Genomic DNA, 115,343 nt, shown 5'->3' with positions numbered 1-115,343 from the left:
AAAAATTTTGAATTCATGTGGCTATTTTTGGTAGTAAATTAATTGAACTGATAAATTTATGAAATAAAGTCAATCAATTGAGGATTTGTATTTTTCGTTCCCTAAAAACGTACTTTAAGTCCACTTCTTTTCTCTTTTTCAAAGTTTTTAAACTTTGAAAAGAGAAAATCTTCAATATCTTGAAATAAAAGATTTAGTATAAATTTGCTCCTAACTAAGCATTACTAAACTTGAAATCCAGAGTCTATTACTTCATTATTTTCCTCAGCATTATTTTCCTTGGAATCCTTTCCAGAAAAATCTCTTTTATTCCCTTATGGATTGGCGATTTTTTGTATGCAGTTATGATTTACTTTTTGGTTCGAATATTTCTTTCATTAAAAAAAGCATTTTTAATAGCATTTATTTCTATACTAATTTGTTACAGCATTGAGTTTTTACAACTATATCAAGCAGAATGGATTGTTGAACTTAGAAAGACACTTTTTGGAAGGTATGTTTTAGGTCAGGGATTTTTATGGTCGGATATTCTTGCTTATACTTTCGGAATTGCCTATGCTTTTCTTGTCGAAAAAATAGTTTTAAATTATATCAGTCAAAAGTCTGAGTGATTTTTTCGATATTTAAACTATTGGCCATCGCCATAAATATTTGATAATACGTTCCCTTATTATCATATAATTCGTCATGAGTTCCTTTTTCGACACATCTACCTTTTTCTAAAACTATAATATTCGAAGCATCAATAATCTGAGAAATACTGTGCGAAATTATAATTACAGTTCTATCTTTTTTTATGGCGTCGAGAGACTTTTTTATTTGTTCTGTTGCAATCGCATCTAAACTCGCGGTTGGTTCATCTAAGAAAATTATGGGCGGATTTTTTAAAAACAATCTCGCAATCGCAATTCGCTGCTGCTGTCCGCCAGAAAGTAAATGCGCATCAGAATCATATCCTTTTGGCAATTGAATTACTTGTTCGTGAATATAGGCTTGTTTGGCAGCTTCGATAATTTCCTCTTTTGATGCTTCTGGCTTTCCGTATAAAATATTCTCTGCAATTGTGCCTTTAAAAATATGGTTTTTCTGAAGCACCAATCCAATATTTTTACGCAGGAAATCTGTATTATAATCTGCTAAATCAACTCCATCTAAAAAAATATGACCAGCCGAAGGCTGGTAAAATTTATCCAGCAAATTAATAACAGTACTTTTTCCCGCGCCGCTCAATCCGACCAAAGCTGTGGTCTCGTTTGGTTTTACCGTAAAATTAATATCATAAAGCGCCTGTGTTCCGTTTGGATACACAAAATCTACATTTTTAACCTCTATTAATCCGTTAATTTTATCTGGAATAAAATCTCCGGTTGTTTCTATTTCCTGTTCTGATTCTAAAATATCAAAAAAGCCTTCAGAGTAAATAAGAGCATCGTTTACTTCATCGTAAATTCGGTGTAATTGTCTAATCGGAGACGAAACATTATTAAACAACATAATATGAAACATTATGGCACCAATTGTCATTTGGTTGTTCAACACAAAATAAGCTGTTAATATAATGATAATCACTACTCCTATCTGCTCAACAAAACTTTTAACGCTTTCAAAAATAAAACTCGTTTTTCTGGTTGCTAATTGATTTTCAGTCATTTCATATTGAATCTTTTCGTGGCGTTCTGCTTCTGTCGATTCTCGAACAAAAGATTTAATGACCGTAATAGATTCAATTAAACTTATAATTCCGTTGTTTTTAGTTTCGCGGTAATTACGCATTCGTCTTCTAAATCCGCTTAATTTTCTCGCCTGCAATTGACTGATGTAAAAGTAAATCGGAATAATACACAAACTCACCAAACCAACATAGACATTGGCATAAAACATTATCACCAATGCCACAAAAGCATTTGCAAATAATGGCAGAATATCAATAAAAAAGTTTTGGACCAATCGTGTTAAACTGCTAATGCCTAGATCGATTCTGGTTTGAAGTTTCCCGCTTTCATTTTCATCAGAAGTATAAAATTCCATTCTATAACTCAGGATTTTTTCTACAATAGTTTGAGAAATATCACGAGTTATGAAAATGCGGAGTTTTTCTCCGTAGAATTTTTGCCCAAACTGTACAACTGAATTAACCAATTCTTTAATTAACAACACAATACTAATAATACCTAATAAATGAAAGCCTTTAGAAAGCGGCTCGTGTGCGACCATTAAATTATTGATGGTATCGACAGTGTATTTTAGAATTAAAGCATTTACCTGAGCCGCAAATGAACCTAAAAACGTAAGCAGTAAAGTAGCAATTACCATTTTTCTGTAAGGCTTTACAAAAGGCATTATTTTTTTATAAAGAACCGATAACTGCATTTATTTTATTTTTTAGGTAACATATCAAATATAAGAATTCTAAATTTGTGTTGAAATCATTTAAACAGATAATTCTATGAAACTCGTTTTCGCTTCAAACAACAAAAATAAAATCGCAGAAATACAAAGTATGGTTCCTGAGAGCATTAAAATATTAAGTCTAGAAGATATTAACTGCCTTGAAGATATTCCTGAAACTGCGGAAACAATTGAAGGAAATGCTATTTTAAAAGCCGATTATGTAACTCAAAAATATGGTTATGATTGTTTTGCTGATGATACTGGCTTAGAAGTAACCGCATTAAATGGCGAACCTGGCGTTTATTCTGCGCGATATGCTGGCGAACAAAAAAATGCAGATGACAATATGAATAAGCTTTTAGAGACATTAAAAAATGAAGAAAATCGCAGCGCCCAGTTCAAGACCGTTATTACTTTAAACCTTGGAGGAAAACAACATTTATTTACCGGAATTGCCAAAGGAACTATTACCTCAGATAAAATGGGAACAAATGGTTTTGGATATGATCCTATTTTTAAACCTGAAAATTTTGATGAAACCTTCGCTCAACTGCCATTAGAAGTAAAAAATAAAATAGGCCACCGCGGAAAAGCAGTTCAGCAACTAATTGATTTCCTGAGTGCCACAAAATAATTGTTTCAAATACAACATTTTAAAGACTAAATTTTAGATTTCGTGACGTGTTTTTTGTGTGTTTTCTGATTTTTTTATTAAAAATCATTTTAATAAAAATGTAACTTTTTGAAAATCAAATCATAACAAATACATAATTCTTGAATTACCATTAGTTTATCTGAATAATTAACAGTAATTTTGCACCCTATTTTAAATACATATATGAATAAATTTGAACAATTAGGATTGAATGAATCGTTACTGAAGGCGATTTTAGATCTAGGATTTGAAAATCCGTCAGAGGTACAGGAAAAGGCGATTCCCCTATTATTGGAAAAAGACACAGATATGGTTGCGTTGGCTCAGACAGGGACAGGGAAAACGGCAGCTTTCGGTTTTCCGCTAATTCAAAAAATTGATGCTGACAACAGAAACACACAAGCATTAGTTTTATCGCCAACACGAGAACTTTGTTTACAGATTACCAACGAACTTAAAAACTACTCAAAATACGAAAAAGGTATTAATGTGGTAGCAGTTTACGGCGGGGCTAGTATTACAGAGCAAGCTAGAGACATTAAAAGAGGAGCGCAGATTATCGTTGCAACTCCAGGAAGAATGCAAGACATGATTAATAGAGGTTTGGTTAACATTAAAAATATAGATTACTGTATTCTTGATGAGGCTGACGAAATGTTAAACATGGGATTCTATGAGGATATTGTATCTATTTTATCAGATACTCCAGACGAAAAAAGTACATGGTTGTTCTCTGCAACTATGCCGCAAGAGGTTGCTAGAATTGCAAAACAATTCATGAGTGACCCAGTTGAAATTACTGTTGGAGCCAAAAACTCAGGTTCTGCAACAGTTTCTCACGAATTTTACTTAGTAAATGCTCGTGACCGTTATGAAGCTTTGAAACGTTTAGCTGATGCTAATCCAGATATTTTCTCTGTAGTTTTCTGTCGTACAAAAAGAGACACACAAGCTATTGCTGAAAAATTAATCGAAGACGGATACAGTGCTGCTGCTTTACACGGAGATTTATCTCAAGCACAGCGTGATGGTGTAATGAAATCTTTCCGCGGAAGACAAATTCAGATGCTTGTTGCTACTGACGTTGCTGCGCGTGGTATTGACGTTGATAACGTAACACACGTTGTAAACTACCAATTACCTGATGAAATTGAAACTTACAACCACCGTTCTGGTCGTACTGGTAGAGCTGGAAAATTAGGAACTTCTATTGTAATTGTTACAAAAAGTGAGTTGCGTAAAATTTCTTCTATCGAAAGAATCATCAAACAAAAGTTTGAAGAAAAAACTATTCCATCTGGAATTGAAATCTGCGAAATCCAATTATTGCACTTAGCAAATAAAATTAAAGATACTGAGGTTGATCACGAAATTGACAACTATTTACCAGCAATTAACAATGTTCTTGAAGATTTATCTAAAGAAGAATTGATTAAGAAAATGGTTTCTGTAGAATTTAACCGTTTCATTACTTATTACAAAAAGAACAGAGATATTTCTGCTCAATCTGGAGAAAGACGCGAAAGAGGAGATTCTGAACCAAGAGAATTCAATAATAATGGAGCAGTTCGTTATTTTGTAAACATCGGTTCTAGAGACAATTTTGACTGGATGTCATTAAAAGATTACTTAAAAGAAACATTAGATTTAGGTCGTGATGATATCTTTAAAGTTGATGTAAAAGAAGGTTTCTCTTTCTTTAACACTGATCCACAGCATACTGACAAAGTAATGGACGTTTTAAACAACGTACAATTAGAAGGTCGTCGTATCAATGTTGAGATCTCTAAAAATGACGGAGGCGGAAGACGCGACCACAACAATCGTGGCGGCGGAAGAAGTTCTGGACCAAGAAGAGAAGGAAATTTTGCTCCAAGACGTGAAGGTTCTGGAGGCGGATTTAGAAGCGACAGAAATTCTTCAAGAGACGGAGGATCTAGAGAAGGTGGTTTTAGAAGCGACAGAAATTCATCTGCTCCAAGAAGAGAAGGTGGTTTTAGAAGTTCTGCTCCAAGAAACGAAAATGGTTCTTCAGAAAGAGCTCCAAGACGTTCTGAAAACTTTGGCGACAGCCCAAGACCAAGAAGATCTAGAAGAGATTAATACTTTAGTATCTCAAAATACAAAATCCCAAATTCCAGATATAATTGGAATTTGGGATTTTTTTATATTAAGAATCTTACTCTCTAGGAATGAGTTTTGTAATTACTAAAGCAAGACTGCTTCCTTTGTTAATTTTCTTATAATTAAATTCCAAGACTGCAAAATATTTAATCCCGATTTACTACTTTTAGAGCTTTAAATCAGGATATGAAATATTTCGCAGTTTTCTTTTTTATTCTTCTAGCTAACATTGGTTTTGCGCAAGATACGCAGCCAACTGTTCCTCAAAGAGTTTCAGGTTATATTATTAATGACAACAGTAAACAACCTCTTGCCGGTGTAAACGTTATTAACACTAACAAAGTTCGCGGTGCAAAATCTGACGAAAAAGGATATTTTGAAATTGATGTTCAGGTTAACGACACACTTCACTTTTCTATTCTAGGGTTTCAATCTCTAAGAATTAGAGTTACAAATGACTGGATAAAAAATAAAGTAACCCGTATTCAGCTTACTGAAAAAGCAATTGCTTTAGAGGAGGTTATCATTGCTCCGTTTACTTTAACAGGATATCTTGAAATTGATTCTAAATTAATTCCAACAAAAGAAAACTATCGTTACAGCATTTCTGGACTTACGCAAGGTTATGAAGCAGGAGAATATGCTCCAAATGCCTTTGGTAAAGTATTAGGATCAATATTTAACCCCGCGGATATGCTCTATAATTTCTTTGGAAAAAACGGTAAAGAACTCAAGAAGCTAAAGGAGATGAAGAAAGATGATACGGTACGAACACTTCTGGAATCTAAATACGACCGCGAAACAGTTGCCGTGTTATTAGGAGTCAGCAAAGACGAGATTCCTGAAATCATGCACAGATGTAACTATTCTGATTCTTTTATACAAACTGCAAATGATCTTCAGATTATGGATGCCATTAGCGCTTGTTATGAGCAGTATAAAGTATTAAAACGTAATTAAGAATCTCCTTCATAAGGAAAATATTTAAATCCTCAATTCTAAAATTGAGGATTTTTTTTGGCGTTTAAGTTTTTAAAAGCTTTACATTTACTAAAACACCATCAAAATCAATAAATTATGTCAAAGGGTCAAGATGCTAAAAAAACAGCAAAAAAAGAACCGTTAAAAACGGCTAAAGAAAAGAAAGAAGAAAAAAGAGAAAAGAAAAATACTCCTAAGAGAGATTAAGTTTTTTAGTCGCAGTTTACAGTCACAGTTTACAGTTTTCTTAGAAACTGAAATTAACTGTGACTGAATACCGTGACTGAAAACTATTTAACTGGAATATTCGAAAGAATTTCTAGTACAAATTTCCAATATTTTTGAGCTGAAGAAATACTAGCTCTTTCGTCTGGAGAGTGTGCTCCATGAATTGTTGGGCCAAAAGAAATCATATCCATATCTGGATAATTTGTTCCTAAAATTCCGCATTCTAAACCAGCGTGGCAAGCTACAACCTTAGGCTGTTCTCCATTTTGCTTTTCGTAGATTTCTTTTAAAACTTCTAATATTTCAGAATTAACATTTGGAGACCATCCTGGGTAAGAACCAGAAAGTTCAACTTCGCATCCTACTAATTCAAAAGCAGAACGTAAAGAATTTGCTAAATCAAATTTTGAAGATTCAACAGAAGAACGCGTTAAACATCCAATCGAAATTTCTCCGTCTTTAATAATTACTCGCGCGATATTATTTGAAGTTTCAACCAAATCTGCCATATCAGCGCTCATTTTGTAAACGCCATTATGTGCGGCGTAAATCGCTCTGATGATTCCTTCCTGAACCCCTAAATCCATTACTTTTTCAGGTAGTTCTCCTTTTACAATTTCAATTGATAAGTTTGGCTCAGTTGTTTTGTATTCAGCTTTGATGTCAGAAATAATTTCCTGCATATCATACACATAAGCTTCATCAAACATTTGAGAAATAATTACTTTAGCAACACTTTCTCTCGGAATTGCATTTCTTAAACTTCCACCGTTTACTTCAACAATCTGTAAACCGAAGTTTTCAAATCCATCAAATAATAAACGATTCATTATTTTATTAGCATTCCCTAAACCTTTATGAATATCCATTCCTGAATGTCCTCCGTTTAGTCCTTTTACTGTAATTGTGTAACCAACAGAGCCTTCTGGAACTTCTTCTTCATGATACGCTCTTGTAGCCGTAACGTCAATTCCTCCTGCACATCCAATGTCAATTTCATCGTCTTCTTCGGTATCTAAATTCAATAAAATCTGACCTTGAAGAATTCCGCCTTTTAGGTTTAGCGCACCAGTCATTCCTGTTTCTTCATCAATTGTAAACAAAGCTTCAATTGCTGGATGCGGAATATCTTTACTTTCTAAAATTGCCATAATTGTAGCTACTCCCAATCCGTTATCTGCACCTAGAGTTGTGCCGCGAGCGCGAACCCAGTCTCCATCAACATACATATCAATTCCCTGCGTATCGAAATCAAAAACTGTATCTGCATTTTTTTGGTGAACCATATCCAAATGCCCCTGCATTACAATAGCTTTGCGATTTTCCATTCCTGGTGTAGCCGGCTTTCTGATGATTACGTTTCTAATTTCATCTTCGAAAGTCTCTAAATCTAAACTGTTTCCAAAGTTTTTCATAAACTCAATTACGCGCTCTTCTTTTTTTGATGGACGAGGAACGGCATTTAAATCTGCAAATTTATTCCAAAGTGCTTTTGGCTCCAGATTTCTTACTTCTTGACTCATTATATTTTGTTTGATGTTTAACAATTAAGAGCTTCAAAGTTACAAAGTTTAAATGCTTTTTTCGATACAAATTATAGGATATTAATCCAGAAATCTTTTCCCTGTTTATGCCACATAGTGGCATTTCGTTGGTAATAAAATAAAACAAGGAGCTATCATGCGTTCCTATGGAACTCTTGGCTTCAATATGCATAAATTCTCTACCAATCAATTGTGCCTGACGGCACATTTAAATAGCAATATTTAAAAGTTTTTATATTATAATCCATTTATAGAATGATAAAATTTCAAAAAAATAAACTCAACTTCTATTTAATTATTATTTTTATAAAAAACCTAAACCGTGAGATCAAAATACATTTTACCTATATTTCTTCTTGTTCAAATTATCTTTTTAAGAATCCTCGCCTTCTTTCCAGACTTTGTTGAAGGTTTTTACAGTAACAATTTATTTGTTAGAATTTCTCATTTTTTAAGGATAGCACTAGGAAAAGTTCCATTTTCTATTGGAGATTGTATTTATGCTTTTCTAATTTTAGGTATAATTGGCTGGTTTTGGAAAATCCGTAAAACATGGAGAACAGATTGGAAAGATCATCTTTTAAAGATATTAAGCAAAATTTCTGTTTTTTACTTTTTCTTTCATCTTCTTTGGGCGTTCAATTATTATAGAGAGCCTCTTTTCGAAAAAATGGAAATCAAGAGAGAGTATACAGATGCTGATCTTTTAGCTTTTACGAAAAGATTAATTACAAAAACGAATGAAGTTCAGTTTGCAATTACTAAAAATGACACAGCAAAAATTGTTTTTCCTTACTCTCAAAAAGAATCGTTTAAAATGATTTTAAACGGTTATGACAATTTAGCGAAGGAACATCCTTATTTTAAATATGAAATTTTAAGCGTTAAGAAATCCCTATTCAGTACACCATTGACTTATATGGGTTTTGGCGGTTATTTGAATCCGTTTACCAATGAGGCTCAGATCAATTATTTACTGCCAATGTACACTTTTCCTCAAACTACGGCGCACGAAATGGCGCATCAAATTGGTTTTGCCAGTGAAAGTGAATGTAATTTTATAGGCTTTTTAGCTTCCGCTAAAAATGATAATCTTTATTATCAGTATGCTGGATATAGTTTTACATTGAATTATTGTTTAGGAATCTGGAAATTCAAAAACGAGAAAGTTTTTAATCAATTAAAGAAATCTGTACATATTGGTATCTTAAAAAATTATAAGGAAAGTCAAGACTTTCACAAAAAGTACGATACTTTTCTTGATGAAGGATTTTATTTTCTTTACGATAATTTCTTAAAATCAAACAACCAAAAAGATGGTATGGACAGTTACAGCAAATTCATTGACTTGGCAATTAATTATTATAAAACCAGAAAACTTTGATTCAACTGTAACAAAAATGATTTCATAACTACTAATACTTTTATGAGCGAAAATCTAGAACAGTCATTTGTTGCGCAATTGCAGGCAAATCAGAATATAATCCACAAGATTTGTAGATTATATACTGCTGGAGAAGATGCTCATAAAGATTTATTTCAGGAAATTACCATTCAGCTCTGGAAGGCTTATCCAAAATTTAGAGGCGACAGTAAATTTTCGACTTGGACTTATCGCGTGGCTTTGAACACCGCGATTACATTATACCGCAAAACCAAAAGAACTATTTCTACCGTAGATTATGAAAACCACCAGCATTTTGTAAAAGATGTTGACTACAATTACGAAGAAGAAGAACAGATAAAATTGATGTATAAAGCAGTTTATCAGCTTAACGACATCGAAAAAGCATTAGTTTTTATGTATTTAGAAGACAAAGATTATCAAGAAATAGCTGAAACCTTAGGAATCAGCGAAGTGAATGCGCGCGTGAAAATGAACAGAATTAAAGGGAAACTTAAAAAAATACTAAATCCTTAAAAATTATTATGAAAGAACTGGATTTACTAAAAAAAGACTGGCAGAAGAACTCAGGTTCTTTTCAACAAATTTCTGAAACTGAAATCTATAAGATGATTCACAAAAAATCATCTTCCATAGTAAAATGGATTTTGATTATCAGTATTTTGGAAATTTCGTTTTGGACTTTTTCAAACTTATTTATTAATACGGATGATGTTTTGAAAAAAATCAATCATCCAGAAATTATCATGGCTTTAGAGTTTCTAACATACTTTAATTATATTGTCGTTCTCATTTTTGTGTATATTTTTTATAAAAACTACAAAACGATTTCGACTACTGTAGCCACCAAATCATTAATGAGCGCCATTTTAAAGACTAGAAAAACAGTTCAGTACTATGTTTGGTATAATTTAGGAATGATTGTAATAACGGCTATTTTAAGCTTCTTTATTGCTTTTGTTTACAATCCAGATATGGAATTTCTGAGAGAAAAATTAGCCTTAAACGGAAGAGCTATGTTTGTTACGATAGGAATATTATTCTTGGTAATTTTAGGCTTCTTCGGTTTATTCTGGTGTTTCTACAGAATAATCTACGGAACTCTTTTAAGAAGATTATATACTAATTATAAGGAGTTGAAGAAAATAGATTTTTAAGTTGCCAAGGTTCTGAGATACGCTAAAGTTCTGAGATACTAAGATACTAAGGTTCTAAGTTTTTTTGACAACTTGAAACCTGAAACAATCTAAAATCTAAAATCTAAAATCAGAAATCTAAAATCACTAATAATCCCACTGTCTGAGTTTATTAAGTTCTTCCTGTGCTTTAATTTCTTCTGCTGGAATTACTTTTAAAAATGAAGGATGCTGTTCGATTGCGTATTCTACTTTTTCTACAATTTGTTCGATTGTATCGTTTTCATAATCAATATCAAGAGGTTCTTTGATGATGAAAGACTGCAGGATCCCTTTTTTCTTCATTCGAAGTCCTTTTTTATCGAATGATCTTCGGAAACCATCAATTACAATCGGAATTACAATTGGTTTATGCTGTTTGATAATATGAGCAGTTCCTTTACGAACAGGCTTAAAAGATTTTGTAGTTCCCTGCGGAAAAGTAATAACCCAGCCATCTTCAAGAGCAATTCGAATGTTTTCGGTATCGTTTGGATTTACATCGCGTTTCTCTGTAACATCAACGCCTTTAGCACGCCAAGTTCTTTCGACTGTAATTGCTCCTACATAAGCCAAAATTCTTGGCAGTAATCCTGCCTGCATGGTTTCTTTTGCAGCAACATAATACAAATTCATTTTAGGCTGCCACAAATAGCCAATGTTCTTAATAGTATCTTGACGTCCGCTTAAACTTGCGTTAAACACATGAAACATTGCAACAACGTCTGCAAAATAAGTTTGGTGATTGGATATAAATAAGACATTAGAATCTGGGAGTGTTTTAATAATTTCAGATCCTTCAATCTGCAAATCGTTAAAACCTCTATATCTTCTATGCGTCATGGCACCCAAAATTCGGATTAACCATTTCTTGATGAATAATATATGCCCAAAAGGATTTCGTTTAAACAATCCCATAACTAATTTATCTTATTTTTTTGTTAGGTCGCAAACATACAAAAATTATTCTTTTAGCAACACTTTAAAACAATTTCTCCAATTTACACCTATTAAAATGAATATCAAATTGTTAAATAAATATTTTTAAATTTCATGCCCAAAAGTCATTTTTAATACATCTCTCAATTCGCTCAAGATCATTGCTGTTGCACCCCAAACCACATGATTTTGAATATTGAAAGCCGGCACTAAAATATTAGCACCATAAGAAGTTGATAATCTGGCCTCGATAATTATTTCATCATTTAAAAAAACCGACAAAGGCAGTTCAATGATATTTGCAACTTCTCTAATATCAGGGTAAAAAGAAAGTTCTTCTTTTGCAATTCCTAAAAACGGATGCACCAAAAAATTACTGGGCGGAATATACATGGGAGAAAAATGTTTGATTATTTCTATTTTATCACTGGCAACTCCAACTTCTTCCTGAGTTTCGCGCAGTGCAGTAGTTTCAAAATTCAAATCTTCTTTTTCATATTTTCCTCCAGGAAACGCAATCTGAGCAGAATGCACTCCATCATAAGCATTTCTTACAATCAAAACTAAATGTGTTTTTTCCTGCTTTGGGTAAAACAGCATCATTACTCCTGCCATTCTAGCATTCAGTGCTTCAATATCAAGATTTTTTAATCCCTCAACGCGTTCTTTTGGAGCCATTTTTAAATGTGATTCGACCGCTGGCAGTTCAACCGGAATAATATTGGGAACATATTTCAAAAAGTCTTGAAAATTCATAATCAAAGCTTATTTTTGTACTTTTAAATAAAACATAAATATACTCTAGAAAACGCAGTACCGCAAGTTTTCTAAAATTAAAGCCTAAAAAATGTACAGCAGAGAAGAATCACAAAAAATTAAAAGAGAATTTTGGGTAGCTTTTGCAGAAAAATATCCTCGCAAATGGGTGCTTTATGATACAAAGATTAAAGACTTCTCTTTTAAATTTTATGTTGATAACAAGAAGGCTCAGGTTTTAATTGATATTGAACATAGAAGTGATGAAAAGCGTACAGCTTACTTCGAAAAAATAGAAGCTTTAAAAAACATTCTAGAAGAAGAATTTATTAAAGATTTGGTTTTTGAAAAAAATTACACTCTAGAAAGCGGTAAAACAATCAGCCGAATCTGGGTCGAAAAAACGGGTGTTGGTTTTAGCAACCGAAATAACTGGGATACAATTTTTGATTTCTTTAATGAAAATATGCATGCTTTGGAAATGTTTTATTTAGAGTATGATGAGTTTATTAAGGATATTGATGTTTTATAGAAAAAGGTTCTGAGGCTTTTAGAGATTAAGGTTCAAAGATTTTATATATAACAAACCCGGCAGATTTTAGAATCTGCCGGGTTTACTATTTTATACCGTAAAAATATTATAAACAATAATATGGTCATCGTAATTAATATAAAGCTGTTTACGATAATCCTGCTTTTTACGTGTTATAATGGAAAGTTTGCATTCTCTGCCGTCGTTGTCTTTGCACACAAAAGAATACACAATATCGGTATCATTCTCTTCACGCTCGATATAATCTAAAATACTAAAAAGCTGGATTTCCTGTGAATAAACAACGATTCTATGTTTATTTGTATCTAAAACAACGGAAAGATTTACTAAATCCAAATTGGACCATTCGCCCCATTTCCCTCTTTCATTTTTCTCTAAAACGCTAAATCCTGAGGTTTTAAAATGATAAGACTGACTTTGAGCCTGCTGGAATCCAAATACCAGAAAAAGTATTACTATATAGGTGCGTAAAAAATTCATAGATATTTTCTTGCGGATAATTAAAACTCAAAAGTAGTCTTTTCTTTGCATGCGACTTCAAATTCGGCGATCATTTGTTGAATAATTTCTTCAACTGGTAAAATTTTATGAATCAACCCTGCCACTTGTCCAATCTCAAGTTCGCCTTCATCCAGATCGCCTTCAAACATACCTTTTTTAGCTCTTGCACGACCTAAAAGCTGTGCTAATTCTTCTTTTGAAGGGCAGTGTTTATACAATTCCTGAACGTCTTGGTAAAACTTATTTTTGACTAATCTAACTGGAGCTAATTCTTTCAATGTCAATTGCGTATCTCCTTCTTTAGTATTAACTATAGTTTCTTTAAAATTATTGTGTGCAGAAGATTCTACAGAAGCTGCAAAACGACTTCCAACTTGAACACCATCGGCACCCAAAATCATTGCAGCCAGCATTCCTCTTCCTGTTGCAATTCCACCCGCGGCAATTAAGGGAATCTGAATTTTTTCTTTCACCATCGGAATCAAAGTCATCGTCGTGGTTTCTTCACGTCCATTATGTCCTCCAGCTTCAAAACCTTCCGCCACAACAGCATCTACACCTGCATCCTGTGCTTTTAGGGCAAAAACACTGCTGCTTACCACATGCACTACTGTAATCCCCTTTTCTTTTAAAAATGAAGTCCAAGTTTTAGGATTTCCTGCAGAAGTAAAAACAATTTTTACGCCTTCTTCAATCACGATATTTATGATTTCTTCAATGTTTGGGTATAACATTGGAATGTTGACACCAAATGGTTTGTCCGTAGCTTTTTTACATTTTTGGATATGTTCTCTCAAAACTTCTGGATACATCGAACCTGCGCCAATAAGCCCTAAACCGCCCGCATTACTCACTGCCGAAGCTAATTTATATCCGCTGTTCCAAATCATTCCGCCTTGAATAATTGGATATTTTATATTAAAAAGTTGTGTGATTTTATTCATTCAAATAAATTATTGCTTGATTAGCTTTCCTGTTTTATGCAGATTATCAGCATCAAAACTATAAAAATAGAGTCCGCTTTGTAATGACTGCAAAGAGAGAATTGGATTGGAATTATTAATCTTTTCTTCAATTAATTTTTGGCCTAACACCGAATAAATAGTGACAGAGGCTGTGTTATTTTCGGTTAAAAAAGAAAAAGAAACTTCATTTTTAACAGGATTTGGATATACAGCAAAAGAAGCTTCTGCAACAAAATCATCAACACTTAAAGTCGCACCGAAATTCGGAATTCCGTAACCGTAATTATTATCCGGGTTTGTGAATCTGTCAGAAGAAGCCAAAATCATTTGTCGAATTTGTTTATTGGTTTTAGTTGGAAACGCCTGCCATAAAGAGGCTGCCATTCCAGCCATTATCGGACAAGAAAAAGATGTTCCATTTGCGGTTCCAATATTTCCGTTTGGATCAGAGACTACTGAAGCCACGCCTTGCGCCATTATATCTGGTTTTATTCTTCCGTCATAACTTGGTCCAATCGAACTTGAACTAGCCCTCACTTTAGTAGCATTAACAGAACCTATTGCCAATACCGAAACTGCATCAGCTGGAGAGCCAATATGTTTTTCAACCTGAATTCCTTCATTTCCAGCAGAAGCCAAAACTAAAATCCCTTTACTAAATGCTGTTTCTGCACCACGCGAAATGAAATTGGTAATTCCATTCATATCGCTGTAAGTATGATTGTATCTAGACTCGTCGCGATCACCAAAGTATCCTAACGAAGTAGTAATTATATCGACTCCTAAAGCATCTGCTTTTTCGGCAGCTTCAACCCAAAGCGATTCTTCTACCGGATTTTCTAAAGCACCAATTTCTGTAATAAAAAGATAATAAGAAGCATTTGGAGCTGTTCCAACTAACGAATTTTCTTTGTAACCGCCCATTGTAGAAAGCACCTTTGTCCCGTGATCACTGCCTGTGTAGAAATTTGCATTTCTTGTTGTATAATCATAACCGCCTAAAATTCGGTTATTATTTCTAAGATTCTCAAAAGGCTGTGCTGTGTTTACGCCTGGAAAACCACCATCAAAAACTGCAATAATTTTTCCTTCTCCAGTAAAATTCTGCTGATGCAAAATTTGTCCGTTCAGCATCTGAATTTGATTTGCAGAATTGCCATACGAATAATCTATTGCCGCCTCCAGCTTATTGAGACCTTTAGCTGTTTTAGTTTCCGAAACTTTTTTGGCTGTAGTGTTTAAAGTTTTATCAGCAAATTCTATTTTCTGGACAAAAGGCAATGTTTTTAATGCATTTATGTTTGCCTGAGTTCCCTGAATATGAAGTGCATTCAACCATTTGGACTGCGCCATAACTGTTATACCGGCACTGGATTTAATTTGGCTTACATAAGTAGTTTCCAAAGGAGCATCTGTAATATCTAAAGCGATATTTTGATTGGTTCTTCGATCTAAAGCTTTCTGAGAAAGTTCTGTCAACGGATTATCAAAAAACAACTGCGCATTCGGTTTTCCGTTAAAATAAACCCACGCATCTTCTTGTGCAAATACCGCAAACGAAAGAAGTAATAAAAGGAAAGTAAAGTTATATTTCATAGCGTACCTTTGAGGAATTTCTTCCAAATAAGGTATAAAGCTAAGAAATTACTCCCGAACCAACTAATTCATTTTCTAAATACCAAGCAACAAATTGTCCTTCTGTAATGGCAGACTGTGCTTCTTCAAATTCAACGTACATTCCATCTTCAAATTGATGCAGAATTGCTTTCTGCAATGGCTGACGGTACCGAATTCTAGCCATCACTTCCATTTTCTCACCTGCTTTCAAAGCCAAATCTTCTCTAACCCAGTGTACTTCAGATTTTCCAACAAAAAGTGCTTTTTTAAATAATCCAGGATGTAAACTTGACAAACCTGTATAAATAGTGTTCGTTTCAACATCTGTAGCAATTACAAATAATGGATCTGTAGTTCCTCCAACATTCAACCCTTTTCTTTGCCCGACAGTAAAATAATGCGCTCCTTGATGTTTGCCCACTACTTTTCCCATTGTTGGAACGTAGTTTAACTTTTGAGATTCTAATTTTAAATTTTCTTCTAAAGAAATTCCAGCTGGTTTTTCACCAACATAAATAGCATCATTTTTATCAACTTGAACAATTTTACCTTCTTTAGGCTGTAATTTTTGCTGTAAAAATTCTGGAAGGCGAACTTTCCCTATAAAACATAATCCTTGAGAATCTTTCTTTTCTGCGGTAACCAATTCCATTTCGGCAGCGATTTCGCGCACTTCTGGTTTTGTCAAAGCACCAATTGGAAACAACGCTTTAGACAATTGCTCTTGTGACAACTGACATAAAAAATAAGATTGATCTTTATTTACATCATTCCCAGCAATTAATTGATAAACTGTTTTTCCGTCAACTTCGATTTCACTTTTTTGGCAGTAATGCCCAGTCGCAACATAATCTGCTCCAAGACTTAGAGCGATTTTCATAAACACATCAAATTTGATTTCGCGGTTACAAAGTACGTCAGGATTTGGAGTTCTTCCTTTTTCGTATTCGTTAAACATATAGTCAACGATTTTTTCTTTGTATTCTTCGCTTAAATCAACAGTTTGAAACGGTATTCCAAGTTTTTCAGCAACAAGCAACGCATCATTACTGTCTTCAAGCCAAGGACATTCGTTAGAAATAGTAACCGAATCATCATGCCAGTTTTTCATAAAAAGGCCAATAACTTCGTATCCTTGCTGCTGCAGTAAATAGGCTGCAACACTAGAATCTACTCCACCTGAAAGTCCAACAACTACTCGTTTCATTTTGAAATGTTTAATTTTTTAAGGTTGCAAAGGTACGCCAAATAATAGAAAATCGCACAAAGGTTTTCATTACTTTAAGCAATCCCGCAGTAGATAAAACTTATTACTTTTTTAAGTACATTTAATCTTCAATTTCAATAGAATGAAAAAATACATTTACAGCCTACTTTTCTTGTTCGTCTTAACAACTTTAAGTGCGCAGCGATTTGTTTCGTCTCTTCCAAACTACGAAGCTTACAAAGCATTTAGAGGAAAACCTTTGTCTGATAAATTTTCAAATATCGAATCGGTTAAAGTTATTTATGACTTGCGAAAACAGAAGATGTATTATTTCAACAGTACTCTTATTTTACTGCATTATGATTTTGTAACAGGTTATTTGGGTTATAATCAAGATCTCGATGTTTTTAACAATAGAAACTATAGCAACACAGAAAAAGACAGGGATTTTCTGCTCGGAAATTTAAATCACATTAAAGGAACTGAAAAATGGATTTTCGAACTCGCTGCTTCTGATCATATGCCAATTCCATTAATTGAACGATTTTTCAATTTAGTCAAGAACTCCACTTTTATCGGGCAGAATTTAAAATTCTATTTGAATAATCCTGAAATGATGGAATGGTCTCGGCAAGATAAATTTTCAATTCCCTGCGTGAAATCAGATTATATTTTTAATGAAATTAAATACCAAGAAGTTGTTGGTGGCAGCAACGTCGGAATTCTAAAAAAATATAAAATCAAAGAATTAGAAACATTGAAACCTAATTCAGATGAAATTATCATTGTGGATGGAACACCTGATATCCTCCCAAATGTACGAGGAATTATTGTAAATGAACTTCAAACTCCATTGAGCCATTTGGTTCTATTAGGAAAAAACAGAAAGATTCCGATAATGGCTTATACGGATATTGAAAAAGATAACAATATCAACAAACTGCTTTCTAAAAAAGTAGAATTAAAAATTGAAGTTGATACTTTTTTCATCAAAGAAACCACCAAAAAAATTCCAACAAAATCTGCTGGAAAAAAGAAAAAGCTAGTTATAGACAATAGCGTTACAGAATTGGTCAATCTATCTGAAATTCCAAAAAAGGGAATTAATTATATCGGTTCGAAGGCGCAAAACATGGCGTATTTAATTGCAATTTCTAAAGAAATTCCGTTTAAAGTTCCAGAAAATGCACATGCTATTCCGTTTTACTATTATACAAAGCATATTCAGAATCCTGCCATTTCTCCATTAATTGCAGAGCTTTTAGCTTCCTCTCAAAAAGATTCCACGGTTTGGGTTAATAAACAGCTAAAGAAAGTTAGAGACGCTATCAAAAAAGAACCTATTGATCCTGAATTAATATCAAAATTGAATATGGCTTTTAAAGACGCCAAATTTAAAAACTTCAGATTTCGATCTTCTACAAATGCAGAAGATCTGGATGATTTTAATGGCGCTGGACTGTACGATTCTAAAACAGGAATTCTTGGTGACAGCATCAAAACATTCGAAAAAGCTATAAAACAAGTTTGGGCAAGTGTTTGGAATGAAGCTTCATACAACGAAAGAGAACTTTTTGGAATCGACCAGCAAAACATTGCTATGGGAGTTTTGGTTCATCGTTCTTTTCCTGATGAATTGGCAAATGGCGTAATAATCACAAAAAATATATTCAGAGAAAACTTTCCTGGAATTACGGTTAATGTTCAAAAAGGAGAAAATTCTGTTGTGAAACCCGAAAAAGGCGAAATCTGCGAACAGTTTGTTGCTTATCATTTTAATGACGGAAAAGACGAAACAGATTTTGATATTGATTATACTTCAAACTCCAATTTGAATAATAATGAACCTTTATTGAGCAGAAAAGAAATGAGTAATTTATATACTGTCAGTAAAAAAATCGAAACCAAAATGTATCGTTATTGGCGTAAAAACCAATTTCATCCGGTAGATATTGAGTTTAAGATTGTCGGCGAAAAAAGAGATCTGTATATTAAACAGGTTCGCCCTTTTAATGATTAATAAAAAACCAATAAGTCTATTTCGTTTGCAGCGGTGTTGATTAAGACAATTCTAAAATCAAAATCCTCTATTTTAATTTTCTGCTGAATTGATTTTCTAATTACTTCTGAATTTAAAGAAAAACTTTCGTCAAGCGGAATTTTAACATCGACTGAATTTAAGTATTTGGAAGCTTTTTTATTGACAATAATTGAAGCGATAACATAAAATCCGATTATGATAATTTGAAAAAACAACAGCAGTTCAATCTTTTCAAAAGGATACATGATATCTAAAATCGATAATGTAATTGTCGCAAAAAGAAAGATTACAGCATTTACGGTAAAAGACTGCGTTCTAAATCGAAGTATCGAAAAAATCGCAAACAATCCAAACCCAATTCCAACTCCGATTTCTATTTTGGTAAAAAGATAACACAGTGAAAATGTACACAACCCAACAATTACCATTAATGGATTTATGGTTGCATTATCCTTTCTATTGGAGAAAAAATACAAAACCAAAATTGAGAAAAACAACAGCAGAAATCTTCCTAAAAGTTCGCGTAAATCCATTGGTTAGAATAAATTGGTTACCCAAATGTAAACAATTTATTCTTTTTCTTTTTTATTTTGAATGAAGTAATTACAAATGTATTAGATGACTATTTTTTGGGTGCCGGCCCTTTTTCAGAAGCTTTGTTGGTGTTTTTTGGATCACTCATATTTACTTCTTTGACCAATTTTCCTTTTTGATAAAACTGCCAAATTCCTGCTTTTTTACCATTTACGAATTTGCCTTTAGAAGCAACAGATTTATCTGAATCATAAAAAACAGCATCACCGTTGTATTCGTTATTTTTAAAATTCGACTCTTCCAAAAGTGTTCCATCCTGTCCCATCTTTTTGTAAGCTCCTTCTTTTAAACCATTTTTATACATCATCTCCTCTGCCACTTTTTCATTAGGATAATAAATGGTTCGCAAGCCTTCAAGCTTTCCGTTTTTATAATTTTCAACAGTCATCAAAACTTTAGAAGCTTTGTGGTAATATTTCCATTCGCCTTCACGAGATTTTCCAACTTCTTTACCTTCGCTTACCTTGTTTTTATTCTGATCATAAAAAATAGTATACGAACTTCCATCATTGGCACTAAAATCCCTAGTAGCGATAACATCTCCTTTTTTGGTATCATCAAAAAATTTGAAAATCCCCGTTTCTTTTCCGTGACTAAAAGTTCCTTCATAACGAGGTCGCTTAGATTCGGTGTAAATTCCTTTCCAAAGCCCATCTTTTTTACCGCTTGCATCTACCTTGTTAGATTCTTGTGAATAAGCCGCAATACTTATTAAAAACAAAAGCAAAAATTTTTTCATAATCTATTTTTTCTATATAACAACAAATATTGAGTTTTATTACAAAAATATAACCATTTTAAGGATAACAAGAGCCTTTTAAGCAAAAAATATGATTTAACATTTTTAAGGCTATTCCCACTAATTAAAAAGCACTAAACTCATAATTAACTAAAAACCAATAGAATAAACAAAAGTTAAATAATTACTAATTTTAATAAATGTTTAATTATTTTCTTTTTTCGTTAAACAAAAATAGATAACTTAGTAGTAACAAACACAAAAAACTATATTATGAAAACAATCAAAATTAAATTAATTGCTTTATTAGCATTAATCGCTTTCGTCAGTATTTCATGTAACAACGATGATGATGATAATGATTCACAACAACCGCAAACAATTGTGGCGATCGCGAAAACAAATCCTAATCTTAGCTCACTAGTTGCAGCTTTGGAAAAAGCAGATTTGGCTGCCACGTTGAACTCTTCTGGTACCTACACCGTTTTTGCACCAACGAATACTGCTTTTACCGCTTTTTTACAAGCAAATGGATATGCTAATCTTAACGCAGTTCCTGTTCCTGCTTTAAAAGAAATTCTATTGAACCACGTTTTAAGCACAAAGGTAAAATCCTCTGAAATAGCTACTGGATATGTAAAAACTTTAGCTAAAGGAAGTGCTTCAACTTCGAACACTATCAGTATGTATCTGGAAAAAGGCACAGGAGTCGACATTAACGGCGGGAAAACAAATGGAGGTGCGATGGTAACTACTGCAGATATTGAAGCTTCTAATGGTGTTATTCACATAGTAGATGGCGTTATCGGATTACCAACAATTGTAAACCATGCAGTGGCCAATAAAAACTTTACCACACTGGTTGCTGCTTTGACATACAATGCCTCATCTGGTTTTGCTGCAACTTTATCAGGAACTGCAAATTCTCCATTTACTGTTTTTGCTCCTACAAATGCTGCTTTTACAAGTTTCCTAACCGAAACTGGTTTTTCGGGTCTTCCTGCTATTCCTGCTAATGTTTTAGAAACTACTTTAAAATATCATGTAGTTACTGGTGCAAATGTTCAATCATCTGCTTTAACAAACGGACAAGTGGTAAGTACTTTTGCCGGTCAAAATTTTACAGTTAACTTAACTGGCGGTCCAAAAATTACTGACGCTAGTAATAGAGTCAGTAATATTATAGCAACAGATGTGCAATGCTCAAATGGAATAATTCATGTCATTGACAAGGTTTTATTACCGAAATTTTAGATAAAACTAATTGTAAAAAAACCGTCTCGTTAAAAAACGAGACGGTTTCTTTTTATATACTAAAAAAGTATTATTTCTTTTTATTCTGAGCTTTTGCAGCTTCTTGCTGTTCCATTACATCTTGAAGACGCTGTTGAAACTTACTTGGTTTCTTAGGCTCTCTTAATTTATTTTCTTGAATCTGAGCGTGAATTTTTTCGCTGTCTACGATGTAGTTTTTAATCACGAACATAATACCGATTGTAATTAAGTTTGAGATAAAGTTATACAAACTTAAACCTGCACCATAACTATTAAAGAAAATTAACATCATTAATGGCGAAACATAAATCATGATTTTCATCATTTTTGCCATATCCGGCATACCTTCTTGTTGAGGCGCTGCCATTTGCTGATCTCCAGATGTCATTTTCATGTAGAAGAAAATCGCAATTGCCGCCAAAATTGGAAACAAACTGATATGATCTCCATACAACGGAATAGTAAATGGTAATTTTACAACTGAGTCAAAAGATGATAAATCGTCTGCCCAAAGGAAACTTTTTTGTCTTAATTCAAAAGCCGCTGGGAAAAACTGGAACGATGCATACATAAAAGGAAGCTGAATCAATGCTGGGATACATCCTGCCATTGGGTTTACTCCTGCTTTGTTGTACAGTTTCATTGTTTCTTGCTGTTTCTTCATTGGGTCTTTTTTGAATTTTTCTCCCAACTCTGCAATATCAGGTCTTAAAACTTTCATTTTAGCCTGAGACAAGAATGACTTATACGTAATTGGCGACATGGCCAATTTGATAATAATTGTAAAAATAATGATTGCGATTCCTAATGACAATCCAATTGTTGAGCTTAAAAACCCAAATAACGGAATAAAGATAAATTTGTTAATCCATCCAAAAATTCCCCATCCTAAAGGAATGATTTTTTCGAAATTCTTATCGTAAGATTTTAATGTTTTGTAATCAGCAGGACCAAAATACAAACTCATTTTGTAATCAATCTCACCATTTGAGAATGCTAAAGGTAAATTTGCTCTAAACTGTTTTGTAAAAACAGTGTCGATTTTTTCATCTTTAACTAAATCATCAGATTGTAATTTTGAAGTTTCAAATGGTTTCTCCGTAGCTAAAATAGTCGTAAAGAAGTGCTGCTTGAAAGCTACAAAACTTACTTTTTCTGGAGTTTCTTCTTTTCCTTGTCCGTGAGAACTTACGTTACTGTATTTTGATTCGTTGTATTTGTAATCAATTTGAGCATAACGATTTTCGTAAGAAATACTTTTTTCATTTCTATACGTTTTTAAATCCCATTGTAAATCAACTGGTTTAGCAGAATTTAAAACTCTGTTTAAACCTTGAGAACGAATATCAAAACCAACTAAATAAGTCGTTTGGTTTCAGAATGTATTTGTACTCTAAAAATTCATTTGCACCTGCTTTTAAACGCATAGATAAAACTTGATCTGCACCAATTTTTTCTAATGTTGGTTCAAAATACAAATCTTTAGAATTTAACGTTCTATTGTCTGTAGTAAGAAGCTGTAAATTTAAGTTTGAATTATTGTTTTTGATTAATTCAACTAATTGACCTGAACCTTTTTTAATTTTTTCGAATTCTTTTAAAGTAGCCTCAACAATATAACCACCTTTATTAGCGATTTTAAGTTTAATCTTTTCGTTTTCGATTGTAGTAAAAGCTTCTTTCGCAGAAGGAAGTGTTGCAGAATAAGCAAATCCGCCTAAAGTTTTTTGCAATTGAGCTAATTGTACTGTGTCGCCAGGAGTTACCGCTGCAGCTGGTAATGATGCTGTTTTAGCTTTATCCGCTTTTGCTTGTGCCTCTTGTTTAGCAACTAATTCTTTCTTGGCTTTTTCAGCAGCAATTTCTTTATCAGAAGGCTGATTTTGGTACATTATCCAAATCAAAATTCCAAATATCAATACAAAACCAATGATTGAATTAAGGTCAAATTTTTTTTCTTCCATTATTTTTAAAAAAAGTTATTCGTTTGAGGTTATTAGTTATTCGTTTGATTAAAAAGTTACACCTCTTAGAATGAATTATTATTTTTTATGCGCATTTACCGCAGCTGCCACAAAGTTTACAAATATAGGATGCGGATTTGCAACTGTACTTTTGTATTCTGGGTGATATTGTACACCAATAAAGAATGGATGGTTTTCAAGCTCAACGATCTCGACTAAACCTGTATCCGGATTTACTCCAGAAGCTTTTAAACCAGCTTTTTGCAATTCATCAGCATATTTATTATTGTACTCATAACGGTGACGGTGACGCTCCGAAATAGTTTTTTCTCCGTAAATTTTGTGTGCTAAAGTGTTTGGTTTAATATCACATTTCCAAGCACCTAAACGCATTGTTCCACCTTTATCGGTAATTGTTTTTTGCTCTTCCATTAAATTCACAACAGGATGAGGCGTTTTATCGTTCATCTCTGTAGAGTTCGCATCAGCATAACCTAAAATATTTCTAGAATATTCGATAACAGACATCTGCATTCCTAAACAAATTCCGAAGAAAGGAATATTGTTTTCACGTACATAACGAACTGCTTCAATTTTTCCTTCAATACCTCTTTCACCAAAACCTGGAGCAACTAAAACTCCGTCAAGACTTCCTAATTTTTCTTCAACATTATCTGCATTGATATGCTCTGAGTGAATAGAAATTACGTTTACTTTTGTTTCGTTTGCAGCTCCTGCATGAATAAACGCCTCTAAAATAGATTTGTAACAATCCTGCATTTCTACATATTTTCCAACCAAACCAATATTTACAGTTTGTTTTGGATTTTTTAATCTTTTTAAGAAAGTATTCCAGTTTTTAAGGTCTGGAGATGCTTTTTTAGGTAAATCTAATTTCTTTAAAGCCACAACATCTAATCCTTCTTCAAGCATTAAATTTGGAACTTCATATATAGTAGAAGCATCAATTGACTGAATAACTGCTTCTTTTTTCACATTACAGAACAAAGCTAATTTCTGGCGTAATTCCTGAGATAATTCATGCTCCGTTCTACAAACCAAGATATCTGCTTTTATACCGCTTTCCATTAAAGTTTTAACAGAGTGCTGTGTTGGTTTTGTTTTTAATTCGCCTGCTGCAGCCAAATAAGGAACTAATGTCAAGTGAATAACAATTCCGTTATTTTCACCTAATTCCCATACTAACTGACGAACAGATTCTATATAAGGTAAAGATTCGATATCACCAACAGTTCCACCAATTTCAGTAATTACAATATCATAATCGCCAGATTTCCCTAGCAATTGCATTCTGTCTTTGATTTCGTTTGTGATATGAGGAACAACCTGAACTGTTTTTCCTAAAAACTCTCCTCTTCTTTCTTTTTCAATAACCGAAAGATAAACTCTTCCTGTAGTAACGTTATTAGCCTGAGAAGTAGGAACGTTTAAGAAACGCTCGTAATGTCCTAAATCTAAGTCTGTTTCGGCTCCATCATCTGTCACATAACATTCTCCGTGCTCATAAGGATTTAGTGTTCCTGGATCAACATTAATGTATGGATCAAATTTTTGAATAGTTGTACGGTATCCTCTTCCTTGTAACAATTTTGCCAAAGATGCCGCGATAATTCCTTTTCCTAATGAAGAGGTCACACCTCCTGTAACAAAAATATATTTTGTTTGATTCATTCTGTTGTTGTTTGTAAGTAGTTGTGTAAAAAACTTGGCAAAAGTACAAATTTAATTAGACAATTTGAACATTAGACTTCTTAGATTTTTAGAATTTTAGATTGCAAGATTTTTGGCTTTTTCAAATCAAAAGAAAACTATTCAATATATTAACCTTTATCTATCTTTTATCATTTTTTCAAAGAATAAAACCAAAATTTTATCCAATTATATAAAAATCCAACAATCTAAATAATATCTATTATGGCTTTGGATATTGCTTCTTTATATTGCGAATTAATTCTTCTAACCCATTCAATTTCAATTCGTAAATCAATTGCAGCTGCTGTCCAAGCTCTCCTTTTGGAAAACCTTTATTATGATACCAAACGACGTAATATTCTGGAAGATCAATTAAAAATCTGCCTTCGTATTTCCCGAAAGGCATTTTGGTGTGTGCTAATTTGATGAGAAGTTTTTTGTCTTGTTCCATTTTTTTTAAAGAAAAAAGAAGCAAGAAGAAAGAATATAGATTTTCTCTCTTCTTGCTTCATAGGTACAAAGCTATTATTATTTTTCTCTTTTGCCACAGATTAAGAAATAGTTTTCAGTCTCGGTCTCTGTTTACAGTTAAAAAAAGAAGCAAGAAAAAAGAATATAGACTCATTCTTTCTTCCTGCTTCTTATCGCGTACAAAGCTATTTATTTTTTACCACAGATTAAAATAATTTTCTAATCTGTATATTTTTTTGCCACGAATTTCAAGAATTCACACAAATTTTTTTATTAGTGTAATTCGTAGCGAAAAAAAACTTAGAATCTTAGTATCTCAGAACCTCAGCCTCTTAGTAATGCCATCTCACAAAAGCTTCCATCGCTGCATAAGTTGCTAAACCTAATTGGTGATACAAAGCTGCTGTTTCGCGGTTTCTGTCTTCTGCTCTTTGCCAGAACTCCCTTGCATCTGTCCCTTGGAAAACAACTCCGTCTTTTTGAGATTGGTGTTTGAAGATTCCATGACGTTTTTCTAAAACCTGATCTGGACTCATTGGAACAGCCATTTCAACTTCGTCAATCCCCCATTCCTGCCAAGCTCCACGGTATAACCATAACCAGCAGTCGTTCATAAATTCTTTTGGTTTTAAAACTTTTACAGCTTCAAAAATGGCATCTAAACAAACTTTATGTGTTCCGTGCGGATCTGCTAAATCTCCAGCAGCATAAATTTGGTGCGGTTTAATTTTTTCGATTAAATCTACAGTCAATTGAATATCTTCTGGTCCAATTGGTTTTTTCTCAATTGTTCCTGTTTCATAGAAAGGTAATTCCATAAAATGAATCTGGCTATCTGGCAGACCAACAAAATGGCTCGTTGCTCTCGCCTCTCCTTTTCTGATCAAACCTTTGATGTAACGAACTTCAGGAATATCAATTTCACTGTTCTTTTTATTCTCTAAGAATGTTTCTGCTTTTTTATAGATATTATCTGCCTCTTCACTTTTGATCCCGAATTTTTCATTGTAATCAATTACGAATCTTGCAAAACGAAGTGCTTCATCATCTGCAACTGCAATATTTCCAGATGTTTGGTACGCTACGTGTACTTCGTGCCCCTGCTCTTGCAGACGCATGAAAGTTCCTCCCATACTGATAATATCGTCATCTGGATGCGGACTGAAAATCAATACACGTTTTTTAGCCGGCTCTGCTCTTTCTGGACGATTTGTGTCGTCAGCATTTGGTTTTCCACCAGGCCAACCTGTAATTGTGTTTTGTAATTTATTGAAAATCTTAATATTGATGTCATAAGCCGGACCAGAATCTGCTAATAAATCGCTCATACCATTTTCGATGTAATCTGCATCTGTAAGCATCAAAATTGGTTTTTTAAGATCTAATGCCAATCCTAAAACCGCTTTACGAGTTAATTTATCTGTCCAAACAATTTTTTCAACCAGCCAAGGTTTATTAATTCTTGTTAGTTTAGAAGAAGCTTCTTTATCTAAAACAAATACTGCGTTGTTATGTTCTTGCAAAAATGACGCTGGTACTCGGTTTGTAACTTCGTCTTCAACAGATTTTTTTACAATGTTTGCTTTTCCTTCTCCCCAAGCCAATAAGATTACTCTTTTAGCTTCCATGATTTTTTTCACTCCAAGTGTAATGGCAGTTCTTGGTGTATTATTTAAACCAAAGAAGTCTTTACTTGCCGCAACTCTTGTAATATGGTCTAATGCAACCAAACGAGTTTTAGAGTTTTGAAGCGAGCCAGACTCGTTAAATCCGATGTGTCCGTTACCTCCAATTCCAAGAATCTGTAAATCGATTCCGCCTAGAGCTTCGATTTTTGCTTCATATTCATGGCAATAATCTGCGATTTGTTCTTTTGTTAAAAGTCCGTCTGGAACGTGTGCGTTTTCTGGTAAAATATCAACATGATCAAACAAAAGTTCTTTCATAAAACGAACATAACTATTGATTGAATTTGGCTCCATTGGATAATATTCATCCAAATTAAAACTAATTACGTTTTTGAAACTCAAACCTTCTTCTTTATGCAGACGAACCAATTCTGCATACAATCCTTTTGGAGAAGAACCAGTTGCTAATCCTAAAATACAAGGTTTGCCTTCTTTTTGTTTTGACTGAATTAAAGCTGCAATTTCTTGCGCTACTTCTTTTGAAGCATCTGTTGAGTTTTCAAAAACAACTGTATTAATGTTTTCGAATCTTTTCTCGAAACCTGTTGCTTTGTCGATTTTACTTTTTAACATGATATATTAATTTTTATTTTTGTTCAACTATTCCATTTCCTGTATTTATGTCCTTTTACAGCATAAAACAAAATCATTATATAAGAAGGTAATAATATTAAATAAGCTACCTGATTGCCGCTTCTAGATACGTTTTGCATATTTTTTGCAAGATTTACAGCATTCACACTTTCAGTAATCATTCCATAAAATAATGGAAAAACTGCTCCACCGATAATTCCCATAATCAAAATTGCGCTTCCAATCTTTGTGTAACCGCCCAAATCCTGCAAAGCCATTGGCCAGATTGCCGGCCAGCACAAAGCATTTGCTAATCCTAAAAGTGCTACTAAAAGAATTACCAATGGTATTTGTGGAATTCTAGGAAGAGTAACCAATATTTTTGGCGAAATCAAAACAATTGTCAAAACCAGTATAATTCCTAAAATTCCTGAGACTTTTAAAGCTGTAACCTGCGAAACATATTTAGGAATTAAAACGATCCCAAGTACATATCCAATAACCATTGCCGACATGGTAAAAGAAGTTAATTTTAGATAAAAATCTCCATTATTACCATAGACTCCAAGCTGTTTTCCAAAACCTCCAATGGAGTCTCCTGCTAAAACTTCTGCTGATAAATAAAGCATTAAAGTAATTACTCCTAAAACTAGCTGAGGATGTTTAAATGCGTTTTTGATTTGTTTGAAAATGTTTAAATGAGATACATTTCCTTCTTCATCAAGATCAATTTCTGGCAAAGGAGAAAATTTTACCAAAAAAGCTAAAACTGTTATAATCAACCCCATATAAAGATACGGTCTTTGCAGTTGCAATGCAAGTGAATTTAAAGCATTTGTCTTGGACACCTCATCCATTAAAGCAATTTTGTCTGCCGTAAAGTCCTTCATATTAGACAAAACCAGAACTGTAAGTACAAGTGGCGCTACAAATCCTGCTACTTTATTGGCAATACCCAAAACGCTGATTCTGGCCGCAGCACTTTCTCTTGGTCCAATTACCACAACATATGGATTTGAAGCTGTCTGCAAAACCGCTAAACCAGTTCCCATTACAAACAGCGCTAATAAAAAGAAGAGAAATGTTCGACTTGCAGCAGCAGGATAAAACATAAATGCTCCAGCAGCGATGATTAATAATCCTAAAGAAATTCCATTCTTATACCCCACTTTTTCAATAATATAAGAAGAAGGAACTGCCATTACAAAATAAGCAATATAAAATGCAAAAGTCACAAAGTAGGCTTGAGAAGAAGTTAGTTCGCAAGCCAATTCAAAAAACGGAATTAATGGTCCGTTCAGCCAGGTTACAAATCCTAGAATAAAGAATAGCAAGGTTAAAATTACCATTGGAACAACGGTATTCTTTTTTTCTAACTGTAATGTACTTTGAATGTTTGTCATAATTTTTGGGTTGATTGGTTATAGATTTAGTTATTTCAAAATCTAAATTAGAATCAACGCTTTAATTACATTATGCGTAATTTATGCAAATATCTGCATTTTTTTTGCAAAACAAAAGTAGTACATTAATTTTCCTTAATCTCTAATTTAGATATGAATATTTTGTTAATTTTTGGTATTCCAATTTAAATCAGGGTAATATTTTGCCAAATACGCTTTTACATCGGCAATATCTTCTTTGGCAGTTAGGTCTGGAACATGCTCAGAAAACGGAATTCCGACCGTTGTATTCGGATTTTCTTTAACTGAGTTTAAAAGTACTGTTGGTAATTCCTTCTCGTCACGCTCTGGATGAACAGGGCAATTTTTAAGATGTATATATAAGGTCTTGCCGTTAAACTTAAAAGCATTCATGCTTACTCGTATTTTTCCTTCGCTGTCTTTGTATTGTTCCAAAAGATCTTCAGAAGGTTTTTCCAAAATATCCAAAAGCTGATTATTCTTATCTAATTTTGCAATTGCAAAACGCGAAATACGTTCCTGCGGAAATTCCATTGCATCTCGGTCATAACTAATAAAGGCATTCGGACTTTCGGTTTCTCTTAAAGCACGAAGAGCTGCTGCCGAATACAAGTTATCACTATTACAAACTGAATAAAATTGAGAATTGAGCTCTGGATATTGTTCTACTGCCTGAAACAGTGCATCTGCAGTTCCAAAAGGTTTTACTCTTCCCTGTGGAATATATTGTACAGCAAACGAAATATTAAGGCCGTGGAAATCATTATTTTTAATTTGACTTCCGTAAAACTCCTTAAATAATTCGCCTTGTTCACCTATTATAATATATATGTTTTTGTAACCAGCTTTTTTTGCATTCCATAAAAGATAATCTAATAGAGGCCTTCCGCTTGCTCCTACTCCAATTAAACCTTTGCTTCTTTCATTTGCCTGCGCTACTTCTTCAGCAGATAAATTATTTAATACGGCTTCTTTTTTCATGCGTGAAGAAGCTCCACCTGCTAAAATCACTAAATTGTCGTGCATCTTATTTAAATTTCAATATTATCAATAATTCGTACTCCAGGATCAACATGTACTGCGTAAGCTTCTTCTGCCCCAGCGTTTAATATTGCTTCTATTACTACGTCTTCTTTTTTAGGATCTGCAATCACTACAATACTGCCGCCGCCGCCAGAACCTACAATTTTTGCACCGTATGCTCCTGCTTTCAAGGCTGCATTAATCATAGCATCAATTCTTGGAACTGTAATTTTTAGCAGATCCCGCAAGATTTCATGATGTCCATTCATTAAAGCACCAATTTTCTGAAGATCTAAAACTGGTTTTTCGAATTCCTTTAATGCTTCTTTAGTATAATGGTAATTTTTGATGGCCGCTTCAAAATAGGGAATCAAACGATCTGGCAGACAATTTCGATACTTATCCAAATCTTCTATTTCTGATGTATTGAGATCAAAATCAGGATAGTTTTGTTTTACGATATCAATTGCCATTAAAGCATTTCCTTTCAACTCGCCAATTAAGCCAATTGTTTCTTTGGGAACTCCAGAAACTCCTGTTATTAAACCTTTTAATCCAGTTCCGATCACATCGAAGGAAAAAGGCTTTTTGGTATTAATATAAACGATATTTCCAACTCCAATACTAAAATGATCCATCATTCCGCCAGGTTCTCCATGTTCTAAAACTTCAGATTCGTATCCTAATTTAGAAAGGAATTCGGGCGTAACTTCGTGATCGATTCCAAAAGCTTCAATCAAAAATCGAATCCAAGCCATTAATAAAGCAGAAGAACTGGAAGTTCCTGAATTAATTGGAATATCTCCAGTAATTGTTATAGTATAGCCCGTTGTAGGTATACAGCCGTATCTGCGCAAAACACGCAGCGAGGATGCAAAATAATCTCTAGGTTCTAATTTTTCGAAAGATGCATGAATATCTATTACTCGAATTTCGTTTATATCGATCATATTTAGAACAAACGATTCTGTCTGATTTTCTTTGGCAATTAATTTAATATTTCGATCTATGGCGCAGGCTATAACTGGCAGTCCTAAATAATCTTGATGATCTCCAAAAAGACAGGTTCGGCCGGGAGCTAATGAAGTAATTTTTCTCACTTAAGAACTTTGTATTAAAACATTGTAATCCAATAAATTACAACATTATTAGGTTATGGTTTTATTTTAAATTTTCGGTTTTGATTCTACGAAACTATATATTATATTTTTATAAAACAAGAAAAAACAAAAAAATGTGCTCGAACACACTAAAATAATGTTCTCGAGCACACAACATGAATTCTTCTAAAATTTTTACGTTTATTAAATCAAAGTTTTTATATTTGCTTATATGGATAAAAAGTACACAATTAAGGATATTGCGCAAATGGCTGGAGTTTCTAAAGGAACTGTAGATCGCGTGCTGCATAATAGAGGAAAAGTTTCTCCTACGGCGCTAGAAAAAATTAATGAAGTGCTGAATGTCATTGATTATGAGCCCAACTTAATTGCTCGAAATTTAAAAAACACAAAGGTTTACCGCATTTGCGTTTTACTTCCAGATCCTGAAATTGATCCGTATTGGCTTCCTTGCGTTAACGGAATTCAAGATGCTGCAGCAGAATTTAAAGCGTACAGTGTCGTAATTCAAACTCATTACTTTAATCCAGAAAGCACCAAATCTTTTTTAAAAACCCACGAGGCAATTATTGCTCAATCACCAGATGCTGTTTTGCTGGCTCCGCTGTTTCATAAAGAAACTATAGAAATCATCAAACAATATGATGAGTTGGGAATTATGGTAAATACTTTTAATAACCAGGTAGAATCTTCTTCTATTAAAAGTTTCGTCGGACAGGATTTATACAAAAGCGGCCGTGTTGCTGCGAGTTTAATGAATTTGATTTTGCCTAAAGGCCAGATTGCGATTATTCATATTGATGAAAGTCTTAAGAATGCTGTTCACATGCAGGAAAAAGAAAAAGGTTTCAGAAGTTATTTTGATGAAAAAAAACTTTCTGATTTCTCTTTGCTTACACTGAAACTCAAATATTCTAATATCGAAACTAAATTTGCTGCTTTTATAGAAGAGCATCCAGATTTAAGCGGTATTTTTATTACTACTTCTAAGGCTTATCAAATTGCCTCTATTCTATCTACTTTAGAAAATAAAAAAATAGCCTTAATTGGTTACGATCTAATTGAGAAGAATGTCAATTTTTTAAATCAAGGTCTTGTTCACTTTTTAATTCACCAAAATCAAAAAAGACAGGCTTATTTAGGAATCAGTACTTTGGCAGAACATTTTATATTTAGAAAAGATATCCCAGAAACAATTTTGCTTCCTATCGATATTATAAATGTCGAAAATGCTTCTTTTTATGTGTCTTGATTTTTTTTCTAGGGGCAAAGATAAGGCTCAAAGGTGCAAAGTTTGAAGGTTTTAATCTCGCAAAGGCGCAGAGTCGCAAAGGTTTAATTTGAAAAGGCTTTATCTAAAATATTTATTGTTTTTGGCTAAAGCCTTTTCGAAATTGCAATAAATTAATTAAAAAATCTACTAATATCTGCTTACATCTTTTAAAATCTGCGTGAATAAAACTTTACAATTCCGCGAGATTAAAACCATATTTATTCTGAAGTCAAAACAAACTTCCCAAAAGATGAAGCAACATGAAAATTGGGTTCTGGAGTGTTTGGATTTACCCAAGTAATCCAAGTTGGTTCATAATTTTGATTTTCGTCTTTAGAGAATTTCGCTCTATATACTCCTGTTTCAATACTATTATTATGAATTAAATCTAGTTCTTTTAAAGATGCTATGCTGATTTTCCCGGCAACGGTAAATGATGTTTCATCTTTTGAAGAATATAATTTAATATGTTCTTCAGGCCATTTCCATTCGTAATCAAATTTTTTATTGGGGCGTGCTTCAAAATCTAACAATCTTGTTGAAGGATCAATTTCTAAACAGTAATACGGATCTATAGCATCGTTTTGACGAAAAAACAGCTCAACGCGATCAGAATTGCAGATACTGTCCACACTATTGTCTTTTGTATCGATATAAACACCTGTATCAAAAACTCTGAAATGAAAATAGAAATTTTGCTGATCCCAAAGAGCTCGAAATTCAATTTTTGAAAATGTTTCCGTTTTCCAAGGAGACGAAAAATCGGTAAGACAATTTGCCTTTTTCCAGAAAAGTGGATCTAAAATTTCGACTTCATTTATTTGATTTTTATCTATTAAAATTACTTGATATTCTTTCACAATTTTGACTCTAAAATTTTGTTAATTCTTAATTCTTAAAAAGTCAAAATGACCATAAATTCAGTTTACGATTTTGGCTTTTTTCGAGATGACCAAGATAGTTTAAAATTGAAGACAAAAACACTCCTCTTTTTACAAATAAAAATCAGATTTTCAGTCTGTAAAACTCATCAGAAAAGACTGCTTAATTTTTATGTTTTTTGAATCATGATTGCGAAATTCATAAGTTTTTAAAAAATCGTCATTTATAATTCAAAAAAGCCTCAATTTACTATGTATGCTTATTCTTTAAATATTTTAAAAAAATCACATCATTTTAAGTCAAAAAAAACGTTTCGCACAATTTTATGTGCTCGAGAACATAAATTTTGTGTGTTCGAGCACATTTTTTGTGTTTTTTCTTGTTTTATAAAAATATAATCTATAGTTTCGTCAGAGATTAATCTTAAAACTAAGTTAATTATGTAAAAATTTAGGTGATTTTAAGGCTTCAAAATCGAAGAAAAACAAACTAAATAAGCAGTATTTAGAGCCGAAAATAAGACACTGTTTTTATGTAAAAATCAATTCAAATGAAAACTCAATTAAACACCAAAATGACTCTCCTGATCAAAAAAGAAATCTAAAACCTACAAACAAGAAAAAAAACAATTAAACATTAACCAAAACCAATTTTAAGTATGAAATTATTAACCCAAAAAAAACCAAGAGATTTTCGGATTAACAATTTATCCCGCAAAGAAATTAAACTGACAGTTCTATCGTTACTCGTTTTTACATTTCAAGCTTCGGCAGCTTCTTCAATAAATACTTCAGATAAAAACTTTACCACATTATTTTTCGAAAAAACAGTAAAAGGTACTGTTACAGATAAAGATGGTTTGCCTCTTCCTGGTGCTAATGTTGTAGTTAAAGGAAGCAACAAAGGTGTTCAAACAGATGTTGATGGAAGCTTTTCGATTACTGTAGCTGATAATGTTACTAAACTTGTGGTGACTTACATTGGTATGGAAGATCAAGAAGTAACTATTGGAAATGCACCGCTAAAAATTGTCATGAAAGAAGCTGGACAAAAATTAGAGGAAGTAGTTATTGGATACGGAAAGGCAAAAAAGAAAGATATTACAGGCGCTGTAACTTCTGTTGGTAAAGACAACTTAAACTTAGGCGGTACGGTTTCCAACGTTGGTCAGGCACTACAAGGTCGTGCTTCTGGAGTTCAGGTACAGCAAAATAGTTATGCTCCTGGAACAACTCCTACTATTGTTGTAAGGGGAGGAAACTCTATTACAACCTCAAATGCACCTTTATATGTAGTTGACGGATTTATTACAGGTACTGGTGCGTCTATCAGCCCGAATGATATAGAAAGTATTCAGATTCTTAAAGATGCGGCTTCTACAGCAATTTACGGTTCACGAGGTGGAAATGGGGTTATTTTAATTACTACCAAAAAAGGAAAATCAGGAAAAATGCAGATTGAAGGTGAAATTTCAGATGGTTTTCAAAATATAATTCAGGAGCCTTCATTGTTAAATGGACAGCAATATGCCAGCATTCAAAATGCGATTGCTGCTGAAAACGGCAGACCTGCAGTTTTCCCTTCAAGTTTTCCGATTGCAAACACCAATTGGTTTGAAGCAGCAACTCGTCCAGGTGAAGTTCTAAACAGAACATTAACTTTTAGCGGAAGCGACAAAACATCCAAATTTTTCTTATCTGGAAATTACCTGAAACAAACAGGGGCTATAGAAAACACAGATTATACAAGATATAGTGTTCGTATCGGAAGTGAGAAAAAATTCACTGAAAAAGTAACAGTAGGAGCCAATGTGTATGGTGCTGCAAGCGAAGGACATAATAGTGATTTTGGTGACAATATTTTATCTCCAATGTTTTCTATCCAGACTGCACCGCCGGCAATTCCTATTTATAATCCTGACGGTTCGTACTATAAATATCAAGGAAAGGATAATGCCTTAGCTCTTTTACTTGAGCCTACAGATCACACTATCAACAGATTGGTAAACGGAAACATGTTTATGGATTATGAAGTTATCAAAGGACTTACTTATCATTTTGGTGCTGGTGCAGAATGGCAGGAAAACATTCAAGGTAAATATACTCCACGAACTCTGGTTGCAGGAGCAGCTTTAAACGGTACAGGATCTGAGGAGAACAAAACATATTTCAGATGGAGTACAGAACAATATTTAACTTATAAATTTAATATAAAAGAACAGCATTCTTTTACAGCAATGATTGGAACATCAAATCAAAAAGATACTTACGAAAGAATGAAAGCATCTGGTTCTGGTTTTGCTAATGATATACTTACCTATTACAACCTTGAAAGTGCTGCTGTTTATCTAAAACCAGAAACTCAAAAACAAGAAACAAAACTTACTTCCTATTTTGGAAGGTTAAGTTATTCTTTAGATGACAAATATTTAGCTTCATTTACAATTAGACGTGATGGTTCTTCTCGTTTTGGTCCAAATAATAAATACGGAACTTTCCCATCTGGAGCTGTAGCTTGGAGAATCTCAAAAGAGGCATTTATGCAAAATGTAGAAACACTTTCAGAGCTAAAATTAAGAGTTAGCTATGGTATTACAGGAAATGACGGAATTCCAGATTATTTATATCTGGCTAATCTTGCTCCTTGGAATGTTACTATTTCTGATGGTTCTTTTGTAGGAGGTACTGAACCCAAAAATTTATCAAATCCTGATTTAAAGTGGGAACAACAAGCCCAAGCTAATATTGGTTTAGATATGGGATTCTTTAACGACAGACTAACCGCTACAATTGATGTTTACAAAAAGAGAACTACAGATGCCCTTTTGAATGTTCCTGTTGGAGGATGGTGGGGATTTAATACCCAAACACTTAACTCGGGTACAGTTGATAATAAAGGGATTGAACTTGGTATAAGCAGTGAAAACTTTAAAAATGATAAATTCTACTGGAGAACATCTTTAAATCTTGCCTACAACAAACAAGAAGTAGTGACACTAGCAGATAATGTTAAAATAATTAGTTACAATACTTCTAATCCAAGTGGTACTGTTTCTGGTCGTGAATTTACAAGATTGGAACCTGGAAAAGAAATGAGTGTTCTATACGGATTTAAATATGCTGGAGTAATCAAAACGGGAGAAGTTTATGATCCACAACCTTTATCTAAGCCTGGAGATCCAAAATATGAGGATATAAACGGAGATGGAAAAATTACCGCTGATGACAGAACTTATTTAGGAAATTCTACACCGCATTACATTGTTGGTTTCAATAATGATTTCAGATTCGGAAATTTTGATGTGAATGTATTTTTCCAAGGAGCTCTTGACTATTCTGTTTACAATATGACCAGAATGGTTGGAGAATCAACTACCAGTACAGATGCTTTGAATCGTTGGGTTGCGGGAACAAATGAAAACACAGATATTCCTAGAGACGGTTATTACAAAAGTACATACGGAAGTTATGTGAATTCAAGATTTGTTGAAGATGCTTCTTATTTACGTCTTAAAAATTTATCTATTGGATATTCTATTCCAGAAAGTCTACTAAAACCTACCAAATTTATTGACAACATAAGACTGTATGCTATAGGTCAAAATTTATTGACAATTACAAAGTATTCTGGAAACGATCCTGAAATAAATGGACATACTAGTAGTGCCACAGCACAAAATCTAGGTGGAGGAATCGATTTCAACTCTTTCCCAGCTTCGAGAACGTTTATTTTAGGAATCAAAATAGCAATTCATTAATAGCTTTTTCACTAACATTAAATTCATCAAAATGAAAAAATATACAATATTATTGCTTTTACTTGGTGCAGGTCTACAATATTCGTGCAATGAGGACTTAGATCCTACAGTATACAGCAGTTTGACTACTACGAATGGATATCAAACTAAATCAGATGCTATTGCTGCAGTTAATTCTATTTACGGCAGATTAAAAGGACCTTCTGTAGGAGACAACTTTTCGTATTGGGCAACCCGACATTTTGCACTAACAGACATTGCAACAGATTTAGGTCATTGCCAATTTGGCGGTGATCCAGGACAATTATCATTAGGAACATGGAATTCAGCGAATGGCTTACTTTTGGAAGACTGGAATGCTATGTACAAATTAATTTCTAATGCTAATACTGCTATTTATTATATACAAAAAATGACTTCAATTTCAGAAGTTGAAAAAGCTCAATTTATTTCTGAAGCTAAATTTTTAAGAGCATCAGCTTATATGGATTTAACAGATGCTTGGGGACCAGTTATTTTAATGACCGAAGATAATCTGGCAAATCCAAAATATTTGGAACAAACACCACCAACATCTGTTGAAAAAATTGATGAATTTATCATCAAAGACCTTACAGAAATTGCTCTTGTTTTACCTGTTAACTATAAGGAAAACGTAATCTATGGATCTAATGATGTTGGTCGTGCTACAAAAGGTGCAGCACTTACTTTATTAGCAAAATTATACCTACGCAGCCACGATTGGCAAAAGGTAGCAACGCTGACACAACAAGTTATGGATCTTGGCGAATACAGCCTGTATCCATCGTACTTAGGTTTGTTTAAAGAAAGTAACAAATGGTGTAGCGAAAATATTTTCTCTTCATTAAGTGATGCTAATACCAACGGAACTGAACTATTGAACCACTTTGGGCCTACTGATCATCCTGTTGTGGCAAACAGATGGCAATATTACACTGTAAACTGGGATTTTTACAACACTTTTGGTGATGAAGATGATCGTAAACAATGTTTCTTTCCAGAATTTATGGGTTCAGATGGTTTACTACACAAACAAGCTCCAACATTAGGCGCAGAGCCGCCAGAAGGAGAATTGTATATGCCGGATGTATCTACTAGAAAATATGCAGATGACGAAACAACGACTTATTATGATGGTCATAGCGTAAACATTCTTCGTTACGCAGATGTATTATTGAGCAGAGCTGAAGCATTAAATGAACTCAACGGACCAACAAGTGAGGCAATTGATCTTATCAATAAAGTAAAAGCGAGATCGCATGCCAAACAATTGGTTTTAGCCGATTACAATCAAAATTCACTAAGAGATGCTATTTTGCAAGAAAGAGGATGGGAACTTTTCTATGAAGGAAAACGCCGTCAGGATTTAATTAGAATGAACAAATATGATGTTCTTGTAAACGCATATCACCTTAGAGTTGGAGAGGCTGCACTAGTCAAAATGCCGCAAAATAAATATTACACTTATCCACAAAGCCAGGTTGATCTTAATCCTAATTTAAGCAACGCTGATAGACAATAAAGAATACCCAATCAGGAATAGACAGTAAAAAATGTCTGTCTATTCTTGATTTTTAATACAGATGAAGTACTTTTCTGTTTCACAAAAGAAGCTTTTCAGATGATCAAAAAACTATTACTTAAAGGAAGTTTTATTTTAGCCTTACTTGCATTGGCAAGTTGTTCTAAAAATCAGGATATAGTAAATATCAATATTGGGACTCATGGCAACAACGAATTGAAAATTCAAATCGATGTTACTACGAATGACAATGTACAGGTATATGCAGAATATTGGTCTGACCAAAAAGGAACTCAAAGCAAAATAACCACTCCTATTTCAAAATCAGGGCTTAAACATACCTTAGTTCTCTGCAATATTACTCCAGAAACGAATTATAGCTATCAGCTTGTTACAGTTGCAGACGGCGAAAAAAAGCCCAGTAAAGTCTATACTTTTAAATCGAGAAAACTTCCAGAATGGCTTCAAAAACAATTTAAAGCCAATTGCCCGAAACCAGAATTACTGCCTCAAAATTTCAAAAAGGGTTTTATGCTTTTGGCAAAAAGAGAAACACCTGGAACAGCTTATATAGTAGATTACAAAGGAAACTTAAGATGGTATCATACTATTGAAGGAACTGGGTTTAAAGTAGCTCATTTTACAAAGGAACAAACCATCATTTCTATTCTTGGCAAAAATGACGAACCAACAAGTTATGGAAGTGAAATTCTAGAAATCAACTTACAAGGAGATACTTTAACACACATCAAAAAAGGACAGGGCGATTTAAAACAAGTTCTTCATCACGAAATCATAAAAAAATCGGCAAATGAAATTGTCACTTTAACTGTAGATCAAAAAATAATCGATTTAACTTCTATTGGAGGAAAAAAACAAGATACTATCAACGGAGATGGAATTTTAATTTTAGATAAAAAAGGAAAGCAACTTTGGAAATGGAGTGTTTTTGATGATTTAGATCCCTTTAAAGATAAAGATTTACTGAAAACCAAAAAAGATTGGACTCATGCCAACAGTTTAAATTACGATACTGATGGAAATTTCCTGATCTCATTTTACAATAACGGACAAATTTGGAAGATTAATTCTAAAACTGGAAAAGTAATCTGGAAATTAGGAAAAGGAGGAACTATGAAAATGGCTCCAGATACCAATTTCTCTCAGGCGCATGCCGCACACATTAATCAAGAAGGAAGTTTATTGTTTTTTGATAATGGTGTCGACAAAAAACAGTCTTCTGTATTTGCCTTAAAAGTCGACGAAAAAAACAATGCAGTTAAACTGGATTATCAAATAAAATTACCAAAAGACATTTACAATGACAGAATGGGAAGCGCTTATATGATTGATAAAGATGCCATATTATGCTGCTGCTCCAAAAGACATATCACGGTTTTAACGAATAAAAAAGGAGTGCTTTTATGGGCATTAGAATCTGAGATTCCGCCTTATCGTACACAGTTTATTCCCGAAGAAAAATTGAAACCTTTTATTCAAAATTAGAAAATGACGTTCCTGCAAGGTTTCTAAATCTTGTAAGCATAAAATAAGTTATAATAAATACAGGTTTTAGAACCTGTTAGGATAAAAATAGTAAACATGAAAAAAATAATTCTAATTGGTCTATTTGCAGCATTGCCAATGGTTGTTTTCAATTCTTGCAATACTTCGACTTCACAGACATTAGCGGCAGCAAAAACAGTTGAAGCTGATGATGAAGGTTATATTACAATTGATACTTCAAAAATTCCAGACGATCAATTTGGAGAATCTGTTCGCTACGGAAGAGAATTAATGCTGAAAACAGCCTATTATATTGGACCAAACGGTAAAAACGGACAATATTTGGGCAACAAAATGAATTGCACCAACTGTCACCAAGATGCCGGTACAAAACCACATGCATTCAACTTAATGTCTTCACACGATAATTATCCACAATATCGCGGGCGCGAAAACAAAGTGCTTACACTGGCAGAAAGAGTTAATAACTGCATTATGCGCCCGCATTCTGGAAAACCGCTTCCGTTGGACAGTAAGGAGATGGTAGCCTTTTTATCTTATTTTAAATGGATCAGCAAATTTGTGCCTAAAGATGGTAATTTTAAAGGAGCAAAAAATCTAGAAATCGAATTTCCCGATGTTGCTGCAAGTCCAGAAAGAGGAAAAGCATTATTTACTGAAAATTGTGCACGCTGTCATGGCAATAATGGCGAAGGCGTATATAATGCTGATAAATCGGGTTACATCTACCCGCCTCTATGGGGAGAATACGGTTATCAGCCGGGTTCAAGCATGCACAGAGTTATCAAACAAGCACAATGGTTAAAAAATAATATGCCTTACGATAAAGTACTTTTAGGAAAACCTTATCTCACAGACAAAGAAGCACTTGATATCGCTGCTTATGTAAATGATGACAAAATTCACACAAGACCAAATCCTAAAACATTCGATTATCCAAATAAACTCGGCAAACCTATCGATTATGCGCACAGTCCTTTCGTAGATAATTTTTCTGAAGAACAGCATAAATACGGACCTTACAAACCGATAATTGCATACTGGAAAAAGAATGGCTGGAAAGCTGTTTATTAATTTTAAATTTTAGACTATTTAAACCTGAACATACATTACAATGAAACTAAACCTAAAAAACAAACCTCTTTTAAGCAGAATAATGATAATGTGCTTTTTCATTCTCACTATTCCAATGGCGGCACAAATAAAATATTCTGACGGAAATGACAGCTGGAATCCTAATTTACTGGGCAATCACCGCGCTGTAATTGCATTTTCCAGTTCAGGAAATATTGTCAAAACAACTATTGAATGGCGAAGAAGAGATCAAAATCCAGAACTTAAAAAAATTATTGTTCAAGATGCATCAGGAAAAGAAATTCAAAATATAAAAACAGAAAATATCAATAGAGAAAACGGTACTATTTTCTTTGAACCAATTTCAGGAAAAGGAACATACTACGTTTACTATATGCCATATATCGACGAAGGAACGGCAAATTATCCGAAAGGAATTTATCAAAAACCTGAAAACAAAGCTGATGCACAATGGTTATCTAAAATTAAAACAAATACGGCAGATAATGCTGCAGTTACAGAAATTCAAAGTGTAAATGCTTTCAATAGTTTTTATCCAATGGAAGTCATTGCAACGGCTGCTGAGACTTCTGCTCTTGTGGCAAAAAACAGTGGAAATTCTTTCTTAGTTTTCCCAGAAGACAGAGAACATTCTATTAAATTAAAATCAGATTTACCACAAAGATGGATTCAGAAAGGCGTTCAAAACAGTTTTTCTGATACCGCAATGAAAGGCGAATATTTAGCTTTTCAATTAGGGATTTACGCTCTTGAAGATTTAAAAAATGTAAAAGTATCTTTTACCAATTTGGTTAGTACAACTGGGGCAACTATAGATGCTAAAGATATCAGCTGTATTAATACGGACGGAACAAGATATGATGGCAGTCCATTTGCTAGTACTGTTTCGGTTTCAAAAGGAAAAATTCAGGCTATGTGGTGCGGAATTGATGTTCCGCAAACGGCAGCGGCTGGAACTTATGCAGGAAAAGCAACAGTTACAGCTGACGGAAAATCAAAAGAAATCACACTTCAGATAACAGTTTCTAACGAAGTAACAAAAAACGGAGGCATTGACAGTCCCGAAAAAATGACGCGTTTAAAATGGCTAAATTCAACTTTAGCTCAAGAAAATACAGTTATTGCACCTTATACTCCATTAGTTGTAAATAATTCCGAAATTTCATTATTAGGAAGAAAATTAATTCTAGCGTCAAACGGATTTCCAGCGCAAATTCAGACTTATTTCACGCCAGAAATGACTTCATTAGGAACAAAACCAAATGATATTTTAAGTGCTCCTATTGATTTTCATTTTGTGGATGCTTCAGGAAAAGAAGCACAATGGAAAAACAGCGGTGTAAAATTTACTAAAAAAGAAGCTGGAATCGTTTCTTGGGAAAATACCTCAACTTCAAAATCGGTTCAAATGGATGTTAACGCTTCTGTTGAATTTGACGGTTTTGTACATTATACAGTAAAAGTTACCGCTCTTGAAGATGTTTCTTTTAATGATATCAATTTCCAAATGCCTATGCAGCCAGCTTCTGCAAAATACATGATGGGATTAGGTCAAAAAGGCGGAGATCGTCCTGCAACTTTTGACTGGAAATGGGATGTTGCGCATAAAAACCAAGATGGTGCTTGGATTGGTGCTGTAAATTCTGGATTGCAATTTTCTCTTAGAGATGAAAAATACAGCCGTCCGTTAAACACTAATTTCTATTTGCAGAAACCATTATTACTGCCAACTTCTTGGGGTAATGAAAACAAAGGAGGAATAACCATTACACCAAACCAAAAATCAGTTTTAGTAAATGCATACAGCGGCGCTAGAACGATGAAAAAAGGCGATGTATTGTATTATAATTTCAACTTATTAATCACACCGTTCCATACAATCAACACAGATTTTCAATGGGATACGAAATTTTACCACAAATACAGTCCGATAGATTCCATCGCAAAAACTGGCGCAACTGTAATTAATATTCACCACGCCAATGCCATTAATCCTTACATCAATTATCCTTTTATTGAATTTAAAAAGATGAAAACGTATATCGATGAAGCACATGAAAAAGGATTAAAAGTAAAAATCTATAATACTGTTAGAGAGGTTTCAAACAAAGCATACGAAACTTTTGCTTTGAGAAGTTTAGGCCACGAAATTTATTCTCCAGGAAAAGGCGGCGGATTCTCTTGGCTGCAAGAACACGTTGGAGACGATTATATCGCTGCATGGTTTGTTCCTGAAATTAAAGATGCTGCAATTGTAAATAGCGGTATGAACCGTTGGCATAATTATTATGTTGAAGGAATGAATTGGCTTACTCAAAATGTTGGTATTGACGGAATTTATCTAGACGACGTTGCTTTTGACAGAATCACAATGAAACGTATCAAAAGAGTTTTGACTAAAGATGGTCATCCTGGAATAATCGATTTACACAGTGCGAATCAATACAACAAAAGCGACGGATTTAATAACAGTGCCAATTTATATATGGAACACTTTCCGTACATCAATAAGTTATGGTTTGGAGAATATTTTGATTATGAGAAAAATCAGCCTGACTTTTTCTTAACAGAAGTTAGCGGAATTCCTTTTGGATTAATGGGCGAAATGCTTCAAGATGGTGGAAATCCTTGGCGTGGAATGGTTTTCGGAATGACGAACAGATTACCGTGGAGCGATGGTGCTGACCCAAGACAAATATGGAAATTATGGGATTCTTTCGGAATTAAAGGTTCTGAAATGATTGGTTACTGGAGCGAAAATTGTCCTGTAAAAACAAACAATGATAAAGTGCTGGCTACAGTTTACAAAAAGAACGGAACAGCATTGATTTCTATTGCAAGCTGGGCAGATGCTGATGTAAATGTAAAATTGAATATTGACTGGAAAAAACTAGGAATCAATCCGTCTAAAGCGACAATTACAGCTCCAGATGTTCTTAATTTTAAGCCTGCAAAAACGTTTACAGCAAAAGATGAAATAACTGTTCCTAAGGGAAAAGGATGGTTGTTAATTGTTAAGTAATTAAATGCAATAACGATCATCTTGTCCAATTTGTCATTTCGACGAAGGAGAAATCTCCACAAGTAGCTCGATAAAGATTGACGAAATACTATGCGGAGTTTCTTGCGAAGATTTCTCCTTCGTCGAAATGACAAAAAGCTCAAAAAAATAAGCCACAGATTACACAGATTAATTTTTAAACAGATTAAAAAAAATCATTTTAATCTGTGTAATCTCTGGCAAAAAAACAACCACAAAACACTAGCTCTCCATATGAAACTTAAACCTTTCTTATCAATTCTACTTTTTGGAAGCCTCTTTGTCACAGCACAAAACAAACCCACTATAAAAGAATACAAAAAAGTATTTACCACATACCCTTTTTCAGATCCTGACCCGATTCCGAAACCAGACACAAAATTTTATCCTTATTTCCGTTTTGACGGCTTTACAGACAAACCAGTTCAGAAAGAATGGAAAGTAATTGAGATAGAAAACGATTACATCAAACTGATGATTTTGCCTGAAATAGGCGGAAAAGTTTGGTCGGCTGTAGAAAAATCAACTGGAAAAGACTTTGTTTACAATAATCATGTAATCAAATTTAGAGACATCGCCATGCGCGGACCTTGGACAAGCGGCGGCGTTGAAGGCAATTATGGAATTATCGGACACACCCCAAATTGTGCTACTCCAGTAGATTATAAAATTATAAATCGTGAAGACGGAAGCATCAGCTGTGTTATTGGAGTTTTAGATTTATTAACGAGAACTTCTTGGAAACTAGACATCAATTTACCAAAAGACAAAGCTTATTTTACAACCAATTCGTTTTGGTCTAATTCGACAGAATTACAGCAGCCTTATTATACTTGGATGAATACAGGAATTAAAGCGGCTGGAAATCTTCAATTTATTTATCCTGGACAGACTTATATTGGCCATAACGGCGAATACAATTCTTGGCCGATTGATAAAGAAAACGGCAAAGATTTATCTTATTACAAAAACAATGATTTTGGCGGTTACAAATCGTATCATGTATTCGGAAAATACAATGATTTCTTCGGAGGATATTGGCATGACGAAGATTTCGGAATGGCAAGATATGGTAATCACGATGATAAACCCGGCAAAAAAATATGGATCTGGGGATTATCACAGCAAGGAATGATTTGGGAAAAATTATTGACCGATACTGACGGACAATATACAGAAGTACAAAGCGGAAGATTATTTAATCAGGCGAGCGAAGGCAGTAATTTGACACCTTTTAAACAACGTTCGTTTGCGTCTTATGAAACTGATACTTGGACAGAATACTGGTTTCCTGTAAAACAAACCAAAGGTTTTGTAAAAGCCAATAATTACGGTGCTGTCAACGTGAAAAACGAAAATGGCTGGCTGAAAATTTATTTTTCTCCGCTTCAAAAATTAAATGAAAAATTAGAAGTTTTTGAAGGTGAAAAGAAAATCTATTCAAAAGATGTTGCGCTTACTACCATGCAGTTATTCAAAGATTCCATTCAGGTTTCTGTTGATCCAAACAAGCTGAAACTCGTTTTGGGCGAAAATAAATTGGTTTGGAATGCTGATCCACAAGATGGAAATATCAATCGACCTGTGGAGATTCCGAAAGGTTTTGATCACAATTCAGTTTACGGATTGTATCTGCAAGGCAAAAATTATATCAGTTTTAAAGATTATGTAAAAGCAGAAGAAAATCTTACTGCTTGTTTGCTGAAAGATCCAAACTTTGCTCCTGCCCTTTCTGAATTAGCTTCTTTACAAATTAGAAAATTTCAATACAAAGAAGCTGTAGAAACTGCTAAAAAAGCTTTAGCTATTGATACTTACGATGCTGGTGCAAATTACAATTATGCTTTGGCAAATCTTCATTTAGGAAACACAACCGATGCAAAAGATGGTTTTGATATTGCAGCAGCTGGTGTAGAATACAGAAGCGCTGCTTACACTTCACTAAGTAAAATCTATTTAGCTGAAAACGCATTACCTAAAGCTGTTGAATATGCCGAAAAGAGCTTAATAAACAATCAATACAATTTAGAAAGTCTGCAAGTATTGGCGGTTTTGTATCGTCTTCAAAATAATTCAGACAAAGCAAATGCAGCTTTAAAAACAATTAGTGCACTTGATCCGTTAAATCATTTTGCAGATTTTGAAAAATATCTTTGGAACAGTTCCAATGAAGCCAAACTTAATTTTACAGCTGCAATTCAAAATGAAATGCCAGAACAGACTTATCTGGAATTAGGAATTTGGTACGCGAATCTGGACCGAAAAGAAGAGGCTCTAAAAGTTTTTGACATCGCAGTTCCAAGTGCAGAAATTATATATTGGAAAGCTTTTTTAGAAAACAAAACTGTTGATTTATCTAAAATCAAACCTGGAACTAGTTTTCCGTTCCGCGCAGAAACGGCTTCCATTCTCAAAACATTAGTTAAAACTAATGATCAATGGCAGTTAAAATACCATTTAGGTCTAATCGAATGGAATCGCAATAGTATTTCTGAGGCAAAAGAATTGTTTACACAATGCGGTACAAAACCAAATGATCCTGCTTTTTATGGAGCTAAAGCTTCTTTATTTAAAGATGATGCTGCAACTGTTGAGGCAAGTCTTCAGCAGGCTTTAAAACTAGATCCACAAGGCTGGAGATACCATAAATTATTGGCGGAACATTATATCGTACAAAAACAATTTGACAAAGCACTTTCAACAACAGAATCTTTCTACAAAAAACATAAAGAGAATTATTTAATTGGAATGCTGTATGCAAAAACGCTGCTGTTAAATAAAAAATATGCTGCTGCAGATGCATTTCTAACCAAATTACAAATTCTTCCTTTTGAAGGTGCAACTGCAGGAAGACAATTGTACCACGAAGCGAAATTGATGCAGGCTTTGGCAGAAATTAAAAACAAACAATATAAAAAAGCATTACAATTTATTGGCGATGCAAAATTGTTTCCAGAAAATTTAGGAGTAGGAAAACCTTACGATGAAAACATCGATGAAAGGCTTGAAAACTGGCTGGATTATCAATGTTATACCAACCTTGACAACAAAGAAATGGCTGCTAAATCTTTACAAAAAATCGTTGCTTTTACTCCAAAGGTTGATAATACAGTTATGAACTTTTTACCAGCAAATGATCTTGTTTCGGCTTGGGCAATCGAAAAAACATCTTCTTCTCAAGAAGCAGAAAAATGGTTAAAAAATCAAGCCGATTTATATCCAGAAAACAAAATTATTCAGTGGAGTTTACTCGTCTATACGAAAAAACAATCGAATATTTTAAATGAAGATGAAAAAGACGGTGAAGTCAGAATTATCGAAAAATTGTAAAGAACTTTTAAAACAATAAAATGAAAAAGCATTTTTTAAAATATACTTTTTTAGGACTTATTTTCATTGTAAGCCCAAAAATTGAAGCGCAAAACAAACAGGAAAAACCAGATGAATTAAGTATTTACAGAGTTACTCCATTAAAAACTAATGATTTAATTCATACCAAACTCGAAGTCTCATTCGATTATGGAAAACGTTATTTGTATGGAAAAGAATGGGTTACTCTAAAACCTCATTTTTATGAAACCGATTCGCTGCATTTAGATGCAAAAGGAATGGACTTTAAAGAAATTGCTATTGTAGATGGAAAAAAAACTATTCCGCTAAAATATACTTACGATAACGAACAGCTTTCAATTCAATTAAATAGAAAGTACAAAAACAACGAAAAGTATACGATTTTCATCGATTATACAGCAAAACCAGCAGAACTTAAAAGCAAAGCTGGCGAATCAATTACCAACTCAAACGGATTGTATTTTGTTAATCCTGACGGAAAAGGAGACAAACCAACACAAATTTGGACTCAAGGTGAAACAGAAGCTTCGTCTTGCTGGTTTCCTACTATTGATAAACCAAATCAAAAAACAACTTCTGAAATTTCCATGACAGTAGAATCAAAATATACTACGCTGTCTAACGGGAAATTAACTTCACAAAAAGCAAATAAAAACGGAACTCGTACTGATATTTGGAAAATGGATCAGCCAAACGCTCCTTATTTATTTATGATGGCGGTTGGGGATTTTAAAATCTATAAAGATTCTTATAATGGAAAAGAGGTCAGCTATTATTTAGAACCTAAATATGCGCCATTTGCGAAACAGATTTTTGGCAAAACGCCTGATATGATGAACTTTTACGGGAAAATGCTTGGTGTAGAATATCCTTGGGCAAAATACTCGCAGATTGTTGTAACAGATTTTTTTGGAGGTGCGATGGAAAATACTTCTGCAACTGTTCACGGCGGATATGTACAAAAAACCGAAAGAGAATTATTAGACAATAACGAAGAAAGCACCGTAGCACACGAACTTTTTCATCAATGGTTTGGAGATTTAGTAACTGCTGAATCTTGGTCAAATTTAACAATGAACGAATCTTTTGCCACATTTGGAGAAGTTCTTTGGCACGGTCACGACGCTGGACAAGATGCAGAAGACAGATCTCGTTATGAAAAACTGCAGAATTATCTTCGTTCACAAAAAAATGGAGACAGTCCAATTTTAGCACGTTTTCATTACAAAAATGCAGACGATATGTTTGATAATATCAGCTATTCTAAAGGTTCGATTATTTTGTACGCCATGAAAAACCAAATGGGTGACGAAGCCTTTTTTAAAGGACTAAATCATTATTTAACCACTAATGCTTATAAATCTGGAGAACCGCATCAGCTGCGTTTGTCTATGGAAGAAGTAACTGGAAAAGACTGGCTGCCTTATTTTGATCAATGGTATTACAATGCTGGAAGTCCAATTCTTGATGTAGCTTACAAATACGCTAACGGAAAAATTATCATTACGATTAATCAATCTCAGGATAGTGCAGTGCAAACCTTTACGTTGCCTTTAAAAGTTGATTTTTACGTAAACGGAACTAAGATAAAAAAGGATATTTTAATTACTAAAAGAGAACAAAGTTTCAGTTTTGACCTTCCTTCAAAACCTGAATTTATAGATTTAGACCCAGATAAAATCCTAGTTGGCGAAGTGAATGTAGATAAAAAAACTGCTGCTGATTATCTTTATCAATATAAAAATGCGCCATCGTATTACAACCGAATTGAAGCTATAAAATTTGCTTCAAAAGACAGAAGTCAGGAGTCACAACTTATTTTATTGGAAGGTTTGAAAGATCCTCAAGAAGACTTACGAGTACTAAGTATTAAAGCAATTGATTTAAATGAAAAACAAACCAAAGATCAGATTTTAAAAACACTTCTTGACATTGCTAAAAACGATAAAAAAACTATTGCAAGAGCAAATGCTATCGTAAAATTAGCTTCTACTGCCGATGCATCTTATAAAGCATTGATGGAAGAAAGCATTAAAGAGCAATCTTATAACGTAATTGCGGCAGGAATTTCAGGATTAACAAAATATGTGCCGGCCGACGCTGATAAAGCATTGGCTTCATTAGATGACGATACTAAAAAACATGTAACGCCATTAATGAAAAGATTTAGTAGTCAAAAATAATTATAAGAATCCTTTGAATCTGTTTTGTTTTTGAAAACCTCTCTAATCTGGTTCATTAGAGAGGTTATTTTTAAAAATTATCTAACAAAATCACTCATGAAAACTACCTTTATTAAAACTACCATAATTCTTTTTCTTTTGTTCGGATGGACAATCGCTTCTGCACAAATGATAAAGACCAAAACGCCTTCACGTAGCAAAGGCCAGCAAGATGTACTTAGATTGGCAGCAGAACCAATTCCGACAGTTCGTGTAGCTTTTATAGGTCTCGGAATGCGCGGTCCTGGAGCTGTAGAACGCATGACACATATTCCCGGTGTTGAAATTGTAGCATTGTGCGATATGACTCAGGAAAATACGTCTAAAGCAAATGAAATTTTAACCAAAGCTGGTTTCCCAAAAGCTCAAGAATTTTACGGCGATGAAAATGCATGGAGAAAAGTAACTACATTGCCAAATGTAGATTTAGTATATGTGGCAACAGACTGGCTTCATCATGCCGTTATTGGAGTTCAAGCGATGAAAGACGGAAAACACGTTGCTATTGAAGTTCCTGGAGCTCTAACCATGAAAGAAATTTGGGAACTTATTGATACTTCTGAAAAAACACGTAAACATTGTATGCAGCTTGAAAATTGCGTTTATGATTTCTTTGAACTAACGACTTTAAATATGGCACAGCAAGGTTTGTTTGGAGAAATTCTTCATGCAGAAGGTTCTTATATTCATGGTTTACAGCCATTTTGGGGCGAATACTGGAACAACTGGAGAATGGATTACAACATTAAACACAGAGGCGATGTATACGCAACACACGGAATGGGTCCAGCATGTCAGGCACTGAATATCCACCGTGGTGACAAAATGAATTTCTTGGTTTCTATGGACACAAAAGCTGTTGGAAATCCTGCTTACATCAAAGAAAAATCAGGAAAAGAAATAAAAGATTTTAGAAACGGAGATCATACCATGACGATGATTCGTACTGAAAATGGTAAAACAATCCATATTCAGCATGATGTAACTTCTCCGCGTCCGTACAGCAGAATGTATCAATTAAGCGGTACAAAAGGTTTTGCCAATAAATACCCGTTAGAAGGTTATGCTTTGGACGGAAAAGAATTAAGCGATGATGTAAAGCCAAATCACGAAAAATTAAGCGCGCACTCTTTTGTTCCTGAAGAAGTGAAAAAGGCATTGATGGAAAAATACAAACACCCGATCGCAAAAGGTATTGAAGAACAAGCCAAAAAAGTAGGCGGTCATGGCGGTATGGATTTTATTATGGACTATCGTTTAATTCATTGCCTGCAAAAAGGATTGCCGCTGGATATGGATGTATACGATTTAGCAGAATGGTCTTGTTTAGGTCCGTTGACTGAAATTTCATTAGATAATAATTCAGCTCCGGTAGAAATTCCAGATTTCACCCGCGGCGGCTGGAATAAATTGAAAAAATTAGAATTTTCAGAATAAATATATATTGGTTAGTTAAAAGAAGCAAGAGGGCACCATTAAAAAAGTGCTCTCTTGTTTATTTTAAGTCTTTTCACCCCAAAAAAAATGCCACCTGATTTTATTCAGATGGCTTTTATTATTGCTTTAAAAAATTACTTCCAGTTAAAAGTAATATTCTTTTCGATTTCACTGCTTAAACTTAAGAATACAGGACAAGTCATTGCAGCGCGTTCCAAAATAGTTTTATTCTTTTGATCAGCAACGCCTTGCATTTCAAACACAATTTCTATTGCGCCGATTCTTCTTGGTTCTGCATTCATGATTTTTGTTACTTCGGCTGTAGAGCCAACAAAATCAACATCTAAATCACGAGCTTTAATTCCCATAATAGTCATCATGCAGCTTGCCAAAGCATTTGCAACTGTATCTGTTGGAGAAAAAGCCTCGCCTTTTCCGTTATTATCTAATGGTGCGTCAGAAATGATTTCGCTTCCTGACTGCACATGAATTGATTTTGTTCTTAAATCTCCTAAATAGGTTACTTTTGATGTCATTAATTTGCTACTTTTAAAGTTAAGTCACTGTCATAGTATAAGATGTAAACACCTTTGTTAGCGTGCCCGCCATCTTCTTTTCTATAATATTGAAATTTATTATCTACCTGCTGTGTAGTCATTAAATCTGCTGTTTCCTGAAAAGTTTTTCCCTGTACCAAACGCATCATCGTATCAAAAGTGACATCGAAACCTCTTGTTGCATAAGTAGTTGGGTTTATTTTGTTTTTCAGACGGTATTGCTTTTCATAAATTAAAACTGCTTGTTCGTCACTTTCACGAGTTACAGAAGGATACATTAATTTTAATTTCACTAAGTTATCAAAACTAATTTCATCAGTATCCAATGTACTGTTCGGTTCTAGAATTACCAGTTGAACCTGACACGTTTTCTGAGAATCAATTAGTGCTTTAATGGTAGTTTTAATCATTGCAGTATTTGCCGTTTCCATCACCACATAATTCATTCGGTTTGGAATTAAAAGGCTTTTTAAATTCGCAACATCCAGACCTCCAGTCTCAGTTAAAGATGCAAATGCAACACCTTTCTGATTTTGTTTAATATAATTAACAACAGATTCTTTTTTCTTATCTACAACAGCAACAATATTTCCGTTTTTAGATCGCATATAATCAAAAACAGCATTTTTAATTACATCATTTGATGGTATAGACTGATACAAATTCTCAATCGGGTTTGCACTGTCTTTTGATAATGGAGAAATAACAGGAACATTATACAAACGAAGTGTATTAGCTGTTGATTCAGCATTATTTTGGTAAAATGGTCCTATAACTGCATCAGCATCTTGAAGTTTACTAATTAAACTAGGCACATTTGAAGTCGTTTTTGTTTCCTGAGAATCATATATAGCCACATCAATTGGCAGTTTCAATGTTTTCGCAGAGTCAATTGCCATCATCGCTCCAGAATAAAAATCTAAAGTCATGTTTAAGAACTTATCATTTTTAATTCTGTTAGCAGTTCCAGAAGTATCGCTTTGTACTTTAGCCAAATTAAAAGGAAGTAACAAAACTACTTTTTTACGTTCATTGGCACCTCTTTTTTTGCTCAGCTCTACAATTTCTGGATTAGCATTTTCAGATGATTTTACCTTGTCAATAATTTTAATTCCTCCTCCAGTGCTTTCAATAGGTTTGTCGATTGCAGAATCAGCTGTTTTTTCAACTGGAACCTGCGCTGCAATAATTGGAGCCGGTGCCACATATCCTGCAGGAACTTTTAAAACCATTCCTTCTTTTACACCCTCAGAAAGTGAAGGATTTAATGCCACTAATTCATCTTGCGTTAAATGAAAAACTCTTCCTAAACTATAAAAAGTTTCTTTTGGCTTTACCTGATATTCCATGTAAGTCACTGCTTTTTTAGAAGTTTCAGCAGGTTTTTTACTTTCTACAGATTTTGCTGTTTCAACTGAAGCAGTTTCAGTTTTCGGCGCTTTTCCTTTGATTGTCAATCTATAACCAACAGGCAGACTAGCAACAATATCTGGATTGCGTTTTTCTAATTCTTCCACAGTCATATTATACTGTTTTGCAATGCCAAATTTAGTCTCTTTTGGCTGTACATCGTGATATACATATTTTTCTGAACCTTTTTCTTTTGCAGGTTTTGTTGCTGTTTTTGGAGCAGATCCTTTAGCAGGAATGACTAATTTTTGTCCAATTTGAACACCTGTTTTTTCTAAAAATGGATTCGCTGCTTTTAAAGCTTCGTCTGATATTCCGTATTTCTTCTCAATGCTGTAAAAAGTTTCTTTTGGCTGCACTTCATGAATCACTTCTTTTCCAGAAGCTGCAGGAGCTTTTGTTTCAGAAACTTCCTTTTTGGCTTCACCTGTTTTCGTCGGAATCAACAATACCGAATTAGGAGTCAAACCTGTTCTTGCATCTGGATTTAATTGATAAATATCAAAAGGCGTTACCTTAAATTTCTGCGCAATCTGATTAATAGTTTCTCCACTGGAAACCTTATACTTAACCACCTTTTCCTGAGAAAAAGCATTTGAAGAGATAAAGAATACAAAAGACAATAATGTTAAATAATATTTCATAATAAGGCTTAAAAACAATTTAATTTCTAATTCTAAAAGCAAGTTACAAATTTTCCTTAAAGCAAAATTCGCGCCGTTTGTTTAATCGTTCAAAAATTACCTCAAATCAATTTCTACTTTGGCAATAATGACTTCTTTATATAACTCATCTTCTTCTTTTTTCTTGCATTGATAAAGCACTTCTTCCATGTTTTCGAACTTATCACTGTAAACATAGTACGAAAGGCTGTTAATATTAAAGAAGAAACTAGCGTTAAAATCGCCAGAATCAATGAGTTTCATAATAAACTTATCGCGGTCAACTGCGTCTGTAAATATACCCAAAACTAAGTAATACCCATTCGAAACTTCTTTAAGATTATCATAAACTTCCACTTTTACTGTTTTATCAGCTCTTAACGGATTGTCTTTCAATTCTTGTTTCATTTCTTCCAATGAAATTGTTTTTGAACTTTCGGCAGTAGAATTTTTATTCTGTTTTTTAACCGCTTCATCCTGATATTTTTTCAATTTAACCAAAGCCAGCTTGTCGTCAAATTTTCTAGCTTCCATACTGTAATAAGCAGCTTTACTGATGTGTCTTTTTACTTCTATTTTTTTCTGAATATCGAGCGAGTCAATTTTTGCAATCAAAAGCTGATTTTGTGCATCACCCTGCTCCTGCTCTATTTTATAACGTTTAATTTCTTCTAACGACAAACGCTGCTGCAAAGAAGCTGCACTATTATTTTTTTCGCTTTCGCGGATTTTCTTCTTATACTCCTGATTTTCCTCAACTGCAATTCGTTCTACTTTATTCATCAAACCGGCATAAGCTTTTCTATTTTCTGCCAGTTCTTTCTTTAATTGAGAAGATAATTCATTGGTTTTATTGATTCCCTCAGAAGATTGTTTTTCCAATCTTTTTGATTCATCAACATTTAAAATATCCATTCTCTTCAATTCTTTCAAATCATTATTCATCGAATTGACTAATGAATCTAATTTTGCCATTAAAATATCCTGAACATTTTTATTGGCTTCTAATACCAAACGCAGTTTTTCTACCGAATTTTCTTTCGAACCATTCATCTCATTCAGATTGACTTTCAAATCATTAATTTTTATAATTTTCTGATTCATCTCTTTCTGAACAATAAGACGATCTTTTAAATCATCGATCTCAACCGTTTTTGCTTTTGTTTTTTCAACCACAACCTGTTTTTCTGCCAAAGCCAGCATCAATTCTTCACTTTCGTTTGCTGGTTTTATTGCTGTTGTATTGATTGCCAATTTGTTGCCAACTACCAATCCGTTAACAATTTCCGGGTTTTGAGATTCAAGCTGATCAATTGAGATTCCGTATTTCTTTGCAATAGAAAACTTTGTTTCTTTTGGTTCAACCACATGAAAAACAGTTTCTTGATTAATGACACGAACTCTTCCGTCTAAAGTTTTTCTTTTGTTTGGAATGACAATTGTCTGACCAATCTGCAGTCCGTTTTGAAGTATTTCTTTATTTAAGTTTTCTAAATCCTGAACCGAAACATTGTATTGTCTCGCAATACTAAACAAAGATTCTTTAGCCAAAACCTGATGAGTGGTTTTAGATGAAACAACAGTTTCCTGCTTAGATGAATGTTCTGAATTTTGAGGAATTATTAATTCTTGACCGATTTGAAGTCCGCTGGCAAGAATTTCTTGATTAGCATTTTGAATGGCTTCTACAGAAACATGATATTTTTTAGATAAGCCGAAGAGCGTTTCTTTGGGCGCAACAATATGTGTTTTACTTTGCTCTTTAATTATGGTTTGGGAGTTGTGAACTGGAATCTTTATAATCTGATTATCCTTGATTCCATTTTGCGATTCGGGGTTGAGTTTGTAAATCTCATCTATAGAAACCTTATACTTTTGGGCAATAAAATAAGCAGTTTCTCCTTTTTGAATCTTGTGCTCAATAATTGAATCTTGCGCAGTTATTTTGTTAAAAGACAAAATAAAGACAAGAGAAATTGTTAAAAGTTCTCTCATAAATAGTAGGTTATAAAAAATTAAGGCCTTACAAATGTAAGACCTTAATTTTAAAATACGCTGCTATTCCCACTCAATTGTTGCAGGTGGTTTTGAACTAATATCGTAAACTACACGATTCACACCTTTTACCTTGTTGATAATATCGTTCGATACTTTCATCAAGAAATCATACGGTAAGTGAACCCAGTCAGCAGTCATACCATCTGTTGATTCTACTGCTCTAAGCGCTACTACTTTTTCGTAAGTACGCTCATCGCCCATAACTCCAACACTGTTTACCGGAAGCAAAATCGCTCCAGCCTGCCAAACTTTGTCGTACAATCCCCAAGATTTTAATCCTTCGATAAAAACAGAATCAACATCTTGTAAAATTTGTACTTTCTCTGGAGTAATATCTCCTAAAATTCTAATTGATAATCCTGGTCCTGGGAAAGGGTGTCTTCCTAATAATTCAGGATCTATTCCTAAAGTAGCTCCAACTCTACGAACTTCGTCTTTAAACAACATTCTAAGCGGCTCTACAATTTTTAATTTCATATAATCTGGCAATCCACCAACATTATGGTGCGATTTAATAGTTGCAGATGGTCCTTTTACAGAAACAGACTCGATAACGTCTGGGTAAATTGTTCCTTGTGCTAACCATTTTACGTCTTCAATTAAATGCGATTCGTCATCAAAAACTTCGATGAAAACACGTCCAATAGTTTTACGTTTAGTTTCAGGATCACTAATTCCTGCTAATTCAGAAAGAAAACGATCTCCTGCATCTACACCTTTTACGTTTAATCCCATTCCCTTATATTGGTTCAATACATTTTGGAATTCGTTTTTACGTAAAAGACCGTTGTTTACGAAAATACAGTAAAGATTTTTACCAATTGCCTGATGCAATAAAACCGCAGCAACAGTAGAATCTACACCGCCTGATAATCCTAAAACAACTTTATCATTTCCTAATTTCTCTTTTAATTCTCCCACCATTTCTTCTACGAAAGCATTTGGTGTAAAGTTTTGAGGAACTTCGGCAATTTTAACTAAAAAGTTTTCCAGCATTTTTGATCCATCTGTTGAATGGTAAACCTCTGGATGGTATTGAATGGCATAAGTAGTTTCGCCTTCAATTTTGTAAGCTGCAAATTCTACATCATGCGTGCTTGCTAATTTTACAGCATTTGTTGGAAGCGCTTTGATACTATCACTGTGGCTCATCCAAACTTGACTGTTTTCTGAAACTCCTTCAAAAAAAGTTTCATTCTCTTTAATATAAGACAAGTTTGCTCTACCATATTCTCTGGTATTTGATGCTGCTACTTCTCCACCGCTGAAGTGCGCTAAATACTGCGCTCCATAACAAACGGCAAGCATTGGAAGTTTGCCTCTAATTTGCGATAAGTCAGGATGTGGTGCGTCTTCTCCTCTAACAGAGAAAGGGCTTCCTCCTAAAATTACGGCTTTATAACTTGATAAATCACTTGGAATGTGATTGTAAGGAAAAATTTCGCAGAATATATTTAATTCGCGAACTCTACGCGCAATAAGTTGAGTATATTGCGATCCGAAATCTAAAATAAGTACGTTGTGTTGCATGCGCAAAAATACTTTTTATATTCGAAATTGAAAAATGGAATTTTGATTTTTTTTTTAGAAAGGTTCTAAGGTTCTGAGATACTAAGGTTCTTAGTTTTATTTATAACCTAAAAAAGAAAAAACTTAGCGCCTTAGAACCTTAGCAACTTAGTTTCTGTAAAAAAAATCTAAAAAAGAAAATATTTCGTATATAACGAAGAACCCAATTACAATTTAACTATGAAATCAAAATTTGTTGCCGTTACCCTATTATTATCGTTAGTTTTAACTTCTTGTGATGCTGTTGATGATCTATTAAGTTTCAATATTTCGAATGAGACTTCTATTAAAATTAAGAGCACATCTCCTATCAATTTACCTTCGGAAATAATCACTCCCGATGTTACAACCAATTCTTCAGCTGAATTTGAAAACAATAAAACGAAGGCTAGTTTGGTCAAAGATGTAAAAATCAGATCACTTAAATTATCCATTTCCGAACCTTCCGATAAAACTTTTACGTTTTTAAAGTCGGTTCATCTATATATTTCGACAACCAATTCTGATGAAGTTGAATTAGCTTACCAAGAAAACATTAATACAAGTGCAAATACAATCGATTTGATTTGCACCGATAAAAAATTAGATCAGTACATAAAAGCAGACAGCTACAAAATTAGAACTCAGGTAACCTTAAAAGAAACCCTTACAAAAGATGTGACCGTAAAAGCAGATATGAAGTTTAGAGTGACTGCGGATCCGTTCTAATCTTAGAGGCTAAGGTTCTGAGATGCTGAGATGCTAAGTTTCTTAGCTGAAAGGTTCAAAGAAAAAAGGTTTAAACTTTTTTCTTTGAACCTTTTTTTATACTTGAAAAATAAAATCTTAGAATCTTAGCATCTAAGTATCTTAGAACCTCTACTAGAAAAACCAAATCTTTTCCTTAATTTTATAGAACCCCTTCAGATCACTGCCAAATACTTTAAAATATAATTATTAAGAAGTAAACCATAACCAATGTGCACTTTCGAAATATTAATTTTAAAATATAACTCATGAGTAAAATAGTTGCCGAACAATTAGTAGATATGTTGGTAGAAGCTGGAGTGAAACGCGTTTATGCGGTTACTGGCGATAGTTTAAATCATTTTAATGATGCAATTCGCAGAAGCGGAAAAATAAAATGGATTCATGTACGCCATGAAGAAGTCGGCGCGTATGCTGCAGCGGCCGAAGCAGAATTAGACGGTTTTGCTGTTTGCGCTGGAAGCTGTGGTCCCGGTCACGTTCATTTAATTAATGGATTGTATGATGCACATCGTTCGCATGTTCCTCTTTTAGCAATTGCTTCTACGATTAATACTAACGAAATGGGAATGGATTATTTTCAAGAAACCAATACCATTAAACTTTTTGACGATTGCAGCCACTATAATCAAATGATTATGACGGCGGAGCAAGCACCTAGAATTATCCAAACGGCCATACAACATGCTTTAGGCAAAAAAGGCGTTGCTGTTATTGGTTTACCGGGCGACGTTTCTCAATTAGAAGCAGTTGAAAGTAATATTTCTACTCAATATTTTCATTGTAATCCTGTTATCCGACCTTCTGATACTGAATTACAGCATTTAGCAAAAGCTATCAATGAAAGTTCTAAAATAACTTTGTTCTGTGGTATCGGAGCTGAAAAAGCGCATGATCAGGTGGTGCAGTTGTCTCAGCATATTAAAGCTCCTGTTGGATATTCATTTAGGGGGAAAATGAGCATTCAGCCGAATAATCCTAACGAAATAGGAATGACAGGTTTACTCGGTCAGCCTTCTGCATATCACAGTATGCACGAATCACATTTGGTTTTATTATTAGGAACTGATTTTCCTTATGATAAATTCATGCCTTCAGACAATAAAATCATTCAAATTGACACAAGTACGGAACGTTTAGGAAGAAGAGCCAATCTCTATATGGGTCTATGCGGTGATGTTGCCGATACGATAGAAGCTTTACTGCCGCTTTTGGAAGCAAAAACAGATGATAGTTTTTTACAAGCGCAGCTAAAACTATACAGCAGCGTAAAAAAAAGCATGAATACTTATATTAATGATAATGGCGGAGAAGACACCATTCAGCCCGAATATGTGGCGCACATTATTGATAAACTGGCAGATCAAGATGCAGTTTTTACCGTAGATACTGGTATGAGCTGTGTTTGGGGAGCTCGTTTTATTAAAGGAACGGGGCAGCGAAAAATGCTGGGTTCTTTTAACCACGGTTCTATGGCAAACGCGATGCCGATGGCAATTGGAGCCGCTTTGGCACATCCGGAAAGACAAGTTATTGCGATGTGCGGCGACGGCGGTCTTTCCATGCTTTTAGGGGACTTGGCAACCATTCACCAATATAATATTCCGATCAAAATTATTGTTTTTAACAACCGTGCTTTGGGAATGGTAAAACTTGAAATGGAAGTTAGCGGTTTACCCGACAACGAAACAGATATGGTAAATCCTGATTTTGGTCTAATTGCTCAAGCAATGGGATTTCAGGGCGTAAATGTTCATAAACCTGAAGAAGTTCAGGGAGCAATTGAAAATGCTTTCCGCCATAATGGTCCTGTTTTATTAAATATTTTCACCAATCCAAATGCGCTGGCAATGCCTCCAAAAGTAGAATGGGAACAAGTAATTGGAATGGCAAAATCGATGACAAGATTAATGCTGGGCGGTAAAATGGAAGAAGTTTTGGACACTATTAAATCCAACTATAAACATTTAAAAGAAGGCATTTAAGCGCAATTAAAGAATTATGGATATAAATACTAATAAATCATACACCAAATACTATGTTATTGCATGGGTATTTGGTTTGATTTTCTATTTTTTAGATTATGTAATACGTTCTGCTCCAGCAGTAATGTTTCCAGAACTTTCGCAGAGTTTTTCTGTGAATGAAATTAGACTAGTAGAAATTGTCGGCACTTATTATTACACCTATTCCACCTGTAGTTTAATTGCTGGAATTGCTCTGGACCGCTTTGGAGCTAAATATTCACTTTTTGCAGGAGCACTTATTTTAGGAATCGGCTGTTTATTATTTATGATTTCGAGTCAGTTTAGCGGTGTTGTCGGCCGATTATTTCAAGGTGCGGGATGCGCTTTTGCTTTTCCAGGCTGTGTATATTTGGCCAGTAAAGGATTTTCTGCAAAATCACTCGCAACAGCCATTGGATTTACACAATGCCTCGGAATGCTTGGTGGTTCTGCAGGACAATTTGTTGTTGGGCCGTTGATTGAAGAAGGAATGAATATCAATACGTTTTGGCTCTCGATTGGAATTTTCACAATCATTGTGGCTTTCGGACTTTGGTTTATAACTCCTTCCAACATCACAGATAAAAATATAGAAAGTATAGAAAAGAAACAAAGTCTGCTAAATCCTTATAAAATCGTTTTTAGCAATCCGCAGTCTTGGTTTTGCGGTATAATTTCGGGATTGCTATTTGCGCCGACAACTATATTTGCGATGACTTGGGCAGTAGATTTCTTTCAAAAAGACCGTGCTTTCGACTTTCATACGGCAACAATATCGAGCGCCATGGTAGCTTTTGGCTGGGTTTTCGGATGTCCGCTATTAGGATATATTACAGACAAAATAAATAAACGAAAACCAGTTTTGGTATTTGGCGCTGTCTTTATGATTGTAGCTTTAATTCAATTGCTGTATTTTCCAAATCTACTTCCAGCAAAATACAGTATGTTTTCATTAGGCGTTGCTTCTGGGGCTGCTATGATTCCATATTCTATAATTAAAGAAGCCAATCCAGATAATGTAAAAGGAAGTGCTACAGGAGCCATCAATTTTATAACTTTTGGTGTAACAACGCTCTTAAGTCCTTTATTCAGTCGCTTATTCGGCAGAACTCTTGACGGAACTTTGGATAAAACAAATCACTTTCAGCAGGCAGGACTATTTTGGATTATCGGCATTGCAATAGCCATTTTAGTGAGTTTTCTATTGAAAGAAACTGGCAGCGGAAAAAAACCAGATGCTGAAAAAGTTATTATATAAGAAGACAACAAACATCAATAAGATAAAGATAGGATCAAGAAAATGATCTTATCTTATTCTTTTGTAACTACAATTGAAGCTTTAAAGCCGGCAGCTAGATTATCCCAGTAATCACTGGTAACCATTGTGCCTTTATCGTCATATACTTGAATCTCGGCAGTATTTCCTCCTAGAGTTCCAATATTTAAAGCTTCGAAATCTAATTTATTAAAACCTGGATTAAGATTAATTTTTACTTGTTGAAAATTAGAATCTAATAAAAGTCGATCTCGCACTACAAGTTCATTTGAAGAAACTTTCACTAAATCCCCATCAATAGCTCCAAAATCACGGAACTTCACAATAAAATATTCTGATTTGGTTTTAAAATCTCCCAGCGAAATATTTTTCTTCACCAAAACACCTCTTCCTTCTCTTAAACCGGCATCTTTTAAAGCTTTATCAAGATCCTTTTCCATTTTTGCCACATAGCGATCGCCTGGATTGGCAAAATCGGTTTCTGTAGACATGGTAAATTTGCTTTTTTCTTCTCCAATCTGAAATTTAGATTTTTGAGTTATCGTTGTATTTTCAAAAACGTTTGGGGTTTTAATACTTGGAATATCATTTAATTCTGCCTGTGGATCTTTTGTCTCAGGAGCTGGATTTTTTTTTGGTTTTGCACTAAACTTTGGTGCGGGAATAGCTTTGAATTTAGAATTAAATTCGGCTTGGGCTGATACTGACAACGCAGTAAAAAACAATATGAAAAATAAAATGTGCTTCATTGAAAAAGTATTATCGAATCGGCTTTTATAATTAGTCTTAAAAATAGTCCAGCATCACAAAAATAGCATAATTTAATTAGGCATTGCAACTTTAGGACTTTTATAACAATAAATTAAGCTAATTTTTGGAATCAAAAAACCTGCCAAAATTTTTCTCTTTGATTAAAATAAATTTCTGATTCTAAAAATTCAAATTCCAATATCTCTGTGTTTAGCATACGGTTTCTTTAAATTTACCATTTTGATAATTAACAACTTATTCTTAACTTCAAGACTTTATTTTACCATTTACAAAAACTCAATAAAATGGATTATATCGATTATTACAAAGTATTAGATGTTACAAAATCTGCGACCGAAGCAGAGATCAAAAAAGCATATAGAAAACTGGCCAGAAAATACCATCCCGATTTAAATCCGAATGATAAAGAAGCCGAAAAAAAGTTCAAAGAAATTAATGAAGCTAATGAAGTTTTAAGTAATCCTGAAAACCGAAAAAAATACGACAAATACGGTAAAGACTGGAAACATGCTGATGAATTTGAAAAAGCGGGTTACGATCCTAATCAGCAGCAAAGCAGACGACAAACCAGTTCTCAATATTCTGATAGTGATTTCTCAGGTTTTGGAGGCGGCGATTTCTCTGGAAGTGATTTTTCAGATTTTTTCAATTCGATGTATGGCGGAGGCAGAAGCAGATCGCAGTCTAAATATAGAGGACAGGATTTTAATGCCGAACTAGAGTTAGACCTCAAATCGGCTTACACCACACATAAACAGAGCTTAACGGTAAACGGAAAAAATATCAGAATTACTATTCCAGCCGGAGTTGAAAATGGACAGATTATAAAAATTCCAAATCATGGTGGACCTGGTGTAAACGGCGGTCCAAATGGTGATTTATTTATCACTTTTTCTATTGCCAACAATTCAGAATTTAAACGAGAAGGCAATAATTTATACGCCGATGCACCGCTTGATTTGTATACTGCGGTTTTAGGAGGCGAAACGTACATCAACACTTTTGACGGAAAAGTAAAAATCAAAGTTCCTGCAGAAACACAGCCGGGAACGAAAGTAAAACTGAAAGGAAAAGGTTTTCCTGTTTACAAAAAAGAAAATCAATTTGGTGATTTGTATATTACTTATACGATAAAAGTTCCAACAAAATTGTCGAATAAAGAGAAAGAATTATTTGAAGAATTAGCAAAACTAAGAAGTCATGAAAAATAAAAATTTAATCCAAATAAAGCAGTTTTGTTTGTATCACGAAATTGAAAATACTTTTATAACTGAACTTAACAACTATGGTTTAATCCAAATTATTAGCGAAGAAGACGATGAATATTTGGAGCCTGAGCAGCTGCCAACGGTCGAAAAAATGATTCGCATGCATTACGACCTCAAAATTAATCTGGAAGGAATCGATGCCATAGCCCACTTATTAAACAAGATAGAAAACTTACAGCAGAGTCTAAATACGGCACACAACAAACTTCGTCTTTACGAAGAAAGACATATAGACTAACAATTTAATATCACAAAAAAGCTTGATTTCCGATTTGATTTCAAGCTTTTTTTTATGGATGCCAAAAGCAGAATTCTTAAATTGCGACATCTTAATTAACCTGAATTTGCTCTTTTAAAACCATACAGACAAATTCGCAAAATATAAAAAATGAAAAGAGAAAACATCTTAACTGGATCTCCGTGGGAAGACAAAATGGGATATTGCCGCGCAGTAAGAATTGGTAATATTATTGAAGTTTCTGGAACTGTAGCAATTGTTGATGGTGATAAAGTAAAAGCAGATGATGCTTATGCTCAAACTTATAATATATTAGAGCGAGTTGAAAAAGTTTTAGAAGATCTAAATGTCAGCATGAAAGATGTCATTAGAACAAGAATATTTACAACCGATGTTTCAACTTTTGAAGAAGTAGCCAGAGCCCATTCTGCTTTCTTTAGAGATGTAAAACCAACAACCGGATTTTACGGAATCAATCAATTAGTTGCACCAGAATATTTGGTAGAAATAGAATTCACTGCTGTTGTGCAGTAATTTTTTTGCCGCGAATTCCACTAATTTAAGCTAATATATTGCCACAGATTAAAGGATTTTAAAAATTCATTTATAATTCTTTCAATTAAAAATATATTAATTCGTGAAAATTCGTGAAATTCGTGGCTGAAAAAACTTTTCATAAAAAACATCCATGACTTTAAACCTAAAAGAAACACTATTATCTATTCCAAAATGGATTATAATTTGTGCTTTAATAGGTCTATTTTCAGGATCTGCATCGGCCTTATTTTTGGTTTCTTTAGAATGGGTAACGCAATTTAGAATGCAGCATGATTGGATTATCTGGCTTTTGCCTTTCGGCGGATTTCTAGTTGGATTGAGTTACTATTATTGGGGAGAATCTGTAGTTAAAGGAAATAATTTACTACTGGAAGAGTACGAAAATCCTAAAAAAGTCATTCCGTTTAGAATGGCGCCTTTGGTTCTTTTAGGAACATTAATTACCCATTTATTTGGAGGTTCTGCTGGCCGAGAAGGAACGGCAGTACAAATGGGAGGCGCAATTGCCGATCAATTCACCAAAATTTTTAAATTAGATAATTCCGAACGCAAAATTCTCATTATTCTGGGAATCAGTGCTGGTTTTGCTTCTGTTTTCGGAACGCCTTTGGCAGGTGCTATTTTTGCTTTAGAAGTCTTATATTTTAGCAAAATTAATCTTAAAAGTGCTGTACTTTCTTTTTTAGTCGCTTTTGCAGCTTATTTTACAGTTGAATTTTGGGAAATAAAACATACTCACTACAGCATTCCTATTATTCCAGAACTTAGTTTCAACAACATTATTTTTACCATAATTGTCGGAATTCTTTCGGGCTTTGCTGCACTATTATTCGCAAGAAGTACTCATTTTTGGAGTTCGGTATTTTCCAAAAACATTAAATATCCTCCACTACGTCCCGTTATTGGCGGCGTAATTTTAGCGATAGCTTTTGCAGGTTTTGGACTTACCAAATTTTCAGGATTGGGAGTTCCTGTAATTGTAGATTCGTTTTCGAATACAAGCGAATGGTATGATTTTCTGCTTAAAATTCTTTTCACAGGATTTACTTTAGGAGCCGGATTTAAAGGCGGAGAAGTAACTCCTCTATTCTTTGTTGGTGCAACTTTAGGAAGCGCATTATCAATAGTAATTCCAATGCCAATTGCACTTTTAGCCGGAATCGGATTTGTTGCTGTTTTCTCTGGAGCAACCCACACTCCTATCGCCTGCACTATCATGGGAATGGAACTATTCGGAATTGCTCCTGGAATATTCATTGCAATAGCCTGCACAATTGCCTATTTTTCTTCGGGTTCTATCGGAATTTATAAATCGCAGATTGTTAGAGGAGCAAAATATAGGTTGTATGAAAGGTTAAATTCCAATTTTTAAAATTCCAAATTCCAATCTCCTAGTTATAGTTCCTACGGAACATAAAGATAAAACCTTAAATCTCTCCTACGGATCAAAATCCGCTGCTACAAATGTAATGTACCTACGAAACTTAAAAAGTTTCTGAAAAAAATAAAAAAAATAAAAATCCGTTGAAATCTGCGTTTTCGCGATAGCGAATCTGTTTCATCCGCGTTCAAAATTCATACGCAAAATTTAAATTCCAAAATAAAAACCCAATATCTATTGAAATAGACTGAATACTAAAGAAACTGTGACTAAAAATATTTTCAGCATTACATTAAAAAAATGTAAATTCGCACACTATGAAAATACAAGACATTCAAGCGATTCAGTTATTACTCGCCGCTCCAAAAAAAATCGTCATCATTCCGCACAGAGGACCAGATGGTGATGCAATGGGCTCAACATTAGCTTTATACCATTTTTTAATTAAAAATAATCATCAAGCAACAGTAATTGCTCCAAATGATTTTCCTAATTTTCTAGCTTGGCTTCCAGGATCAGAAACTGTAAAAATATTCGAAAAAGATACCGAAAACTGCACCAAGATTTTAGAAGAAGCAGAAATCGTTTTTACGCTTGATTTTAATGCTTTTCATCGTACAGGTGAAATGGAGCACACTTTAGCAAAGCTAAATGCTATTTTCATAATGATCGATCATCATCAAAAACCTGATGATTATGCTACCTATACCTACTCTGACCCTTCATACGGATCTACCTGCGAAATGGTTTACAACTTTATCACTTTCTTAAACAAAAAAGAAGATATTGACAAAACCATCGCGACTTGTATTTACACAGGAATTTTAACCGATTCAGGCTCATTCCGTTTCCCTGGAACAACAGGAAACACTCATAGAATTATCGCTGAATTAATTGATCTGGGTGTAGAAAACACACAGATTCCAGTTTTATTATTTGACAATAGTTCCTTCAGCAGATTACAACTGTTAGGCCGAGCTTTACAGAATATGAAAATATTCGAAGAGCATAAAACTTCTTATATGACGTTAACACAAGAAGAACTAGATTCTTTTAATTATGTTAAAGGTGATACAGAAGGAATTGTTAATTATGGCTTGAGTATAAAAGATATTGTTTTTACTGCTATTTTTATCGAAAATAAAGACGAAGGAATAATTAAAATTTCATTCCGTTCGCAGGGAGGTTTTGATGTAAACCAATTTGCAAGAGATCATTTTAACGGCGGCGGACACAGCAATGCAGCCGGCGGAAGATCTGAAGTTTCGATGGAAGAAACTGTAAAGAAATTTGAAGATTTAGTAAAAAAACTAACACTATAGCCCACATGAATTACCTAAAACTTAGCATTTATAGTTTGCTTTTTGCTGTTTTGTTAATCAGCTGTAAGCATCATGAAGAAGCCAGAAGACCTATTTCCAGCGCTTCAGGAACATTCATGAAAAAATCTGCAGATCGAAATAAGAAATTAGTGGCTAATGAAGAAGATGTCATTAAGAAAATAATAAAAAGCAATCCGAAAGTAAAATACTATGCCACTCCAAAAGGGTATTGGTTTTATTATGATGAAAAAAATGCTACAGAAACTGCATCACCAAGAAAAGGCGATATTGCTTATTATAATTTAGAAGTTAAAGATATAAAAGGCAATATAATTTATTCTGATTCTGACCTTGGTCCGCAGACTTATTATGTAGACAAACAAGACATTATGATGGGACTTCGCGACGGAATTAAAAGAATGCATAAAAATGAAACTGTGACATTTTTATTTCCATCGCATATGGCTTATGGTTATCATGGAGACAACAAAAAAATTGGTACAAATGAATCTTTGATGGTTACAGTTACATTGAGAAATTTTGTTCCAGATCCAGCTCAGACTAATGCTCCTGCTCAAACTACTGCTGTAGCTCCAGCAGGACAAGCTCCTAAAACAACAACACCGAAACCTGTAGCTCCAAAACCTGCAGCTCCAATAAAAAAAGATACATTAACTCCATAAAAAACAATCTCTTAAAATGAAAAAGATTATTTTATTATTACTAATAGCCGTTAGCTCATTTTATTCTTGTAAAGACGATCACAGTAATCTGCCAGATGGTTTGTATGCCGATATCGAAACAAACAAAGGTCATATTATTGTTGAACTTGATTACAAAAAAGCTCCAATTACTGTTGCTAACTTTGTGACTTTGGCTGAAGGTAAAAACGAATTTGTAACGCATGAAAATTTAAAAAAGAAACCTTTTTTTGATGGTTTAAAATTCCATAGAGTTATAGAAAGCTTCATGATTCAAACCGGAGATCCTTTAGGAACTGGTTCTGGAGATACTGGATATAAGTTCAAAGACGAATTCTCAGATTTAAAATTTGACAAAGCTGGTGTATTGGCAATGGCCAATAACGGACCTGGAACAAACAGCAGCCAGTTTTTCATCACACACGTAGAAACTCCTTGGTTAGATAACAAACACACTATTTTTGGTCATGTTGTTGGTGCAAAAGATCAAGAAGTTGTAAACAAAGTAGTTCAAGGTGATAATATCGTTTCGGTAACTATTATTAGAAATGGTGAAGCGGCTAAAAAGTTCGATAGTGTAAAAGTATTTCACGACTATTTTGCAGAAATCGCAAAAGAACAAAGCAAATATGCAGGAGTTCAGAAAGAAAAAGTAGCTTACTATGCTTCTATTAAACCAAAAGTTACTAAAACAACAAGCGGTTTAGAATATTTTATTACTGAAAAAGGAACTGGTAAAAAACCTGCAGCAGGAACTCAAGTATTTATTGCTTACGCTGGTTTTCTTGAAGACGGAACTTTATTTGACACAAGCATAGAAGATGTTGCAAAACAATTTGGAAAATTTGATCCTGCAAGAGCTGAAGCAAAAGCATATCAGCCAATTCAATTTAAAGCCGGAAGTAAGAATGGTTTAATACCTGGTTTTATTGAAGGACTTGAGCAGCTTTCTTTTGGCGATAAAGCAATTCTTTTTATTCCATCTCACTTGGCATACGGAGAAACTGGTGCAGGAGGTGTAATTCCGCCAAATGCAAATATTATTTTCGAAGTTCAATTATTAGAGAAACAATAAAACAATTCATCATAGACTTAAATCTGAAAAGTAATGAAGTTTAAATTTTTATTTTTATTTTGCTTAGCAATAGTTAATATTCAAGCTCAAACTAAAAAACCCGCAGCAAAACCTGCTGCAAAAGCAAAAACAACAACTGCAGCAAAACCTGCTGCTAAGCCAAATACAAATCCTAACGAAGGGATTTTTGCTACAATTTCAACTTCAAAAGGAGATATTGTTGTTTCTTTAGAATACACAAAAGCACCCGTAACTGTTGCCAACTTTATCACTTTGGCAGAAGGAACAAATCCTTATGCAAAAGTGGAAAAATTAAAAGGGAAGCCATTTTATGATGGTTTAAAATTCCATAGAGTAATTAACGATTTTATGATTCAAGGTGGTGATCCGCAGGGAACTGGTGCTGGAGATCCAGGATATTCATTTAAAGATGAATTTGTTGCAGAATTGAAATTTGAAAAAGGCGGTGTTTTGGCAATGGCAAATTCTGGACCTGCTACAAACGGGAGCCAATTTTTCATTACACATAAGGACACACCTTGGCTAAACGGTAAACATACTATTTTTGGACATGTAGTTTCTGGAATGGACAATGTCAATAAAATTGTTCAAGATGATATTATGAACAAGATTACCATTACACGTAAAGGCGCTGCTGCAAAAAAGTTTGATGCTGTAAAAGTTTTTAGTGATGAAATGAAAAAAGGAGAAGCTAAAAAAGAAGAGGCTAAAAAAGTAGTTGCAGCAAAAGCTGCTTATTTTGCAACAACAAAAGCAAAAGCTACTACAACCGCTTCTGGCTTAAAATATCTTATTACGAAGCAGGGAACTGGCGTAAAAGGTGCTGAGGGTTCAAATATCTATTTTCATTATGCTGGATACTTTGAAGATGGTACTTTATTCGACAGCAGTATCGCTGAAGTTGCAAAAGCTTACGGTAAGTATGATGCAAACAGAGATGCACAAGGCGGATACAAAGCTTTTCCTTTTACAGTTGGTAAAAAAGACGGAATGATTCCTGGTTTTATTGAAGCTCTTGATATGATGACAGACGGAGAAAAAGCTATTTTCTTCCTTCCTTCTAACTTAGCCTATGGCGAAAAAGGAGCTGGCGGCGTAATTCCTCCAAATGCAACTTTAGTTTTTGAAATTGAAACTTATCAAAATCAGCCAACTAAATAACAAACTGGAATTCAATTTCCATAAATACAAAAAACATCAAAAGATACTTTTGATGTTTTTTTTGTTTTAAGACTATTCAAAAATTTAAAGAATTATTATTTTGAACGTTGAAATTCAGCTATTTCCGTTATTAAGTCTACTATTTCACGTCCATTTCTATTAAATCCTAAACAAAATAGCTTACCTTTGCCGGCTTTAATTTTTTAAAACAAGTAAATTATGAAGTCGCAAAATAATGTATTAAAAGGTGTTTTTCTGGTTGCTCTAGGTGCTACTACATACGGAATGCTGGCAACATTTGTAAAAATGGCTTATTCTGAAGGATATACAACCGCAGAAGTTACGACATCACAATTTATTTATGGAATTACAGGAATTCTACTAATCAATCTTTTTCAAAGGATAAAAAATAAAAATCAAGCTGTAAAAGCGACTCCAAAAAATATTTTCAGTTTAATGCTTGCTGGAACTTCATTAGGAATGACAAGTTTATTTTACTATTTGGCTGTAAAATTTATTCCAGTTTCTATCGGGATCGTTTTATTAATGCAGACTGTGTGGATGGGCGTTTTATTAGAAATGATTTTAGAAAAAAAACTGCCTTCTAAACAAAAAGTCATTGCAGTTTTAATTGTGCTTTTTGGAACTGTTTTAGCGACAAATATCATTAACAATGACATACAACTAGACTGGAGAGGTTTGGTTTGGGGAATCTTGGCCGCTGCGTCTTTTACCACAACTATGTTTACTGCAAATCGTGTTGCTACAGAAATTTCATCGGCTCAAAGAAGTCTTTATATGCTTTTGGGCGGTTCTATTATTGTTTTTTCATTTGCCTTTGCAACTCAGGTTACCGCATTTAATTTCGAAATTTTCTTAAAATGGGGAATTGTGCTGGCTTTATTTGGCACCATAATTCCGCCTATGTTAATGAATATTGGTTTTCCTCTTACTGGTATAGGACTTGGAAGTATTGTTTCTGCCTTAGAATTACCCGTTTCTGTGATGATGGCGTACGTTTTATTGAATGAAAAAGTTATCTTCTCTCAATGGGTTGGAATTGTTTTAATTATACTGGCCATAATTATTATGAACGTAAATTTCAAGTCAAAAAATAGCCGAATTTGAGCATTATTAAAAAAAGATCTTCTGTAATGTAATAATTGTTAATTTTTTTATAAATTCGTGGTAAACAATCAATTATTATGAGTTTACCCTGGCATTTATATTTAATGGCTTTATTGTATATACTTGCTGGAATTAATCATTTTAGAAAACCTGGGATGTACATAAGAATCATTCCTCCCGCATTTAAAAACCCAAAATTAATAAATAATTTAAGCGGAGCTGCCGAGATCATTTTAGGCATTCTCCTTATTTTACCTGCGACAACAACTTTCGCCGCCTGGGGAATTATAGCCTTACTTATAGCTGTTTTTCCTGCAAATATCTACATGTTACAAAATAAAAAAGCAGGTTTTGGTTTACCATTATGGATTTTATTTGTACGTTTGCCCTTACAAATTGTTTTAATTTATTGGGCATACCAATATACATTCTAACATTAACCATTAAATTATTTTATCATGAAAAAATTATTTGCTGAGTTTTTCGGAACTTATTGGCTTGTTTTTGGAGGCTGCGGAAGTGCCATATTTGCTGCCGGTTATCCAGAATTAGGAATCGGTTTTGCCGGTGTTGCACTTGCTTTTGGTCTGACAGTAGTGGCAATGGCTTATGCAGTTGGACACATTTCTGGAGGACATTTTAATCCTGCAGTTTCTTTTGGATTATGGGCAGGAGGAAAATTTCCAATTAAAGATCTTATCCCATATATAATAGCTCAATGTATTGGAGCTATAGCTGCAGCTGGTACATTGTATACAATCGCTTCTGGAAAAGCTGGTTTCGTAATTGACAATACTAAAGCTGGAGCATTTGCATCAAATGGTTTTGGAGCGTTTTCTCCTGATGGCTATTCTTTACAAGCTGCTTTTATAGCAGAATTTGTTCTCACCTTGTTCTTTATTTTAATTATTCTTGGTGCAACAGACAAATTTGCTAATAGTAATTTTTGCGGTATTGCGATTGGTTTAACACTAACTGTAATCCATTTAGTTAGTATTCCAATTACAAATACTTCTGTAAATCCTGCAAGATCACTTTCCCAGGCAGTTTTTACAGGAGGCGAACCATTATCTCAAGTCTGGCTTTTTTGGGCAGCTCCAATTTTGGGTGCAATAGCAGCAGGATTTATCTACAAAAATTTATTACAGCAAGAGGGCGAACCTGAAAAAATAGTTTTATAATTAGTTAATAATAATTATAAATTAGCCTATAATTAATTTCAAAAGAGAAAATCAGATATATTTATAATTGATTTTCTCTTTTTTGCTTTGGATAAAATCGATAAGAAAACAGTATTTCAACTCAAATATTTATATTTATGAACGAAATTATTTCTTACTTCAGTACGATTCCATCTTCTCATAGAAGTTTGATTCTAGTTGGCGGTATAACCATTTTCTGGTTGATTGAAAACTCTTTCCCGCTATTCCGAATGCAGTATAAAAAATGGTCACATGCGGGAATAAATTTCTTTTTTACCTTCACAACTATTGTTGTCAATTTTATTTTAGCATTTATTCTAATTAGAACCGCGGCATGGACTATTGAACATAATTTTGGTCTTTTGCAATGGCTTCCTAAAATGCCAATCTGGCTTTATACCATAATTGGTTTATTGCTTCTCGATTTAATTGGTGCTTATTTAGCACATTTAGTAGAACATAAAGTAAAATTTCTTTGGCAGTTTCACTTGGTACATCATACCGATACTTGGATCGATACCACGACTGCGAACAGACATCATCCTGGCGAAAGCGTTGTTCGTTTTATATTTACCACTTTAGGAGTTTTAATAATCGGAACACCAATGTGGATGGTATTTCTTTATCAATCTTTATCAGTTATCGCTTCACAATTTAACCATGCCAACATTTCGCTTCCCGAAAAATTAGATGTTTTCTTGAGTTATTTTATCGTTTCTCCCAATATGCATAAAGTACATCATCATTATGTACTGCCATATACGGACAGTAATTATGGAAATATTTTTTCTGTTTGGGACAGAATTTTCGGAACTTTTACTTATCTGCCCAAAGAACAACTTATTTATGGCGTAGATACACATATGCAGCCTGAGGAAAATAACAAATTGAAGAATCTGCTAAAAATTCCATTTCAAAAATCAAGATCTTTCAAAAACAGTTAAAATCACTAAAAAAAGTGTACTTTACTGAAACAACTTATTAATTTTTTTTTTAATATTGATACAGAAATTGAAAATCAATCTATTAATCATTAACACCCTATTTTGAATTAATTTTCACGAGATGAAAAAGAGTAACCGTAAAGAATTGACTTGGGAGCAAACTGAAAAACTTGTTTCGTTAGCTTTAGAAGAAAGAAATCCATTCGAAATTATAAAAAAAGAATTTGGATTAGCAGAAAAAGAAGTCTTGGAGATCATGAAGAAGAAAATGCCTCTTGAAAAATTTGAAATGTGGAAAAAGAAGGCAGTAGCAAACAAACCAAAACCAAAACCAGTAAAAATAGATGATTTTGATGAAGATTTGGACGGAAAATATTATATAAAAAATAAACTAGACTAAACTAGAGCTCCTGTTTTTCAGGAGTTTTTTTTTATTTCTAAATTAATGTAATTTTTTTAGTAACTTTTCTATGTTTTTTGTGACAAATACAAATAACTAAACATATACATATGAAAAAAATACTTTACACCTTAGCTCTAGCGGTAACATTTTGGAGCTGTAAAACAGGTAGCACTGGAGCCGCAAAAAGCAATACCGTAGAGGTTAACATCAATTTGACTGACGTTAAAGACGATAAAGTTTTGGTGACTGTTACTCCGCCAGCCATTAAAACAGATGAAATTGTTTATAGCATTCCTAAAACAGTTCCAGGTACTTATTCTACAGATAATTATGGAAAATATTCTGAAGACTTTAAAGCATTTGATGCTAAAGGAGCCGCTCTTACTGTAAAAAGAATAGATGATAATTCTTGGTCGATTTCTAATGCAAAAGCATTAAAAAAGGTAACGTATTTAGTAAACGATACTTTTGATACTGAAAAAGGAACTGGATTTGGTAATGATGATGTTTTCTCTCCTGCAGGGACTAACATTGATGCCGGGAAAAATTTCATGGTTAATACCCATGGTTTTGTGGGGTATTTTCAAAATAAATTAGATGTTCCTTACAAAGTTACAATTACACATCCTGAAACACTTTGGGGCGCTACTTCTATGACAGATGAAGATGCAAGCAATACATCTGATGTGTTTAAAACTTCTCGCTATGCAATTTTAGTAGAGAATCCAATTATGTATTCTAAACCTGATTACACTACATTTAATGTAAACGGAATGGATATTTTGATTGCTGTATACTCTCCTACTGGAAAATTTACTGCAGAAAGTATCACGCCAGAAATGAAAACGATGATGACGGCACAGAAAAACTTTTTAGGAAAAGTAAACTCTACTAAAAAGTACAGTGTTTTAGTTTATCTATCAAGCATGGCAAAAGACGATGCACATGGTTTTGGAGCATTAGAGCATCCTACAGCTACAACAGTAGTTCTTCCAGAATCAATGCCAAAAGAAAAATTGGTTGAGACTATGAAAGATGTTGTTTCGCACGAATTCTTCCATATTGTTACGCCATTGACAATTCACTCAAAAGAAATTCAGTATTTTGATTATAACGCACCTAAAATGTCTGAGCATTTATGGATGTATGAAGGTGTAACAGAATACTTTGCAAATCTTTTCCAAATCAACCAAGGTTTAATTGATGAAGCAGAATTTTACACTCGTATTGCTGATAAAATTCAACAATCTAAACAGCTAAACGATACTATGTCATTTACTTTGATGAGTAAAAATGTATTAGAGCAGCCGTATAAAGACCAATACCTAAACGTATATCAAAAAGGAGCTTTAATCGGAATGTGTATTGATATTATCATTAGAGAGAAAAGCAACGGAGAAAGAGGTATTCTTGACTTAATGCATAAATTATCTACTGAATATGGTATTGAAAAACCATTTAATGATGATGAGCTTTTTGCAAAAATTACTTCATTAACATACCCAGAAGTGGGCGAATTCTTGAACAAATATGTAGCAGGAACTACTCCAATTCCTTACGATTTCTATTTGGCTAAAGTTGGTGTTACCAAAGCGACTGAGAAAAAACCTGGAAGTGTTTTCATAAAAGGACAAAATCCATATATCACTATTGATAAAGCTACTAAAGAAATCGCTGTTCGTTCTGATATCGAAACCAACGAATTCTTTAAAAACTTAAACTTAAAAGGCGGGGATAAAATTCTAACTGTTAATAACAAACCATATTCTTTAGATAATATCTACGATTTGATTACGGAAAGTGAAAACTGGAAAGAAAATGATCCTATTACTCTGAAAGTAAAACGCGGTACTAAAGAAGAAACAATTAAAGGAACTGTAAAATTACCATACGAAGAGTCTGAAACTTTTAAAGCAACTGATGCTTCAAAAGATAAACTTAAAAATGCATGGTTAAAAGGATAATTTCTTTTTCAAATATAAAAAAACCGACAAGTGATTGTCGGTTTTTTTGTTTTTGTCATTGCGAGGAACGAAGCAATCTCATCCTGAATATCTGTTTTTAATTAGAACTTATATTAATGCGGTTGCTTCGTTCCTCGCAATGACTATGCGTATGTTTTTAAAGCTTTATTTCTTCACTGGAAACTTCCAGTCAAATTCGTCTTTGTTATTGATAATCGCTCCGATTTCGAATTTTACAACCTCATCAAATTCTGTTTGGAGAATAAACCAATTGTCTTCGTTGAAATAGTTCTCAAAAGTATCAAAAGTTTCCTGATTGTATTTTGTAATACCTTTAGTGGCTAAATCTTTCTTTACATCAGCAATTTTTCTTCCGATTAATTTGAATCCGAAAACTTCTAAATCAATACTTGAAGCGACAATGTATCCTAATTTCAAATCTTCTTCTTCATAAAAAGTCAATCTGATTTTGTGTGCATTGTACACAAAAATTACATTGTCATCTTCGTCTTTATAGTTTTTATCAGGTTTTCCTAAAACAGCTGTTACATCATTCTGCTTCATTCCGAAAAGAAGTTTATCAATTCCTGATTTTAAATTTATTTTCATATTTAATTGTCTTTATTTGAAATGCAAATTTCGTGAAGTTTTTTAATTATTTGCCACGAATTCACGAATTATACTAATTAATTTGAATTATCAGACTTTGTAAACTCATTTGTCAGCTGAGCGAAGTCGAAGCCTCTTATTAACTGCAAAAGCCCTTCGACTTCGCTCAGGGTGACAGTGATATTAAAACCTAACAGGTTTTAAAAAACCTGTTAGGTTGGTATTTCCATGAGTAAACCTTAAACTTAATACCTTAGCACCTTAGTATCTTAGAATCTCAGCACCTTAATAACTAATACTTCTTCTTATTCGGTTTTGAACTCATATAAAACGTAATCTTTCCTCCAGCTAAAACATCACTATGCTTCAAAAATGGTTTTTCTAATTGTTTTCCATTCAGAAGTACTTTGCTCACAAATACATTTTTATCGGATTGATTAACGGTTTCTACTTCAAAGTTTTTTCCATTTTCTAAATTAAAAATCGCTTTTTTAACCAGCGGACTTCCTAAAGCATATTCATCAGAGCCAGGCGCAACTGGATAAAATCCTAAACTGCTGAAAATATACCAAGCACTCATTTGTCCGAAATCGTCATTTCCTCCTAAACCGTCTGCTCCATTTCTGTACATTTTTTTCAAGATCATTCTGATTTTGTCCTGCGATTTCCATGGAGAATCTGTCCAATTGTACAAATACACTACATGGTGTGAAGGCTCATTTCCATGAACATAATTTCCAATAATTCCGTCTCTTGTAATATCTTCAGTGTTTTCAAAATATTTGTCTGGAAGATGCATATTAAACAATGAATCTAAACGAACTTTAAATTTCTCATTTCCACCCATCATTTTAATCATGTCGGCTGGATCTTGCGGTACATACAAACTGTAATTCCATGAATTTCCTTCAATAAAACCTTGTCCGTGAGTATCTAACGGATCAAACTCTTTTTTGAAATTTCCATCATTTAATTTTGGACGCATAAAACCTGTTTTTTCGTCGTAAACATTTTTATAGTTTTTAGACCTTTCGATAAACTCATTATAGATTTCCGTTTTTCTTAATTTCTTCGCTGCCTGAGCAATTGCCCAGTCATCATAAGCATATTCTAAAGTTTTAGAAACCGATGAACCGTTTTTATCTTCTGGAACGTAGCCCTTTTTTATGTAATATTCCAATCCATCGTAATAGGGGACTTTTGCCGTATTTACACAAGCCTGCAGAGCTTTTTCAGCATCAAAATTAATATTCCCTTTTACAATGGCATCTGCAATTACAGATACAGAATGATAGCCAATCATACACCAGTTTTCATTAGCATAATGTGACCAGATTGGAAGCATTTTATGAACGCTTTGATCTGAATGTGCCAGCATTGAACTTACCATATCAGCATTTCGTTTGGGCTGTACGATATTAAATAAAGGATGCAAAGCTCGATAAGTATCCCAAAGCGAATAACTGGTATAATTCGTGAAGTTTTCTGCTTTGTGAACATTCATATCCAAACCTTTATAGTTGCGGTCTAAATCCATGTATTCTGTTGGTCCAAGAAACGCATGGTACATCGCAGTATAAAAATTAACCAAATCCTCTTTTTGAATAGTTTCTATCTGAATTTTATTCAGTTCTGTATTCCAGACTTCCTGGCTTTGTTTTTTCACTTTTTCGAAATCCCAATTTGGAGTTTCTTTTTTCATATTTTCTAATGCGCCAGCGGAACTAACTGGAGACAAAGCCATTTTGATCTTAATTTTTTCTCCTTCATTGGTATCAAAATCAAAAAACAATTTTAAGTTTTGACCTGCCATTTCTGGGAAATTTTTGGTTTGGTCAAATCTACCCCAAAAGCCTTTGTAGACACTTTTTTCCTGTGCAGCCTGTCCGTAGCTTTTAATAGGTTTACTAAACGACATGGCAAAATAAACCGTTCTGGTTCTTGCCCATCCGTTTGTCTGGCGATAACCTGTTATTAAAGTATCATTTTCTACTCGTACAAAGGTCCAGACATTCTTTTTGTCGTAATTGTAAATACCTGAAGTTAAATCCAAAATAATATGCGCTTCATCTGACTTGGGAAAAGTATACTGATGCATTCCAACACGAGTTGTCGCTGTAAGTTCTGCTTTTATTTTATGATCTTCTAGAAAAACGCTGTAATATGCCGGTTCTGCTTTTTCTGTAGAATGAGAAAATGCCGATCTATAACCCGACAAAGGTTTTGAAGCCACTCCAGGATTTAATTGTAATTTGCCCGTCGTCGGCATGATTAAAAAATCACCTAAATCAGAATGGCCAGTTCCGCTGAAATGTGTGTGGCTGAAACCTACAATTGTTTTGTCTTCGTATTGATATCCTGCGCAATATTTATAAACGTCTCCATTATATTTTCCGTTTAAACTGTAGGCAATTGTATCGGTTTCCGGGCTAAGCTGTACACTTCCAAAAGGTACTGTTGCTCCAGGATAAGTATGTCCCATCTTTGCGGTTCCTATCATCGGGTCAACATATTGAATAAGATTTCGTTTTTCACTTACCTTATTTTGACCGTTTAAAAAATTAGTAAAACCAAGTATTGAAATTGATATTCCTAAAAGAAAATTTCGGCAGTTTGTTGTAGTCATTTTATAAGTTTCAATTTTTTGGTTCTAATTGATGAATTTTAATAAAAATATTTGCTGTAGTTTTAATTTAGAAAAATACAACAAAAACTGTTTTTAAAAAACATAAAGTTAGCAGAACTCGAAAGCTTTTAAATATCTTTGATGTATTAAAAATATAGCGCCAACATGAAAAAGTATATTTTAGTTCTTCTTTCTTTTTATTCTACATTTATTTTTTCTCAAAAAACGGACAGCCGTCGATTAACCAAACAAGAAATTTCAGAAAGAGAACTTGATAACGTTGATGATTTCCCTATTTACAAAGCATTTGAATACCAAGATAAAGGAGGTGTATATGAATTGGTTTTGGGTGAAAATCATAAAGCAATTTCTAAAAAAGATACTTTAAACACCAAAATACAAGCTGTCTGTGTAATGAATGACCACGGCGGATTCTTGGAAAAATGGAAAATTAATGATTTGCTTGAAAATACTATTCCGAAAGAAACAAACATTTGGTTCTGGACAAAATATTGCAGTACTAAAGATCTTGACGGCGACGGTTATATCGATCCAATAATTGTGTATGGGACTAGAACGGAATATGATGAAATAAGACGCGTAAAAATTATTACGGTTTACAAAAATAAAAAATACGTAATTCGTGCAGTTGAATGTGACTTAGATGATTGTAGAAGTTTTAAGAAAGATCAAAATTGGAATACGCTTCCGCAGAAAATAAAAACCTATGTTGACCAATTAGTTGTAAAACTTAGAAAAGAACAGAATTTGTTGTTGAAAGATGGGTAGAATTTTTAATTGTGAATGGTGAATGGTGAATTGTTGATGGTTAATGGTTGATCGTTGATATTGAATTGTTAACTGTGAATCATAAATCGTTAATGGTGAGGGTTAATTGCACAACTAACAACTAACAACTAACAACTAACAACTAACAACTAACAACTAACAACTAAATTACTCATTCATTTCGTCGTAGCGCTCTGGAACTTGGGGATCGTAAAGCGGACATTTGAATTCTTCCATGACATCTACTAATTTATTCATGGTTTTTCCTTCTGTTCCGTAGCAATCAATTTTTACGCTTTGTGGTGTGGTAATTACTTGAAATGCACCTTTTCCTTTTGGATTTTTCCAGCTGTTTTCATCGACTCTTTCCCAATCTGAAAAAACGGAGTTGATTCGATTTACAATTACTTCTATCTGAAGAACAGCCAGACCATCTACTTCTTGTTTTTCTACAAGAGCTTCATAAACTTCTTGATTATTCAAGTAGATTTCATCTAGATATTTCCAAAAAAGTAATTCGTACATAATGAAGTATTTTTTAAAACCATATAAGTGATATAAGTTCATATTAAAAGTACTAAAAAATACTAAAATGAACTTATATCACTTATATAGTTATTTTTTTTAATAATTGAATGTTCCGTATTCGCTTGTAATAGTAAGTTTCTTCTCTTCTGAAGCTTCTACTCTACCAACGATTTGTGCATCTACATTGAATGATTTTGAAATTTCAATAATATCTTGTGCAATATTTTCTGGAACGTAAATTTCCATTCTATGACCGCAGTTGAAAACTTGATACATTTCTTTCCAATCTGTTTTTGATTGTTCTTGAATTAATTTGAACAATGGCGGTACTGGAAATAAATTGTCTTTTATAACATGTAAATCTTTTACAAAATGTAAAATCTTAGTTTGCGCTCCTCCACTGCAGTGTACCATTCCGTGAATATCATTTGGAGTATATTTATCTAAAATTTTCTTGATAATTGGTGCGTATGTTCTTGTTGGAGAAAGTACTAATTGTCCAGCGTTGATTGGACTATTTTCTACTTCATCAGTCAAATTAACTTGTCCTGAATAGATTAATTCTTCTGGAACTGCTGCATCATAACTTTCTGGGTATTTTTTAGCCAAATATTTCCCGAAAACATCATGACGTGCTGATGTTAGTCCGTTACTTCCCATTCCGCCGTTATAGCCTTTTTCATAAGAAGCCTGACCGAAAGATGCTAAACCTACAATAACGTCTCCCGCCTTAATATTAGCATTATCTACAACATCGCTACGTTTCATACGTGCTGTTACCGTAGAGTCTACAATAATAGTACGTACAACATCTCCAACGTCTGCAGTTTCTCCGCCAGTTGAATGAATAGTTACACCAAACGATTTTAATTCGTTGATTAATTCTTCTGTTCCGTTGATGATTGCCGAAATAACTTCAGCTGGAATTAAGTTTTTATTTCTTCCAATTGTTGAAGAAAGTAAAATATTATCTGTTGCGCCAACACATAATAAATCATCAATATTCATAATTAATGCATCCTGAGCAATGCCTTTCCAAACTGAAAGATCTCCAGTTTCTTTCCAATACATATAAGCCAAAGAGGATTTTGTTCCTGCTCCGTCTGCATGCATAATTAGGCAGTGTTCTGAATCTTGTGTTAAGTAATCTGGAACAATTTTACAAAATGCCTGCGGAAATAAACCTTTATCAATATTTTTTATGGCGTTGTGTACGTCTTCTTTTGATGCCGAAACACCTCTCTGTGCGTACCTTTTGCTAGAATCTGAACTCATGAAAATTAGTTTGTGTTGATGTGGTGCAAAGATAATCCCTTTTTTTAATTCTTTGGTTTATTTGATATTTGATTAATAAAAAAAATCGGCAGATTATATTTTCTGCCGATTTTCCTAAATAAAATTGGTTATGAAGCTTTTGGCTTTCTATTTTTAACTTTTTGGTATTCTATTATACTAAGTTGAGTTGAGACTTGAATTTTATTTTGTCTGTTTAAGCAGTAAAATTAGAAAACTTATTCCAAAACCATCAAGTATAAATACCTATTTTCTAACAACTTAGAGTTTTATCGATGAAATGTAAGACTATCTCGACGAAGGCCGTAACTGGATTAAAATATAAACAGGAAATTACTTTCTTATTTTGGTTGTATAAATTATAGAATTAAAAAAGCCTGTCTTTTTGAGACAGGCTTTTTATTTGTTTTCTGAGTTTTACTTCGTAAAAAGTAATTCTCTGTATTTGGTTAATGTCCAGCTTTCGTCATCAACTAATAATTCTAATTTATCACAGTGATTACGAATATCTTCAAAATATGGTTTTACTTTATTGCAATATGCTTCTGCCATTTTTTGGGCATCAGTCAATTGGTTTGCTTTCTTTCTTTCGTTTGTCATTGCCAATACTTTAGAATTTATACCTTCTATATGACCCGAAATTTCTTTGATTAAAACAATTTGTTCGCTTGCAATAGTTTCAAATTCTTTTCCGAAGATTTCTTTTAATCCTTTTACATTTTCAATTAATGTATTTTGGTAACGAATTGCAGTTGGAATTACGTGGTTTCTAGAAATATCTCCTAAAACTCTTCCTTCGATCTGGATTTTTTTAGTGTATTCTTCTAATTCAATTTCGTAACGAGCTTCAGCCTCAACGTGATTGAAAATTCCTAATTCGTCAAATAATTCTAATGCCTGTTTAGAAACTTTAGCTTTTATCGCTTCTGGAGTTGTTTTAAAGTTACTCAAACCTCTTTTTGCCGCTTCTTTTTCCCATGCCTCGCTGTAACCGTCTCCTTCAAAAAGAATCTTTTTAGATTGTTTAATGTATTCTCTCAAAACATTAAAAATAGCATCATCTTTTTTCATGTCTTTCGACTCAATAAGATTTTCTACTTCATTTTTAAAGTCTTTCAATTGTTTGGCCACAATCGCATTCAAAGTTGTCATTGCATTCGAACAGTTTGAATTAGATCCAACAGCTCTAAATTCAAATTTATTTCCTGTGAAAGCAAAAGGCGAAGTTCTGTTACGATCTGTATTGTCTAATAATACGTCTGGAATTTTACCAACAACATTTAGTTTTAAATCTGTTTTTTCTTCTGGCGATAATTTACCTGTTGTAACACTTTCTAATTCAGATAAAACTTTTGTCAGCTGTGCTCCAATAAAAACAGACATAATTGCTGGCGGTGCCTCATTAGCCCCTAACCTGTGATCGTTACTTGCTGTCGCAATAGAGGCTCTCAATAAAGTCTCGTAATCATTTACCGCTTTTATTGTATTAATGAAGAATGTCAAAAACTGTAAATTACTCATTGGCGTTTTACTTGGACTTAACAAATTAACCCCTGTATCTGTTGCCAATGACCAGTTATTGTGTTTTCCAGAACCGTTTACACCTTTAAATGGTTTTTCGTGAAATAAAACTTTAAAATCATGACGCTCGGCCACTCTCTGCATCACATCCATTAATAAAGAGTTGTGATCGACTGCTAAATTCGTTTCTTCAAAAATTGGTGCCAATTCAAACTGATTTGGCGCAACTTCGTTATGACGTGTTTTTACCGGAATTCCTAATAACATACATTCCTGCTCTAAATCTCTCATATAAGTAAGAGCGCGAGTTGGAATAGATCCGAAATAATGGTCGTCTAACTGCTGTCCTTTTGCAGACGTATGTCCTAATAAAGTCCTTCCAGTCATCATCAAATCTGGACGAGAATTTGCTAAAGCTTTATCAATTAAGAAATACTCCTGCTCCCAGCCCAAAGTTGCTGTTACTTTTTTTACGTTTTTGTCAAAATATTTACAAACTTCTGTTGCCGCTTCATCAATTGCAGACAATGCTCTTAATAATGGTATTTTATTATCTAAAGCTTCACCTGTATAGGCAATAAAAACTGTCGGAATACACAATGTTGTACCATAAATAAATGCTGGAGAAGTTGGATCCCAGGCAGTATATCCGCGGGCTTCAAATGTATTTCTAATTCCGCCATTTGGGAAACTTGACGCATCTGGTTCTTGTTGTACCAATTGCGCGCCTCCAAATTTTTCTACAGGATCACTTCCGTCATAAGAAGTTTCAAAAAATGCATCATGCTTTTCTGCCGTTGTTCCTGTTAAAGGCTGAAACCAGTGTGTATAATGTGTAACTCCTTTTGCCAGCGCCCATTCTTTCATACCCATAGCAATATAATCTGCCAGCTTTCTGTCAATCTTCGTTCCATGTTGAATGGCATCTCTCACTCCTTTTAAAGCATCCGAAGTTAAATATTGCTTCATTGCTTTTTCATTAAACACATTTGAACCAAAAAGATTTGATTTTTTATCTATCTCTTCAAAATGTACCGGCTTTCTTGTAGAAGCTTCTTTTAAAGCTTGAAAACGTAATGTTGACATGTATGTAAATTTTAAAATTCGTAATAATTTTCACTGAAAAAATGAGGAACAAATATAAACAATAAAAAAGCCTATTTTAAATATAAATTGGAGAATTTTAGCCATCGATTTTTCAATATAAGATGCTTTTTTCAAAGAATAATGAATTCAATTTATAGAAATATAACAAAACTGTGCGGTAATATTGATTAAATAAACATTTTTTCATAATTTCTTAACTCAGAAATTCAAAAATGTGCCGTAATTATTACGAATTTATTTTTTTAAGGTAATTAAAATTGCTTTTTTAAAAATATACCCCTCTCAAAATTGCGCTTATCCAAAAAATTATACTTCGTTAAACAAAATAGCCCCCTAATTTTTAGGACTAAAAAAATAAATCTATATTTGACCCAACGAAAAAAAACAAAAAAATTAATTTATATTATTATGGCTAAAATTAAGTTAGAGTACATTTGGTTAGATGGATATGAACCAACTCAAAATCTTAGAAGTAAAACTAAAGTTGAAGAGCATGACAACTTCAAAGGAACATTAGAGGAACTTGGAAACTGGTCATTTGATGGATCATCTACAAGACAAGCTGAAGGAGGTTCTTCTGACTGTTTGTTAGTTCCAGTTGCAATTTATCCTGACCCAACTCGTATCAATGGATGGTTGGTAATGTGTGAAGTTATGTATGCTGATGGAACTCCACACCCTTCTAACGGTAGAGCTACAATTGATGATGATAATGATGATTTTTGGTTTGGATTCGAACAAGAGTATTTCATTATGGATACTAAAACTTTATTGCCATTAGGTTTCCCTGTTGGAGGTTATCCTGCTCCACAAGGTATGTACTACTGCTCTGTAGGTGGAAAAAACACTCACGGAAGAAAATTAGTAGAAGAGCATGCTGATTTATGTATCGCTGCTGGAATCAACTTTGAAGGTATTAACCAAGAGGTTGCCTGCGGACAATGGGAATTCCAATTATTCGCTAAAGGTGCTAAAAAAGCTGGAGACGAAATCTGGGTTGCTCGTTACCTATTAGATCGTTTGACTGAAAAATATGGTTACTATATTGAATACCACCCAAAACCTCTAGGAGACACAGACTGGAATGGTTCTGGAATGCACGCTAACTTCTCTAACAGTGTTTTAAGAACATGTGGAGATCAAGCAACTTACGAAAGAATCTGCGAAGCTTTCCGTCCTGTTACTGCTGAGCACATCGCTGTTTACGGAGCTTACAACGACCAACGTTTAACTGGTAAGCACGAAACTGCTTCTATCCACGATTTCTCTTATGGAGTTTCAGACAGAGGATGTTCTATCAGAATTCCTTTGATGACTGTTCAAAAAGGATGGAAAGGATGGTTGGAAGACAGAAGACCAGCTTCAAACGGAGATCCATACAAAATTGCTGCTAGAATTATCAAAACTGTTAACTCAGCGTTATAATTCTAAACTTACAATATATTCTAAAAAAGCCGGCATAATTGCCGGCTTTTTTTTACGTTGCCTTTATCATTCTGAGAAACGAGTATCATGCTAGAGAATCTACAAAGATTGGCGATTCATTGCGCAGAGTTACTCATATGATTCTCATTCCTCAAAATGACAAAACTAAAACCAAAAATTAATATATTTAATATCCAGACAGACAAAATCACCTTCGAAAACATCATAACTTTATAATAATTAACATTTTACAAATAACAAACATTACTTAATTTTAAGATTAAAATTAATTTTTAAGTTAAATTTCAAAACTTATCTTTGTAGATCAATTAAAAAAAATTATCATGATAGTCTGGACTCTCTTTTTACTTGCTGTAGTTTTTATTCTTGCCTTAGACCTAGGTGTCTTCAACAAAACACCACATATTATTAGTACTAAAGAAGCCAGCAAATGGACCTTAATATGGGTTACTTTATCCTTCCTTTTTTCTGGAGTAATTTATTGGCTGTATACAACAGATTATATTGCCAATCCCGATGGTTTAAAACCTGCAGTAGCTTCTATGAAGTTTATTACTGGTTACCTAATAGAACTTTCATTAAGCGTAGACAACATCTTTGTGATCGCTATAATCTTTGCTTCTTTTAAAATTCCGCAAAAATATCAGCACCGCGTTTTATTCTGGGGAATCCTAGGAGCGATTGTTTTCCGTGGATTAATGATTTTCTTCGGGGTCATGTTAATCAATAAATTTACCTGGACAACTTATGTATTTGGAATCTTCCTAATATTTACTGCTGTAAAAATGCTGTTTTCTGGTGAAGAAGAAGATTTTCACCCAAAAGATTCTTTTGTTTACAAAACATTGGGAAAAATTATTCCGATTACTTCACATATGGAGCATGAGAAATTTTTCGTTTTAACCGAAACAGGCAAAAAAGCCGCTACTCCACTTTTTGTTGCTTTGATTGTAATTGAAGTTATGGATGTTCTTTTTGCTGTAGACAGCGTTCCTGCTATTTTAGCTATTACATCTGATCCGTTTTTAGTATTCAGTTCAAATATATTTGCGATTTTAGGATTACGTTCTATGTATTTCTTCTTAGCTAACATGCTGGCGAAATTTAGCTATTTAGAATATAGTTTAGTTGCTATTTTAGCATTTGTGGGATTAAAAATGTTATTACATGATTTCTTCCACGTTCCAGAATGGGCTTCTTTAGGATTTATTGCTTTATCGCTTTTAGTTGGTATTTTGGTTTCTCTAAAGTTCGGAGAAGAAAAAGTTTTAAATGATTCGTCAAGTGAAGAATAGTTATTCTTGAAACATATATTCATAAAAAAAAAGGAAATCTTACGATTTCCTTTTTTTTGTTTAAAACATTAAGAGCTAATTATAATTTTATCTTTTTAATATTACTGTCATCAATATTGAATCTTTTGATAACCTCATTGTAATTTGAATAATCTGGCTTATTAACAGACTTACCTGTAGTTACATACCCAGGAATTATTACAATTCTAAATATTTGATTTAATCTAAAAGAATCAACAACCCCTCCTAAATTATTTCCAACCATATAAATGCTAACATCATTTTTTGTAAAATCATAATCGAATCCAAAATCCAATGTTCCATCAGCTAAAAAATAATTTTCTGGTGCCAACCTCCACACATCATTTCCATTATCAACTCCTACTAATCTGTAAACCAAAACCATATCGGAATCAAAAATCGCAGGATTTAATCCTATTATAGGATTATAATTATTTGCACTAGTGAAATTAACATTGCTAACTTCATAAACTTCACTAATTGTATCGTTATCAACATCATCATCGTTATTTGAACAACTCGAAAACGCCATTAGTCCCACTACAGCGAATAAGGTAAGTATCTTTTTCATAATTTTATTTTTTTAAGGATTATACTATAAAGGTATTCCAAAAATTAAACCAAAAAAAGTAATTCGGCTTATTTTCGGTCAAAAAAACCTTTATTTTTTTGCAGTTACTTGATTTTTAAGCAATATTTTATTGAAAAATAATACATGGTATGGTAATGAGTTTTCCCAATAATCCCAAGTATGTGCTCCTGGGCGCTCTGTATAATCATGATCAACTTTATTATAAACCAATCTTCTATGAAGTTCTCTGTTTGGTTCAATTAAAAAATCATCTACACCACAATCTATAATTAGTGGTAATTTGTTAGCTTTTAATTTATCAGCCATTCTTAAAACAGAGTTTTGTTCATACAATTCTGTACTACCGCTTTTATCTCCAAAAACAGGCTGCATTAATTTGACTACTTGAGCAGATGAATCTCTGTTTAACATTACACTCATATCTACCGCTCCGCTCATACTTCCCGCTGCACAAAATAAATCAGGATGCCTTCCAGATAAATACAAAGCGCCATGTCCGCCCATAGAAAGACCTGTTATTACTCTTCCGTTTCTATTACTAATTGTTCGGTAGGTTTTATCTACTTTTTGAATAACTTCTTGAGTAATGAATGTCTCAAACTGACTTTCTTTATTTACTGGACTGTCCAAATAAAAGCTAAACGTTTCTCCTTCAGGCATTACAATAATCATATTGTATTGATCTGCCAGATTGTGGACTAATTTTTTATTTGGTGTGTTTTTAAGCCAGTCACTAAAATGTCCGTAAGCTCCGTGTAACAAATACATAACTGGAAAAGCGGCTTTGCTTTTCGAATACGAATTGGGTAAAACGACCGCAGCTTTATAGGTTTTCCCCATAGCTGTGCTGGCAACTTGTAACGTATCTACTTTTGCTGCATATGTCATGGTGGTCATGCAAAGCAAAAATGCAGATAATAGCATTTTAAATTTCTTCATTTTGATATATTTTTTCTGATTAGGGTTTGTAAATATACCTTTTTTCAGAATAAAACATATGAAAAATCCGACTAGGTGTTTTTTTTTATTTGCCGCGAATTTCACAAATTAGCACGAATTATTTTGCCACAGATTAAAGGATTTTCACAGATTAATCTGCTTGATCTGCTGAATCTGCGGGAAAAATTTACTCTCAAAGATTTAGCAGATTATATAGATAAAAAAAATCATTTTAATCTGTGAAATCTGTGGCAAAAAAAAATCCGATTGAAATCATCAATCGGATTTATTTATTTTATTTATTCTTGCTATTAATGGTAAATCAGAAACTAGCTAATTATAATCTTATGTTCGTGACGGTATTGCGACGCGCTTTTACCCGTGTATTGTTTAAACGATTTACTGAAGTGGCTGAAATTATTAAAACCGCTTTCGTAGCAAACTTCGTTAATACTCATTGGCTGTTCTGCCAAAAGTTTAGAAGCATGAACCAGACGATATTCATTCACAAATTCAGTAAATGTTTTATTGGAGATCTTTTTAAAATAACGACAGAAAGAAGGTGTAGTCATACTCACCAAACTAGAAACTTCGTCTATTGAAATAGATTCCTGAAAATGATCTTTCACAAAATTAAAAACCACATTAATACGGTCGTTATCCTGAGTTTGCAATTCTAATGAAAATCCGTCAGCATTTAAAATGGTATAATCCTCAGCCGATTCTAATTCGTCCAAAACACTCAAAAGCGTGATCAAACGTTGAAACGGAGGTTCATTCTCCATCATTTCAATTTTCTTTCCTATTCTTTTTTTTGTTTCACCGCCAAAAGCGATTCCGCCTTTCGCCTGATTCAAAATATTCTGCACTTTTTTCATTTCAGGAGCAACAAAAAAGTCACTTCCTAAAAATTCAGGTTTTATATGAATTACAGTTTCATTTGTATTACCTGTATTCTCATTTGTAAAACCACAATGGGGCAAATTGGCTCCTATTAAAAGTAAACTACCATTCGTATAATAAGAAACATGGCTTCCTATTTGTCTTTTTCCAGCCCCGCCGTTAATATAAACCAACTCAATCTCTGGATGATAATGCCATAAATGAGCTTTGCTATTGGTCTTTTCGGCGTGTTTAGTGTAGGTAAAAGAACTTCCGTATGAGTTAGTTATCACTTCAAGAGCTGGGGCAATTGTCTTCATGATAATTTCTTTAAAAAATAATAGCAAATTTAACAAAAACACCTAAAATAATTTAAATTTTAACCTATAACGGTTTCGTAAATGCGAATTTTACATCAAAATCACATTTTTTATACTGAGAAATTAATACCAAAACTGCCTTTTTTTTCAGGTCTCATTTTTTTTCTCGGTATTTTTTTCAATAATCTTATTTAAAACGGCATTTAATGTAAATATATCAATTTTTGTAAGAAATATAGAAATTTTAAGAAGTATTTAATTTTTACAAAACTTTGAAAAATAACAACCAAATTAACAGAAACATAACATTAAACTCAAATTTTAACCTATAACGGTTTCGTAAATGAGAATATAGCACATAAATTGGAAAATATAGTTGTTAAAATAACATACATGCTGCTATAACTTTGCCTCAGAGAAATGAACTAAAAATTTAAATACCACAGAATATGAAAAAGATTATGAAATTAAGTTTAGTATGTGCAGTGCTTTTAACTGGAATGAGTACTTATGCAATTGATGGAAATGAAGCTCTAAATCTTCATGTATTAAAAGGAAATGGCAAGGTAATTGCTTTTGGTATTAACCAACTTCAGAAAGCAGTTATTAGTATATATGATACAAACGGTAACTTAATCTATACTGAAAACGCTTCTGGTAAAGATGGTATTTTGAGAACTTTCAGCTTAGAAGAATTTCCACAAGGAAAATACATTTTAGAAGTTGCTGATACTTTCAAAAAAGTAAAATACGATATTACTGTAAATGCAAATAGTTCTGTTTTGTCTTCAAAAGGAACTACTTCAAATAACTAAGAAAATATTAAGGTTAAGTGCATACTTCACAGCACTTAAAAGTTTTATACTCTAATACAGTATAAAAAGTGAGGTTAGATAGTTAGTAAGTTAAAAACTTTCAAAAGTTTTAAAAACAGCTCTTTGTGGTTACTGAGCTGTTTTTTTTTGCTCTTTACTTTCGGGTCGCATAGTTTTTTAACCGCAAAGAGCGCTAAGATTTACACAAAGTTCGCAAAGTTTTATTTTACAAAGCTTTGCGAATTTTGCGTTTTTATGACTAGCTATAAAAAATCTGTGGTCGCTTAACTGTTAACCTTTATTGTTCAATTCCTACAATTATTAAAGAAATCTTTAATTCAATGTAAACTAAAAATCATCAAAAACGTTGAAAAATAACAACTGAATTAACGAAAACGATAAAAATAATTCAAATTTTAACCTATAACGGTTTCGTAAATGAGAATACAGCATAGAAATAGGAAAATATAGTTGTGATTTTTTACTTACAACTGAAGTAATTTAGCATCAGAGAATTAGAACTATTAATTTTAAAACTAAATACTATGAAAAAGATTGTTAGATTGAGTTTAGTAGCTGCATTGCTTTTCACAGGAATTAGCACATATGCAATTGATGGAACAGCGGAGTTTAATCTTCACGTATTAAAAGCTAATGGAAAATTAATCACTTTCGGTCTTAATCAGACTCAGAAAGCTAATTTATCTATTTATGATAAAGATGGATCTCTTATATATTCTGAAAGCGCTTCAGGTAAAGATGGAATCTTGAGAACTTTCAGCTTAGAAGAATTCCCAGAAGGAACTTATTTCTTAGAAGTGGAAGACAATATGAAAAAATCAAAATACGAAATTAAAGTAACTGATAATGTTTCTGTGTTATCTCAAAATGCAGTTTCTTCAGTTTATAAACCAGGTTTCGAAAAAAATACAAGTGTGGCGACACGCTAAAAAAGTTTATACTCTCATAAAGTATAAAAGTGAGGTTAGATAGTTAGTAAAGTTTAAAAACTTTTAAAGTTTTAAAAACAGCTCTTTGTGGTTATAGAGCTGTTTTTTTTTTATCACAAAGTTTTTTACCGCAAAGCTCGCAAAGATTTACGCAAAGTTCGCAAAGTTTTTTTTCACAAAGCTTTGCGAACTTTTTCGTTTTATAAACCTCTTGTATAATAATTTTTAGCGCCCTTTGCGTAAATCTTTGCGAGCTTTGCGTTTAAACACACTATTCTATATGTAAATAAATTCTTAGCTCTTTGTAAACTTAAAATCAAGCAAAACTTTGAATAAAAATAACCGAATTAACAAAAACGTTAAAAATAATTCAAGTTTTAACCTATAACGGTTTCGTAAATGAGAATATAGCATAGAAATTGGAAAACACAGTTGCGCTTTTTTATCTATTTCGTAAGTAATTTAGCATCAGAGAATTAGAACTATTAATTTAAAAACTAAGTACCATGAAAAAGATTGCAAAATTGAGTTTAGTAGCAGCGTTGCTATTCACAGGAATAAGCACTTACGCAATTGACGGAAATGGAGAATTTAATCTTCACGTATTAAAAGCTAATGGAAAACTGATCACTTTCGCACTTAACAAAGTACAGAAAGCCAATTTAGCTATTTATGACAAAGATGGGACACTTATTTATTCTGAAACAGCTTCAGGTAAAGAAGGAATCTTAAGAACTTTCAGCCTAGAAGAATTTCCAGAGGGAACTTATTTCTTAGAAGTTGAAGACAACGTAAAAAAAGCAAAATACGAAATTACAATAACTGAAAATGCAGCTTTATCAAGAACTGCGATTTCTTCTGTTTACAAAGCAGGTTTTGCTAAAAACACAAGCGTTGCAACACGTTAATATTTTATATTTTTTACAGGTATAAAATAAGGTTAGAAAAAATTAGAATATTTTATTGTTGAAGAAGAAAAACAGCTCGCGGTTGGTTACGGAGCTGTTTTTTTTGCGTTAAAATATAAATGTAATTTTCACACTAATTTCTTTCTGAAAAAATATTCTTATTAATTCAAATGTTTGATTTTCAAGCATTAAAAAAAAACATAAAAAAAGTAATCCGCGAGCCCAGTAATTACGTACATAGTTCAAACAAAACACAGATCTGATTACAATTCAGCAACTTAAGCATCGAAAAATGCTAAAATTTTGCTAAAAATTAAATTTGTATTTGTAGTTTTACGCGTTCCACATTTAGTAATTAACAATTAAAAAAAACATGACAAAATTTACCAAAGCCGGTTTAGTTGCTGCCTTTTTTTTAGCGACTGTGTTTACCTATGCCATTGATGGGAAAGGTGATTTTATTTTAAACATCAAAACAGGAAACGGAAAAGTAGTTAGCTTTACTTTAGACACTGTTGAGAATTCATCTTTCTCGATCTACGACGAGAATCACAATTTACTTTATGCAGGAGACGCTGCAGCAAATAAATTGGAAGTTTCAAAAACAATTAGTTTAGAAAGTTTTCCAGCAGGAACTTATGTTCTAGAAGTGAAAGCAAACGACAAAGTTGCGAAACACGAAATTAAAGTTGCTACAAAAAAGGTAAAAGCAGTGAAACTAGACGAATCTGCTAATCATAGCCCAGGATTCCGCCGTTAATCACTCTTTTTGCCCAAAAAGTTAAAAAGCATCAGTCATTGGCTGGTGCTTTTTTTATGAATAAATATTTAAGAAGATTATTTATTTTTTAATAGTTTCTCTAAATATTCGATTTTATTTTGTTCCGCTTTCAGCAAACGTTCGTAAAGCTTTTTATTCTCTTCGACAGTTTCCATTAATTTATCTAATGGATTGAAAGTGCAATTATTATTATTCCCAAAGTGACTATTATGAACAGCATCATTAAAACTATTAAAATAATTAATTGCTGCTTCGTCTGAAAAATTCTTAATGGCCTCAACCGTTACACCAAGTGCTTTTGCCACCTCAACAAGTCTTTCTTCTTCTATCGTTTCGCTGTTTTCCATAGCCGAAATTGCTTGTTGGTTTGTTCCTAACGCCTGCGCCAAAGCTTCTTGTTTCATATCTCGCAGTTCACGAATACGGCTTATTTTTCGCCCTATATGATTTGGTTTTGTTAGTGTGCTCATAATTCAAAGATAATAATAAAGTGTCAAAATTGGTAAAATGTAAAAAACAGATTTTACGCCGTGCGATACAGCAAAAAATGATTTCGTACAGCAAAATCTATTTCTTCCTTCGCCGAATCAAACAAAAGTACAATTTTTCTTATACAAATTTTATAAAAGCCAAATTGTAGACCAATTAAAATATACGCCTTATGGAAAACAATGCAACTGAAACTTTACAAAAGCTACAAAAATTAACCGCTCAGTATTTTACAACGCTAAAACCAACCAATGAAGCCAATTCTTATACCGCACAATTTAAAGTAGTAAATTATTTAGAACTCGGCTGTCTTATTACCGATTTACTGAAATTGTGTATTCTGGCACTTGATAATGACATGCATAATTTTTCTAAGAAAGATAAAAGTGCGACTATTAATGTGAGTCTGATTTTGGAAACGATTCTGCATATGTTTCCTATGGATGAAATGGAGTTTTTGGGGTGTGTTGGGGAGATTGTTGATTGATTTTTATTTGCAAAACGAGGTGAAAGTTCTAATGCTAAAAAATCTCGCAATCCCCATAGTTATCGGGAGCTAAGTCGCAAAGTTTTTACGCAATCTTGTCATTTCGACGGAGGAGAAATCTTCGCAAGTAACTCCACAAAGATTGGCGACATTCTGTACGTAGCTACTTGAGAGGATTTCTCCTACGTCAAAATGACAAATTGAAGAGGAAAAATTTTGGGTTTATGAGCTGGATATTCATGCTGCTTTAATTTCAACACTCTTTTTTTAATTTAGATCTCTTTATCTGATCAGCAATATCACTAATTCTTTTCGATTGTACTGAAAGTAAAATAACAAATATCAAAATACCACCCAGATAGAGTGAAATGCCATTAACACCATATTCTTTGTAAAATAATTCTCCTGGCGAAGAATAATTTGTAAAATAGAAAACAACTTCTCCCCAAATAAATACAAATAGAAAGTATGCTAAAAATTGTATTTTTTTTGATATTTTAATAAGCCTATTTATTTCGTCCATAGCAAATATTATAATTCTTTTGAAAAGATTTTTTTTCGATCAAATTATTCTCCTAAAAGTTCTCGAAACTTAAATTCAATTTGTTTTTTTAATGGATAAATTATCTCAGGGATTTTTTTATAAACCATATAGGCTTCTTGCAATATTTTTGCTTCGCTTTTTGGATAGCGCAGTTTTAAATCGTAGGTATCAAATATTTTAGATGAATTAGAAACATAGTTTAGTATTAATTCTTCCATTTCTGCAGAAAAATAAATAGCATTATGATTAAAATATCTTATAAATTTATTGTGTGCTTCTTTATATCTTAAACTAAATTCTTTTTCACTCTCTTCAAAAGTTTTTCCCTCCGGAGTATATTTAATAGGGGAAGTATAATCTTGTAGTAACGCTAAATTTTCATTTAGAAGTTGATGAGTTTTTGCTAAAACTTTAAGCCGAATTTCGTGTAATTTAGTAAATTTGAAACTCTCTTTTGATTTAATGTAGTTTAGCTCAGATTGGAATTGCGAAATTTCTTTTGAATGCTCTTTTTTAATTGCTTCAACTTCTTTTGCGTTTTCTTTTTTTACTTGTTCGAGCTTATTGTCAAATGCACTTTTAATACTTGCTTTAACTCTTTCAGTTAGATACAATGTAAATAATGCAGGTATTCCAATAAATCCAATTATTTGATAAAGATAATCTTGATAATTCATTTAGTAATTAATTTAATGTTTCATTCTCCTAAAAGTTCACGAAATTTATTTTTTATTTCAAATTGAATTGGCTCTATTAATTCTCGAACTTTTTCATATGCAGTTCCATCCGAAATGTAGACTTTAGTATTACAAAAAGTTCCTTCTCTACCTAGATACTCTTTTTGAAAATGCTGATTAGAAATCTCTAATGAAGAAGCCAAATATTTTTCTAACAATTCTTCTATTTCATCATTGAAATAAATTTTATTAAAACTATAATACTCATGAAATTTATTATGAGCGTCATGATAATCACTAGATTGTTTATGATTAATTTCTTCAGCCGTTTCATTATTAAGGCCACTTTTCAATGGAGCTACATAAAGTCTTAACTTAATCAAAACATCAGTTAAATATTTATAAGTTTCTGCCATCACTTCAAATCGCTTTTCATGAAGTTTAGTAAACTTAAAACTTTCTTTTGATTTCAAATAATTAAGTTCAGATTGGAATTGAGAAAGTTCTTTTGAATGTTCTTTTTTCAATTCTTCTAGTCGCTTGTTGAAAGAATTTTGCACACTAGCTTTCACCCTCTCATTCAGCCAAAGCGCAATCAATGTTGGAACCAAACCAGTAATAAATACTATTAAAATATCCATCTGTTTTTTGATTTAAATATAGTATTTTTCTTTAAATCATTAATAACTTAAATTTTCTCTTTATAAAACAAAAAAACCTCTCAAAAAAATCTTGAGAGGATTTTCCATATCATTAAAAATTAAAAAAAATTACATATTCCTTCTATACTGCCCACCAACCTCAAACAACGCCGAAGTAATCTGACCTAAAGAACAAACCTTTGTAGCTTCCATTAAATGATCGAATAAGTTTTCGTTTTTAATAGCGGCTTGCTGTAACGTATTTAAATGCTCGTTTACTTTTGCTTCGTGGAATTGATGTAAGTTATCCAGCATCGTAATCTGATATTGTTTTTCTTCTTCGGTTGCACGAATAACTTCTGCCGGAATTACTGTTGGCGAACCTTTTGAACTCAAGAAAGTATTTACACCCACAATTGGGAAATCTCCGTTGTGTTTTAAGGTTTCGTAATACAAACTTTCTTCCTGAATTTTAGAACGTTGGTACATCGTTTCCATTGCGCCTAGAACTCCGCCTCTTTCTGTAATTCTGTCGAATTCTTGTAGAACGGCAGCTTCCACTAAATCGGTTAATTCTTCAATGATGAACGAACCTTGAATTGGGTTTTCGTTTTTCGCCAAACCTAATTCTTTATTAATAATCAGCTGAATTGCCATGGCACGACGTACAGATTCTTCTGTTGGTGTTGTAATCGCTTCGTCGTAAGCATTGGTGTGCAATGAATTACAGTTGTCGTAAATGGCGTATAAAGCCTGTAAAGTTGTTCTAATATCATTAAAATCAATTTCCTGTGCGTGTAACGAACGTCCAGAAGTTTGAATATGATATTTCAGCATTTGTGCTCTTTCGTTGGCTCCGTATTTGTTTTTCATGGCTTTTGCCCAAATTTTACGTGCCACACGACCAATTACAGAATATTCCGGATCTACTCCGTTGGAGAAGAAGAATGATAAATTTGGTCCAAAATCATTGATGTTCATGCCACGGCTCAAATAATATTCCACGTAAGTGAAACCATTTGAAAGCGTGAAAGCCAATTGCGTAATCGGGTTTGCTCCCGCCTCTGCAATATGATATCCTGAAATCGAAACCGAATAGAAATTACGAACGTTTTTAGTAATAAAATATTCCTGAACGTCACCCATTAATCGCAGCGCAAATTCTGTTGAGAAAATACAAGTGTTTTGCGCCTGATCTTCTTTTAAAATATCGGCTTGAACCGTTCCACGAACTTGCGATAAAGTTTTGGCTTTTATTTCGTTATAAACTTCCAAAGGTAAAACCTGATCTCCCGTAACGCCCAAAAGCATTAATCCTAAACCATTGTTTCCTTCTGGTAGATCGCCTTGGTATTTTGGTCTTTCGATTCCTTTGTCTTTATATATTTTGTTGATTTTAGCTTCAACTTCTTTTTCTAATTCGTTGGCCTTGATGTACAATTCGCATTGCTGATCGATTGCGGCATTCATAAAGAAACCTAACAGCATAGGTGCTGGTCCGTTGATGGTCATACTTACCGAAGTTAAAGCATGAACCAAATCAAAACCTGAATATAGTTTTTTGGCATCATCCAAACAGCAGATTGAAACTCCTGCATTTCCTATTTTTCCATAAATATCTGGACGTAAATCTGGATCATTTCCGTATAACGTAACGCTGTCAAAAGCAGTCGAAAGACGTTTTGCAGGCATTCCCGCACTCACATAATGAAAACGTTTATTGGTTCTTTCTGGTCCGCCCTCGCCCGCAAACATTCTCGACGGGTCTTCGCCTTCACGTTTAAACGGATATAATCCCGAAGCAAACGGAAATTCACCAGGAACATTTTCCTGTAAATTCCAACGCAGAATATCGCCCCAGCCTTCGTATTTCGGCAAAGCAATTTTCGGAATCTGTAAATGCGATAAACTTTCAGAATGCGTGGCAATCTTGATTTCTTTATCACGAACTTTAAAACTATAAACTGGATTTTTGTATTTAGCTACTTTTTCGTCCCAACTCAGGATAATTTCCCAATTGTAAGGATCTAAGTCCATTTTTACTTTATCGAATTGATTCAGTAAAAGATTTAAAAAGATTCTATTTTCGTCGTGTTCTTGAAATCCTGCAGTTAAAACAGTCGAATCGTCAATTCCTGCTTTTGTGATCTGCGGCACTTTCCCAGAAACCGATTCGATGGTTTTGAAAATTCCGTATAATTTCTGAGCTACTTTTTGCTGCGAAAGTGCGATTTCATCATAACTTCTGTTATTCTCTGCAATTTCAGATAAATAACGTGTTCTTCCCGGCGGAATCACGAAGATCTTCTCGCTCATTTCTTTGGTGATTTCAAAAGTCGATTTCAAATCAGAATCGGTTTTCTCCACCACTTTATCCATAATCGCTTTGTAAAGCGTGTTCATTCCTGGATCGTTAAACTGAGAAGCGATTGTTCCGAAAACCGGCATTTCATCAGGATTTTTATCCCAAAGATTATGGTTTCTTTGATATTGTTTTTTTACATCTCGCAAAGCATCAAGCGCGCCGCGTTTATCAAATTTGTTTAAAGCTACTAAATCGGCAAAATCAAGCATGTCGATTTTTTCCAATTGTGTTGCGGCTCCAAATTCTGGTGTCATTACATATAAGGATACATCAGAATAATCCATAATTTCAGTATCAGACTGACCAATACCCGAAGTTTCCAAAATAATCAAATCGTATTTTGCGGCTTTCAAAACCTGAATCGCCTCGGCTACATATTTAGACAAAGCCAAATTCGACTGGCGAGTTGCCAGCGAACGCATATAAACACGAGGATTATTTATAGCATTCATACGGATTCTGTCTCCTAAAAGTGCTCCTCCAGTTTTTCTCTTAGAAGGGTCGACAGAAATTAATCCGATTGTTTTTTCTGGAAAATCAATTAAAAAACGGCGAACCAGTTCATCAACCAAAGATGATTTTCCTGCTCCACCAGTTCCTGTGATTCCTAAAACTGGAATTTTAGAACTCGCATTGCTTTCGTGAATTTTATCAAAAACAGGTTTTGCAATTTCTGGGAAATTTTCTGCAGCAGAAATCAAACGTGCGATGGCTGTAGGAACTTTATTTTCGATGTGATCTACTTCCCCATTCAATTGATCTCCGATAGGAAAATCAGAACGTTCAACCAAGTCATTAATCATTCCCTGCAAACCTAAAGAACGTCCGTCGTCTGGAGAATAAATTCTAGTAATACCATATTCATGCAATTCGGCAATTTCGCTTGGCAGAATTACACCGCCGCCGCCGCCGAATATTTTGATATGCCCCGCTCCTTTTTCATGCAGCAGATCATACATATATTTAAAGTATTCATTGTGCCCGCCTTGGTAAGATGTCATAGCAATAGCATTGGCATCTTCCTGAATGGCGGTATTTACCACTTCTTCAACGCTTCTGTCGTGGCCAAGGTGAATTACTTCAACTCCTGTTGACTGAATAATACGACGCATAATGTTTATAGCGGCATCATGTCCGTCGAAAAGTGAAGCAGCAGTGACAATTCTTACTTTATTTTTAGGAATATATGGTATTTGTTGTTCCATTTTATGAATATGATAATTTTATGAGGGCAATTTACAAAATATTTTAATATTCGATCCCTACTATAAGCTTATCTTAACAAAAATAAATCGATTTCGCAATCCAAAAGGGTAACATTTTACGTAACTAATTGATATAGTTAAAGAAAGCTTAAAGACATGGCAATTTCGCAACATTTAAACAAAATCAGGAAACATGTTACAAGACGTTCTAGAGTAATTTAGCATTGTAGAAAAGCCCCAAATTTTTACCAAACAACTTAACATAAAAAGTAATAACGTAAAAATTTAAAAAATGAAAACATATTATTCATTCGCCGTAATTTTAGGTTTGAGTTTCTTTATATCTTCTTTTAATAGAATTGAAAAAAACACTCTTTCAGATAAAAAAACATCAAACGCTTTGGTTGTTTACAACAATGATGATGTAAACGATAAAGTTTCCAATGACTTCTTTAAAAGATATTCTGATTTGAAAAAATACAAATCTGATGTAATGTCATTGTACAAAAACAGAACTCTAGGAACTATTTGGTTTGACGAAGATGATATCAACGAATTTGGAACTGTTTTGTATGAAAAAGCAAAAAAAACAAATGATTTAGTTATTCCTTACCAAAAAGAAATTGATCAACTTTTTGACCGATCATCTGAAACAAAGCTATCTAAAACAGATGCCGATATGCTTTTAAGTTCCTTATATGTATTGTATACTAAAAAAAGTAATGCAGACAAGAAAAAATTGTCTTATGACGCAATGTTGAAAGATTTCTTAAACTACAGTACTATCGAAGAAGCTACTGCTTCAACAACAACAGAAGACGTTAAAGTAGAATATGACCAATATTATAAATTACAAGACGTTCTAAAAAAATACAAAAGATTAGAACGATCAAATAAATGGAAACCAATTGTTCCAGAAGAAACACCTTATAAAGAGTTACGTCCAGATGCTGTTTCGAGCACTATCGCTCAAGTTAGAACCCGTTTGTATTTATTAGGAGATTTAAAAAGTGATTCTAAAAGCAACGTGTACGATCGTGAATTAATGGATGCTGTGATGAAATACAAAGTTCGTAACGGATTTAAACCTAACTATATTCTTGCAGAAGAGCATATTAATGAAATGAATATTCCGCTGTCTGACAGAGTGGAGACTTTGAAATTAAACATGGAAAGATGCCGAGCTATTGCTGCTCAAATTGCCGCAAGCGATGAATATGTTTTAGTAAATGTTCCTTCTTTTGAATTGGTTTATGTTAAAAATGGAAAAGTAGAATTGACTTCCAGTGTGTTTGTTGGAGCACCTTTAACTAAAACAACTATTTTTAATGGAGAAATTGACAGAATCGTTTTTAGCCCGTATTGGACAGTTCCTCAAAGTATTGTACAAAACGAATTGAAATCTAAAATTGCTGCAGATCCTAATTATCTTGCAGAAAAAAATATGGAAATGGTAAATGGCCAGGTGAGACAAAAACCAGGACCAGATAACTCTTTAGGGTTAGTGAAATTTATGTTTCCAAACCAAGACGATATTTACATGCACGATACGCCATCTAAAACTTTATTCGATTTTGAAAAAAGAACTTTCAGCCACGGTTGTATAAATGTAAAAATGGCAAAAGAATTGGCTGTTGCAATGCTTAAAGATTATCCAGAATGGACACCTGCAAAAATTGATAAAGCTATGGCTGGAAAAACAGAAAATAGTTTTAAATTGACTAAAAAAGTACCCATTTACATTACCTATTTTACTTCATTAGTAAATGAAAATGGTGAAATTGGTTTCTTCCAGGATGTTTATGAAAAAGACAAAGAGTTAACTGGCGAAAATGCTGTTGTAGCTCAATAATATAAATTCTATTAAATTTTAGAGAGAAGTTATCATTTTTTGATAGTTTCTCTCTTTTTTAGTCTTTTTTAGTAACCAAAAAAAAACTTAAGTTATTACTATTAAAGCTTTTAGAGGCAATTTACTTCTATAGACTTCACGAATTTTGCCCTGTAATTATACCACTAATTTTATAATACTTAAAACTAATTATTATGAAAACAAATAATATCGAAGGTCTAACAATGTTTGAGATAAATGTATTAGTGCAGCAAGGCGGAAGATTTGTGATTTTTCCTAATACTATTTCAAAACTGATGAAAAAATTTAAAGGCTCAAATATTTATTTTGTTCGCCCAGAAGAAAAAACTTTTAAATATGCCTTAAAACATTTCTTTAAAAATTTAGCCTTAGGCTGGAAAGCTTTCCCGTGGGGGCCAGTTTATGTCATTAAATCTTTTTATTTCTTAATTAAAGGAGGAAAAGATTATACCCAAATCATTCTGGCAGAATTGAATAAAAATAATCCAGTTTACAATCCTGAGTTTACTATTTAATAAATACGCTCACTTTAATATTGTCTTAAAATGATACTTTAAAAGCATATAAGGGCTAAAAGTGGTTTTATTTAAAAAGAGATTTGCCGAAATTTTTTTTTAATTAAATCACAGTGAAAAAATACTTTTTTCTATTTACTGCAATATTACTGCTAATTTCTGGCTGCAATAATTCAAAAACACCTGAAAGTTTTATTGGAGCCCATAATATTCCCAGACCTAAAGCGCCTAAAGCTGTTGGTCCTCCGCGTATTTTATTTATGGGCAACAGCCAATTAGAATATTTTATCAGCACTTCAACATTATTTCAAGAACTATGCAATGCCAATCAGCAGCATATTAATGTACAGCAGTTAGTGACAATGGGTGTTCCTCTTGACAAAGTCTACTACACCAATAAAACGGAAGCCAACCAAAATTTTTCTAATATAGATAAAGATGGAAATTACTACGATTATGTTGTGCTTCAAGAAGCAACACCAATTGCATTAAACGATCCTGAGAAGTATAAAAATAATTTAAAATTTATTGTTGAAAAAATACATACAAACAGTCCAGATGCTGCTATATATGTATACCAAGCAATGTCTCCAGTACCTTACACAGACTCCAACTATAACAATTACTATAACGAACTACGTAAAAATGCGATGGGAGCGGCAGCATTTTTAAAAAATGCAGGTTTATTGAGAATTGGTGACGCAGTTAAAGATGCTTACAATGGTAAAAGTGGTTACCAATACCTAAAAGACAATAAGGATCGTCTTCGCTTCGGAAGAGAAACACTGCATTTTTTAAATGATGGCGGATTTTTGCAGGCCGTTTTATTATACAGTTCTATTTTCGATGAAAAACCAATTATTCCTAAAAAACTTATTCTTAGTACAGGAACAAGTGATACTGATCATATGCGAAAACAAGAAGTCTATAAAGCCATCAGTAATCCAAAAGCTTTAGAAGAAATTGCTTTTAGTAATCGATGAAAAGCTTTTCATATGATGATATTTTCTCTAAAAAAGTTTGTCCTAAACTAGTATTTTAAAAACTTATTAGGGTGATAATTGTGATTGATTAAAAAGAGATTTGCTGCCATTTTAAATCTCATAATTAATTACTCACAATGAAAAAACACATTTTATTTTTGGGTGTTGCTGCGATTCTTTTTTCTGCTTGCAACAACAAATCAAATTCAGGGGAGAATTCAAGTTCAGAAATTACACATCCTAAAGCTCCAAAAGCCGAAAGTTCTCCACGAATATTATTTATAGGAAACAGCCACACAGAATATTTTGTAAGCGCTCCAATTTTATTTGATGAAATTTGTAAAGCCAATAATCAACCCATGAATATTGATCAATTAGTTACAATGGGAGTTTCTATTGACAAAATTTATGACGATCATAAAACTGAAGCTGAAGAGAATTTTGCTAAGACAGATAAAGATGGTAATTATTACGATTATGTAATCATTCAGGAGTCAACACCTGTTGCGCTTGCGGAACCAGATAAATACGCAGCTAATGTTAAAATGATTGTAGATAAAATTCGCAAAAACAGTCCTGACGTTGCCATTTATATTTACGAAGGAATGTCTCCATTACCTTTTACAGAATCTGAATACAAAGAGTATTATGATGAAATGCGCAAAAATGCTATTTCAATTACAGAAGCTACAAAAAACGCAGGATTATTAAGAGTTGGTGACGCTGTTAATGATGCATACAATGGAAAAAATGATTATAAATATTTAGTTGCAAATAAAGATAATTTACGTTTTGGAGAAAATACACTTCATCTTTTAAACGATGGCGGATTTCTTCAGGCGGTTTTACTTTATTCTACCATTTTTGATAAAAAACCTGCAATCCCGAAAGAGCTTACTTTAAGTACTGGAACAGGAGATAATGACGATATGAAAAAACAAGAAGTGAGTAAAGCTATCAGTAATCCAAAAGCTTTAGAAGAAATTGCTTTTAGTAATCGTTAAAAAATAGCGCAACAAAAAACTCAAAATCATCTTATATTTTTATGAGATGATTTTTTTATTTAAGGTCAATAAAAGAAGGAATGAATCCATATTGAAAATAAATTATCAAGCAAGTGTTATTTATCAAACAAATTGTTTACCCTCCCAGAATATTTTTATGGCTTTATTTTTGAATAAGTAGTATTTTTGAAACTTAATAATCCCCAACAAATGAAAAAGATTTTATTATTAGCCGTTACATTTTCTCTTACGTCTTGTGCGCAGGTACAACAGACCTTAAATCAATTACCTCAAATATCATCCCAGATTCCTGGAGTTGGTGGTGTAGACATTGCTTCGGGTTTAAAAGAAGCTTTAAACAAAGGAATTACCCAACAAGTAAGTAAATTAACTGCAGTAGATGGTTTTTATAAAAATGAAGCTGTAAAAATTTTAATGCCGCAAGAATTACAAAAAGTAGATGCTACTCTAAGAAAAGTAGGTTTAAGCTCTCTTGCAGATGAAGGAATAAAAATGCTGAACCGTGCTGCAGAAGATGCAGTGAAAGAAGCTACGCCAATATTTGTTTCGGCCGTAAAAAATATGTCTTTTACAGACGCTAAAAATATTTTACTAGGAAACGACAGCGCTGCTACAAGCTATTTGCAAGGAAGTACGACTTCAGCATTATATGGAAAATTTAATCCTGTGATTAAAAGTTCTTTCGAAAAAGTAGGCGCTGATGTTGTTTGGACAAAAATCATAAACAAATACAACACGATTCCATTAGTTAAAAAAGTAAATCCAGATTTGACTGACTATACAACAACTCAAGCTTTATCTGGAGTTTTTAAAATGATTGCTGTAGAAGAAAAAGAAATCCGTAATAATATAAGTGCAAGAACAACTCCTTTATTAAAAAGTGTATTTGCAATGCAGGACGGAAAATAATTTTTTCTGAAGTTACAAAGGTCCAAAGATACAAAGCAGCCTTTGCAACTTTGGACCTTTGCAACTTGTCACTAACCAAAATTAAATACCAAAATGCAAAAAATAACAATACTCATTCATTGTGGAGATCAAAAGAATATTATCGCCTCTGTGACTACTTTTATTGCTAAAGTAGAAGGAAATATTACCTATATTGATCAGCATGTTGATGTAGAGCAAAATGTATTTTTTATGCGATTGGAATGTGAATTTACCAATCCGCAAATTACTATTGAAAGTTTAAAAGAAGATTTTGATAAAACTCTCGCTGTCAAATTTAATATGTCTTGGGATTTGTACAGCCAGGAGCAAAAACCCAAAATGGCGTTATTTGTTTCTAAATATGATCATTGTTTATTTGATATTTTAGGTCGTTACAGTGCTGGAGAACTAAATGTCGAAATTCCGCTTATCATTAGTAATCATAATGATTTAAGGTCAATTGCCGAACGTTTTGATATTCCGTTTCACTATGTGCCTTTTACCAAAGAGAATAAAGAAGAAGGTGAAGCAAGACAAATTGAGCTATTAAAAAGATATGAAATCAATTTTATTGTTTTGGCCCGTTACATGCAGATTGTAACTCCAAAATTGATTTCGCTTTACGAAAATAAAATTATCAATATTCATCATTCGTTTTTACCTGCTTTTCCAGGAGCGAAACCGTATCATTCGGCATTTAAACGCGGTGTAAAAATTATTGGTGCAACAAGTCACTATGTTACAGAAGAACTAGACGAAGGTCCGATTATTGAACAAGATATTGCAAGGGTTTCTCACATTCATTCGGTAGAAGATTTTATCATGAAAGGACGCGATCTAGAAAGAATTGTTTTAGCAAGGGCAATTAAATTGCATGCAGAAAGAAAAACAATGGTTTACAGCAATAAAACAGTAGTTTTTTCTTAAGCATGAAATTCTGAGATTTAATAAAACAAAATAAAAACCCGACAGTTTATAACGCTGTCGGGTTTTTATATTTTAATAACTCTTCATCTTTTAAAAACAACCTCAAAAAACCTCATTGTATGTATTTTGACAGGTTGAAAAACAGCTTTTTACAAGCAGTTGTTAATTTTACTTTAAATGTATTTTTCTGATTTCTAATATTTTATCATTATATTAAATCAAAACCAACTGAATTAATAAACAAATTTGATAGTTATTATATTTAAATAATTAAAAATTATTTTATGCTGCAGAAAGCTCAAAACAATGATTTTATAAATCTTAACTTATGCTCAACAAAGTAATAACAAAACCTTAACAGCATAAGATTGATATATGTCGGACATTTGTAATGTAATAAACTGGTTATTTATTATTTTGGTTTTGGTTAGTTAAATGATGCCGGCGTCTTCGAGATGCCGGCATTCTTTTTTTATAGATTTTCGTTACAGGTTATTTATAATTTGAGCATAATTTTTACCACAAAGAGCTCAAAGGTTTTTTCGCAAAGTTCGCAAAGCTATAATACAAACCTTTGTAAACTTTATGTTTTCTATAAACCTTGCATAAAAAGAATCTTTGCGTTCTTTGCGTTAAAATCACGATCCAACAAAAAACTGCAAAGCTAATTCTTCAACCTTTCGTGTAGTAATTTGAAATAAGCAAAAGCCTTAAATAATCGGCTTCCGTGCCAAGAGAACATTTCGCCGTCGACAAAAATAGTCTTGGCATGATGTGTAAATCTCCCAATTTCAAAAGCATCCTCTTCTTTAAAAGGATACGGTTCTGAAGAAAGGAAAACAATATCTGGATCTCCTTCTAAACGCATCTTCTTTAATTCAATTTCTGGATAACGTCCTTTATCTTCGTATATATTTGTAAAATGATTCAGTTTTAATAATTCATTTATATAAGTATCGTTTCCAGCAACCATATATGGATTTTTCCAAATGAAATAAGCTGCTTTTTTAGACGGGATGTCTTTTATGTAATTCTTAAAATCACTTAAAGCAAAAGTCAGTTTATCATTCCATTTTTGTGCTTCGGTTCTGCAATTGAACAATTGCCCGAAATCTGAAATCATCTGAAAGTTATCTTCAATAGAAACAATATTCGTAACCCAAACCGGACAAATTTCCTGTAACTGATTTACAATTTCTTCTGTGTTTTCTTCTTTATTGCAAATGATAATATCAGGCTGCAAAAGATTTATTTTCTCGAAGTGAATTTTCTTTGTTCCTCCAACAATCTTTTTAGTCGACTTAAAATGAAACGGATGTACACAAAACTTCGTAATTCCGATAATTTTATCTTCTAAACCTAGATCGTATAATAATTCGGTTTGAGAAGGAACTAAAGAAATTATACGCTTGGGAGCTGATTCAAAAGAATGTAAAGTGCCCAGCTGGTCTTTAAGTTGTTTCATGTTTCAAGTTTTATTTGTTTGAAGTTAATTGGATCGGTTTTAACGCAAATAACGCAAAGGTTTTACATTTACTAGGTTTTGTATAAAAACACAAAGTTCGCAAAGCTTTGTAAATAAAGCGTTGCGACTTTGCGATAAAATTATGTTCAAAGTAATAAACTTGAAACCTTAAACCTGAAACTTTGTATTAATAATCCCTTCCATTTCCTGCTGTACTTTCAAAGCTTCTTCCCTAGCCTTTTCTGCAAAGTCAGTTCCGTTTGAAGCGTAAATAATTGCTCTTGCAGAATTTACCAAAAGACCAATTTTATCATTCATTCCGTATTTGCAAACTTCTGACAAACTTCCACCTTGAGCGCCAATTCCAGGAACTAGTAAAAAGCTGTCTGGAACAATTTTTCTAATTTCTGTAAAATATTCTGCTTTTGTTGCGCCTACAACATACATTAAGTTTTCGCTGTTTTTCCACGTTTTAGAAGTTTCCAAAACTTGTTTGTACAATTCTTTTCCGTTTGTGGTTAAAGTCTGAAAATCGAAAGCACCTTCATTTGATGTTAAAGCTAACATTATAGTGTGCTTGTTTTCGAAAGCCAAAAAAGGTTCAACAGAATCTTTTCCCATATATGGTGCAACGGTTACACTATCAAAATTTAAATCTTCAAAAAAAGCTTTTGCATACATACTTGAAGTATTCCCGATATCTCCGCGTTTTGCATCGGCGATCGTAAATATTTCAGGATAATTTTCGTTGATGTAATTAATTGTTTTCTGCAAAGACATCCATCCTTTTATTCCATATGCTTCAAAAAATGCTGTATTTGGCTTATAACCAACAGTTAAATCGTGTGTAGCATCGATTATCGCTTTATTAAATTCAAAAATAGGATCTTCTGTTTCTAATAAATGCTGCGGTAATTTTGCTAGGTTTGGATCTAAACCAACGCATAAAAATGATTTTTTCTGAAGAATGTGTTCGTGTAGTTGTTGTGTAGTCATATTGTATTTTGCTAGTACGGCAAAATTACAAATAATATAATTGGTTTACCAAATTAGCTACGACATTGAATTCCTGTAACATCTCGCAAAAATTGTGTAAGAAAAAACAAGTTCTGGAAAAGTATCTTTGGAAGAAACCTTTTAATACATACAAGTATGAGCCCAAATATCGGAATATCACCTAAAAATTTAAAAAAAAGCGCCACTATATTAGCCACGATTTTATCAAACGAAATGACACTGTATGTAAAAACTAGAAAATTTCACTGGAACATTTCTGGAAACAGCTTCATGGAATTACATAAGTTGTTTGAAGATCAGTACCGAATCCTAGAAGCTAACATTGATGAAGTTGCAGAACGCATCAGCCAGCTTGGAGAAAAAACAATTGGTACTATGAAAGAGTTTATTGAAAATTCTACTTTAAAGGAATCACCAAAAGAATATGCCTCTCAAAAACATATGTTATCTGAACTTTTAGAAAACCACGAGCAGCTGGTAACAGAATTTAGAGATTATATTCCCGTTTTTGAAAATGAAACAAATGATGCAGGTTCTGCAGATTTTGTAACGGGACTTTTGCAAGAGCACGAAAAAATGGCTTGGATCTTGAGGAGGTATCAGGTTTAATTGTTAATTGTTAATTGTTAATTTTTAATTCTAGTTGTAATTAAAATTTAAGTTATTCAAATTATTAAATTGGGATGAAAATTATACAACAGTCTTAAAAATTAATGTAACGCAAACCTCTTCTAGAAGTTGCAACTTTACATTATTAATAATTTCAAACAAAAGACACCATGAATACTACCGAGATAAAAGGAAACTGGAATGAGTTAAAAGGAAAATTAAAGCAAAAATATGCTGAATTAACAGATGACGATTTGATGTTTGCTGAAGGAAAAGAAGACGAAATGTACGGAAGACTTCAGCAAAAATTAGGAAAAACGAAAGAAGAATTCCATCAAATGCTGTCTGATTTGTAAATCCTTGCAACTCAATCAGGAAATACCGTCTAGTAAAAAATATTAGACGGTATTTTTTTGAAAATTTTATTTTAAAATGCATTCAACTTGTAATTCTAAGCTATTTTTAAGCAAAAACACCAAATAAATTAAGTATCTTTAACCAAATTTCCATAAAATGAAACTATTTATAAAGTTTGACATTAACACGATTTGCTCTCTTTATTTAAAACAAAACCTGGAACAAAATAATATTAATTTTACAACTCTGGGATTTGGAGAAATTGAGATTGAAGATAATCTTGATGCCGAAGCACTAGAGAATTTAAAAAATAAATTAACTCCGTGCGGTTTTGAAGTAGTTGAAAATCAAAAAAGTGTATTAGTCCAAAAAATAAAAGACGCGATTATCGAGCTTGTTTTTATGGATGACAGTAATAATTATAAAAGTTCTGTGTTTTTAGCAGAGAAGCTAAATCATAGTTACGGCTATTTATCAAATGTTTTCTCAGAAGTGACATACTCTTCTATTGAAAACTTTATTATTTTACAAAAAATCGAAAGAGCAAAACAGTTGATAATTATCAACGAAATGAGTTTGACAGAAATAGCTTTTTTACTAAATTACTCCAGTGTTGCGCACTTGAGTACGCAGTTTAAAAACACAACTGGAATTACTCCATCTGCTTTTCAGAGAATTATTAAGAAACGAAGAGAAAATTTAAAATAAAAACCCAAATACCACGATCAAATGCAGAAAAACGCATTACACATTTTACTAGCTGATGATGATGAAGATGACCGTCTTTTTTTTAAAGATGCTTTTGAGGAAATCAAAATACAAACGAATGTAAGTTTCGTTCATGACGGAATGCAGCTGATGGATCATTTAATGAACACAGACAATAAACTTCCAGATATTTTGTTTCTAGATTTGAACATGCCGAAAAAAACAGGTAAAGAATGTTTAATTGAAATCAAAAAAACAGATCGTCTAAAAGATATAATCATTGCTATTTACTCAACATCTTCTTCTGAAGAAGATATCGAAGATACATTTATTCAAGGCGCAAATATTTACATTAAAAAACCGAGCGATTTCAATACGCTTAAAAAAATAATTAATGAAGTCGTGACCGTAAACTGGCATTATCATACTTCAGGTTTAAACCGTGATAATTTCTTGCTGCGACTAAAATAAGAGCATACTATAATGAAGTGGATACCAAATTTTAATTCTTCAAACTCTTTGAGAGTTATTTTTGTAATCGCAGTTTTCATCCTGTTATTTCTTTCTTCAATTGCTTACAAACATAATCAAGACTTGAACGAATCAAGTAAATTGGTTATGCATACTTACGAAATTAACATCCAGCTAGAGCGTTTAATGTCGGCTATTAAAGATGCAGAAACGGGCCAGCGAGGGTATATCATCACTCGCAATGCCCGTTTTTTAACCCCTTACATTTATTCGCGCGATAAAGTGAATACTTCTTTTATCACTTTAAAAAAACTAACTGCCGATAATCCGCAGCAACAGCGCAATCTTCAAAAACTTTTTAAACTCATTACCCAGCGATTTGTTTCTTTTGAAAACTGTTTAAAATACAGCGATCCTAAAACATATGATAAAAGAAAATTAGACAATCATATGTTTGGCGGAAGAATCTTGATGGAAAACATTCGTTTTAAAGTAGATGAAATGAATGATATCGAAAAGACTTTTCTAAAAAAAAGACTTAAAATTTACGATTCAGAAATTTCATTAAGTCCTCTTTTTTCGATTTCCTTATTTTTAGCTGCATTGAGTTTCATTTTACTTGCTTACCGACAAATCAGCCGAGATTTTCAACGCCTAAAGATTTTCAACAAAAGACTTCTTATCTCAAATGGACTGATTGCAGAATCTGAAAGCATTGGTAATTTCAGTACTTGGCAATGGGATTTGGATGCCGATAAAATTGATTATTCAGACAATCAATATCGTTTGTTAGGATTCGAACCAAAATCTTTTGTACCAAATAAAGCAACACTTTTAAAATTTGTTCATCCAGACGACAAAGAAACATTTGCTAAATATATGGATGGAGTTGTTGACAAAAAACAGCTTCCGTTTGTGTATTATAAAATTGTTCGATCAGATTATGAGGTTCGCTACTTCAAGACAACTGGTAAAATTGTAACTGACCAGCAAGGAAGTAAAATCTTACTTGGAATTAATTTCGATATTACTGATGAACATTTATTAAACATCGAACTTCAGGAACGAAATAAAGAATTAGAAAAAAGTAATAAAGAACTGGCTTCTTTTAATCATGTGGCAAGTCACGACTTACAGGAACCGCTTCGAAAAATCCAAACTTTTATTTCTAGAGTTTCTGATGCTGATAAGGATATAATGTCTGAAAGTGCTAAAAATTATATTTATAAAATCGAAAGCTCAGCAAAAAGAATGCGAGTTTTAATTGACGATCTTCTTTTATTTTCGAGAACGAATACAACCAAAAAGGAGTTTATTAAAATGAATTTGAATGAACTGCTGGATAATGCCGAATCTGAATTGGCTGAAATTATTGAAGAAAAGAAAGCAGTTATTCAAAGTAATAAACTTCCTAAGCTGGCTGTAATTCCTTATCAAATTGAACAATTGTTTATTAATTTAATTGGAAACTCATTAAAGTACAGCCGACCAAATGTTGAACCTGTAATTTCTATTTCAAGCGAAAAAGTAAGCTCATCTGATTATCCTGAAATACTGGAACAATCTGTAAAGAAATTTCATAAAATATCTTTTACAGATAACGGAATGGGATTTGATCCGCAGTTTAAAGAAACGATTTTTATTCTTTTTCAACGTCTGCATTCTAAAACAGATTATCCTGGAACCGGAATCGGGTTAGCCATCTGTAAAAAAATTGTAGAGAACCATAAAGGACATATTATTGCCGACAGCACTATAGGCGAAGGATCTGTTTTTACTGTTTTTCTTCCAGACTAAAAATGTAAAATTTTCAGTTTTCCTATACAATTATATAGGGCAATTAATAGCTGCAAAAACCTAATCTCAAAAACTGGCTGTGTAATTATACAATTGTAAGAAAAAAAATCAACGGTTTTAATTAAAATAAAAAAAGAAATTATAGAAAATTCTGTGATTTCTTTTTTTTTGCGTTCTACCAAACCTAACTAATCACCTGAATTTTAAAGGTTAAACTATAAAAATAATTCTACTATGGGAATTATATAAAGTTTCTTTTTTATGCTGTAAAGTAAAATGTTTCATTCGTTAGCATCTTTGTAATGTAATACTTTAAGAAGTGATAATGAAAGCAAAATCCCCCTTAAAAGCTTCAATTTTTAAAGTGTTTTTCTTACTGGTACTATTATTATGCATCACGTCTTGCAGAAAAATAAATCCGATAGAAAACACTTTTAAGAACCAAGCTTTAGCAATAACAGAAAGAGAAGAAACAGAAGCTTATTTCTTTATTTCAACGGCGAATGCTAGTAAGTCAATTATTTCTAAAAGTCAAATTGCACAACAAAAAAGTTCAGACACCATAGTTCAGGAATTGAGTAAGAGAATAGAAATTCATGAAAATCAAATCCTGGGCGAAATAACAAAAATGGCAACATTAAAGCTCATTGTTATTACTGAAATTAATGCCACACACAAAAGAGACCTGTACAACCTCATAGATGCAAATGGCAGTGAATTTAACGATGTTTATTTAAGCGCAATGAAAGATGCTTTAAGCGGCCAGATTAAGTTATTTGAAACTATATCTAGAGAAACAAAAGATAAAGAAATTCTAGAATTAGTATCAAGGTATTTACCTGAACAATATAAACTCTTAAGGGAAACCGAAAGAATAACAATACAAAACGTATAAGAGCCTATTTATCTATCAATTAACTAAATTTTTTAACTATGAAAATGCAAACAAATTTTTTATGCGCCTTAACACTTTTTTTATCAGCTTCATTTGGAATGCTGCACGCTCAAGACAATAATGTAAATACCGAGTTCGGTGTAAAAGGAGGATTCAACATGTCTAACCTTTATGGCAGTGGAGATGATGTAGATGACAATAATATTTTATACGGTTTTAACGCCGGGGTTTATGCTACACTTCCTATTTCAGATTTTGTAGCGATTCAGCCAGAGCTTTTGTTTACTACAAAAGGTGCTGAATTTGAATACAACAATGCTTTTGCAAGCGGGAATACAAAATTCAAATTAAATTATATTGAACTTCCGCTTTTAGTTAGAGTAAATATTACAAAAAACTTTAATGTACATGCGGGTGGTTATGCTTCTTACTTAGTAAGTTCTAAAGTAACAGGAGACGGATCTTTTGATTTTGACCAAGAAATTGACAGAGATGATTTAAACAAATTTGATGCAGGTATTGCTGCAGGTGTTGGAGTTGATTTTGATCCTATCAGCATTGGAGTTCGTTACAATTATGGTTTAACAACTGTAGGTAAAGAAAGAACTGTTGCAGGAACCACTTACACAATTCCAGATGCAAAAAACAGCAATTTGACATTATACCTTTCGTATAAGTTAAATTAAGAGACTAATTATAAACCACTAAAATAAAAAGCCATGTCAAATTTATTATATACAATCGCAGTGATTCTGGTAATTCTTTGGGCTTTAGGGTTCTTTGTTTACAGTTTCGGAAGTATTATTCACATTCTGTTAGTTATTGCCATTATCGCAGTACTGCTAAGACTTATTAAAGGTCGAGAAATTTAAATTAAATATTAAATCAACAAATTTTAAATATTAATCCATTAAATCAATTATTATGAAAACTAGTAGCACAATTTTAGGAATTTTAGGAGCCGCAGCGGCGGGAGCGTTTATAGGAGTATTGTTTGCACCAGATAAAGGTTCAAATACAAGAAAAAAAATCAAAGATAAATCGAAAGATTACGGAGATAACCTTAAAACAAAATTTGATGGTATTGTAAGTACTATTACTTCAAACGGTAAAGATATTATCGAAGAAGGAAAATCTAAACTTAATCAAGTGAAAGATGATTTCAATTCTATCAAAGATGAAGCTAAAACTGTAAAAACAAACTATTAATATAATAGCTATTAATAAGTGAATTTTTCAAACCATAAAACCCTATATCATGGAACCAAATGCAACAACAAACGAGAACTTAAATCTATATGAAAAAGCTGAAAACTATGCTAAAACAAGTTTAGAATTATTAAAACTAAAAACAGTATGTTCAGTTGCCGACGGTGTTTCATCGCTAGCATCTAAGATAGCAATCGGGATTGTTGTTGCATTTTTTACTTTGTTCCTTAATATAGGGATTAGTTTATGGGTTGGACAACTGCTGGGAGAATATTATTATGGATTTTTTATCATGGCACTTTTTTACTTAATTGTTGCTGTTGTTATTGTAAAATCACATCATAAATTGATAAAAACACCTATTGGAAATACTATTATTTCAAGTATTTTAAAAGAAACAAAGAATTAAGATTTAATTAATTAATAATTATAAAAGACTAATCTATGGAGGCTATATACACTATTGATCAATTAAATCAAAAAATTCAAGAATTAGAAGTCCGTCAAGATTCAGAA

General features: G+C 33.2%; 98 protein-coding genes and 1 pseudogene (1 of these 99 only partly in view). 61 read left to right on the top strand and 38 right to left on the bottom strand.

The features are described from left to right. The first annotated feature begins 230 nt into the window (after positions 1-230). Positions 231-611, top strand: a complete 381-nt coding sequence (locus QE431_RS06505) for a DUF2809 domain-containing protein (RefSeq protein WP_307293996.1) — start codon at positions 231-233, stop codon at positions 609-611. Here QE431_RS06505 and QE431_RS06500 read toward each other — a convergent pair. Further along, complete coding sequence (locus QE431_RS06500) at positions 592-2,370, bottom strand: ABC transporter ATP-binding protein (RefSeq protein ID WP_307293994.1); 1,779 nt, start codon at positions 2,368-2,370, stop codon at positions 592-594. The two genes, QE431_RS06505 and QE431_RS06500, sit on opposite strands and share 20 nt — an antisense overlap. Before the next feature lie 76 nt (positions 2,371-2,446). Between QE431_RS06500 and QE431_RS06495 the strand changes: the two genes are divergently transcribed. The 3 genes from QE431_RS06495 (at position 2,447) to QE431_RS06485 (ending at position 6,130) form a co-directional block, all read left to right on the top strand. Next, complete coding sequence (locus tag QE431_RS06495; protein ID WP_307293991.1) at positions 2,447-3,025, top strand: non-canonical purine NTP diphosphatase; 579 nt, start codon at positions 2,447-2,449, stop codon at positions 3,023-3,025. A 204-nt stretch (positions 3,026-3,229) separates the two neighbouring features. Then, the gene (locus QE431_RS06490) at positions 3,230-5,149 is read left to right on the top strand and encodes a DEAD/DEAH box helicase (RefSeq protein ID WP_057118804.1); all 1,920 of its coding nucleotides are present in this window, start codon (positions 3,230-3,232) and stop codon (positions 5,147-5,149) included. Positions 5,150-5,356: 207 nt separating this feature from the next. Continuing rightward, positions 5,357-6,130 (top strand): carboxypeptidase-like regulatory domain-containing protein, encoded by a 774-nt coding sequence (locus QE431_RS06485; protein WP_057118806.1) that lies wholly within the window; start codon positions 5,357-5,359, stop codon positions 6,128-6,130. A gap of 311 nt (positions 6,131-6,441) precedes the next feature. Here the strand turns inward: QE431_RS06485 and QE431_RS06480 are convergent, their stop codons facing one another. Continuing rightward, complete coding sequence (locus QE431_RS06480) at positions 6,442-7,902, bottom strand: aminoacyl-histidine dipeptidase (RefSeq protein WP_307293986.1); 1,461 nt, start codon at positions 7,900-7,902, stop codon at positions 6,442-6,444. A gap of 343 nt (positions 7,903-8,245) precedes the next feature. Here QE431_RS06480 and QE431_RS06475 point away from each other — a divergent pair, with 343 nt between their 5' ends. The 3 genes from QE431_RS06475 to QE431_RS06465 are packed head-to-tail and all read left to right on the top strand — an operon-like array spanning position 8,246 to position 10,485. After that, entirely contained in the window at positions 8,246-9,307 is a 1,062-nt protein-coding gene (locus QE431_RS06475) for a DUF3810 domain-containing protein (RefSeq protein ID WP_057118809.1), read from the top strand. 42 nt (positions 9,308-9,349) lie between these two features. Further along, positions 9,350-9,844: an RNA polymerase sigma factor gene (locus QE431_RS06470; protein WP_008462500.1), complete on the top strand. Its 495-nt coding sequence runs from the start codon at positions 9,350-9,352 to the stop codon at positions 9,842-9,844. An 8-nt stretch (positions 9,845-9,852) separates the two neighbouring features. Further along, positions 9,853-10,485 (top strand): hypothetical protein, encoded by a 633-nt coding sequence (locus QE431_RS06465; protein WP_057118811.1) that lies wholly within the window; start codon positions 9,853-9,855, stop codon positions 10,483-10,485. Between the two features lie 126 nt (positions 10,486-10,611). Here the strand turns inward: QE431_RS06465 and QE431_RS06460 are convergent, their stop codons facing one another. Next, positions 10,612-11,421, bottom strand: coding sequence for a 1-acyl-sn-glycerol-3-phosphate acyltransferase (locus tag QE431_RS06460; RefSeq protein ID WP_057118813.1), 810 nt, complete (start codon positions 11,419-11,421; stop codon positions 10,612-10,614). Between the two features lie 126 nt (positions 11,422-11,547). Then, positions 11,548-12,198 carry a CoA pyrophosphatase gene (locus QE431_RS06455; protein ID WP_307293956.1) on the bottom strand — a complete coding sequence of 217 codons (651 nt, stop codon included), beginning with the start codon at positions 12,196-12,198 and terminating at the stop codon, positions 11,548-11,550. Positions 12,199-12,289: 91 nt separating this feature from the next. On the opposite strand from QE431_RS06455, the gene QE431_RS06450 reads away from it, so the two are divergent. Beyond that, a complete protein-coding gene (locus tag QE431_RS06450) occupies positions 12,290-12,730 on the top strand; it encodes a DUF4268 domain-containing protein (RefSeq protein ID WP_057118817.1) in 441 nt (146 codons plus the stop codon). Positions 12,731-12,820: 90 nt separating this feature from the next. Here QE431_RS06450 and QE431_RS06445 read toward each other — a convergent pair whose 3' ends face one another. From QE431_RS06445 to mnmA, 4 genes are read right to left on the bottom strand one after another with little or no spacing between them, the layout of a single operon-like run. Further along, entirely contained in the window at positions 12,821-13,231 is a 411-nt protein-coding gene (locus tag QE431_RS06445; RefSeq protein ID WP_057118822.1) for a hypothetical protein, read from the bottom strand. Positions 13,232-13,251: 20 nt separating this feature from the next. Beyond that, complete coding sequence (locus tag QE431_RS06440) at positions 13,252-14,196, bottom strand: nitronate monooxygenase family protein (protein WP_134140844.1); 945 nt, start codon at positions 14,194-14,196, stop codon at positions 13,252-13,254. Between the two features lie 9 nt (positions 14,197-14,205). Then, entirely contained in the window at positions 14,206-15,813 is a 1,608-nt protein-coding gene (locus QE431_RS06435) for a S8 family serine peptidase (RefSeq protein ID WP_134140843.1), read from the bottom strand. 40 nt (positions 15,814-15,853) lie between these two features. Continuing rightward, on the bottom strand, positions 15,854-17,041 hold the full coding sequence (gene mnmA, locus QE431_RS06430) for a tRNA 2-thiouridine(34) synthase MnmA (protein WP_373428852.1): 1,188 nt from the start codon (positions 17,039-17,041) through the stop codon (positions 15,854-15,856). Positions 17,042-17,183: 142 nt separating this feature from the next. Between mnmA and QE431_RS06425 the strand changes: the two genes are divergently transcribed. Further along, on the top strand, positions 17,184-19,061 hold the full coding sequence (locus QE431_RS06425) for a PEP/pyruvate-binding domain-containing protein (RefSeq protein ID WP_307293948.1): 1,878 nt from the start codon (positions 17,184-17,186) through the stop codon (positions 19,059-19,061). Here the strand turns inward: QE431_RS06425 and QE431_RS06420 are convergent. Then, positions 19,058-19,615, bottom strand: coding sequence for a DUF4956 domain-containing protein (locus tag QE431_RS06420; RefSeq protein ID WP_307293945.1), 558 nt, complete (start codon positions 19,613-19,615; stop codon positions 19,058-19,060). The two genes, QE431_RS06425 and QE431_RS06420, sit on opposite strands and share 4 nt — an antisense overlap. 89 nt (positions 19,616-19,704) lie before the next feature. Further along, a complete protein-coding gene (locus QE431_RS06415; protein ID WP_057118835.1) occupies positions 19,705-20,415 on the bottom strand; it encodes a toxin-antitoxin system YwqK family antitoxin in 711 nt (236 codons plus the stop codon). Positions 20,416-20,688: 273 nt separating this feature from the next. Between QE431_RS06415 and QE431_RS06410 the strand changes: the two genes are divergently transcribed. Continuing rightward, positions 20,689-21,669: a fasciclin domain-containing protein gene (locus tag QE431_RS06410; RefSeq protein ID WP_307293943.1), complete on the top strand. Its 981-nt coding sequence runs from the start codon at positions 20,689-20,691 to the stop codon at positions 21,667-21,669. Positions 21,670-21,739: 70 nt separating this feature from the next. Here the strand turns inward: QE431_RS06410 and yidC are convergent. The 7 genes and pseudogenes from yidC to QE431_RS06375 form a co-directional block, all read right to left on the bottom strand. Next, positions 21,740-23,654 (bottom strand): annotated as a pseudogene (yidC, locus tag QE431_RS06405) (membrane protein insertase YidC). Between the two features lie 78 nt (positions 23,655-23,732). Further along, a complete protein-coding gene (locus tag QE431_RS06400) occupies positions 23,733-25,346 on the bottom strand; it encodes a CTP synthase (protein WP_057118841.1) in 1,614 nt (537 codons plus the stop codon). A 241-nt stretch (positions 25,347-25,587) separates the two neighbouring features. Further along, complete coding sequence (locus tag QE431_RS06395; protein ID WP_057118843.1) at positions 25,588-25,818, bottom strand: DUF3820 family protein; 231 nt, start codon at positions 25,816-25,818, stop codon at positions 25,588-25,590. A gap of 352 nt (positions 25,819-26,170) precedes the next feature. After that, on the bottom strand, positions 26,171-28,099 hold the full coding sequence (gene nagB / locus QE431_RS06390) for a glucosamine-6-phosphate deaminase (RefSeq protein WP_057118845.1): 1,929 nt from the start codon (positions 28,097-28,099) through the stop codon (positions 26,171-26,173). A 23-nt stretch (positions 28,100-28,122) separates the two neighbouring features. Further along, entirely contained in the window at positions 28,123-29,502 is a 1,380-nt protein-coding gene (locus tag QE431_RS06385) for a sugar MFS transporter (protein WP_307293937.1), read from the bottom strand. A 165-nt stretch (positions 29,503-29,667) separates the two neighbouring features. After that, positions 29,668-30,549, bottom strand: a complete 882-nt coding sequence (locus tag QE431_RS06380; RefSeq protein ID WP_307293935.1) for a sugar phosphate nucleotidyltransferase — start codon at positions 30,547-30,549, stop codon at positions 29,668-29,670. Between the two features lie 5 nt (positions 30,550-30,554). Then, positions 30,555-31,646 (bottom strand): mevalonate kinase, encoded by a 1,092-nt coding sequence (locus QE431_RS06375; RefSeq protein ID WP_307293934.1) that lies wholly within the window; start codon positions 31,644-31,646, stop codon positions 30,555-30,557. A gap of 232 nt (positions 31,647-31,878) precedes the next feature. Between QE431_RS06375 and QE431_RS06370 the strand changes: the two genes are divergently transcribed. Then, positions 31,879-32,919 (top strand): LacI family DNA-binding transcriptional regulator, encoded by a 1,041-nt coding sequence (locus QE431_RS06370; protein WP_057118854.1) that lies wholly within the window; start codon positions 31,879-31,881, stop codon positions 32,917-32,919. A gap of 239 nt (positions 32,920-33,158) precedes the next feature. Here QE431_RS06370 and QE431_RS06365 read toward each other — a convergent pair whose 3' ends face one another. Beyond that, entirely contained in the window at positions 33,159-33,800 is a 642-nt protein-coding gene (locus QE431_RS06365; RefSeq protein ID WP_307293932.1) for a carbohydrate-binding family 9-like protein, read from the bottom strand. Positions 33,801-34,480: 680 nt separating this feature from the next. Between QE431_RS06365 and QE431_RS06360 the strand changes: the two genes are divergently transcribed. From QE431_RS06360 to QE431_RS06325, 8 genes are all read left to right on the top strand, one after another. Next, on the top strand, positions 34,481-37,579 hold the full coding sequence (locus QE431_RS06360; protein ID WP_307293930.1) for a TonB-dependent receptor: 3,099 nt from the start codon (positions 34,481-34,483) through the stop codon (positions 37,577-37,579). Positions 37,580-37,610: 31 nt separating this feature from the next. Beyond that, the gene (locus tag QE431_RS06355; protein ID WP_134140825.1) at positions 37,611-39,122 is read left to right on the top strand and encodes a RagB/SusD family nutrient uptake outer membrane protein; all 1,512 of its coding nucleotides are present in this window, start codon (positions 37,611-37,613) and stop codon (positions 39,120-39,122) included. 99 nt (positions 39,123-39,221) lie between these two features. Then, the gene (locus QE431_RS06350) at positions 39,222-40,628 is read left to right on the top strand and encodes an aryl-sulfate sulfotransferase (protein ID WP_307293926.1); all 1,407 of its coding nucleotides are present in this window, start codon (positions 39,222-39,224) and stop codon (positions 40,626-40,628) included. A gap of 96 nt (positions 40,629-40,724) precedes the next feature. Then, entirely contained in the window at positions 40,725-41,723 is a 999-nt protein-coding gene (locus tag QE431_RS06345; RefSeq protein ID WP_307293924.1) for a c-type cytochrome, read from the top strand. Positions 41,724-41,763: 40 nt separating this feature from the next. Continuing rightward, a complete protein-coding gene (locus QE431_RS06340; protein ID WP_307293922.1) occupies positions 41,764-44,766 on the top strand; it encodes a glycoside hydrolase domain-containing protein in 3,003 nt (1,000 codons plus the stop codon). Positions 44,767-45,018: 252 nt separating this feature from the next. Then, positions 45,019-48,114 (top strand): DUF5107 domain-containing protein, encoded by a 3,096-nt coding sequence (locus QE431_RS06335; RefSeq protein ID WP_307293920.1) that lies wholly within the window; start codon positions 45,019-45,021, stop codon positions 48,112-48,114. A gap of 20 nt (positions 48,115-48,134) precedes the next feature. After that, positions 48,135-50,318: a M1 family metallopeptidase gene (locus QE431_RS06330; RefSeq protein ID WP_307293918.1), complete on the top strand. Its 2,184-nt coding sequence runs from the start codon at positions 48,135-48,137 to the stop codon at positions 50,316-50,318. A gap of 96 nt (positions 50,319-50,414) precedes the next feature. Beyond that, a complete protein-coding gene (locus tag QE431_RS06325) occupies positions 50,415-51,794 on the top strand; it encodes a Gfo/Idh/MocA family protein (RefSeq protein WP_307293917.1) in 1,380 nt (459 codons plus the stop codon). A 134-nt stretch (positions 51,795-51,928) separates the two neighbouring features. Here the strand turns inward: QE431_RS06325 and QE431_RS06320 are convergent, their stop codons facing one another. From QE431_RS06320 to guaA, 4 genes are all read right to left on the bottom strand, one after another. Next, entirely contained in the window at positions 51,929-52,330 is a 402-nt protein-coding gene (locus tag QE431_RS06320; RefSeq protein ID WP_057118871.1) for an OsmC family protein, read from the bottom strand. Further along, a complete protein-coding gene (locus QE431_RS06315) occupies positions 52,330-54,405 on the bottom strand; it encodes a LysM peptidoglycan-binding domain-containing protein (protein ID WP_307293915.1) in 2,076 nt (691 codons plus the stop codon). Before QE431_RS06315 ends, QE431_RS06320 begins: the two co-directional genes overlap by 1 nt. A gap of 96 nt (positions 54,406-54,501) precedes the next feature. Then, on the bottom strand, positions 54,502-56,418 hold the full coding sequence (locus tag QE431_RS06310) for a LysM peptidoglycan-binding domain-containing protein (protein ID WP_307293912.1): 1,917 nt from the start codon (positions 56,416-56,418) through the stop codon (positions 54,502-54,504). A 63-nt stretch (positions 56,419-56,481) separates the two neighbouring features. Further along, positions 56,482-58,011, bottom strand: coding sequence for a glutamine-hydrolyzing GMP synthase (gene guaA, locus QE431_RS06305; RefSeq protein WP_057118875.1), 1,530 nt, complete (start codon positions 58,009-58,011; stop codon positions 56,482-56,484). Between the two features lie 219 nt (positions 58,012-58,230). Here guaA and QE431_RS06300 point away from each other — a divergent pair, with 219 nt between their 5' ends. The 3 genes from QE431_RS06300 to QE431_RS06290 all read left to right on the top strand — a co-directional run bounded on the left by QE431_RS06300 (position 58,231) and on the right by QE431_RS06290 (position 62,061). Continuing rightward, positions 58,231-58,758 carry a hypothetical protein gene (locus QE431_RS06300; RefSeq protein ID WP_134140814.1) on the top strand — a complete coding sequence of 176 codons (528 nt, stop codon included), beginning with the start codon at positions 58,231-58,233 and terminating at the stop codon, positions 58,756-58,758. Between the two features lie 287 nt (positions 58,759-59,045). After that, positions 59,046-60,782, top strand: a complete 1,737-nt coding sequence (locus QE431_RS06295) for a thiamine pyrophosphate-dependent enzyme (RefSeq protein ID WP_307293908.1) — start codon at positions 59,046-59,048, stop codon at positions 60,780-60,782. A 16-nt stretch (positions 60,783-60,798) separates the two neighbouring features. Continuing rightward, the gene (locus QE431_RS06290) at positions 60,799-62,061 is read left to right on the top strand and encodes an MFS transporter (RefSeq protein WP_307293906.1); all 1,263 of its coding nucleotides are present in this window, start codon (positions 60,799-60,801) and stop codon (positions 62,059-62,061) included. A gap of 53 nt (positions 62,062-62,114) precedes the next feature. Here QE431_RS06290 and QE431_RS06285 read toward each other — a convergent pair whose 3' ends face one another. Beyond that, a complete protein-coding gene (locus QE431_RS06285; protein ID WP_307293904.1) occupies positions 62,115-62,828 on the bottom strand; it encodes a hypothetical protein in 714 nt (237 codons plus the stop codon). A gap of 306 nt (positions 62,829-63,134) precedes the next feature. Between QE431_RS06285 and QE431_RS06280 the strand changes: the two genes are divergently transcribed. The 14 genes from QE431_RS06280 (at position 63,135) to QE431_RS06215 (ending at position 76,216) form a co-directional block, all read left to right on the top strand. Beyond that, positions 63,135-64,061, top strand: a complete 927-nt coding sequence (locus QE431_RS06280) for a J domain-containing protein (protein WP_307293901.1) — start codon at positions 63,135-63,137, stop codon at positions 64,059-64,061. Further along, on the top strand, positions 64,051-64,356 hold the full coding sequence (locus tag QE431_RS06275; RefSeq protein WP_057118887.1) for a chaperone modulator CbpM: 306 nt from the start codon (positions 64,051-64,053) through the stop codon (positions 64,354-64,356). The genes QE431_RS06280 and QE431_RS06275 overlap by 11 nt, the downstream gene beginning before the upstream one ends. Before the next feature lie 150 nt (positions 64,357-64,506). Then, positions 64,507-64,890 carry a RidA family protein gene (locus tag QE431_RS06270; RefSeq protein WP_134140808.1) on the top strand — a complete coding sequence of 128 codons (384 nt, stop codon included), beginning with the start codon at positions 64,507-64,509 and terminating at the stop codon, positions 64,888-64,890. Between the two features lie 154 nt (positions 64,891-65,044). After that, on the top strand, positions 65,045-66,286 hold the full coding sequence (locus QE431_RS06265; protein ID WP_307293898.1) for a voltage-gated chloride channel family protein: 1,242 nt from the start codon (positions 65,045-65,047) through the stop codon (positions 66,284-66,286). A 326-nt stretch (positions 66,287-66,612) separates the two neighbouring features. Then, positions 66,613-67,617, top strand: coding sequence for a bifunctional oligoribonuclease/PAP phosphatase NrnA (locus tag QE431_RS06260; protein ID WP_307293895.1), 1,005 nt, complete (start codon positions 66,613-66,615; stop codon positions 67,615-67,617). Between the two features lie 5 nt (positions 67,618-67,622). After that, a complete protein-coding gene (gene gldI / locus QE431_RS06255) occupies positions 67,623-68,300 on the top strand; it encodes a gliding motility-associated peptidyl-prolyl isomerase GldI (protein ID WP_057118895.1) in 678 nt (225 codons plus the stop codon). A 16-nt stretch (positions 68,301-68,316) separates the two neighbouring features. Then, positions 68,317-69,393, top strand: coding sequence for a peptidylprolyl isomerase (locus QE431_RS06250; RefSeq protein ID WP_307293890.1), 1,077 nt, complete (start codon positions 68,317-68,319; stop codon positions 69,391-69,393). Between the two features lie 33 nt (positions 69,394-69,426). Then, complete coding sequence (locus QE431_RS06245; protein ID WP_307293886.1) at positions 69,427-70,575, top strand: peptidylprolyl isomerase; 1,149 nt, start codon at positions 69,427-69,429, stop codon at positions 70,573-70,575. Between the two features lie 219 nt (positions 70,576-70,794). Then, positions 70,795-71,703, top strand: a complete 909-nt coding sequence (locus tag QE431_RS06240; RefSeq protein WP_057118903.1) for a DMT family transporter — start codon at positions 70,795-70,797, stop codon at positions 71,701-71,703. 77 nt (positions 71,704-71,780) lie between these two features. Beyond that, a complete protein-coding gene (locus QE431_RS06235) occupies positions 71,781-72,137 on the top strand; it encodes a DoxX family membrane protein (RefSeq protein ID WP_057118904.1) in 357 nt (118 codons plus the stop codon). Between the two features lie 24 nt (positions 72,138-72,161). Then, a complete protein-coding gene (aqpZ, locus tag QE431_RS06230) occupies positions 72,162-72,884 on the top strand; it encodes an aquaporin Z (protein ID WP_134140796.1) in 723 nt (240 codons plus the stop codon). 137 nt (positions 72,885-73,021) lie between these two features. Further along, positions 73,022-73,849, top strand: a complete 828-nt coding sequence (locus QE431_RS06225; RefSeq protein WP_307293873.1) for a sterol desaturase family protein — start codon at positions 73,022-73,024, stop codon at positions 73,847-73,849. 121 nt (positions 73,850-73,970) lie between these two features. After that, a complete protein-coding gene (locus tag QE431_RS06220) occupies positions 73,971-74,249 on the top strand; it encodes a DUF2805 domain-containing protein (RefSeq protein ID WP_057118909.1) in 279 nt (92 codons plus the stop codon). 110 nt (positions 74,250-74,359) lie between these two features. Continuing rightward, positions 74,360-76,216, top strand: a complete 1,857-nt coding sequence (locus QE431_RS06215) for a peptidase M61 (RefSeq protein WP_057118912.1) — start codon at positions 74,360-74,362, stop codon at positions 76,214-76,216. Positions 76,217-76,381: 165 nt separating this feature from the next. Here the strand turns inward: QE431_RS06215 and QE431_RS06210 are convergent, their stop codons facing one another. Together QE431_RS06210 and QE431_RS06205 are read right to left on the bottom strand one after the other, a co-directional pair. Further along, positions 76,382-76,825 carry a hypothetical protein gene (locus tag QE431_RS06210; RefSeq protein WP_307293870.1) on the bottom strand — a complete coding sequence of 148 codons (444 nt, stop codon included), beginning with the start codon at positions 76,823-76,825 and terminating at the stop codon, positions 76,382-76,384. A 292-nt stretch (positions 76,826-77,117) separates the two neighbouring features. Next, positions 77,118-79,451, bottom strand: coding sequence for a GH92 family glycosyl hydrolase (locus QE431_RS06205; RefSeq protein ID WP_307293867.1), 2,334 nt, complete (start codon positions 79,449-79,451; stop codon positions 77,118-77,120). A gap of 165 nt (positions 79,452-79,616) precedes the next feature. Here QE431_RS06205 and QE431_RS06200 point away from each other — a divergent pair, with 165 nt between their 5' ends. Then, positions 79,617-80,240, top strand: coding sequence for a M949_RS01915 family surface polysaccharide biosynthesis protein (locus tag QE431_RS06200; RefSeq protein WP_307293864.1), 624 nt, complete (start codon positions 79,617-79,619; stop codon positions 80,238-80,240). Between the two features lie 168 nt (positions 80,241-80,408). Here the strand turns inward: QE431_RS06200 and QE431_RS06195 are convergent, their stop codons facing one another. The 3 genes from QE431_RS06195 to QE431_RS06185 form a co-directional block, all read right to left on the bottom strand. After that, positions 80,409-80,765 (bottom strand): hypothetical protein, encoded by a 357-nt coding sequence (locus QE431_RS06195; RefSeq protein WP_057118922.1) that lies wholly within the window; start codon positions 80,763-80,765, stop codon positions 80,409-80,411. A 99-nt stretch (positions 80,766-80,864) separates the two neighbouring features. Further along, entirely contained in the window at positions 80,865-82,043 is a 1,179-nt protein-coding gene (locus QE431_RS06190) for an AIR synthase related protein (RefSeq protein ID WP_057118923.1), read from the bottom strand. A gap of 435 nt (positions 82,044-82,478) precedes the next feature. Continuing rightward, positions 82,479-84,668: a glutamine synthetase III gene (locus tag QE431_RS06185; RefSeq protein ID WP_057118924.1), complete on the bottom strand. Its 2,190-nt coding sequence runs from the start codon at positions 84,666-84,668 to the stop codon at positions 82,479-82,481. A 429-nt stretch (positions 84,669-85,097) separates the two neighbouring features. On the opposite strand from QE431_RS06185, the gene QE431_RS06180 reads away from it, so the two are divergent. Both QE431_RS06180 and QE431_RS06175 read left to right on the top strand, forming a co-directional pair. Continuing rightward, positions 85,098-86,114, top strand: a complete 1,017-nt coding sequence (locus QE431_RS06180) for a glutamine synthetase beta-grasp domain-containing protein (RefSeq protein ID WP_057118926.1) — start codon at positions 85,098-85,100, stop codon at positions 86,112-86,114. A 344-nt stretch (positions 86,115-86,458) separates the two neighbouring features. Continuing rightward, positions 86,459-87,430 carry a TerC family protein gene (locus QE431_RS06175; RefSeq protein ID WP_057118928.1) on the top strand — a complete coding sequence of 324 codons (972 nt, stop codon included), beginning with the start codon at positions 86,459-86,461 and terminating at the stop codon, positions 87,428-87,430. Positions 87,431-87,509: 79 nt separating this feature from the next. Here the strand turns inward: QE431_RS06175 and QE431_RS06170 are convergent, their stop codons facing one another. From QE431_RS06170 to QE431_RS06160, 3 genes are all read right to left on the bottom strand, one after another. After that, on the bottom strand, positions 87,510-88,022 hold the full coding sequence (locus tag QE431_RS06170; RefSeq protein WP_307293857.1) for a hypothetical protein: 513 nt from the start codon (positions 88,020-88,022) through the stop codon (positions 87,510-87,512). A 90-nt stretch (positions 88,023-88,112) separates the two neighbouring features. Further along, positions 88,113-88,982 carry an alpha/beta hydrolase family protein gene (locus QE431_RS06165; protein ID WP_057118933.1) on the bottom strand — a complete coding sequence of 290 codons (870 nt, stop codon included), beginning with the start codon at positions 88,980-88,982 and terminating at the stop codon, positions 88,113-88,115. A gap of 329 nt (positions 88,983-89,311) precedes the next feature. Then, a complete protein-coding gene (locus QE431_RS06160; protein ID WP_057118937.1) occupies positions 89,312-90,184 on the bottom strand; it encodes an AraC family transcriptional regulator in 873 nt (290 codons plus the stop codon). Between the two features lie 449 nt (positions 90,185-90,633). On the opposite strand from QE431_RS06160, the gene QE431_RS06155 reads away from it, so the two are divergent. From QE431_RS06155 to QE431_RS06140, 4 genes are all read left to right on the top strand, one after another. Continuing rightward, the gene (locus tag QE431_RS06155) at positions 90,634-90,999 is read left to right on the top strand and encodes a T9SS type A sorting domain-containing protein (protein WP_134140784.1); all 366 of its coding nucleotides are present in this window, start codon (positions 90,634-90,636) and stop codon (positions 90,997-90,999) included. Positions 91,000-91,544: 545 nt separating this feature from the next. Further along, positions 91,545-91,949, top strand: a complete 405-nt coding sequence (locus QE431_RS06150; protein WP_307293849.1) for a T9SS type A sorting domain-containing protein — start codon at positions 91,545-91,547, stop codon at positions 91,947-91,949. 506 nt (positions 91,950-92,455) lie between these two features. After that, a complete protein-coding gene (locus QE431_RS06145; protein WP_281867861.1) occupies positions 92,456-92,857 on the top strand; it encodes a T9SS type A sorting domain-containing protein in 402 nt (133 codons plus the stop codon). Between the two features lie 373 nt (positions 92,858-93,230). Next, on the top strand, positions 93,231-93,617 hold the full coding sequence (locus QE431_RS06140) for a secretion protein (protein WP_307293840.1): 387 nt from the start codon (positions 93,231-93,233) through the stop codon (positions 93,615-93,617). 77 nt (positions 93,618-93,694) lie between these two features. Here the strand turns inward: QE431_RS06140 and QE431_RS06135 are convergent, their stop codons facing one another. Next, on the bottom strand, positions 93,695-94,108 hold the full coding sequence (locus tag QE431_RS06135; protein WP_307293838.1) for a helix-turn-helix domain-containing protein: 414 nt from the start codon (positions 94,106-94,108) through the stop codon (positions 93,695-93,697). 191 nt (positions 94,109-94,299) lie between these two features. Between QE431_RS06135 and QE431_RS06130 the strand changes: the two genes are divergently transcribed. Then, a complete protein-coding gene (locus QE431_RS06130; RefSeq protein WP_307293836.1) occupies positions 94,300-94,614 on the top strand; it encodes a hypothetical protein in 315 nt (104 codons plus the stop codon). A gap of 253 nt (positions 94,615-94,867) precedes the next feature. On the opposite strand, the gene QE431_RS06125 is transcribed toward QE431_RS06130, so the two are convergent. From QE431_RS06125 to QE431_RS06110, 4 genes are all read right to left on the bottom strand, one after another. Beyond that, entirely contained in the window at positions 94,868-95,137 is a 270-nt protein-coding gene (locus tag QE431_RS06125) for a hypothetical protein (protein ID WP_057118952.1), read from the bottom strand. Positions 95,138-95,181: 44 nt separating this feature from the next. Then, positions 95,182-95,835, bottom strand: a complete 654-nt coding sequence (locus QE431_RS06120) for a hypothetical protein (RefSeq protein WP_057118953.1) — start codon at positions 95,833-95,835, stop codon at positions 95,182-95,184. 20 nt (positions 95,836-95,855) lie between these two features. Continuing rightward, positions 95,856-96,476 (bottom strand): hypothetical protein, encoded by a 621-nt coding sequence (locus QE431_RS06115; protein ID WP_307293832.1) that lies wholly within the window; start codon positions 96,474-96,476, stop codon positions 95,856-95,858. Positions 96,477-96,605: 129 nt separating this feature from the next. Beyond that, complete coding sequence (locus QE431_RS06110; protein WP_307293828.1) at positions 96,606-100,046, bottom strand: methylmalonyl-CoA mutase family protein; 3,441 nt, start codon at positions 100,044-100,046, stop codon at positions 96,606-96,608. A gap of 292 nt (positions 100,047-100,338) precedes the next feature. On the opposite strand from QE431_RS06110, the gene QE431_RS06105 reads away from it, so the two are divergent. The 6 genes from QE431_RS06105 (at position 100,339) to purU (ending at position 106,299) form a co-directional block, all read left to right on the top strand. Then, positions 100,339-101,898: a murein L,D-transpeptidase gene (locus tag QE431_RS06105; protein WP_307293825.1), complete on the top strand. Its 1,560-nt coding sequence runs from the start codon at positions 100,339-100,341 to the stop codon at positions 101,896-101,898. A gap of 194 nt (positions 101,899-102,092) precedes the next feature. Beyond that, a complete protein-coding gene (locus QE431_RS06100) occupies positions 102,093-102,434 on the top strand; it encodes a hypothetical protein (RefSeq protein ID WP_307293822.1) in 342 nt (113 codons plus the stop codon). A gap of 113 nt (positions 102,435-102,547) precedes the next feature. Beyond that, positions 102,548-103,417 carry a hypothetical protein gene (locus QE431_RS06095; protein ID WP_307293819.1) on the top strand — a complete coding sequence of 290 codons (870 nt, stop codon included), beginning with the start codon at positions 102,548-102,550 and terminating at the stop codon, positions 103,415-103,417. 137 nt (positions 103,418-103,554) lie between these two features. Next, entirely contained in the window at positions 103,555-104,421 is an 867-nt protein-coding gene (locus QE431_RS06090) for a hypothetical protein (RefSeq protein ID WP_307293817.1), read from the top strand. Between the two features lie 210 nt (positions 104,422-104,631). After that, positions 104,632-105,351: a DUF4197 domain-containing protein gene (locus QE431_RS06085; protein ID WP_307293814.1), complete on the top strand. Its 720-nt coding sequence runs from the start codon at positions 104,632-104,634 to the stop codon at positions 105,349-105,351. Positions 105,352-105,444: 93 nt separating this feature from the next. Beyond that, complete coding sequence (gene purU / locus QE431_RS06080) at positions 105,445-106,299, top strand: formyltetrahydrofolate deformylase (RefSeq protein WP_057118972.1); 855 nt, start codon at positions 105,445-105,447, stop codon at positions 106,297-106,299. A 664-nt stretch (positions 106,300-106,963) separates the two neighbouring features. Here purU and QE431_RS06075 read toward each other — a convergent pair. Beyond that, entirely contained in the window at positions 106,964-107,764 is an 801-nt protein-coding gene (locus tag QE431_RS06075) for an ABC transporter substrate-binding protein (protein ID WP_307293811.1), read from the bottom strand. Between the two features lie 168 nt (positions 107,765-107,932). Continuing rightward, positions 107,933-108,760, bottom strand: a complete 828-nt coding sequence (gene pyrF / locus QE431_RS06070; protein WP_307293808.1) for an orotidine-5'-phosphate decarboxylase — start codon at positions 108,758-108,760, stop codon at positions 107,933-107,935. Between the two features lie 156 nt (positions 108,761-108,916). Between pyrF and QE431_RS06065 the strand changes: the two genes are divergently transcribed. The 11 genes from QE431_RS06065 to QE431_RS06015 all read left to right on the top strand — a co-directional run. Continuing rightward, complete coding sequence (locus tag QE431_RS06065; protein ID WP_057118978.1) at positions 108,917-109,390, top strand: Dps family protein; 474 nt, start codon at positions 108,917-108,919, stop codon at positions 109,388-109,390. A 170-nt stretch (positions 109,391-109,560) separates the two neighbouring features. Continuing rightward, on the top strand, positions 109,561-109,746 hold the full coding sequence (locus QE431_RS06060; protein WP_057118980.1) for a CsbD family protein: 186 nt from the start codon (positions 109,561-109,563) through the stop codon (positions 109,744-109,746). A gap of 157 nt (positions 109,747-109,903) precedes the next feature. Then, complete coding sequence (locus QE431_RS06055; RefSeq protein WP_057118982.1) at positions 109,904-110,455, top strand: AraC family transcriptional regulator; 552 nt, start codon at positions 109,904-109,906, stop codon at positions 110,453-110,455. 21 nt (positions 110,456-110,476) lie between these two features. Continuing rightward, the gene (locus QE431_RS06050; RefSeq protein ID WP_057118985.1) at positions 110,477-110,926 is read left to right on the top strand and encodes a response regulator; all 450 of its coding nucleotides are present in this window, start codon (positions 110,477-110,479) and stop codon (positions 110,924-110,926) included. 12 nt (positions 110,927-110,938) lie between these two features. Beyond that, positions 110,939-112,723, top strand: a complete 1,785-nt coding sequence (locus QE431_RS06045; protein WP_057118988.1) for a CHASE3 domain-containing protein — start codon at positions 110,939-110,941, stop codon at positions 112,721-112,723. 325 nt (positions 112,724-113,048) lie between these two features. Continuing rightward, positions 113,049-113,618 carry a DUF4142 domain-containing protein gene (locus QE431_RS06040; protein ID WP_057118990.1) on the top strand — a complete coding sequence of 190 codons (570 nt, stop codon included), beginning with the start codon at positions 113,049-113,051 and terminating at the stop codon, positions 113,616-113,618. A gap of 38 nt (positions 113,619-113,656) precedes the next feature. Next, entirely contained in the window at positions 113,657-114,304 is a 648-nt protein-coding gene (locus QE431_RS06035; RefSeq protein ID WP_057118993.1) for a porin family protein, read from the top strand. A 33-nt stretch (positions 114,305-114,337) separates the two neighbouring features. Next, entirely contained in the window at positions 114,338-114,490 is a 153-nt protein-coding gene (locus QE431_RS06030) for a lmo0937 family membrane protein (protein ID WP_109192514.1), read from the top strand. Positions 114,491-114,542: 52 nt separating this feature from the next. Continuing rightward, entirely contained in the window at positions 114,543-114,827 is a 285-nt protein-coding gene (locus QE431_RS06025; protein WP_057118996.1) for a YtxH domain-containing protein, read from the top strand. 49 nt (positions 114,828-114,876) lie between these two features. After that, a complete protein-coding gene (locus QE431_RS06020; protein WP_134140755.1) occupies positions 114,877-115,236 on the top strand; it encodes a hypothetical protein in 360 nt (119 codons plus the stop codon). Between the two features lie 35 nt (positions 115,237-115,271). Further along, on the top strand, positions 115,272-115,343 hold the 5' portion of the coding sequence (locus tag QE431_RS06015) for a hypothetical protein (RefSeq protein WP_057118999.1). 327 nt of this gene lie beyond the right edge of the window; the window shows 72 of its 399 coding nt (coding positions 1-72); its start codon is at positions 115,272-115,274; the stop codon falls past the right edge of the window.

Origin of the sequence: Flavobacterium sp. SORGH_AS_0622 (assembly GCF_030818825.1) — a bacterium.
In the GTDB taxonomy this organism is placed as follows: Bacteria; Bacteroidota; Bacteroidia; order Flavobacteriales; family Flavobacteriaceae; genus Flavobacterium.
This window is presented reverse-complemented; position numbering and strand designations above follow the sequence as displayed.

What these genes read in the sequence shown, in the direction of transcription:
- QE431_RS06500 (WP_307293994.1), bottom strand. Translation starts at nt 2,370, where the DNA reads ATGCAGTTATCGGTTCTTTATAAAAAAATAATGCCTTTTGTAAAGCCT.
- QE431_RS06495 (WP_307293991.1), top strand. Translation starts at nt 2,447, where the DNA reads ATGAAACTCGTTTTCGCTTCAAACAACAAAAATAAAATCGCAGAAATA.
- QE431_RS06490 (WP_057118804.1), top strand. Translation starts at nt 3,230, where the DNA reads ATGAATAAATTTGAACAATTAGGATTGAATGAATCGTTACTGAAGGCG.
- QE431_RS06485 (WP_057118806.1), top strand. Translation starts at nt 5,357, where the DNA reads ATGAAATATTTCGCAGTTTTCTTTTTTATTCTTCTAGCTAACATTGGT.
- QE431_RS06480 (WP_307293986.1), bottom strand. Translation starts at nt 7,902, where the DNA reads ATGAGTCAAGAAGTAAGAAATCTGGAGCCAAAAGCACTTTGGAATAAA.
- QE431_RS06470 (WP_008462500.1), top strand. Translation starts at nt 9,350, where the DNA reads ATGAGCGAAAATCTAGAACAGTCATTTGTTGCGCAATTGCAGGCAAAT.
- QE431_RS06465 (WP_057118811.1), top strand. Translation starts at nt 9,853, where the DNA reads ATGAAAGAACTGGATTTACTAAAAAAAGACTGGCAGAAGAACTCAGGT.
- QE431_RS06460 (WP_057118813.1), bottom strand. Translation starts at nt 11,421, where the DNA reads ATGGGATTGTTTAAACGAAATCCTTTTGGGCATATATTATTCATCAAG.
- QE431_RS06455 (WP_307293956.1), bottom strand. Translation starts at nt 12,198, where the DNA reads ATGAATTTTCAAGACTTTTTGAAATATGTTCCCAATATTATTCCGGTT.
- QE431_RS06450 (WP_057118817.1), top strand. Translation starts at nt 12,290, where the DNA reads ATGTACAGCAGAGAAGAATCACAAAAAATTAAAAGAGAATTTTGGGTA.
- QE431_RS06445 (WP_057118822.1), bottom strand. Translation starts at nt 13,231, where the DNA reads ATGAATTTTTTACGCACCTATATAGTAATACTTTTTCTGGTATTTGGA.
- QE431_RS06440 (WP_134140844.1), bottom strand. Translation starts at nt 14,196, where the DNA reads ATGAATAAAATCACACAACTTTTTAATATAAAATATCCAATTATTCAA.
- QE431_RS06435 (WP_134140843.1), bottom strand. Translation starts at nt 15,813, where the DNA reads ATGAAATATAACTTTACTTTCCTTTTATTACTTCTTTCGTTTGCGGTA.
- mnmA (WP_373428852.1), bottom strand. Translation starts at nt 17,041, where the DNA reads ATGAAACGAGTAGTTGTTGGACTTTCAGGTGGAGTAGATTCTAGTGTT.
- QE431_RS06425 (WP_307293948.1), top strand. Translation starts at nt 17,184, where the DNA reads ATGAAAAAATACATTTACAGCCTACTTTTCTTGTTCGTCTTAACAACT.
- QE431_RS06420 (WP_307293945.1), bottom strand. Translation starts at nt 19,615, where the DNA reads ATGGATTTACGCGAACTTTTAGGAAGATTTCTGCTGTTGTTTTTCTCA.
- QE431_RS06415 (WP_057118835.1), bottom strand. Translation starts at nt 20,415, where the DNA reads ATGAAAAAATTTTTGCTTTTGTTTTTAATAAGTATTGCGGCTTATTCA.
- QE431_RS06410 (WP_307293943.1), top strand. Translation starts at nt 20,689, where the DNA reads ATGAAAACAATCAAAATTAAATTAATTGCTTTATTAGCATTAATCGCT.
- QE431_RS06400 (WP_057118841.1), bottom strand. Translation starts at nt 25,346, where the DNA reads ATGAATCAAACAAAATATATTTTTGTTACAGGAGGTGTGACCTCTTCA.
- QE431_RS06395 (WP_057118843.1), bottom strand. Translation starts at nt 25,818, where the DNA reads ATGGAACAAGACAAAAAACTTCTCATCAAATTAGCACACACCAAAATG.
- nagB (WP_057118845.1), bottom strand. Translation starts at nt 28,099, where the DNA reads ATGTTAAAAAGTAAAATCGACAAAGCAACAGGTTTCGAGAAAAGATTC.
- QE431_RS06385 (WP_307293937.1), bottom strand. Translation starts at nt 29,502, where the DNA reads ATGACAAACATTCAAAGTACATTACAGTTAGAAAAAAAGAATACCGTT.
- QE431_RS06380 (WP_307293935.1), bottom strand. Translation starts at nt 30,549, where the DNA reads ATGCACGACAATTTAGTGATTTTAGCAGGTGGAGCTTCTTCACGCATG.
- QE431_RS06370 (WP_057118854.1), top strand. Translation starts at nt 31,879, where the DNA reads ATGGATAAAAAGTACACAATTAAGGATATTGCGCAAATGGCTGGAGTT.
- QE431_RS06360 (WP_307293930.1), top strand. Translation starts at nt 34,481, where the DNA reads ATGAAATTATTAACCCAAAAAAAACCAAGAGATTTTCGGATTAACAAT.
- QE431_RS06355 (WP_134140825.1), top strand. Translation starts at nt 37,611, where the DNA reads ATGAAAAAATATACAATATTATTGCTTTTACTTGGTGCAGGTCTACAA.
- QE431_RS06350 (WP_307293926.1), top strand. Translation starts at nt 39,222, where the DNA reads ATGATCAAAAAACTATTACTTAAAGGAAGTTTTATTTTAGCCTTACTT.
- QE431_RS06345 (WP_307293924.1), top strand. Translation starts at nt 40,725, where the DNA reads ATGAAAAAAATAATTCTAATTGGTCTATTTGCAGCATTGCCAATGGTT.
- QE431_RS06340 (WP_307293922.1), top strand. Translation starts at nt 41,764, where the DNA reads ATGAAACTAAACCTAAAAAACAAACCTCTTTTAAGCAGAATAATGATA.
- QE431_RS06335 (WP_307293920.1), top strand. Translation starts at nt 45,019, where the DNA reads ATGAAACTTAAACCTTTCTTATCAATTCTACTTTTTGGAAGCCTCTTT.
- QE431_RS06330 (WP_307293918.1), top strand. Translation starts at nt 48,135, where the DNA reads ATGAAAAAGCATTTTTTAAAATATACTTTTTTAGGACTTATTTTCATT.
- QE431_RS06325 (WP_307293917.1), top strand. Translation starts at nt 50,415, where the DNA reads ATGAAAACTACCTTTATTAAAACTACCATAATTCTTTTTCTTTTGTTC.
- QE431_RS06320 (WP_057118871.1), bottom strand. Translation starts at nt 52,330, where the DNA reads ATGACATCAAAAGTAACCTATTTAGGAGATTTAAGAACAAAATCAATT.
- QE431_RS06315 (WP_307293915.1), bottom strand. Translation starts at nt 54,405, where the DNA reads ATGAAATATTATTTAACATTATTGTCTTTTGTATTCTTTATCTCTTCA.
- QE431_RS06310 (WP_307293912.1), bottom strand. Translation starts at nt 56,418, where the DNA reads ATGAGAGAACTTTTAACAATTTCTCTTGTCTTTATTTTGTCTTTTAAC.
- guaA (WP_057118875.1), bottom strand. Translation starts at nt 58,011, where the DNA reads ATGCAACACAACGTACTTATTTTAGATTTCGGATCGCAATATACTCAA.
- QE431_RS06300 (WP_134140814.1), top strand. Translation starts at nt 58,231, where the DNA reads ATGAAATCAAAATTTGTTGCCGTTACCCTATTATTATCGTTAGTTTTA.
- QE431_RS06295 (WP_307293908.1), top strand. Translation starts at nt 59,046, where the DNA reads ATGAGTAAAATAGTTGCCGAACAATTAGTAGATATGTTGGTAGAAGCT.
- QE431_RS06290 (WP_307293906.1), top strand. Translation starts at nt 60,799, where the DNA reads ATGGATATAAATACTAATAAATCATACACCAAATACTATGTTATTGCA.
- QE431_RS06285 (WP_307293904.1), bottom strand. Translation starts at nt 62,828, where the DNA reads ATGAAGCACATTTTATTTTTCATATTGTTTTTTACTGCGTTGTCAGTA.
- QE431_RS06280 (WP_307293901.1), top strand. Translation starts at nt 63,135, where the DNA reads ATGGATTATATCGATTATTACAAAGTATTAGATGTTACAAAATCTGCG.
- QE431_RS06275 (WP_057118887.1), top strand. Translation starts at nt 64,051, where the DNA reads ATGAAAAATAAAAATTTAATCCAAATAAAGCAGTTTTGTTTGTATCAC.
- QE431_RS06270 (WP_134140808.1), top strand. Translation starts at nt 64,507, where the DNA reads ATGAAAAGAGAAAACATCTTAACTGGATCTCCGTGGGAAGACAAAATG.
- QE431_RS06265 (WP_307293898.1), top strand. Translation starts at nt 65,045, where the DNA reads ATGACTTTAAACCTAAAAGAAACACTATTATCTATTCCAAAATGGATT.
- QE431_RS06260 (WP_307293895.1), top strand. Translation starts at nt 66,613, where the DNA reads ATGAAAATACAAGACATTCAAGCGATTCAGTTATTACTCGCCGCTCCA.
- gldI (WP_057118895.1), top strand. Translation starts at nt 67,623, where the DNA reads ATGAATTACCTAAAACTTAGCATTTATAGTTTGCTTTTTGCTGTTTTG.
- QE431_RS06250 (WP_307293890.1), top strand. Translation starts at nt 68,317, where the DNA reads ATGAAAAAGATTATTTTATTATTACTAATAGCCGTTAGCTCATTTTAT.
- QE431_RS06245 (WP_307293886.1), top strand. Translation starts at nt 69,427, where the DNA reads ATGAAGTTTAAATTTTTATTTTTATTTTGCTTAGCAATAGTTAATATT.
- QE431_RS06240 (WP_057118903.1), top strand. Translation starts at nt 70,795, where the DNA reads ATGAAGTCGCAAAATAATGTATTAAAAGGTGTTTTTCTGGTTGCTCTA.
- QE431_RS06235 (WP_057118904.1), top strand. Translation starts at nt 71,781, where the DNA reads ATGAGTTTACCCTGGCATTTATATTTAATGGCTTTATTGTATATACTT.
- aqpZ (WP_134140796.1), top strand. Translation starts at nt 72,162, where the DNA reads ATGAAAAAATTATTTGCTGAGTTTTTCGGAACTTATTGGCTTGTTTTT.
- QE431_RS06225 (WP_307293873.1), top strand. Translation starts at nt 73,022, where the DNA reads ATGAACGAAATTATTTCTTACTTCAGTACGATTCCATCTTCTCATAGA.
- QE431_RS06220 (WP_057118909.1), top strand. Translation starts at nt 73,971, where the DNA reads ATGAAAAAGAGTAACCGTAAAGAATTGACTTGGGAGCAAACTGAAAAA.
- QE431_RS06215 (WP_057118912.1), top strand. Translation starts at nt 74,360, where the DNA reads ATGAAAAAAATACTTTACACCTTAGCTCTAGCGGTAACATTTTGGAGC.
- QE431_RS06210 (WP_307293870.1), bottom strand. Translation starts at nt 76,825, where the DNA reads ATGAAAATAAATTTAAAATCAGGAATTGATAAACTTCTTTTCGGAATG.
- QE431_RS06205 (WP_307293867.1), bottom strand. Translation starts at nt 79,451, where the DNA reads ATGACTACAACAAACTGCCGAAATTTTCTTTTAGGAATATCAATTTCA.
- QE431_RS06200 (WP_307293864.1), top strand. Translation starts at nt 79,617, where the DNA reads ATGAAAAAGTATATTTTAGTTCTTCTTTCTTTTTATTCTACATTTATT.
- QE431_RS06195 (WP_057118922.1), bottom strand. Translation starts at nt 80,765, where the DNA reads ATGTACGAATTACTTTTTTGGAAATATCTAGATGAAATCTACTTGAAT.
- QE431_RS06190 (WP_057118923.1), bottom strand. Translation starts at nt 82,043, where the DNA reads ATGAGTTCAGATTCTAGCAAAAGGTACGCACAGAGAGGTGTTTCGGCA.
- QE431_RS06185 (WP_057118924.1), bottom strand. Translation starts at nt 84,668, where the DNA reads ATGTCAACATTACGTTTTCAAGCTTTAAAAGAAGCTTCTACAAGAAAG.
- QE431_RS06180 (WP_057118926.1), top strand. Translation starts at nt 85,098, where the DNA reads ATGGCTAAAATTAAGTTAGAGTACATTTGGTTAGATGGATATGAACCA.
- QE431_RS06175 (WP_057118928.1), top strand. Translation starts at nt 86,459, where the DNA reads ATGATAGTCTGGACTCTCTTTTTACTTGCTGTAGTTTTTATTCTTGCC.
- QE431_RS06170 (WP_307293857.1), bottom strand. Translation starts at nt 88,022, where the DNA reads ATGAAAAAGATACTTACCTTATTCGCTGTAGTGGGACTAATGGCGTTT.
- QE431_RS06165 (WP_057118933.1), bottom strand. Translation starts at nt 88,982, where the DNA reads ATGAAGAAATTTAAAATGCTATTATCTGCATTTTTGCTTTGCATGACC.
- QE431_RS06160 (WP_057118937.1), bottom strand. Translation starts at nt 90,184, where the DNA reads ATGAAGACAATTGCCCCAGCTCTTGAAGTGATAACTAACTCATACGGA.
- QE431_RS06155 (WP_134140784.1), top strand. Translation starts at nt 90,634, where the DNA reads ATGAAAAAGATTATGAAATTAAGTTTAGTATGTGCAGTGCTTTTAACT.
- QE431_RS06150 (WP_307293849.1), top strand. Translation starts at nt 91,545, where the DNA reads ATGAAAAAGATTGTTAGATTGAGTTTAGTAGCTGCATTGCTTTTCACA.
- QE431_RS06145 (WP_281867861.1), top strand. Translation starts at nt 92,456, where the DNA reads ATGAAAAAGATTGCAAAATTGAGTTTAGTAGCAGCGTTGCTATTCACA.
- QE431_RS06140 (WP_307293840.1), top strand. Translation starts at nt 93,231, where the DNA reads ATGACAAAATTTACCAAAGCCGGTTTAGTTGCTGCCTTTTTTTTAGCG.
- QE431_RS06135 (WP_307293838.1), bottom strand. Translation starts at nt 94,108, where the DNA reads ATGAGCACACTAACAAAACCAAATCATATAGGGCGAAAAATAAGCCGT.
- QE431_RS06130 (WP_307293836.1), top strand. Translation starts at nt 94,300, where the DNA reads ATGGAAAACAATGCAACTGAAACTTTACAAAAGCTACAAAAATTAACC.
- QE431_RS06125 (WP_057118952.1), bottom strand. Translation starts at nt 95,137, where the DNA reads ATGGACGAAATAAATAGGCTTATTAAAATATCAAAAAAAATACAATTT.
- QE431_RS06120 (WP_057118953.1), bottom strand. Translation starts at nt 95,835, where the DNA reads ATGAATTATCAAGATTATCTTTATCAAATAATTGGATTTATTGGAATA.
- QE431_RS06115 (WP_307293832.1), bottom strand. Translation starts at nt 96,476, where the DNA reads ATGGATATTTTAATAGTATTTATTACTGGTTTGGTTCCAACATTGATT.
- QE431_RS06110 (WP_307293828.1), bottom strand. Translation starts at nt 100,046, where the DNA reads ATGGAACAACAAATACCATATATTCCTAAAAATAAAGTAAGAATTGTC.
- QE431_RS06105 (WP_307293825.1), top strand. Translation starts at nt 100,339, where the DNA reads ATGAAAACATATTATTCATTCGCCGTAATTTTAGGTTTGAGTTTCTTT.
- QE431_RS06100 (WP_307293822.1), top strand. Translation starts at nt 102,093, where the DNA reads ATGAAAACAAATAATATCGAAGGTCTAACAATGTTTGAGATAAATGTA.
- QE431_RS06090 (WP_307293817.1), top strand. Translation starts at nt 103,555, where the DNA reads ATGAAAAAACACATTTTATTTTTGGGTGTTGCTGCGATTCTTTTTTCT.
- QE431_RS06085 (WP_307293814.1), top strand. Translation starts at nt 104,632, where the DNA reads ATGAAAAAGATTTTATTATTAGCCGTTACATTTTCTCTTACGTCTTGT.
- purU (WP_057118972.1), top strand. Translation starts at nt 105,445, where the DNA reads ATGCAAAAAATAACAATACTCATTCATTGTGGAGATCAAAAGAATATT.
- QE431_RS06075 (WP_307293811.1), bottom strand. Translation starts at nt 107,764, where the DNA reads ATGAAACAACTTAAAGACCAGCTGGGCACTTTACATTCTTTTGAATCA.
- pyrF (WP_307293808.1), bottom strand. Translation starts at nt 108,760, where the DNA reads ATGACTACACAACAACTACACGAACACATTCTTCAGAAAAAATCATTT.
- QE431_RS06065 (WP_057118978.1), top strand. Translation starts at nt 108,917, where the DNA reads ATGAGCCCAAATATCGGAATATCACCTAAAAATTTAAAAAAAAGCGCC.
- QE431_RS06060 (WP_057118980.1), top strand. Translation starts at nt 109,561, where the DNA reads ATGAATACTACCGAGATAAAAGGAAACTGGAATGAGTTAAAAGGAAAA.
- QE431_RS06055 (WP_057118982.1), top strand. Translation starts at nt 109,904, where the DNA reads ATGAAACTATTTATAAAGTTTGACATTAACACGATTTGCTCTCTTTAT.
- QE431_RS06050 (WP_057118985.1), top strand. Translation starts at nt 110,477, where the DNA reads ATGCAGAAAAACGCATTACACATTTTACTAGCTGATGATGATGAAGAT.
- QE431_RS06045 (WP_057118988.1), top strand. Translation starts at nt 110,939, where the DNA reads ATGAAGTGGATACCAAATTTTAATTCTTCAAACTCTTTGAGAGTTATT.
- QE431_RS06040 (WP_057118990.1), top strand. Translation starts at nt 113,049, where the DNA reads ATGAAAGCAAAATCCCCCTTAAAAGCTTCAATTTTTAAAGTGTTTTTC.
- QE431_RS06035 (WP_057118993.1), top strand. Translation starts at nt 113,657, where the DNA reads ATGAAAATGCAAACAAATTTTTTATGCGCCTTAACACTTTTTTTATCA.
- QE431_RS06030 (WP_109192514.1), top strand. Translation starts at nt 114,338, where the DNA reads ATGTCAAATTTATTATATACAATCGCAGTGATTCTGGTAATTCTTTGG.
- QE431_RS06025 (WP_057118996.1), top strand. Translation starts at nt 114,543, where the DNA reads ATGAAAACTAGTAGCACAATTTTAGGAATTTTAGGAGCCGCAGCGGCG.
- QE431_RS06020 (WP_134140755.1), top strand. Translation starts at nt 114,877, where the DNA reads ATGGAACCAAATGCAACAACAAACGAGAACTTAAATCTATATGAAAAA.